General features: G+C 70.9%; 92 protein-coding genes and 6 pseudogenes (1 of these 98 cut by a window edge). 39 read left to right on the top strand and 59 right to left on the bottom strand.

What is annotated here, in order from left to right; all coding sequences use genetic code 11:
• Positions 1–118: 118 nt before the first annotated feature.
• The gene (locus tag ACFC0Z_RS07580; RefSeq protein WP_376433845.1) at positions 119–745 is read right to left on the bottom strand and encodes a dTDP-4-dehydrorhamnose 3,5-epimerase family protein; all 627 of its coding nucleotides are present in this window, start codon (positions 743–745) and stop codon (positions 119–121) included.
• 73 nt (positions 746–818) lie between these two features.
• On the bottom strand, positions 819–1,247 hold the full coding sequence (locus tag ACFC0Z_RS07585) for an ester cyclase (protein ID WP_376433847.1): 429 nt from the start codon (positions 1,245–1,247) through the stop codon (positions 819–821).
• Positions 1,248–1,436: 189 nt separating this feature from the next.
• Here ACFC0Z_RS07585 and ACFC0Z_RS07590 point away from each other — a divergent pair, with 189 nt between their 5' ends.
• Positions 1,437–2,135 carry a hemerythrin domain-containing protein gene (locus ACFC0Z_RS07590; RefSeq protein WP_376433849.1) on the top strand — a complete coding sequence of 233 codons (699 nt, stop codon included), beginning with the start codon at positions 1,437–1,439 and terminating at the stop codon, positions 2,133–2,135.
• Between the two features lie 89 nt (positions 2,136–2,224).
• On the opposite strand, the gene ACFC0Z_RS07595 is transcribed toward ACFC0Z_RS07590, so the two are convergent.
• The 5 genes from ACFC0Z_RS07595 to ACFC0Z_RS07615 all read right to left on the bottom strand — a co-directional run bounded on the left by ACFC0Z_RS07595 (position 2,225) and on the right by ACFC0Z_RS07615 (position 8,800).
• The gene (locus tag ACFC0Z_RS07595) at positions 2,225–3,211 is read right to left on the bottom strand and encodes an aldo/keto reductase (RefSeq protein ID WP_376433851.1); all 987 of its coding nucleotides are present in this window, start codon (positions 3,209–3,211) and stop codon (positions 2,225–2,227) included.
• Between the two features lie 46 nt (positions 3,212–3,257).
• Entirely contained in the window at positions 3,258–4,307 is a 1,050-nt protein-coding gene (locus ACFC0Z_RS07600) for an NAD-dependent epimerase/dehydratase family protein (protein ID WP_376433853.1), read from the bottom strand.
• Positions 4,308–4,366: 59 nt separating this feature from the next.
• Positions 4,367–5,761: an NDP-hexose 2,3-dehydratase family protein gene (locus ACFC0Z_RS07605; protein ID WP_376433855.1), complete on the bottom strand. Its 1,395-nt coding sequence runs from the start codon at positions 5,759–5,761 to the stop codon at positions 4,367–4,369.
• Between the two features lie 224 nt (positions 5,762–5,985).
• Positions 5,986–7,155 carry a nucleotide disphospho-sugar-binding domain-containing protein gene (locus ACFC0Z_RS07610; protein ID WP_376433857.1) on the bottom strand — a complete coding sequence of 390 codons (1,170 nt, stop codon included), beginning with the start codon at positions 7,153–7,155 and terminating at the stop codon, positions 5,986–5,988.
• Between the two features lie 163 nt (positions 7,156–7,318).
• Positions 7,319–8,800 carry a DHA2 family efflux MFS transporter permease subunit gene (locus ACFC0Z_RS07615; RefSeq protein ID WP_376433859.1) on the bottom strand — a complete coding sequence of 494 codons (1,482 nt, stop codon included), beginning with the start codon at positions 8,798–8,800 and terminating at the stop codon, positions 7,319–7,321.
• 339 nt (positions 8,801–9,139) lie between these two features.
• Between ACFC0Z_RS07615 and rfbA the strand changes: the two genes are divergently transcribed.
• The 6 genes from rfbA (at position 9,140) to ACFC0Z_RS07645 (ending at position 15,931) form a co-directional block, all read left to right on the top strand.
• On the top strand, positions 9,140–10,036 hold the full coding sequence (gene rfbA, locus ACFC0Z_RS07620) for a glucose-1-phosphate thymidylyltransferase RfbA (protein WP_376433861.1): 897 nt from the start codon (positions 9,140–9,142) through the stop codon (positions 10,034–10,036).
• 81 nt (positions 10,037–10,117) lie between these two features.
• Positions 10,118–11,119, top strand: coding sequence for a dTDP-glucose 4,6-dehydratase (rfbB, locus tag ACFC0Z_RS07625; protein ID WP_376433863.1), 1,002 nt, complete (start codon positions 10,118–10,120; stop codon positions 11,117–11,119).
• 113 nt (positions 11,120–11,232) lie between these two features.
• The gene (locus ACFC0Z_RS07630; RefSeq protein ID WP_376433865.1) at positions 11,233–11,502 is read left to right on the top strand and encodes a hypothetical protein; all 270 of its coding nucleotides are present in this window, start codon (positions 11,233–11,235) and stop codon (positions 11,500–11,502) included.
• An 11-nt stretch (positions 11,503–11,513) separates the two neighbouring features.
• The gene (locus ACFC0Z_RS07635; protein ID WP_376433866.1) at positions 11,514–13,799 is read left to right on the top strand and encodes a TOMM precursor leader peptide-binding protein; all 2,286 of its coding nucleotides are present in this window, start codon (positions 11,514–11,516) and stop codon (positions 13,797–13,799) included.
• A gap of 232 nt (positions 13,800–14,031) precedes the next feature.
• Complete coding sequence (locus ACFC0Z_RS07640; RefSeq protein ID WP_376433868.1) at positions 14,032–15,192, top strand: sensor histidine kinase; 1,161 nt, start codon at positions 14,032–14,034, stop codon at positions 15,190–15,192.
• Positions 15,193–15,322: 130 nt separating this feature from the next.
• Positions 15,323–15,931: a response regulator transcription factor gene (locus tag ACFC0Z_RS07645; RefSeq protein WP_376433869.1), complete on the top strand. Its 609-nt coding sequence runs from the start codon at positions 15,323–15,325 to the stop codon at positions 15,929–15,931.
• 55 nt (positions 15,932–15,986) lie between these two features.
• On the opposite strand, the gene ACFC0Z_RS07650 is transcribed toward ACFC0Z_RS07645, so the two are convergent.
• The 4 genes from ACFC0Z_RS07650 to ACFC0Z_RS07665 all read right to left on the bottom strand — a co-directional run bounded on the left by ACFC0Z_RS07650 (position 15,987) and on the right by ACFC0Z_RS07665 (position 18,651).
• Positions 15,987–16,619 carry an NADH oxidase gene (locus tag ACFC0Z_RS07650; protein WP_376433871.1) on the bottom strand — a complete coding sequence of 211 codons (633 nt, stop codon included), beginning with the start codon at positions 16,617–16,619 and terminating at the stop codon, positions 15,987–15,989.
• Between the two features lie 140 nt (positions 16,620–16,759).
• Positions 16,760–16,885 carry a hypothetical protein gene (locus tag ACFC0Z_RS07655; protein WP_376433873.1) on the bottom strand — a complete coding sequence of 42 codons (126 nt, stop codon included), beginning with the start codon at positions 16,883–16,885 and terminating at the stop codon, positions 16,760–16,762.
• Between the two features lie 189 nt (positions 16,886–17,074).
• Positions 17,075–18,034, bottom strand: a complete 960-nt coding sequence (locus tag ACFC0Z_RS07660) for an alpha/beta hydrolase (RefSeq protein WP_376433875.1) — start codon at positions 18,032–18,034, stop codon at positions 17,075–17,077.
• Positions 18,035–18,183: 149 nt separating this feature from the next.
• Entirely contained in the window at positions 18,184–18,651 is a 468-nt protein-coding gene (locus tag ACFC0Z_RS07665) for a nuclear transport factor 2 family protein (RefSeq protein ID WP_360805835.1), read from the bottom strand.
• 308 nt (positions 18,652–18,959) lie between these two features.
• On the opposite strand from ACFC0Z_RS07665, the gene ACFC0Z_RS07670 reads away from it, so the two are divergent.
• The 8 genes and pseudogenes from ACFC0Z_RS07670 to pheA all read left to right on the top strand — a co-directional run bounded on the left by ACFC0Z_RS07670 (position 18,960) and on the right by pheA (position 26,308).
• Positions 18,960–20,597 carry an AMP-binding protein gene (locus ACFC0Z_RS07670; RefSeq protein ID WP_376433877.1) on the top strand — a complete coding sequence of 546 codons (1,638 nt, stop codon included), beginning with the start codon at positions 18,960–18,962 and terminating at the stop codon, positions 20,595–20,597.
• Positions 20,598–20,664: 67 nt separating this feature from the next.
• On the top strand, positions 20,665–22,218 hold the full coding sequence (locus tag ACFC0Z_RS07675) for a phenylalanine aminomutase (D-beta-phenylalanine forming) (RefSeq protein WP_376433879.1): 1,554 nt from the start codon (positions 20,665–20,667) through the stop codon (positions 22,216–22,218).
• Positions 22,219–22,321: 103 nt separating this feature from the next.
• Complete coding sequence (locus ACFC0Z_RS07680) at positions 22,322–22,708, top strand: 3-hydroxyacyl-ACP dehydratase FabZ family protein (protein ID WP_376433881.1); 387 nt, start codon at positions 22,322–22,324, stop codon at positions 22,706–22,708.
• Between the two features lie 40 nt (positions 22,709–22,748).
• Complete coding sequence (locus ACFC0Z_RS07685; protein WP_376433883.1) at positions 22,749–23,189, top strand: 3-hydroxyacyl-ACP dehydratase FabZ family protein; 441 nt, start codon at positions 22,749–22,751, stop codon at positions 23,187–23,189.
• Between the two features lie 45 nt (positions 23,190–23,234).
• Positions 23,235–23,480, top strand: coding sequence for an acyl carrier protein (locus ACFC0Z_RS07690; RefSeq protein WP_376433885.1), 246 nt, complete (start codon positions 23,235–23,237; stop codon positions 23,478–23,480).
• 73 nt (positions 23,481–23,553) lie between these two features.
• Positions 23,554–23,943: pseudogene (aroH, locus tag ACFC0Z_RS07695) on the top strand (chorismate mutase); the annotation flags it as partial.
• A 167-nt stretch (positions 23,944–24,110) separates the two neighbouring features.
• The gene (locus ACFC0Z_RS07700; RefSeq protein ID WP_376433887.1) at positions 24,111–25,403 is read left to right on the top strand and encodes a 3-deoxy-7-phosphoheptulonate synthase; all 1,293 of its coding nucleotides are present in this window, start codon (positions 24,111–24,113) and stop codon (positions 25,401–25,403) included.
• Positions 25,404–25,426: 23 nt separating this feature from the next.
• Positions 25,427–26,308 carry a prephenate dehydratase gene (gene pheA, locus ACFC0Z_RS07705; RefSeq protein ID WP_376433889.1) on the top strand — a complete coding sequence of 294 codons (882 nt, stop codon included), beginning with the start codon at positions 25,427–25,429 and terminating at the stop codon, positions 26,306–26,308.
• Between the two features lie 134 nt (positions 26,309–26,442).
• On the opposite strand, the gene ACFC0Z_RS07710 is transcribed toward pheA, so the two are convergent.
• The 4 genes and pseudogenes from ACFC0Z_RS07710 to ACFC0Z_RS07725 form a co-directional block, all read right to left on the bottom strand.
• Positions 26,443–27,570, bottom strand: a complete 1,128-nt coding sequence (locus ACFC0Z_RS07710) for an FAD-dependent monooxygenase (protein ID WP_376433891.1) — start codon at positions 27,568–27,570, stop codon at positions 26,443–26,445.
• 112 nt (positions 27,571–27,682) lie between these two features.
• Positions 27,683–28,891 (bottom strand): annotated as a pseudogene (gene metK, locus ACFC0Z_RS07715) (methionine adenosyltransferase); the annotation flags it as partial.
• Positions 28,892–28,967: 76 nt separating this feature from the next.
• Positions 28,968–30,032 carry a methyltransferase gene (locus ACFC0Z_RS07720; RefSeq protein ID WP_376433893.1) on the bottom strand — a complete coding sequence of 355 codons (1,065 nt, stop codon included), beginning with the start codon at positions 30,030–30,032 and terminating at the stop codon, positions 28,968–28,970.
• A 291-nt stretch (positions 30,033–30,323) separates the two neighbouring features.
• Entirely contained in the window at positions 30,324–32,693 is a 2,370-nt protein-coding gene (locus ACFC0Z_RS07725; RefSeq protein WP_376433895.1) for a BREX system ATP-binding domain-containing protein, read from the bottom strand.
• Positions 32,694–33,064: 371 nt separating this feature from the next.
• Here ACFC0Z_RS07725 and ACFC0Z_RS07730 point away from each other — a divergent pair, with 371 nt between their 5' ends.
• The 3 genes from ACFC0Z_RS07730 (at position 33,065) to ACFC0Z_RS07740 (ending at position 35,576) form a co-directional block, all read left to right on the top strand.
• Entirely contained in the window at positions 33,065–34,003 is a 939-nt protein-coding gene (locus ACFC0Z_RS07730; RefSeq protein WP_376433897.1) for an NADP-dependent oxidoreductase, read from the top strand.
• Positions 34,004–34,063: 60 nt separating this feature from the next.
• Positions 34,064–34,744: an O-methyltransferase gene (locus tag ACFC0Z_RS07735; protein WP_376433899.1), complete on the top strand. Its 681-nt coding sequence runs from the start codon at positions 34,064–34,066 to the stop codon at positions 34,742–34,744.
• Positions 34,745–35,129: 385 nt separating this feature from the next.
• Positions 35,130–35,576, top strand: coding sequence for a DUF6228 family protein (locus tag ACFC0Z_RS07740; protein WP_376433901.1), 447 nt, complete (start codon positions 35,130–35,132; stop codon positions 35,574–35,576).
• A gap of 684 nt (positions 35,577–36,260) precedes the next feature.
• On the opposite strand, the gene ACFC0Z_RS07745 is transcribed toward ACFC0Z_RS07740, so the two are convergent.
• Positions 36,261–37,775 carry a condensation domain-containing protein gene (locus ACFC0Z_RS07745; protein WP_376433903.1) on the bottom strand — a complete coding sequence of 505 codons (1,515 nt, stop codon included), beginning with the start codon at positions 37,773–37,775 and terminating at the stop codon, positions 36,261–36,263.
• Between the two features lie 231 nt (positions 37,776–38,006).
• On the opposite strand from ACFC0Z_RS07745, the gene ACFC0Z_RS07750 reads away from it, so the two are divergent.
• Positions 38,007–39,272 (top strand): cytochrome P450, encoded by a 1,266-nt coding sequence (locus ACFC0Z_RS07750; protein WP_376433905.1) that lies wholly within the window; start codon positions 38,007–38,009, stop codon positions 39,270–39,272.
• Positions 39,273–39,913: 641 nt separating this feature from the next.
• Here the strand turns inward: ACFC0Z_RS07750 and ACFC0Z_RS07755 are convergent.
• Together ACFC0Z_RS07755 and ACFC0Z_RS07760 are read right to left on the bottom strand one after the other, a co-directional pair.
• Complete coding sequence (locus ACFC0Z_RS07755) at positions 39,914–40,219, bottom strand: hypothetical protein (RefSeq protein WP_376433907.1); 306 nt, start codon at positions 40,217–40,219, stop codon at positions 39,914–39,916.
• Between the two features lie 309 nt (positions 40,220–40,528).
• The gene (locus ACFC0Z_RS07760; RefSeq protein WP_376433909.1) at positions 40,529–41,068 is read right to left on the bottom strand and encodes a hypothetical protein; all 540 of its coding nucleotides are present in this window, start codon (positions 41,066–41,068) and stop codon (positions 40,529–40,531) included.
• A 487-nt stretch (positions 41,069–41,555) separates the two neighbouring features.
• Here ACFC0Z_RS07760 and ACFC0Z_RS07765 point away from each other — a divergent pair, with 487 nt between their 5' ends.
• Entirely contained in the window at positions 41,556–41,657 is a 102-nt protein-coding gene (locus ACFC0Z_RS07765; protein ID WP_376433911.1) for a hypothetical protein, read from the top strand.
• A 75-nt stretch (positions 41,658–41,732) separates the two neighbouring features.
• On the opposite strand, the gene ACFC0Z_RS07770 is transcribed toward ACFC0Z_RS07765, so the two are convergent.
• The 4 genes and pseudogenes from ACFC0Z_RS07770 to ACFC0Z_RS07785 form a co-directional block, all read right to left on the bottom strand.
• Entirely contained in the window at positions 41,733–42,521 is a 789-nt protein-coding gene (locus tag ACFC0Z_RS07770; RefSeq protein WP_376433913.1) for an alpha/beta fold hydrolase, read from the bottom strand.
• A gap of 632 nt (positions 42,522–43,153) precedes the next feature.
• On the bottom strand, positions 43,154–44,893 hold the full coding sequence (locus tag ACFC0Z_RS07775) for an alpha/beta hydrolase (RefSeq protein ID WP_376435020.1): 1,740 nt from the start codon (positions 44,891–44,893) through the stop codon (positions 43,154–43,156).
• A gap of 279 nt (positions 44,894–45,172) precedes the next feature.
• A pseudogene (locus ACFC0Z_RS07780) lies at positions 45,173–45,581 on the bottom strand (IS5/IS1182 family transposase); the annotation flags it as partial.
• Between the two features lie 108 nt (positions 45,582–45,689).
• A complete protein-coding gene (locus tag ACFC0Z_RS07785) occupies positions 45,690–45,917 on the bottom strand; it encodes a hypothetical protein (protein ID WP_376435092.1) in 228 nt (75 codons plus the stop codon).
• Between ACFC0Z_RS07785 and ACFC0Z_RS07790 the strand changes: the two are divergent.
• Positions 45,877–46,275, top strand: a pseudogene (locus ACFC0Z_RS07790) (MFS transporter); the annotation flags it as partial. The gene ACFC0Z_RS07785 and the pseudogene ACFC0Z_RS07790 overlap by 41 nt on opposite strands.
• Before the next feature lie 85 nt (positions 46,276–46,360).
• Positions 46,361–47,083 (top strand): annotated as a pseudogene (locus tag ACFC0Z_RS07795) (MFS transporter); the annotation flags it as partial.
• Positions 47,084–47,343: 260 nt separating this feature from the next.
• On the opposite strand, the gene ACFC0Z_RS07800 reads toward ACFC0Z_RS07795, so the two are convergent.
• Together ACFC0Z_RS07800 and ACFC0Z_RS07805 are read right to left on the bottom strand one after the other, a co-directional pair.
• On the bottom strand, positions 47,344–47,826 hold the full coding sequence (locus ACFC0Z_RS07800; RefSeq protein ID WP_376433915.1) for a DUF6924 domain-containing protein: 483 nt from the start codon (positions 47,824–47,826) through the stop codon (positions 47,344–47,346).
• 233 nt (positions 47,827–48,059) lie between these two features.
• Positions 48,060–49,478 (bottom strand): FAD-binding oxidoreductase, encoded by a 1,419-nt coding sequence (locus ACFC0Z_RS07805; RefSeq protein WP_376433917.1) that lies wholly within the window; start codon positions 49,476–49,478, stop codon positions 48,060–48,062.
• Positions 49,479–49,617: 139 nt separating this feature from the next.
• On the opposite strand from ACFC0Z_RS07805, the gene ACFC0Z_RS07810 reads away from it, so the two are divergent.
• The 3 genes and pseudogenes from ACFC0Z_RS07810 (at position 49,618) to ACFC0Z_RS07820 (ending at position 51,422) form a co-directional block, all read left to right on the top strand.
• Positions 49,618–50,115 (top strand): MarR family winged helix-turn-helix transcriptional regulator, encoded by a 498-nt coding sequence (locus tag ACFC0Z_RS07810; protein WP_376433919.1) that lies wholly within the window; start codon positions 49,618–49,620, stop codon positions 50,113–50,115.
• Positions 50,116–50,341: 226 nt separating this feature from the next.
• Positions 50,342–50,564: pseudogene (locus ACFC0Z_RS07815) on the top strand (IS5/IS1182 family transposase); the annotation flags it as partial.
• 375 nt (positions 50,565–50,939) lie between these two features.
• A complete protein-coding gene (locus ACFC0Z_RS07820) occupies positions 50,940–51,422 on the top strand; it encodes an Imm21 family immunity protein (RefSeq protein ID WP_376433921.1) in 483 nt (160 codons plus the stop codon).
• Between the two features lie 131 nt (positions 51,423–51,553).
• On the opposite strand, the gene ACFC0Z_RS07825 is transcribed toward ACFC0Z_RS07820, so the two are convergent.
• From ACFC0Z_RS07825 to ACFC0Z_RS07890, 14 genes are all read right to left on the bottom strand, one after another.
• A complete protein-coding gene (locus ACFC0Z_RS07825) occupies positions 51,554–51,805 on the bottom strand; it encodes a hypothetical protein (RefSeq protein ID WP_376433923.1) in 252 nt (83 codons plus the stop codon).
• Between the two features lie 236 nt (positions 51,806–52,041).
• On the bottom strand, positions 52,042–52,362 hold the full coding sequence (locus tag ACFC0Z_RS07830) for a hypothetical protein (protein ID WP_376433925.1): 321 nt from the start codon (positions 52,360–52,362) through the stop codon (positions 52,042–52,044).
• 119 nt (positions 52,363–52,481) lie between these two features.
• Positions 52,482–53,234 (bottom strand): gamma-glutamyl-gamma-aminobutyrate hydrolase family protein, encoded by a 753-nt coding sequence (locus ACFC0Z_RS07835; protein ID WP_376433927.1) that lies wholly within the window; start codon positions 53,232–53,234, stop codon positions 52,482–52,484.
• Positions 53,231–54,571, bottom strand: a complete 1,341-nt coding sequence (locus ACFC0Z_RS07840; protein WP_376433929.1) for a hypothetical protein — start codon at positions 54,569–54,571, stop codon at positions 53,231–53,233. The genes ACFC0Z_RS07835 and ACFC0Z_RS07840 overlap by 4 nt, the downstream gene beginning before the upstream one ends.
• A gap of 56 nt (positions 54,572–54,627) precedes the next feature.
• Positions 54,628–55,662: an aminotransferase class I/II-fold pyridoxal phosphate-dependent enzyme gene (locus ACFC0Z_RS07845; protein WP_376433931.1), complete on the bottom strand. Its 1,035-nt coding sequence runs from the start codon at positions 55,660–55,662 to the stop codon at positions 54,628–54,630.
• 12 nt (positions 55,663–55,674) lie between these two features.
• The gene (locus ACFC0Z_RS07850) at positions 55,675–57,126 is read right to left on the bottom strand and encodes an MFS transporter (RefSeq protein ID WP_376433933.1); all 1,452 of its coding nucleotides are present in this window, start codon (positions 57,124–57,126) and stop codon (positions 55,675–55,677) included.
• On the bottom strand, positions 57,123–58,505 hold the full coding sequence (locus tag ACFC0Z_RS07855) for an amidase family protein (protein WP_376433934.1): 1,383 nt from the start codon (positions 58,503–58,505) through the stop codon (positions 57,123–57,125). Before ACFC0Z_RS07855 ends, ACFC0Z_RS07850 begins: the two co-directional genes overlap by 4 nt.
• Positions 58,502–59,266: an SDR family NAD(P)-dependent oxidoreductase gene (locus tag ACFC0Z_RS07860; RefSeq protein WP_376433936.1), complete on the bottom strand. Its 765-nt coding sequence runs from the start codon at positions 59,264–59,266 to the stop codon at positions 58,502–58,504. Before ACFC0Z_RS07860 ends, ACFC0Z_RS07855 begins: the two co-directional genes overlap by 4 nt.
• 52 nt (positions 59,267–59,318) lie before the next feature.
• Positions 59,319–60,569: a phenylacetate--CoA ligase family protein gene (locus ACFC0Z_RS07865; protein WP_376433938.1), complete on the bottom strand. Its 1,251-nt coding sequence runs from the start codon at positions 60,567–60,569 to the stop codon at positions 59,319–59,321.
• Positions 60,566–61,645: an AMP-binding protein gene (locus tag ACFC0Z_RS07870; RefSeq protein WP_376433939.1), complete on the bottom strand. Its 1,080-nt coding sequence runs from the start codon at positions 61,643–61,645 to the stop codon at positions 60,566–60,568. Before ACFC0Z_RS07870 ends, ACFC0Z_RS07865 begins: the two co-directional genes overlap by 4 nt.
• A gap of 68 nt (positions 61,646–61,713) precedes the next feature.
• Positions 61,714–62,001: a hypothetical protein gene (locus ACFC0Z_RS07875; RefSeq protein WP_376433941.1), complete on the bottom strand. Its 288-nt coding sequence runs from the start codon at positions 61,999–62,001 to the stop codon at positions 61,714–61,716.
• Positions 61,994–62,368 carry a hypothetical protein gene (locus tag ACFC0Z_RS07880; RefSeq protein WP_376433943.1) on the bottom strand — a complete coding sequence of 125 codons (375 nt, stop codon included), beginning with the start codon at positions 62,366–62,368 and terminating at the stop codon, positions 61,994–61,996. Before ACFC0Z_RS07880 ends, ACFC0Z_RS07875 begins: the two co-directional genes overlap by 8 nt.
• 28 nt (positions 62,369–62,396) lie before the next feature.
• On the bottom strand, positions 62,397–64,115 hold the full coding sequence (locus ACFC0Z_RS07885) for a prenyltransferase/squalene oxidase repeat-containing protein (RefSeq protein ID WP_376433945.1): 1,719 nt from the start codon (positions 64,113–64,115) through the stop codon (positions 62,397–62,399).
• Positions 64,116–64,119: 4 nt separating this feature from the next.
• Entirely contained in the window at positions 64,120–65,439 is a 1,320-nt protein-coding gene (locus ACFC0Z_RS07890; protein ID WP_376433947.1) for a phenylacetate--CoA ligase family protein, read from the bottom strand.
• A 273-nt stretch (positions 65,440–65,712) separates the two neighbouring features.
• On the opposite strand from ACFC0Z_RS07890, the gene hutH reads away from it, so the two are divergent.
• Positions 65,713–67,218, top strand: coding sequence for a histidine ammonia-lyase (hutH, locus tag ACFC0Z_RS07895; RefSeq protein WP_376433949.1), 1,506 nt, complete (start codon positions 65,713–65,715; stop codon positions 67,216–67,218).
• A 138-nt stretch (positions 67,219–67,356) separates the two neighbouring features.
• Here hutH and ACFC0Z_RS07900 read toward each other — a convergent pair whose 3' ends face one another.
• Positions 67,357–67,848, bottom strand: a complete 492-nt coding sequence (locus ACFC0Z_RS07900) for a carboxymuconolactone decarboxylase family protein (protein WP_376433951.1) — start codon at positions 67,846–67,848, stop codon at positions 67,357–67,359.
• Between the two features lie 93 nt (positions 67,849–67,941).
• On the opposite strand from ACFC0Z_RS07900, the gene ACFC0Z_RS07905 reads away from it, so the two are divergent.
• Positions 67,942–68,871 (top strand): pirin family protein, encoded by a 930-nt coding sequence (locus ACFC0Z_RS07905; protein ID WP_376433953.1) that lies wholly within the window; start codon positions 67,942–67,944, stop codon positions 68,869–68,871.
• A gap of 32 nt (positions 68,872–68,903) precedes the next feature.
• On the top strand, positions 68,904–69,260 hold the full coding sequence (locus tag ACFC0Z_RS07910; RefSeq protein WP_376433955.1) for a GNAT family N-acetyltransferase: 357 nt from the start codon (positions 68,904–68,906) through the stop codon (positions 69,258–69,260).
• 22 nt (positions 69,261–69,282) lie between these two features.
• Here ACFC0Z_RS07910 and ACFC0Z_RS07915 read toward each other — a convergent pair whose 3' ends face one another.
• The 3 genes from ACFC0Z_RS07915 to ACFC0Z_RS07925 form a co-directional block, all read right to left on the bottom strand.
• Positions 69,283–69,462, bottom strand: a complete 180-nt coding sequence (locus ACFC0Z_RS07915; RefSeq protein WP_376433957.1) for a LuxR C-terminal-related transcriptional regulator — start codon at positions 69,460–69,462, stop codon at positions 69,283–69,285.
• A gap of 373 nt (positions 69,463–69,835) precedes the next feature.
• Positions 69,836–70,069 (bottom strand): hypothetical protein, encoded by a 234-nt coding sequence (locus ACFC0Z_RS07920; RefSeq protein ID WP_376433959.1) that lies wholly within the window; start codon positions 70,067–70,069, stop codon positions 69,836–69,838.
• A gap of 13 nt (positions 70,070–70,082) precedes the next feature.
• Positions 70,083–70,331 (bottom strand): colicin E3/pyocin S6 family cytotoxin, encoded by a 249-nt coding sequence (locus ACFC0Z_RS07925; protein WP_376433961.1) that lies wholly within the window; start codon positions 70,329–70,331, stop codon positions 70,083–70,085.
• Between the two features lie 72 nt (positions 70,332–70,403).
• Between ACFC0Z_RS07925 and ACFC0Z_RS07930 the strand changes: the two genes are divergently transcribed.
• Complete coding sequence (locus ACFC0Z_RS07930) at positions 70,404–70,844, top strand: hypothetical protein (RefSeq protein ID WP_376433963.1); 441 nt, start codon at positions 70,404–70,406, stop codon at positions 70,842–70,844.
• Between the two features lie 55 nt (positions 70,845–70,899).
• Here the strand turns inward: ACFC0Z_RS07930 and ACFC0Z_RS07935 are convergent, their stop codons facing one another.
• The 5 genes from ACFC0Z_RS07935 to ACFC0Z_RS07955 form a co-directional block, all read right to left on the bottom strand.
• Positions 70,900–71,457 carry a Uma2 family endonuclease gene (locus ACFC0Z_RS07935; RefSeq protein ID WP_376433965.1) on the bottom strand — a complete coding sequence of 186 codons (558 nt, stop codon included), beginning with the start codon at positions 71,455–71,457 and terminating at the stop codon, positions 70,900–70,902.
• Between the two features lie 154 nt (positions 71,458–71,611).
• On the bottom strand, positions 71,612–73,306 hold the full coding sequence (atzF, locus tag ACFC0Z_RS07940; protein ID WP_376433967.1) for an allophanate hydrolase: 1,695 nt from the start codon (positions 73,304–73,306) through the stop codon (positions 71,612–71,614).
• The gene (gene uca / locus ACFC0Z_RS07945) at positions 73,303–76,890 is read right to left on the bottom strand and encodes an urea carboxylase (protein WP_376433969.1); all 3,588 of its coding nucleotides are present in this window, start codon (positions 76,888–76,890) and stop codon (positions 73,303–73,305) included. The genes atzF and uca overlap by 4 nt, the downstream gene beginning before the upstream one ends.
• Positions 76,887–77,564 carry an urea amidolyase associated protein UAAP2 gene (locus ACFC0Z_RS07950; RefSeq protein ID WP_376433970.1) on the bottom strand — a complete coding sequence of 226 codons (678 nt, stop codon included), beginning with the start codon at positions 77,562–77,564 and terminating at the stop codon, positions 76,887–76,889. Before ACFC0Z_RS07950 ends, uca begins: the two co-directional genes overlap by 4 nt.
• Positions 77,561–78,415 (bottom strand): urea amidolyase associated protein UAAP1, encoded by an 855-nt coding sequence (locus ACFC0Z_RS07955; protein ID WP_376433972.1) that lies wholly within the window; start codon positions 78,413–78,415, stop codon positions 77,561–77,563. Before ACFC0Z_RS07955 ends, ACFC0Z_RS07950 begins: the two co-directional genes overlap by 4 nt.
• 157 nt (positions 78,416–78,572) lie before the next feature.
• On the opposite strand from ACFC0Z_RS07955, the gene ACFC0Z_RS07960 reads away from it, so the two are divergent.
• A complete protein-coding gene (locus tag ACFC0Z_RS07960) occupies positions 78,573–79,262 on the top strand; it encodes a TetR/AcrR family transcriptional regulator (RefSeq protein ID WP_376433974.1) in 690 nt (229 codons plus the stop codon).
• An 18-nt stretch (positions 79,263–79,280) separates the two neighbouring features.
• On the opposite strand, the gene ACFC0Z_RS07965 is transcribed toward ACFC0Z_RS07960, so the two are convergent.
• Positions 79,281–79,709, bottom strand: a complete 429-nt coding sequence (locus ACFC0Z_RS07965) for an ester cyclase (protein ID WP_376433976.1) — start codon at positions 79,707–79,709, stop codon at positions 79,281–79,283.
• A 61-nt stretch (positions 79,710–79,770) separates the two neighbouring features.
• Positions 79,771–81,348: an amino acid permease gene (locus tag ACFC0Z_RS07970; protein ID WP_376433978.1), complete on the bottom strand. Its 1,578-nt coding sequence runs from the start codon at positions 81,346–81,348 to the stop codon at positions 79,771–79,773.
• A 383-nt stretch (positions 81,349–81,731) separates the two neighbouring features.
• Between ACFC0Z_RS07970 and ACFC0Z_RS07975 the strand changes: the two genes are divergently transcribed.
• Positions 81,732–85,088, top strand: coding sequence for a S8 family serine peptidase (locus tag ACFC0Z_RS07975; RefSeq protein WP_376433979.1), 3,357 nt, complete (start codon positions 81,732–81,734; stop codon positions 85,086–85,088).
• Positions 85,089–85,191: 103 nt separating this feature from the next.
• Here ACFC0Z_RS07975 and ACFC0Z_RS07980 read toward each other — a convergent pair whose 3' ends face one another.
• Positions 85,192–85,620: a PPOX class F420-dependent oxidoreductase gene (locus ACFC0Z_RS07980; protein ID WP_376433981.1), complete on the bottom strand. Its 429-nt coding sequence runs from the start codon at positions 85,618–85,620 to the stop codon at positions 85,192–85,194.
• 22 nt (positions 85,621–85,642) lie between these two features.
• Positions 85,643–86,716 (bottom strand): alkene reductase, encoded by a 1,074-nt coding sequence (locus ACFC0Z_RS07985; protein WP_376433983.1) that lies wholly within the window; start codon positions 86,714–86,716, stop codon positions 85,643–85,645.
• 232 nt (positions 86,717–86,948) lie between these two features.
• Between ACFC0Z_RS07985 and ACFC0Z_RS07990 the strand changes: the two genes are divergently transcribed.
• The gene (locus tag ACFC0Z_RS07990) at positions 86,949–87,491 is read left to right on the top strand and encodes a MarR family winged helix-turn-helix transcriptional regulator (RefSeq protein WP_376433985.1); all 543 of its coding nucleotides are present in this window, start codon (positions 86,949–86,951) and stop codon (positions 87,489–87,491) included.
• Between the two features lie 586 nt (positions 87,492–88,077).
• Here ACFC0Z_RS07990 and ACFC0Z_RS07995 read toward each other — a convergent pair.
• Positions 88,078–88,647 carry a GNAT family N-acetyltransferase gene (locus tag ACFC0Z_RS07995; RefSeq protein ID WP_376433986.1) on the bottom strand — a complete coding sequence of 190 codons (570 nt, stop codon included), beginning with the start codon at positions 88,645–88,647 and terminating at the stop codon, positions 88,078–88,080.
• A 458-nt stretch (positions 88,648–89,105) separates the two neighbouring features.
• Entirely contained in the window at positions 89,106–89,585 is a 480-nt protein-coding gene (locus ACFC0Z_RS08000) for a MarR family winged helix-turn-helix transcriptional regulator (protein WP_376435023.1), read from the bottom strand.
• 158 nt (positions 89,586–89,743) lie between these two features.
• On the opposite strand from ACFC0Z_RS08000, the gene ACFC0Z_RS08005 reads away from it, so the two are divergent.
• Entirely contained in the window at positions 89,744–91,246 is a 1,503-nt protein-coding gene (locus ACFC0Z_RS08005) for an MFS transporter (RefSeq protein WP_376433988.1), read from the top strand.
• 476 nt (positions 91,247–91,722) lie between these two features.
• Here ACFC0Z_RS08005 and ACFC0Z_RS08010 read toward each other — a convergent pair whose 3' ends face one another.
• The 5 genes from ACFC0Z_RS08010 to ACFC0Z_RS08030 form a co-directional block, all read right to left on the bottom strand.
• Entirely contained in the window at positions 91,723–92,523 is an 801-nt protein-coding gene (locus ACFC0Z_RS08010; RefSeq protein ID WP_376433990.1) for a hypothetical protein, read from the bottom strand.
• Between the two features lie 580 nt (positions 92,524–93,103).
• Positions 93,104–93,733 (bottom strand): class I SAM-dependent methyltransferase, encoded by a 630-nt coding sequence (locus ACFC0Z_RS08015; RefSeq protein ID WP_376433992.1) that lies wholly within the window; start codon positions 93,731–93,733, stop codon positions 93,104–93,106.
• 147 nt (positions 93,734–93,880) lie between these two features.
• Entirely contained in the window at positions 93,881–95,281 is a 1,401-nt protein-coding gene (locus tag ACFC0Z_RS08020; RefSeq protein WP_376433994.1) for a phosphotransferase, read from the bottom strand.
• Between the two features lie 187 nt (positions 95,282–95,468).
• Entirely contained in the window at positions 95,469–97,457 is a 1,989-nt protein-coding gene (locus ACFC0Z_RS08025; protein ID WP_376433996.1) for an ABC transporter ATP-binding protein, read from the bottom strand.
• Positions 97,458–97,800: 343 nt separating this feature from the next.
• Positions 97,801–98,712 (bottom strand): hypothetical protein, encoded by a 912-nt coding sequence (locus tag ACFC0Z_RS08030; protein WP_376433998.1) that lies wholly within the window; start codon positions 98,710–98,712, stop codon positions 97,801–97,803.
• A gap of 296 nt (positions 98,713–99,008) precedes the next feature.
• Between ACFC0Z_RS08030 and ACFC0Z_RS08035 the strand changes: the two genes are divergently transcribed.
• A complete protein-coding gene (locus ACFC0Z_RS08035) occupies positions 99,009–99,740 on the top strand; it encodes a flavodoxin family protein (RefSeq protein WP_376434000.1) in 732 nt (243 codons plus the stop codon).
• Between the two features lie 81 nt (positions 99,741–99,821).
• On the opposite strand, the gene ACFC0Z_RS08040 is transcribed toward ACFC0Z_RS08035, so the two are convergent.
• Complete coding sequence (locus tag ACFC0Z_RS08040) at positions 99,822–104,480, bottom strand: hypothetical protein (protein ID WP_376434002.1); 4,659 nt, start codon at positions 104,478–104,480, stop codon at positions 99,822–99,824.
• 559 nt (positions 104,481–105,039) lie between these two features.
• Between ACFC0Z_RS08040 and ACFC0Z_RS08045 the strand changes: the two genes are divergently transcribed.
• From ACFC0Z_RS08045 to ACFC0Z_RS08065, 5 genes are all read left to right on the top strand, one after another.
• On the top strand, positions 105,040–111,279 hold the full coding sequence (locus tag ACFC0Z_RS08045; protein WP_376434003.1) for an RHS repeat domain-containing protein: 6,240 nt from the start codon (positions 105,040–105,042) through the stop codon (positions 111,277–111,279).
• Between the two features lie 276 nt (positions 111,280–111,555).
• Entirely contained in the window at positions 111,556–112,635 is a 1,080-nt protein-coding gene (locus ACFC0Z_RS08050; RefSeq protein WP_376434005.1) for a type III polyketide synthase, read from the top strand.
• 14 nt (positions 112,636–112,649) lie between these two features.
• Complete coding sequence (locus ACFC0Z_RS08055; RefSeq protein WP_376434007.1) at positions 112,650–113,654, top strand: class I SAM-dependent methyltransferase; 1,005 nt, start codon at positions 112,650–112,652, stop codon at positions 113,652–113,654.
• A gap of 196 nt (positions 113,655–113,850) precedes the next feature.
• Entirely contained in the window at positions 113,851–114,339 is a 489-nt protein-coding gene (locus ACFC0Z_RS08060) for a hypothetical protein (RefSeq protein ID WP_376434009.1), read from the top strand.
• Positions 114,336–115,343 carry the 5' portion of a multicopper oxidase family protein gene (locus tag ACFC0Z_RS08065; RefSeq protein WP_376434011.1) on the top strand. The gene runs 603 nt beyond the window's last position, so the window shows 1,008 of its 1,611 coding nt (coding positions 1–1,008); its start codon is at positions 114,336–114,338; its stop codon lies off the right edge, out of view. Before ACFC0Z_RS08060 ends, ACFC0Z_RS08065 begins: the two co-directional genes overlap by 4 nt.

Genomic DNA, 115,343 nt, shown 5'->3' on the forward strand with positions numbered 1-115,343 from the left:
GTGGGGGGGGGGGGGGGGGGCACGCGGCGGGGCCCCGCGCGCCGTGCGGCGTGCGGGGCCCCTGGGTCCGGCGGGAAGGGGGGTGTGCCGGACGGGTGGTGGCTCGGTGGTTTCTTCCTCAGTCCTCCGCCGTGGAGGGGGGCCGGTCGTAGAGCGCGAGACAGTCCTCGTACGCCGGCAGGATTCCCTGGGCGAGGGCCTCGGCCGCGGTGGGTGCGGCGAGGTCCTCGTCCGACATCAGCGGTTCCCCGGTGAGCCCCCACGGCAGGGCGAGGGCGGGGTCGAGGGCGCTGACGGTGTAGCCGGTGCCGGGGGTGTCGGGCCGGGAGCTGTGGCAGGCGATCACCGTGTCGTCCTCCAGGGCGAGCCAGGCGTGGCCGAGGCCTTCGGAGACGAAGACGCTGGAGGCGTCGCGGTGGTCGAGCCACACCATCTCGTGCCGTCCGTAGTCCGGGGACCCGACCCGCAGGTCGACCACGACGTGGAGGGCGGAGCCCCTGACGCAGTCGAACAGCCGGGCGCGGCCGCTTTCGCCCGCGGTGCCGTGGATGCCGCGCAGGACCAGGCGTCGCGCGGCGGACAGGTCGCTGTACCGGATCGCGAAGGGCCGGCCGATCGCGTCCTCGACGTCGTCCTGACGAAACGTCTCGTAGCGGACCACGACCTCGTCCTGGGCGGCCCGGGGCGAAAGCAGGAACGCGCCGGGCAGGGCGAGTTCGCTGATTTCCAGGCTGCTGACTTCCATGGGACGAAGGTAGCGGCCGTCGCTCAAGACCGGCTGGAGCAGCGCTGATGCCATGACCCGCGCTCCTCCCGGGCTAGTGCGCGGCGAGGGCGGCGAGGGCGGCGGGGTCGGCTCCGAGCTGGCGGAAGAGGTCGTCCATGTTGAGCTGGTCCCAGTGCTCGGCCAGCAGCCCGTCCTCGACCCTCCAGATGTCGATGGACTGGAAGTTCACCGGCCGGCCGGAGGCGGGTATGCCGAGGAAGGTGCCCTGGTGGGTGGCGGTGTACTCGATGCGGGCGGCGACGCGGTCGCCTTCGCCGATGACGTCGTGGAGGTGGGCCTTGAGGTCGGGGAAGGCGGTGAACACCTGGGTCCAGAAGCCCCGGTTGGCGTCGATGCCGTCGGCGACGCCGGGGTTGTGGTCGATGTGTCCGGCCGCGGTGTGCTCCTCCATGGTGCTCACGTCGTGGCTGTTGACCATGGCGACGAAGCTCTCAACGAGGGCGTGGTGGTTGTTCGGCATAGGGGGCCTTCCTCGGTCGGCTCGGGGTGGGTGGGAACAGTCGCTGAGAGCATGGCCGCAGGCTCTCGAGCGGCTCTGGAGCAGGGCCCGGTGGCGGCGGCTCAAGCGGGACTCGAGTGGCCTGGGGTCAAGCTGGGAGGGATCCCGGCCTCTTTTCGTGTTCCGGGACCGTCACGAGAGGAATACGCCATGGCTTCGTCCACGCAACGCCCCTCCCCGGCCACCGGGTCCGACTCCGGGTACGGCGGGTTCGATGCCGGGGAGATGCGCATCGTCCACCGTGCCTTCCGCCGGGAGCTGCGGCTGATAGGCGAGATGATCGCCGTGGTCGCGCCGGGTGACGTGGCGCGTGCCGCGGTCCTCGCCGATCACTTCGGTGACCTGCGTTCGGGGCTGGTCAACCACCACCGGGGCGAGGACGAGCTGCTGTGGCCGCTGCTGTTCGCGCGGGTGGGCATCGAGCGCGATGTGGTGGAGCGGATGGAGGCGGAGCACGAGCGGGTCGCGGCGACTCTGGCCGCCGCGGGTGAGCTGGTCGTGGCGTGGGCGCGGGCGGCGGACGCGGGGCTTCGCGACCGGGCCGTGGCGGCGATCGAGGAGCACCGTGCGGTGCTGGTGGAGCACCTCGACGACGAGGAGGAGCACCTGCTGCCGTTGGCCGAGCGGTTCTTGACGGCGAAGGAGTTCGGTGCGCTGGGTGATCATTTCGCTTTGCACACGCCGAAGACGAAGCTGATGAAGTTCTTCGGGATGGTGATGGAGGACGCCGACGAGCGGGAGCAGCGGGTCATGCTCGGCAATGTGCCGGCGCCGGTGCGGGTGGTGTGGCGGGTGTTCGGGCCGCCGCTGTACGCCCGTACGCTGCGGCGGGTGCGTGGCGTGGCCTGAGCCCCCTGGTACGTGCTGCTGCCCCGTCGAGCTTCGGCTCGGCGGGGCAGCAGGGTTTTACGGGTGGGTGTGCGGGGGCGGTACGGAGGTCAGGTGAGCCAGGCGTCGGGGGCGGGGCCGCCGTTGCCGAGCGGGGGGAAGAGGGTGTCGAGTTCGGCGAGGAGGGTGGGGGGCAGGGTGGTGGTGAGGGCTTCGATGCCGCCGTCGATGTGGCGGCGGGTGCGCGGGCCGATGACGACGCCGGTGACGCCGGGGCGGGCCAGGGTCCAGGCCATGCCGACGATCGCGGGGTCGAGTCCGTGGTCGGCGCAGAGCTTCTCGTAGGCGGCGATGGTGTCGTGCTGGGTGTCGAGGGCTTCCAGGGCGCGGCCCTGGGCGGACTTGACGGCGGAGTTGGTGGCGAGTTTGCCGAGCACGCCGCTGAGGAGGCCGCCGTGCAGGGGTGACCAGGCGAACAGGCCGAGTCCGTAGGCCTGGGCGGCGGGGATGACCTCGAGTTCGGTGTGGCGGGTGACGAGGTTGTAGGCGCACTGTTCGGTGACCAGGCCGAGGCTGTTTCTGCGCAGGGCGGCTTCCTGGGCGGCGGCGATGTCCCAGCCGGCGAAGTTGGAGGAGCCGACGTAGCGGACCTTGCCCTGGGTGACGAGGAGGTCCATGGCCTGCCAGACCTCGTCCCAGCCGACGGTCCGGTCGAGGTGGTGCATCTGGTAGATGTCGATCCAGTCGGTGCCCAGGCGGCGCAGGGACGCCTCGCAGGAGGCGACGATGTTGCGGGCGGACAGGCCGTGGTCGTTGGGGCCCTCGCCCATCGGGTCGCCGACCTTGGTGGTGAGGACGACCTGGTCGCGGCGGCCGGGCCGGGCGGCGAGCCAGCGGCCGATGACTTCCTCGGTGTGGCCCTTGTAGACGCGCCAGCCGTAGATGTTGGCGGTGTCGACCAGGTTGATGCCCTGGTCCAGGGCGTGGTCCAGGAGGTCGTGGGCCTCGGGTTCCTCGACCCGGCCGCCGAAGTTGACGGTGCCGAGGGCGAGCCTGCTGACCCGCAGACCGGTCCGGCCCAGCTGTGTGTGGATCACGCGTCCTTCTCCTTGGTCGGTCGGGGTGAGGGGTGGAGCCGGGTGTTCACGAGACGGTGGTCTCGTGGCCGCCGGTGCAGAACTCGGTGGTCCAGCGCAGGCCTTCTTCGAGGGTGACCTGCGGTTCCCAGCCGGTGGCGGCGCGGAAGGCGGTGGAGTCGACGCGGACGCTGCGGAAGTCGCTGACCTCGGCGTACTCGGGGGGCTGGACGGAGGTCACCGGGACGGGGTCCTTGCCGGTCTGTTCGGCGACGAGGGCGGCGACCTGGGCGAAGACGTCGCCGAGGGCGGCGCCGTGGCCGGTGCCGACGAGCCAGTGCCGGCCGTGAAGCGCGTCGATGCGGCCGGTGGCGGCCCAGAAGGCGCGGGCGACGTCGTCGACGTGGAGGAGGTCGCGGCGGACGGTTCCGTCGTGCCACATGGTGAGGGGTTCGCCGGCCACCGCGCGGCGCGTCATGGTGGAGACGATGCCCTTGTCGCGGGCGGTGGAGGCGGGGCTGTAGCCGTACAGGGTGGTCAGGCGCAGGCAGGCGCCGCGTACGGTTCCGGCGGCGTCGGCGGCGAGGAGCAGGCGTTCGGCTTCGAGTTTGAGGCGTTCGTAGTAGCCCTTGGGGCGGTCGGGTTCGGTGCCGTCGAGGACGTCCTTGTCGAAGTCGCCGGCGGCGGTGACCGAGCCGGTGAACAGGACGATGGGGGGCTCGGGGGTGGCGGGGCGGTCGGCGAGGGTGCGCAGGAGGTCGCGCATGAGGCCGACGTGGACGCGTTCGGCGGCCGGGTCGCCGTCGGCGATGCGCCAGGTGGAGGCGCCTTCGAGGAAGGCCAGGGCGTGGATGACGACGTCGGCGCCGGCGACGGCGGCGGCCATCGCTCCGGGTTCGGTGAGGTCGGCGCGGACGACGTCGATGCGGGCGCGGGCGCCTGCGGGGACGGGGCTTGGTCTGCGGGAGACGGCCCGGACGCGGACGGGGTGCCGGGCCAGTTCGCGCAGGACCGCGGATCCGACGAAGCCGGCGGCGCCCAGCACCACGATGAGCGGGGTGTTGTCGGCCGGGGTGTTGTCGGCGGGGGTGTTCTCGGCCGGGGGGTTGGTGCTCACGCCCGTGCCTCCATGAGGGTCGGTGGGGTGGGTGGCGGGTGGTTCGGTCATGGGGGGGGTCAGAGCAGGCAGGCGGCGAGGCTGCGGGCCTCGACGTTGACGTGGTAGCCGAAGCGGGTGAGGTGGTGGAGCTGGCCGAGGGTGAGCCACCGGTAGTTCTCCGGCGCTTCCAGGGTGTGGTCCTCGGGTATCTCGACGACGAGGTGGCGGGTGTCGGCCTTGGAGAAGCGGCCGCCGTCCTCGGACTGGATGGAGTCCAGCCGGGTCCAGGCGGCGGGTGCGTCGAGGTAGGAGGTCAGCGGGGGGAAGTCCTCGGGTCCGCGGTGGTAGCCGGGTGAGAACTGGATGGTGGGGCCGAGTTCGAGGCGGTCGGTGAGGCCGGGCTGGATGGTGGCCTGGAGCAGGAAGTGCAGGACGCCGCCGCGGCGCTGGCAGATGAGGGCGACGGCGTTGTCGGGGCGGGGTTCGAGCATGGGCTGGAACCAGGTGCCGACCTCGCGGCTGGTGGCCTTCACCGACATGCCGATGATGTCGAAGATCCGGCCGTCGCGGTGGCGGATGCTGTCCTCGTCGCAGATCCACTCGTCCATGTCGGCCAGGCTGGTGCGGCGCACGTCCAGGCTGTAGGTGGCCTTCTGGTCGTAGAGCCAGGTCAGGGTGGATTCGAGGCCGGGGCCGGTGAACGGCGTGGTGTGGGAGGCGAGGAGGTCGGCGTGGAAGGCGTCGGGCTGCTCGGCGTAGGTGGGCAGGGCGCGGTCGGCGGTGGCGGAGCCGTAGCCGATGCCGGAGAGCACGGTGCGGGCGTTCATGTTGACGCGGTTGCCGAGCTGGAGCTGGTGGCGCAGCTGGCCGAGGGTGAGCCAGGTGAAGTCGTCCTCGACGACGACGTCCTCGTCCTCGGGGACCTCGACGATCATGTTGCGGTTTCTCTTGTTGAGGTACCAGAAGCCGTGTTCGGACAGGAGCTGGTCGAACAGGACGCGGCGGCGGGTGCCTTCGAGGAAGTAGTCCAGGTAGGGGGTGGCCCGGCCGCCGTGGACGCGCCGGTAGTTGCTCTGGGTGGCCTGGACGGTCGCGGCGTACTGGACGAAGGCGGTGTTGCCCGGTTCCATCTTGGCCTGCATGAGGAAGTGCAGGACGCCGTCGAACCGCTTGACGATGATGCCGAGGATGCCGATCTCGGGCTGGACGATGATGGGCTGGGACCACTGGGCGACGGGGCCGAAGTCGGTCCGTACGGACAGTCCTTCGACGGTGAAGAACTTGCCGTCCGCGCGGCTGAGCCGGTCGCCGAGGTGCCAGTTGGGCAGGGCCGCCAGGGGGACGCGTTCGACGTCGTAGGAGGCGGATTCCTCCCGTTCCATGAGGAAGGCGCCCGCGTCGGGGGTCAGCGGGGTTTTCGGCTCCAGCGCTGACGCCAGGAAGTCGTCGGCGCCGTTCACCTCGGGCTGCATCTGGCTGTGTCCTTTCGACGGTACGGGCGCGGTGGCTGGTTCGTTTCGCCAAAAGCTAGGCCGGGGCCCTCGCTGCTGCCTCGGGATCGGCTGGAGCCCGGCCCCTCCCCCGTACCCCCGTACGCCGGCGCGCGGGTGTGCGGGTGTGCGGGTGTGCCGGTGCCCCGCGCTTCGTCGTCGGGCGCGGGGCACGGGCGTGCGTGTGCGGGGGTACGGGGACGGGTTCAGCGGGTGAACTCGGCGAGGCGGGCGGCGGTGTCGGCCGGGCCGGGCAGGGCGGCGATGTCCTTGGCGAGGGCGTCGGCGGCGGCCTGGTGGGCGGGGTCGGTGAGCAGGGCCCGTACCTGCCGGGTGACGGCTTCGGAGGTGACCTCGTCGCCGATGAGGGTGAGGCCGGCTCCGGTGGCGGCGACGGCGGGCGCGTTGCCGAAGCCGTCGCCCTCGGCCGGCAGGATCAGCTGGGGCAGGCCGGCGGCGAGGGTGGTCAGGGTGGTGCCGTGGCCGCCGTGGTGGATGACGACGGTGGCGTGGCGCAGGGCCTCGGCCTGCGGGACCCAGGGCAGGGCGGTGACGCGGTCGGGGAGGTCGCCGAGTTCGGCGGGGTCGACCAGGGAGCTGGTGGCGACCAGGACGCGGACGTCGAGGGGCAGCAGGCCGTCGATGACGGTCCGCAGGCGCGCCGCGGAGGTGACGACGGTGCCGAAGCTGAGGTAGACGAGCGGGCCTTCGCCCTGGGTGACGTGGGCGGGCAGTTCGCCGGGCTCGCTGTAGGCGGTGGGGCGCTGCGGGATGATGCGGACGCCGGAGGCGAGGAAGTGGGGGTTCTGCACGGCGGGCGGGCAGATGTCGATGTAGGGGTTGCCGAGGGCGGCGTCGTGGCCGAGCTTGCCGGCGACGCCGAGGTCGGCGGCGGTGGCGAAGAGCTCGGAGACGATCTCGGGGTTGTGCGTGGCGGGGCCGATGGACTGGGCGACGGCCGGGGTGTTGGTGGCGGCGGCGGCGAACGCGGCGCCGGGGTTGAGGCTCTCGTAGACGACGAGGTCGGGGGCGAGGGTGTCGATGGCGGCGGTGAGGCCGGCGTACACGCTGCGGGGCAGGACGGAGCCGAACGCCTTGACGGCCAGGGTGGCCAGGACCTCGGGCGGGATGTCGCTGGCCGTCACGGCGCCGCCGTTGGCCTCCAGGAACGCCTGGCCGCCGGCGGCCTCGATGAACGCCTCGGGGACGGTCAGGCCGGCGGTGACGGGGGTGAGGCCGGCCTTCTCGACGGTGGGGTGGAACTGGGCGTGGGTGGCGAACCAGACCTCGTGTCCGGCCTCGTGCGCCGCCTGGGCGAGCGGTATGAGGGGGAAGACGTGTCCGTAGTTTCCGAGGCTTGCGAAGAGGACCTTCATGGCGTGCGCGGCCTTTCTGCCGGGGCGGGGAGGGGCTCGGGGTGGGGCCCGGCCCCGGTACGTGGACGTGTGAGGGGTGGGGGGGGTGGGGGTGGGGTGCGGACCGCGGCCCGACAGGTGGGTCGTGTCGGGCCGCGGGTCGCCGCTGGTGTGCGGGCGGGGGTCAGCGGGCGCCGGAGGTGACCGGCTGGGCGCCGGCGGCCTCCGCGGTGTCCGGGACGGTGCTGTCCTGCTCGGTGGCGGCGGCGGGCCGGGTGGCGAAGAGCATCGCGACGGCGGCGATCGCCATGGCGGCGGCGCCGACCCACAGGGCGGGCACGAAGCCGTCGACGAAGTTCTGCCCGGAGGCGTAGCCGCCGTTGTGGGTGAAGACGCTGGTGAGGACGGCGACGCCGAGGGCGGCGCCGAGCTCGCGCATGGCGGAGGTGGAGCCGGAGGCGATGCCCTGTTCGCTTTCGTCGACCGAGCTCATCGTGAGGTTGATGAGCGGGGCGAAGAAGCAGGCGACGCCGACGCCTCCGAGGAGGTAGCCGGGCAGCTGCTCGACGTAGGAGGAGTCGGGGCTCATCACGAGCGCCCAGTAGGCGAAGCCGGCGGCGAGCAGGGCGAGTCCGAAGACGGCGACGGGACGTCCGCCGATCTTGTCGGACAGGATGCCGGCGACGGGGGCGATGAGCAGGGGCATCGCGGTCCACGGGAGCATCCGCACGCCGGCCTCGGTCGGCGACATGTGCTGGATGTTCTGCATGAACTGGGTGATGAGGAAGACGACGCCGTACATGGCGAAGGCCTGGAGCAGGCCGCCGGCGTTGACGGCGCTGAAGGCCCGGTTGCGGAACATGCGCATGGGCAGCATGGGGGCGCTGGAGCGCTGTTCGTAGACGACGAACGCGACGACGAGGACGGCGCCGGCGATCATGGGGCCGATGACGAGGGGGGCGCCCCAGCCTTCGTGGCCGTTGGCGCGGATCAGGCCGTAGACGAGGCCGAGGATGCCGGTGGAGACCAGGAGGGTGCCGGGGATGTCGAGGCGGTTGTTGGGTCCGCGGGACTCGGCGAGTCCGCGCCAGGCGGCGGGGATGAGGAGGAGGCCGACGGGCACGTTGATCCAGAAGATCCACTGCCAGGACAGGTTCTCGGTGACCAGGCCGCCGACCAGCGGGCCGCCGGCGATGGCGAGTCCGCCGACCGCGCTGTAGATGCCGAGGGCGGCGCCGCGCTTGGCGGCGGGGACGGCGCTGGTGAGCAGGGTGAGGGAGAGCGGCATGACGACGGCGGCACCGGCGCCCTGGATGACGCGGGCGGCGATGAGTTCGCCGATGCCGGGTGCGAGGGCGGCGGCGGCCGAGGCGGCGGTGAAGACCAGCAGGCCGCCGATGAACACCTTGCGGCGTCCGAAGCGGTCGCCGAGGGCGGCGCCGAACATCATCAGGACGGCGAAGGAGAGGGTGTAGGCGTTCACCGTCCATTCGAGGTCTTCGAGGCTGCCACCGAGTTCGTCCCTGATGGTGGGCAGCGCAACGAGGACCACCAGGTTGTCGAGCCCGGCCATGAAGGTGGCGAGGGCCGTGATCAGTGTGGCCAGGCCGGGGGACCTCCCCGCCCCGGCCGCACCGCCGCCGGCGGTGACCTTGTCAGTACTCATTCAGGGTTTTCCTTCCGAATCCACCAGGGGGGACAACGGCTGGTCGTCGGGTGAGCCGGTGACGCGGCGCCGGTCGTACGTGAGTACGGGAGCGGGGCGCCGTGCTGTCTGCCGTTGCCGACGCCGCGCGGGCGTCGCACCGAGGCTAGGAAGGGGTGCTTGAGCGCTGGTGGATTCCGGCACGCGGCCGGCCAGGGGCCCGTGGGGGCGGGTGGGTCTCCAGTTCTTCTCCGCCGTGGCTCGATCGGGCCGCCACACCATCGGGCTTGCGGGACTCGTGCGGGCCGTGGGGCCCCCTTGCCGCATCCACCCACCGAGAGTGAGAGGAAGAACCGAGCGATGAAGGGCATCATCCTCGCCGGCGGCAGCGGCACCCGGCTGCGCCCGCTGACCGGCGCCTTGTCGAAGCAGATCCTGCCGGTCTACGACAAGCCCATGATCTATTACCCGTTGTCGGTGCTGATGCTGGCGGGGATCCGGGAGATCCTGGTGATCTCCTCACGCGATCACTCCGCCAGTTTCCGGTCGCTGCTCGGGGACGGCTCCCGGCTGGGGCTGCGGATCGAGTACGCCGAGCAGGACCAGCCGCGCGGGATCGCCGACGCGCTGGTGATCGGGGCGGACTTCATCGGCGACGACCAGGTCGCGCTGGTGCTGGGCGACAACATCTTCCACGGGCCGAGGTTCTCGGTGCTGCTGGACGACGCGCTGCGCCGCCTGGACGGGGCGCATCTGTTCGGTTACCGGGTGCGCGATCCGCACCGGTACGGGATCGGGGAGGTCGACGCGCACGGCCGGCTGGTGTCGCTGGAGGAGAAGCCGGCCCATCCGCGGTCCGACATCGCGGTGACGGGGCTGTATCTGTACGACAGCGACGTGGTGGGGATCGCGAAGAACCTCTCCCCCTCGGCGCGGGGCGAGCTGGAGATCACCGATGTGAACCTGGCCTATCTGCGGCAGGGCCGGGCCCGGCTGACGGAGCTGGGGCGCGGGTTCGCGTGGCTGGACATGGGCACGCACGACTCGCTGCTGCAGGCGGCGCAGTACGTCCAGCTGGTGGAGCAGCGGCAGGGCGTGTGGATCGCCTGTGTCGAGGAGGTGGCGCTGAACCGCGGGTTCATCACCACCGAGCAGTGCCTGCGTCTGGGTGAGGAGATGGCGGGGACGGCGTACGGGGAGTACGTCTCCGAGGTCGCCGCCCGTCACCGTCCGATGCCGACCGTCCGTGTGGCCTGAGTCCGTGTGGCCTGAGAAGGAGAACGAAGCCATGTTCGCTGTACGAGCTGCTGCCCCCGTCGACGTGCGGGTGGGCGTGTCATGACGACCCGTGTTCTGGTGACGGGCGGGGCCGGGTTCATCGGCTCGCACTATGTCCGTACGGTGCTGGGTCCCGACGGTCCGGGGGACGTGTCGGTGACGGTGCTGGACAAGCTGACGTATGCGGGGAATCCCGCCAATCTCGACGAGGTGCGGGCGCATCCGCAGTTCTCGTTCGTGCAGGGTGACATCTGTGACCCGGAGCTGGTCGACAAGCTGATGGCGGAGCACGCCCAGGTGGTGCACTTCGCGGCGGAGTCGCATGTGGACCGGTCGATCGACGGGGGCGCGGAGTTCGTGCGGACGAACGTGGTGGGTACGCACACGCTCGTCGACGCGGCGCACCGTGCCGGTGTCGAGGTGTTCGTGCACGTGTCGACGGACGAGGTGTACGGGTCGATCGAGGAGGGGTCGTGGCCGGAGAGCGATCCGCTGAGCCCGAATTCGCCGTATTCCTCGTCGAAGGCGTCGAGTGATCTGATCGCGCTGTCGTACCACCGGACTCATGGTCTGGATGTGCGGGTGACGCGCTGCTCGAACAACTACGGGCACCATCACTTCCCTGAGAAGCTCATCCCGTTGTTCGTGACGAATCTCCTCGACGGCAGGAAAGTGCCGTTGTACGGGGACGGTGGCAATGTCCGTGACTGGCTGCATATCGATGACCATGTACAGGGCATCGAGCTGGTGCGGACGCGGGGCCGTGCGGGCGAGGTGTACAACATCGGCGGCGGTACGGAGCTGTCGAACCGGGAGCTGACCGGGATGCTGCTCGCGGCGTGCGGGGTGAGCTGGGAGGACGGTGTCCGTTACGTCGCGGACCGCAAGGGTCATGACCGGCGTTACTCGGTGGACTGCACGAAGATCCGTCAGGAGCTCGGGTACAAGCCGCGGAAGGGTTTCGAGGAGGGGCTGGCCGAAACTGTTCAGTGGTATCGCGAGAACCGTGATTGGTGGGAGCCTTTGAAGGAGAAGGCTGATGGAGGTGTCAGCTCCGGTTGAGTGAATAGTTCACCCGCCACCGGTGAAGGCGACACTGTCCGTCACCTCACTGGCTCACGAAGAATCCTGGCCATTGGAGCACCAGCCGATCGCGTCAGTGAGGACCTTCTCCGATGAGCCACGCCAGTGCCACCGTCTCCGTCCCGGCGCGCATGACCCCGCAGGCTCCCGCGCGTCCGTTCCTCGTGGTCGAACTGCCTGACCATGCGTTCACGTCGACCGCGTTGTTCACGCTGTGCGCGGCGCCGGCGCCGGCGCCGGCGGTTCCGGCGGCCGCCTCGTTCACCTTGTGCGCCGGCCCGCCGCCCGGGGAGTTCGCCATGGCCTCGGCCTCGGCGTTCGCGGCCGTCGAGGGCGACGCGGTCGCGGGGGCCTGGATATGACACCTGAGTCCGTGTCGCCGTACTCCGTCGAGGCCGGGCGGGCCGCCCTGCGGGACGCTTCGACCCTGGTGGGTTTCAGGCATCATCTGCGTCCGGCGACCGTTCCCGGCGAGGCGACCTATCTGGTCTCCCGTCAGGGCGTCACGACGCTGCACGGGCTGCTGGCCGATGTGCTGGTTCCGCTGCTGGACGGCACCCGGTCCCCGGCCCAGGTGCTGGCCGCGGCCGCGCCGGCGCTGACGCGTCAGGAGGCGGAGGACGGGCTGTGTCTGCTCAGTGACGCGGGGCTGCTGCGTTTCGAGCGTCCCGGGCGGGCGACGGCGGGCAGCGATCCGGTCGCGGAGGCCTACTGGGATCTGGCGGGGCTGGACGGTGCGCGGGCGGCGGCGGGGCTGAACGGCTCGCGGCTGCGGATCTGGCCGCTGGCCGGGGTGGACGCGGGTCCGGTTCTGAGCGCGAGCGCGGAGTCCGGGCTCAGTGTCACCGACTCCGACACCGATCTGACGCTGGTGCTGTGCGACGACTACCTCTCCCCCGAGCTGGAACGGGTCGACGCGGAGCACCGGGCGGCGGGCAGGCCGTGGCTGCTGACGCGGCTGTGCGGGTTCGAGCCGTGGATCGGCCCGTTCTTCCGTCCCGGTGAGGGGCCGTGCTGGTCGTGCCTGGCCTACCGGCTGGAGCAGCACCGCGGCTATGACCGGCCGTTGCAGCGGGCGCTGGGGCTTGACCGGCCGCTGCTGCGGCCGGCCGCCTCGCTGCAGGCGGGGCGGGTGATGGCCGCGCAGAGCGCGGTCCTGGAGGCCGCGAAGTGGCTGGCGGGGCTGCGGTACGCCGACCAGGGTTCGGTGCGTACGGTCGACACGCTCACGCTGCACACCCGGGTCCACGCGGTGTCGCGGATTCCGCAGTGCCCTTCGTGCGGGGAGGGCGGGCTGACGGGCCGCCGGGTGTCGGCGCCGTTCGTTCCGGTGTCGCGGCCCAAGGCGGGGCACGGCGGCGGGGACCACCGGGCGCTCAGCCCGGATCAGCTTCTCAAGCGCCACCAGCATCTGGTGAGCCCGATCACCGGGATCATCCCGCACCTCGAACCCTCCCCCGGTGCGCCGGAGTTCGCCACCACCTATGTGTCGGGGCACAACCTGGCGATGCGGGACCGGGGGCCGGCGGGGCTGCGGTCGCAGAGCGGCGGGAAGGGGCTGACGGACACCGAGGCCCGTACGAGTGCGCTGTGCGAGGCGGTGGAGCGCTACTCGGGGACCCGGCACGGTGACGAGCCGGTGGTGGTGGACAGCTTGCGGGGTCTGGGCGAGCAGGCCCTGCACCCCAACGTCTGCCAGCTGTACGCGCAGGAGCAGTTCCGTGACCGGGAGCGGTGGAACCGGTCGGGTTCGCCGTTCCATCACGTGCCCGAGCCGTTCGATACGAACCGGCCGGTGGAGTGGACGCCGGTGTGGTCGCTGACCGAGCGGCGTCAGCGGCTGCTGCCCACCTCGATGCTGTACTTCTCCGCCACCGCCGGCGCGCCGGGCCCGTACGCCGACTCCAACGGCAACGCGGCCGGCAGCAGCCCGGAGGACGCGCTGCTGCAGGGGTTCATGGAGCTGGTGGAGCGCGACGCGGTCGCCCTGTGGTGGTACAACCGGACGGCTCAGCCGGGTATCGACCTGGATTCCTTCCACGAGCCGTACATCGGGCGGATCCGTGAGGGGCACCAGCGGCTGGGCCGTGAGCTGTGGGCGCTGGATCTGACCTCGGATCTGGGGATTCCCGCGATCGTGGCGCTCTCGAGGCGGGTGGAGGGGCCGAGTGAGGACATCGTGTTCGGGTTCGGCGCGCACTTCGATCCGGCGGTCGCGCTGCGGCGGGCGCTGACCGAGACGGGGCAGCTGCTGCCGGCCGTGAACCGGGACCGTCCCGGCGGCGGGTACGGCATCACCGATCCGTTGCCGGTGCGCTGGTGGCGGCAGGCGACGGTGGCCAACCAGCCGTATCTGGCGCCGGATCCGGCGGTGGCGCCGAGGACGCCCGCGTCGTGGGTGTACGAGGTGCGTGACGATCTCCTGGACGATGTCACGGCGATCACCTCGCTGCTGGCGGGCAAGGGGCTTGAGCTGCTGGCGCTGGACCAGACGCGGCCGGACATCGGGATGCCGGTGGTGAAGGTGATCGTTCCGGGCCTGCGTCACTTCTGGGCCCGGTACGCGCCGGGGCGGCTGTTCGATGTGCCGGTGGCGCTGGGGAGGCTGGAGCGGGCCACCCCGTACGAGGGGCTGAATCCGATCCCTCTGTTCGTCTGAGGCCTGCCCGTTGTACGTGTGACGTGCCCCTGGCGTGGTGCTGTCGCCCCGGCCTTCGCGGCGGGGCGGCGACGCACCCTATGAGGTTGAGCTCCACAGATCATCCAACCTGCTTAGAATGGCGGCCTGTTGTTCGGATTTTCGTCGAGATATCAGGGGGAGACGAGAAATGGACGGCGCCGGTCCGGACAGATCCCCGTCGCATGCCGGGTCCACGCGGGACCAGGGCAGTGTGGCCACCAGGACCGCGCGGGGCATCCTGCTGGCCGCGCTGGGCTGTTACCTGGGGATCACGTTCCTCAACCTGCTCTCCCTGTCGCTCGACGCGTACGGCCTGAGCCTCGCGGTGATCTGCCTGACGCTGGTGTTCCTGTTACAGCTGCGGCACTCCGCTCCCGGCATCGACACGGCACGCACCCGCACCAACATCCTCACCCTGGCCGCCCAGGGCGCGCTGACCTACCTGCCGCTGGTGTGGTTCGGGGTGTACTGGGGGGCGATGGCGGGGTTCTTCGCCGGCTCGGTGCTGCTGGTCCTGCGGACCGGGGCGGCGGGCTGGACGCTGTACGGGCTGACGGCGCTGAGCATGGCGGTGACCGGCTACCTCAACGGCCGGGGTGCCGTCGACATCGCCTACCTGGCGCAGACGACCGCGCTGACGGGTCTGGTCGTCTACGGTCTGAGCCGTCTGACGGCGCTGGTCGACCAGCTGCACAAGGCCCGCGCGGACCTGGCGTGGCTGGCGGTCAGCAACGAGCAGTTACGGTTCTCCCGCGACCTGCACGACCTGCTCGGGTACAGCCTGTCCGCGGTGACGCTCAAGAGCGAGCTGATCCGCCGCCTGATCCCGGCCCATCCCGACCGGGCGTGCGAGGAGGTCGACGAGGTCCTCGTCGTCTCCCGTCAGGCGCTGGCCGACGTACGGCGGGTGGCGAGCGGCTACCGGGAGATGTCCCTGGCCTCGGAGCTGACCTCGGCCGCCTCCGTGCTGGCCGCCGCCGACATCGACGTCACCGTCGACACCCAGGACGCCATCGACCATCTGGGCCGGGTGACCTCGACCGTGCTGGCCACGGTGCTGCGTGAGGGCGTCACCAACCTGCTGCGGCACTCCAAGGCCGAACGCTGCTGGATATCGGCCCGCGTCGAGGACGAGGTCGTACGGCTGTCGATCGCCAACGACGGCCTGGTCGCCGGCTCCCACCCGCCGTCCCCGCACAGCGGCAGCGGCCTGGGCAACCTGAAGCGGCGCCTGGAGGACATCGGCGGCCGGCTGACCGCCCAGGGCGTCACCTGCTCCCCCGCCGGCACCGGTGAGAGCGAGGAACTGTTCCGGCTCACGGCCGAGGCACCGGTCAGGCAGCACGACCCCGCGCCCCGCACACCGGCCTGACCCGCCCCCTCCCCCTCCCTTTCTTCTTGTTCTTCTGCGCCGCGGCCCGTGAGCCGCGTGGCGTACGCAGCCTTGTCAGCGGCTGGTTTCGACAGTTTCCCGGTAAGTGAAAGAACGGTGGACGGCGACGATGATCCGGATCCTCCTGGCCGAAGACATGCACATGGTCCGTGGCGCTCTGGTGGCCCTGCTCAATCTGGAGGACGACCTCGAGGTGGTCGCCGAGCTCGAACGCGGCGACCAGATCCTCGGCCTGGCACGCGAGCACCGGCCGGACGTGGCCATCATCGACATCGACCTGCCCGGCATGGACGGGCTGAGCGCGGCCGAGCTCCTCCACGAGCGCCTGCCGGAGTGCCGCACGCTGATCCTCACCAGCCTCGGCCGGCCCGGCACGCTGCGCCGGGCGATGTCCGCGCACGTGTCGGGGTTCCTCCTCAAGGACGCCCCGCCCAGCGACCTGGCCCAGGCCGTGCGGCGGATCGCGTCGGGCCAGCGGGTCATCGACCCGCAACTGGCCCTGGCCGCCTGGGGCGGCAGTGAGAGCCCGCTGACGATACGGGAGACCGAGGTGCTGCAGATGGCCGCGCAGGGCTCCGAACCGCAGGAGATGGCCGCCCAGCTGCACCTGTCGGTCGGCACCGTACGCAACTACCTCACCACGGTCGTCACCAAGCTGAACGCCCGCAACCGCGTCGACGCCATCCGCATCGCCCGCGAGTCGGGCTGGCTCGTCTGACCCAGGCCGGGCTGTCCGGCCGGGCGGGTGCGCGGCGGTTGTCCCGGGCTGGTTGTCAGGGGGTGGTGACGGTCATGCCGGCGCCGGCGAGGTGGGCGAGGACCGCCAGGGTCAGTTCGGCCGGCAGCGGCGCCACCTCCACCAGGGCGTCGGGCGTCGTCGGCCACGCCAGCAGCGACACCACCCACATCGCCTCGGGCCGGTGGATCTCCACCCGGTGCTCCAGGCCCCGGCACTCCAGCCAGAACGCGTTGCCGCGCACCGTGATCGTCGCCCCCGCCCGCAAGGCGACCGTGCGCTGCGGCGGCACCATGGCCGGGACGAAGCGGGCGGTGCGGCGGGCCGGCACGACGGACAGGACCGGTCCTTTGAGGTCTTCCATGGACAGGGTCCTGATCACCAGGTGGGAGATGTCCCGCAGCACCGACAGGACCGCGGTGTAGCCGTCCTGTCCGGCCGGCAGGGTGTCGTCGGCGGGCGGCAGGAGGTTCGCGAGGCGGATGGGCCCCAGCTCCATGCGGTGCAGCGCCTCGGCGACGACACTGGCCGGTGCCTCGATGCGTTCGGTGCCCTGCGGGCCGCTCAGCAGCAGCGCCTGACCTTCCTCGTCCCACCCGACGGCCGTGTCCTCGTGCAGTGACCACAGATGGTGCAGACGCAAGGGGGCGTCTTCGGGGGCGGGAATCATGACCGGCACACCTCCTCGGGCTGACGGAGCCGACGGCCGACAGGCTGGCTCCTCCCCCGCGGATACGCTCACGCTCTTCAGTATGAACGCGCTTGCCGTGCGTTCAGCAGCGATGGACTCACACCGAAAACGTGAGGAAATCATGGGGTCTTGACGGTGACAGGGACGGGGGCTGGGCTGGGGGTCAGGGCCGCGGTGAACCGGTACAGGACGAAGCGGGCGCGCTTGAGGACCAGGGTCATGAGCGGGCTTGCGGAGCGTTCCACGGTGTCTCCCTCAAGAAATGGGGCGGGGGGACGGCGGGACGCGGGGATCCGGGGAGGTGCGGGTGTCGCGCCGTCGGGACGGGACCACCGTGGCGCAGGTGACCGGGCGCGGGACTTGAGCCGGACTTGAGCGGGAGCTGAGCGGGAGTTGGCCGGGGCTTGAGCGGGGGCCCCAGCGGGGCCGGCGGCTCAGGCCGCCGCCACGGCGGCCGGGGCGGGGGTACGGGTGCTGCGGGTGCGGGGGGTGGTGGCGCGGTCGTCGCCGGCTGCCTGGAGGCATTCCTCGAAGAAGCCGAGGGCGCGCAGGTGGTAGGAGCGGGCGGCGTGGCCGAGGCTGATGTTGTGGCCGGCGCCGGCCTGGCGTTCGACCTTCAGGACGGGGGTGCCACAGAGCCGGGCGGTGAGGTCGGCGAGGTGCGGCTCGTCGTGTTTCCACCAGGCCTCGTGCTCGGCGAAGGTGAGGCGCAGCGGGAGGGTGATGCGGGGGGCGAGGTCGTCGAACATGTCGGGCCACAGCGGTACTTCGGCGCCTTCGCGGGCGGGGGTGGGGGCGATGAGGGTCTCGGCGTCGCGGAAGGTTCCGGTCGGGTAGAGGGCGAGGGGGCCCCAGTTGCGTTCCCATTCCAGGTGGCGGCGCAGGCGGCGGTGGGCGGCGGGATCGGAGCCGTAGCGGTGGCCGGTGCCGGAGGCGTCCAGGGCGAGGAGGAGGCCGGGGTGGCGGGCGGCGGTGGTGAGGGCGAGTTTCCCGCCGTAGGAGTGGGCCAGGAGGAAGAAGCCCTGGCCGGTGGGGTGGTTGTGGGCGAAGGCGTCAAGGGCGTCGCTGAGGACGTCGGCCTGTTCGGTGAGGGTCAGGCCGTCGGGTGCCTGTGCGGCGCTGTGGCCGTAGCCGGGGCGGTCCAGGGCGAGGACGGTGAAGCCGAGGCGGGCGCCGAGGGCGAGGAGGGACAGGTCGGGGTGGGCCTGGCCGTCGAAGTAGCCGGCGCGCATGCCGCCGCCGTGGACGGCGACGATGACCGCCTTGGGCGGGTGGGCGGCGGGCTGGGCGAGGAGTCCTGAGAGGGTCAGGCCTCCGGCGTCGAGCAGGAGCGGGCGTACGCCGGCGGAGTGGGTCCGCGGCGGTGGGGTGGTGCCGGTCCTGGACGCGCGCATGGGTGGTGGTCCTTGTCGCTGGGCGGTGCGGTCAGGGTGGTGAGGGCGTACGGGGTGGTGAGGTGTACGGGGGTGGTGGGCCGGCTGCCGGGGTGCCCCGCAAAGGGGTGCGCCCCGGCTCGTCGGGCCCGTGCGCGCCAGGGAGCGTGTCAGGCGAGCTGGCGGGCGAAGGTGGCCATGTCGAAGTAGAGGGTCTCGTCGATCAGGACGTCGCCGTCGAAGTGGAAGAAGACGGCGACGGGGGCCTCGACGGTCTTGCCGCGGTTGGGTATGCCGCGCCAGTCGGCCTCCTGCTTGGCGCGCATCTGCGCCTCCAGGATGACGGCGGTCGGGGTGTGGTGGACGTGGAAGAGGTCGTGCTCGGGGTTGGGGAAGGCCCGCTGGAGCTCGGCGAAGTAGCCCTTCTTGATGGCCTCCTCGCCGATGAAGGGGCTCTCCTCGTAGGCCATGACGCGGTAGACGCCGCCGCGGGGGAAGGTGGCGAGGACGCCGTCGATGTCCCAGGCGGACTCGGCGATGGTGTGCTCGGCGACGACGGCCTCGCGCTTCTTGCGCAGTTCGGCGTCGGGAGCGGGGAGATCGGCGCCGGGCAGCTTGAACTCGTGCTCGGAGGACATACGGGCTCCTTGGGACGTCGGCCGTTTCGGGCCTGTGGCTTGTTCGGTTCGGTTCGTCGCCGACGTTAGGGCGGCCCGCTCGTCTGTCCCTCGGCTGTGCCTCGCAGCGCGCTGGAGCCAGCGTGGCGGTGTGTGGTGGCCGGTTTTCGTCAGGGCGCCGACCTGCCCGTACACCGCTGCTCAAGGCGGGCTCCAGTCGTACGCCCATCGTGGTGTTCCACGGTGTGTTCCCGAAGCCCCCTGCAAGCGGTACGGCGGGGGCCGGCGGCCTGGTGCGCCGTTCTCACTCAACCGGCAAGGGAGACAGTATGGAACGCCCGCGTCCGTCGGTGGACAACCTCTACGGGTTGCTCATGGGGCCCGCGGCCACTTTTCCGGACAAGCCCGCGGTGGTGGAGGCGGACGGGGAAGGGGTCCTGCGCGAGGTCTCCTACGGTGCTCTGGACACGCTGGTCCACCAGTACGCGGCCGTCCTTGACTCGCTGGGTCTGGATGTCGGTGACCGTGTCGTGGTGGAGGCGAACACGTCCGCGGCGTCGGTCGCGGTGCTGCTGGCCTGCTCGCTGCTGGGTCTGCCGTTCGTGACGGTGAGCCCGCAGACGCCCGATTCCCGCCTGGCGACGATCGTGGACGCGGTCGGTCCCGCCCTCCTGGCGCGTGCCGAGGACCTGCCCGTGCGGCAGGCGGTGGCGACGGAGGGCGCCGCCCGGTTCGGACCGGGCGGGCTGGTGGTGGAGCGGGCGCCGCAGCGCCGGGTGCGCCGCCGGCGTGCGGTGCTGGCCGGGGACACGGCGTACATCGTGTTCACGTCCGGGTCGACGGGCCGCCCCAAGGGGGTGGTGATGAGTCACCGCTCGATCGTGGCGTTCCTGCGCGCGATGGTGCATGACCGGCTGGCCGGGCCTGAGGACCGGGTGGCGAGCACTTCGCCGCTCCAGTTCGACTTCGCGCTGTTCGGGATCGGTGTGGCGCTGGCCAGTGGCGCGGCGCTGGTGCCGGTCAGGCGTGAGGACCTGTCCTCGCCGCGGCGCATGACCGGCTTCCTGAAGGAGGCGGGCGTGACGCAGGTCCACGGTGTTCCCTCGCTGTGGCGGCCGGTGCTGCGCCACGATCCGGAGCTGCTGAAGGAGCTGGGGGATCTGACGTCGGTGGTCTTCGCGGGCGAGGAGTTCCCCGTCCCGGAGCTGCGCCGGCTGCAGGAGTGGCTGCCCGGTGTCCGGGTCGTCAACGGCTACGGGGCGACGGAGTCGATGGCCGCCTCCTTCACCGAGGTTCCCTCCCCGCTGCCCGCGGGGGTGGAGCGTTTGTCGATCGGGCACGCCCACACGGGTGCGGAGATGACGCTGGTGGACGAGCGGGGCGAGATCATCACCGAGCCGGGTCTGGTCGGCGAGATCTATCTGCGCAGCCCGTCGCTGTTCAGCGGCTACTGGAACGATCCCGTGGCCACCGCGAAGGTGCTGGTGGACGATCCGGTCGACCCGCGGCACGGGCAGAAGGTGCTGAAGACCGGTGACCTGGCCCGTCTGGAGGCCGACGGCGGCTGCTCGTTCGTGGGGCGCGCCGATTTCCAGGTGCAGATCCACGGCAACCGGGTGGAACTCGGCGACATCGAGGGCACGTTGACGCGGATCGACGGCGTGGGCGCGGCAGCCGCGCTGCTGGTGCCGCGGGCCGGTGACCACGTGCTGATCGCGGCCGTCGTCCTCAACACCCCCGACACCGCCGACGGTTCCGACGGCGCTGATGGCGCTGGTGGTTTCGATACGGCGGCGGCGCTGGCGTTCTGCGCGGCCGAGCTGCCCGCCTACATGGTGCCCCGGCTGGTCCGGGTGGTGCCGGAGCTTCCCCTGACCGAGAACGGCAAGGTCGACCGTGCCGTGCTCGCCACGACGCTGACGTCCCCGCGGGGGGCGTCCCCCGCACGCCACGCGACGAACGCGTGAAGACGCCCGCGTGAAGACGCTCGCGTGACAACGAATGCCTGAAGACGAACTTTTGAAGGAGTCTGACGTGACTTTCACTCTGTCCATCGGCCGGCGGGTCAAGCTCGCCGAGGTCGAGTCGACGGCCGCCGAGGCCGCTCCCGTGGCCATCGACGACACGGTCCGTTCCCGGGTGGCGACCTCCCGCGCGACGCTGGAGAAGTTCGTCGCCGAGGAGCGGGTCATCTACGGCGTGAACACCAGCATGGGCGGGTTCGTCAACTATCTGGTGCCGGTCACGATGGCCCGGCAGCTCCAGGAGAACCTGCTGAACGCGGTCGCGACGAACGTGGGCGACCACCTGGACGACACGACGGTGCGGGCGATCATGACCTCGCGGATCGTGTCGCTGTCGCGGGGGAACTCGGCGATCTCGCTGAAGAACCTGGAGAAGCTGATCGCGATCCGCAACTCCGGGGTGATCCCGTGCGTGCCGGAGAAGGGTTCGCTGGGCACGAGCGGCGACCTGGGGCCGCTGGCCGCGATCGCGCTGGTGTGCATAGGCCAGGGCAAGGCGCGGCTGAACGGTGAGGTCCTGCCCGGCGCCGAGGCGCTTGAGCGCGTGGGCATCGAGCCGATGGAGCTGTCCTTCAAGGAGGGCCTGGCGCTGATCAACGGCACGTCGGGCATGGTGGGCCTGGGCAGTATCAACATCGCCAAGGCCCGGCGGCTCCTCGACACCTACCTGCTGGTGTCGGCGCTGTCGGTCGAGGGCCTCGCGGGCAAGACGAAGCCGTTCGACCCGCGGGTCCACGCTCTCAAGCCCCACAAGGGCCAGCAGCACGTGGCCCGGTTCCTCTACGAGACGCTGGCCGAGTCCACGCTGGCCGTCGACGAGCTGGACACCGAGCACCTGCTGTCGGGCGAGATGGGCGACACCGCGAAGGCGGGGTCGAAGTCCATCGAGGACGCCTACTCGGTGCGGTGCACGCCGCAGATCCTCGGGCCGGTCGTGGACAGCCTCGCGCAGATCGAGCAGGTCGTCGAGGACGAGCTGAACTCCTCCAACGACAACCCGCTGATCGACCCCGACGAGGCGGAGGTGTTCCACAACGGGCACTTCCACGGCCAGTACGTGGCCATGGCCATGGACCACCTCGCGATCGCGATGACGACGCTGATGAACCTCTCCAACCGGCGCGTCGACCGGTTCCTGGACAAGTCCAACAGCGAGGGCCTGCCGGCGTTCCTGTGCCAGGAGAACCCGGGCCTGCGGCTGGGGCTGATGGGCGGTCAGTTCATGACCGCGTCGCTGACCGCGGAGACCCGGGCGAAGTCCATGCCGATCTCCATCCAGTCGCTGACCTCGACCGGTGACTTCCAGGACATCGTGTCCTTCGGGTTCGTCGCCGCCCGCCGCGCGGCCGAGGTCCTGGACAACGTCGCCTACGTCGTCGCCTTCGAGCTGCTGTGCGCGGCGCAGGCCGTCGACATCCGCGGGATCGAGGGCCTCTCGCCGGCGACGCGCCGGCTGTACGAGGCGACGCGTGAGGTGGTCCCGTACCTCGACCACGACGTGACGATCACCGACTACGTGGAGGAGCTCGCCAAGCGTCTCCTGTCCGAGCCGGGTCTGGGCTGATACCGCCATGCCCACCGCCCCCACGTCTTCGCCCCCCTCCCCCGCCTCCACGTCTTCCTCCCCCTCCCCCGCGCTCTCCTCTGCCGCCTTCCCTGGGGCGAGGGTGTTCGACGCGCTGAGCGGTGCGCCGGCCGTCGAGCGGACCGCTTCGGGTACCCGTGTCACGCTGCGGGTGCCCGTGGAGCGGGCGCGGGCGCAGATGACCGGTCACTATCCGGGGTTTCCGATCTTTCCCGGGGTGCTGCTGGTCGACTGTGTGCGTCAGGCCGCCGGCCTTGCGGCGGGGGGCGAGGTGCGGCTGGTGAGCATCGACCGGGCGCGTTTCGCCCGCCCGTTGTTCCCCGGTGACGAGCTGGGCCTGTCCTTGCTGGTGACCACGCGCGAGGACGGCCGGCTCGCGGTTCGGGCGCGGGGGGTGCGGGCGGACGGTGAACTCGCGGCGGATGTGTCACTGACGCTGGCGCTGGAGGGGGCGGGGTCCGGTGCTTGATCACAGCGAGATCCGCAGGCGGCTTCGGCAGCGGCCTCCGATGCTTCTGCTGGACACGGTGCGGGAGTTCACCCCGCCCGGCTCTCTGGTGGCGACGAAGGCGGTCACGGGCGGCGAGGACTGTTACCGGGAGGTCGCCGAGGGCGCGGGAAGCGGCGCGTTCGCCTATCCGCAGGTGCTGCTCCTGGAGTCGTTCGGGCAGGCGGTGTCGCTGCTGTGGTCGCTGGCCGGGCTCGGTCCGGCCGAGGAGATCCCGCTGATGGTCGGTGTCCGTGACCTGCGCTACGAGTCGGCCGCGCTGCCCGGTGACGTGCTGGAGCACCATGTGCGGCTCGTGCACCGTTCGGGTGCGGTCAACGAGTTCGCCGGCGAGAGCCGGGTGGGCGGGCGGACGGTGGTGAGCGTGGGTTCGATGCTCGTCGTGTCCCGGCCGCCGGCAACCCTGCTCCCCTCTGCCCCCGAGCCTGCCGTTTCCGCGTAACACCCGTATTCCGTATGCCGTTTCGAGATGTGAAGGACTGTCCTGATGAACGACATCGACAACGCGCTCGACCGTGTCCGCGCCATCGTCGCGGAGATCCTGGTCCTTGCTCCGGAGGAAGTCGACGACACCGCGGATCTCTTCGACCAGTACCTGGCCGACTCGCTGAACCTGATCGAGATCGTCGCCCGGGTGGAGAAGCAGCACGGCGTGGTGCTGCCCGTGGACGAGCTGCCGCGGGCGCGGACGATCGCCGCGCTGCACGAGCTGCTGACCCGGCAGACGGTCTGAGCGTCGCCCCGGGCGGCCTCACCTACCCCTTCCTTCGCTTTCCCGGAAGACATCCAGGAGCCAGCCAGTGACGATCCCGACCCGCCAGGCGACCGCGCCGGGCTCTGTTGCCGTGCGTGCCGTGCGCGGCGCGATCCAGGTCGCCTGCGACGACCCCGTAGCCATCGAGCAGGCAACCGTGGAGCTGCTTGAGGAGATCCTCGGGCGCAACGCCCTGGTCGACGACGATCTGATCAGCATCGTCTTCACCACCACCGACGACCTGCGCTCGGCGTTCCCGGCGGCCGCGGCCAGGAAGCTGGGGCTGACCGATGTGCCGCTGCTGTGCACCGGCGAGATCGCGGTCCCGGGCTCGCTGGCCCGGGTCGTGCGGATCCTGCTGCACGCGCACAGTGACCGGCCCCGTGACGCGATCCGGCACGTCTACCTCGGCGGGGCGGCGGCGCTGCGCCCCGACCTCGCCCCCACCCCCGCGGCCTCCGTTGTCGCCGCGGGCGCTGTCCCCGTGTCCTTGCCTGTGCCCGGGCCGGTGCGTGCGCCGGTGCCGGTCCTCGCGTCGGTGCCTGTCCTGGCCGCCGCTCCCGCCCCGGTGCCAGGGGCTGATTCCCCTCTCCCCCTAGGAGCATGATCATGTCCGCGATGCCTGTCGCATCACCCGTTCGTGAACACGAGCTGAGACCTGTCGAACCCGCCGCCGGTGGTGGTGGTCCGGCGGCCGGGCTCCCCGGCGCCACCGGCGCCACCGCCACCGCTGTCGTCGCCGATCCGGCCGGCCTGGTGGCCGCGGAGCAGCAGCCGGTGTGGGCGGATGCGTCCCGTGCTGCCGCTGTGCGGGACGAGCTGACGGTCCGGCCCGGTCTGGTGGGGTTCGAGGAGGTGCAGATGCTGCGCCTGCTGATGGCGGGGGCGGCGGCGGGGACGTATCAGGTCGTCCAGGCCGGGGACTGTGCGGAGGATCCGGCCGAGTGCGGGCCGCTCGCGGTGAACCGGAAGATCGGTCTGATCGACGCGCTCGCGGGTGTCATGAAGGTCAACACCGGGCTGCCGGTGATCCGGATCGGGCGGATCGCCGGGCAGTTCGCCAAGCCGCGGAGCTCGCCCACCGAGGTCGTCGACGGGCGTGAGCTGCCGGTCTACCGGGGTCATCTGGTCAACGGGCCGGGCGCGACGGTGGAGGAGCGGCGGGCGGACGCGGAGCGGATGCTGGCCTGCTACGACGCGGCGAACCGTGCGACGTCGCTGCTGCGGCAGCGGATGGGTGCGTGGATGCCGCCGACGGGCGCGCCGGTGTGGACGAGTCACGAGGCGCTGGTCCTGGACTACGAGCGGTCGTTGCTGCGCCGTGCGGAGGGCGGGGAGCGGTATCTGGCGTCCACGCATCTGCCGTGGATCGGTGAGCGCACGCGGAGCCTTGAGGGTTCGCACGTGCGGCTGCTGTCGTCGGTGGCCAATCCGGTGGCGTGCAAGGTCGGTCCCTCGATGGGGGCGGCGGAGCTGGTCGAGCTGTGCGCGCGGCTGGATCCGGGCCGGGAGCCGGGCCGGCTGACGCTGATCGCGCGGATGGGTGCGTCGGTGGTGTCGGCGCGGCTGCCCGCTCTGGTCGAGGCGGTCGCCGAGGCGGGGCATCCGGTGGCGTGGCTGTGCGATCCGATGCACGGCAACACGATCAAGACGCCGGGCGGGTTGAAGACCCGGTCGGTGCAGACGGTGATCGAGGAGGTGGTGGGGTTCCAGCAGGCGGTCACGCAGGCGGGTGGGGTCGCGGCCGGTCTGCATCTGGAGAGTACGCCGGACGACGTGACCGAATGCGTGTGGAGCGAGGCCCAGACGGGCGATGTTCCCACGCGTTACACGACGCTGTGCGATCCGCGGCTCAATCCCCGGCAGGCCATCGCGGTGGCCGGGGCCTGGAGTGCGCTCTGAAGTGATCGGGGAGGTAATTGTTGATGTCCATCGCCTATCTGGGCCCGTCCGGCTCGTTCACGGAAGCAGCGTTGAACGGGCTGGGCGTGCCGGGCTCGACGGCGGTGCCGTATCCGACGGTCCGCCAGGCGCTCGACGCCGTCCGCCGTGGTGAGGCGGCGGCCGGCGTCGTGCCGTGGGAGAACTCGGTGGAGGGGTCGGTCACCGAGTCCGTCGATTCGCTCACTACGGGAAAGGACCTGGCCATCGTCGGAGAAACGTTGTTGCGGGTGGAGTTCGCGCTCGCTGTTCCCGCCGGGGGCGACCTCGGTACGGTGCGGGAGGTGGTGACGCATCCGGTCGCGCACGCCCAGTGCCGGGCATGGCTGCACACCCATCTGCCGCAGGCGGCGGTGGTGACGGCAGGGTCGACGGCGCAGGCGGCGCGGGATGTGGGTGCGTCGGGGGCGCCTGGCCGGGCGGCGATCGCGGCTCCGGGCACGCTGCGCCGCTACGGGCTTGAGGTCCTGGCGACGGGGATCGGGGACCGCCCGGACGCGGTGACCCGTTTCGTGAAGGTGGCCCGGCCGCCGGTGCCGGGAGCTCACCCGAGGGCCCATCCGACGGGGGTGGACCGCACGAGTCTGGTGGTGCCGCTGGCCGACCAGATGCAGCATCTGCACGCGGTACTGGAGGAGTTCGTACGTTCCAAGGTGCCGTTGACGGCCGTGCTGTCACGGCCCGGCGGTTTCGGCCTGGGCACGTACTCCTTCCTGCTGGAGTGCGAAGGGCACGTCGACGATCCCGGGGTCGGGTTCGTCGTCGCCGCGCTCGCCCGCCGGCACGCCGCGTTCGTGCTGGGCAGCTACCCCCGCGCCGACCAGCCGCCCCGCCCCGCACTCACCACCACCACCGTCAGCCGCTGAAACCCGCCCCTTCTCTCTTCATCTGCCCTGGGTCGGGTTGTCGGCTGTCTCCCGTGTGCCGCCCCCGGCCTGTCCTGGCCGGGGGCGGCACACTGCGTCCCGCCGGACCCTGCGGACCCCAGGGTGAGGGGGGGTCAGATGGGCTGGACGAGGCGGGCCAGTGCGGCTTCGACGACGGCGGTCTGTGCGGCGGGCGGTGCCTGGATCTGTTCGAGACGCCCTATCTCGATGGAGGAGTCCACGACGAACCGGCAGCGCTGCTCGTGCCGGGCGGCATAGGCCTTGAACGCGGCCGGAACGGTGTCGTGGTGGGCGAGTTCGGCGGCGAGGACGAGAGCGTCCTCGACCGCCAGGCCGGCGCCGGAGGCGAGCTGGGGGGTGGTGGGGTGGGCGGCGTCCCCGACGAGGATCACCCGCCCCCGGTACCAGGGGCCGGGCAGGTCGAAGGACTCCAGTGGCCGGTAGGCGATCTCGGTGTCCTCGCCGATCGCGTCCCGGAAGGCGGCCACGTGTCCGCCGTAGGGGGCGAGGAGTTCGGCGAGGGCGGCGGGCAGTTCGCCGGGGGTACGGATGCGGCGGGGGGTGCGTTCGACGACGAACATGTACATCTGGGTGGCCGACACCGGTGTCCAGCCGACCTTGACCGGTCCGCCGAGGAAGTAGTGCCGTCGGTCGACGCCGGGCGGGCGGGGCACGAACATCCGCCACACGCTCTGCCCGGTGTACTGGGGGCTGGGGGCGTGGGGGAAGATCTGGCGGCGGGTGCGTGAGGAGATGCCGTCCGCGCCGACGACCAGGTCGTAACGGCCCTGGGTGCGGTCGGAGAAGGTGACGGTGACCCCGGCGGTGTCCTGGACGAGGTCCTCGACGGACAGCCCGAACCGGGGCGTCACGCCGGCGGCCAGGACACGGCGGGAGAGGATCTTGTAGAGGACGGGGCGGCCGATGCCGCCGGAGCCGCGGACGGGTGAGCCGGGCGGCATGGGGGTGGGGATGTCCCGGATGTGGGTGCCGTCGACGGCGCAGACGCGGATGCCGTCGCCGGTGTAGCCCCGGGCGGCGACCTCCTCGTACACGCCGAGCTGGCCGAGAGCCCGCAGGGTGGGGCCGGTGATCGTCAGTCCGGCGCCGACGACGGTGAAGTCGGGCTGGATGTCGATGAGATCGACGTCCGCGCCACAACGCGCCAGCGTGATCGCCGCGGACATGCCGGCGATCCCGGCCCCCACTATCAGCACGCGGCGCGGTGCCTGCGAGGTCATCGTGGTCCTCCGGTCGTTCTCCGGTACGGGTCGGTGGTCATACGGCGCCCGCAGCCTTGCCAACAGCGCCCGCGGCGACGCGCGGGGCGTCGGTGGTCTTGTCCAGGGCGTCGGCGGCCTGGCGCAGGGCGTCTGCGCGGTCGGTGCGTTCCCAGGTGAAGTCGGGGACCTCGCGGCCGAAGTGGCCGTAGGCGGCGGTGGCGGCGTAGATGGGGCGGAGCAGGTCGAGGTCGCGGATGATGGCGGCCGGGCGGAGGTCGAAGACCTCGCTGATCGCCTGCTGGATGGTGGTGACGGGGACGGTTTCGGTGCCGAAGGTCTCGACGAACAGGCCGACGGGTTCGGCCTTGCCGATGGCGTAGGCGACCTGGACCTCGCAGCGTGAGGCGAGGTGGGCTGCGACGACGTTCTTGGCGACCCAGCGCATGGCGTAGGCGGCGGAGCGGTCGACCTTGGAGGGGTCCTTGCCGGAGAACGCGCCGCCGCCGTGGCGGGCCATGCCGCCGTAGGTGTCGATGATGATCTTGCGTCCGGTCAGGCCGGCGTCGCCCATCGGGCCGCCGATCTCGAAGCGGCCGGTCGGGTTGACCAGGAGGCGGTAGCCGTCGGTGTCGAGTTTGATGCCGTCGGCGGCGAGTTCGGCGAGGACGTGTTCGACGACGAACTCGCGGATGTCGGGAGTGAGAAGGGAGGCGAGGTCGATGCCGGAGGCGTGCTGGGAGGAGACGACGACGGTGTCGAGCCGGGTGGGCCGGTCGCCGTCGTAGGCGAGGGTGACCTGGGTCTTGCCGTCGGGCCGCAGGTAGGGGACGGTGCCGTTCTTGCGTACCTCGGTCAGGCGGCGCGAGAGGCGGTGGGCGAGGTCGACGGGCAGGGGCATCAGGGTGGGGGTCTCGCTGGAGGCGTAACCGAACATCAGGCCCTGGTCGCCGGCTCCCTGCCAGTCCAGACCGTCACCCGCGCCGGGGGCGCCCTCGACGCGGTGTTCCCAGGCGGTGTCGACGCCCTGGGCGATGTCGGGTGACTGGGCGCCGAGCGAGACGGAGATGCCGCAGGAGGCGCCGTCGAAGCCCTTGGTGGAGGAGTCGTAGCCGATGTCGAGGATCTTCGCCCTGACGAGGGCGGGGATGTCGACGCGGGCGGTGGTGGCGACCTCTCCGGCGATGTGGACCTGGCCGGTGGTGATGAGGGTTTCGACGGCGACGCGTGAGGTGGGGTCGAAGCGCAGGAACGCGTCGAGGATGGTGTCGCTGATCTGGTCGGCGATCTTGTCGGGATGTCCCTCGGTGACGGACTCCGAGGTGAACAGGCGGCTGGGCATGGTCCTCCCGTCGGACGGGGTCGGGATGGGGCCGGGATGAGGCCGGGGCGGGGTCGGGGCGGGGTCGGGGCGGGGTTCAGTCGTTCCTGGTGGCGGTGAGGATGCCCTGGAGCGGCAGTGCGTCCGGGGGGAGGTCGGCGGGGTTCTGGGCGATCTCGCGGGTGACGGTGAAGCCCGCCTCCTCGAACCAGCGGCGGAAGGTGGAGAGCTTTTGCGGGCCGCCCTGGCCGGTGGCGCAGCCGAGGAAGAAGGAGGGGTAGTAGTCCACGCTCCAGGAGTCCTTGATGTTCTCGGCGTAGATCGGCACGAGGATGTGGACCTGGGCGCCGGGCTTGAGGGAGGCGTGGAGGTTGGCGAGGATCCGTGTGACGTCGTCGTGGTCGAACATGTTGAGGAAGTGCTTGATCAGGACGACGTCGAAGCCGGCCGGGACGGAGTCGAACACGTCGCCGCCGATGAACGCCGAGGTGTCCGCGACGTTGTTGTCGCGGAAGTTGCGCAGGCATTCCTCGCGCTTGTCGGGCAGGTCGAAGGTGGTCACCCTCAGGCCGGGCGAGCCCTTGAACTTGTAGGTGTGCAGGGCGCCCAGGCCGGTGTGTCCGGCGAGGTCCAGGACGTGGGAGCCGGCGGGTATGTCGATGTTGGCGAAGAACCAGGGGTCGATGCGGTCGGTGACGGAGTCCATCAGCTTCGACCACGGCTCGCGCAGGTCCGCGTGGAGGGCCATCGCCCCGTAGAGGTCGCCGTCGAATCCGTACAGCTCCCGCAGACCGACGATGGTGCCGGAGCGCACGCTCTCGGTGAGGTAGTACAGCTGGCGCAGGGTGGTGGCCTTGATCTTGCCCATGAAGTCCAGGACCCGCTGGAGATCGGCCGCCTCGACGTCGGCGAGCGCGTCGAGACGGTAGGTGCCGGCCGCCTCGTCATGGGCGATGAACCCTTCCTTGACGGGCAGGTTCAGCAGCTGCGCCACGGCGTCGGGCTTCGCACCGGCGATCGCGCCGAGCTCGGCCGCGCTCAGGCCGGGCCGCTCGCGCAGCGCATCGATCAGACCGAGCTCGAAGCAGGACAGCAGGTTCATGAACCGTGCGGGTCCCACCATGTACTCGCGGAACCGGGCGAGAGTGGCATGTGCAGTCATCGGGCGTATCCCTTGGTCGCGGTCGTCATCACTGTCGGTGGGGCAGGTGGGGGTGGGGCTGGTCGCGCGGGCGGCGGTGAGGCTGGTGCGGTGGGGCTTGGTGGCCGGGGCCGGTAGAGCAGGTGCGGTGGGGCTTGGCGGCCGGGGGGCCGGTGCGGTGGGGCTTGGCGGCCGGCGAGGGGGAAGGTCGCGGCCGTCGGGGGTGGTGGCTGAGGATCTGTGGGGCTGAGGGGCTGAGGGGCTGAGGGGCTGTGGGGCTGTGGGGCTGTGGGGCTGTGGGGGGTTGGTGGGTCAGGTGCGGTGGGCGGCTGTGGCGGGGGCCTTGGGCAGCGGGGGCGGGGCCGGGCGGGCCCAGGCCCGGCCGGCGGCGGCCTCGATCCGCAGGTGCAGGCGTCCCCGGCGCATCCGCCCCGTCGTCTCGTACAGGGCGTCGGCGACCAGAGGGTCGGTGAAACGGAACCAGCCCAGGCGGTCGCCGTCCTCGTCGACGAGTCCTGCCGCGATCGCGTGGTCGAGGACGGCGAGGGCGGTGTCGATCTCGATCGACGCCACGTCGGCGACGACCTCGACGTCGAAGTGCCGGCCGGCGACGGCGGCGACCGCGAGGAGTTCGGCGGCGGGCCGCGGCAGACGCCCCACCCGGTGCAGGACCACGTCACGGACCGGGCCCGCGACCGGGGTGTGGGAGGCGGCGGTGCGCTGCTCACCGGCGAGGAGTTTGATCATTTCGCGCAGGAGGGAGGGGTTGCCGCCGGACCGGGCGCACAGGGCCTTGGCCGTCACACCGCTGACCTCGTGGCCGATGAGCGCACCGGCCAGAGCCTGGGCGTCGTGCGGGGTCAGGCCGCGCAGCCAGATCCGTGCCGTCTTCACCCCGGGCAGCACGGTCCACGCCGACCCCTGACCGTCGGCGACGGATGGCTCGTCGGGACGGTAGGAGACGATCAGCAGGATCCGGCTGCCGGGCACACGCCGGGCCAGGAGGGCCAGCAGCCGCAGGGACGCGGCGTCGGCACGGTGGACGTGATCGAGCATCACCACCAGCGCCCCGCCACCCGACAACCCCGTCAGATGCCCGGCGACAGCCTCCGCCAGCTCCTCCTCACCATCCACCGCACCCACCACACCGCCGGTGCCGGTGAGCAGGGTGGTGGTGGGGGCGGGGACGGGCCGGCCGGGGAAGGCTGCGACGGCGGCGCGCAGGATCTGTTCCCACAGGGACAGCGGGGGCGCGGCGATGTGTTCGGGGCAGGTCGCCGTAAGGACGGGGACGCCGGAGCGTTCCGCGAAGCGCCGCAGCAGGCTGGTCTTCCCCGCGCCGGGTTCCCCGGTCACCGTCACCACCTGCCCGTGACCGGCCTCCGCCGCGGCCAGGGCCTCGGTCAGCTGCCGCAACGCCGCCTCACGCCCCACGAACGCGTCCTGAACACCAGCCCGAACGGACACGCCCCCGGACACGGCCCCGGACACGGGAGCAGCCGCAGAGGCGGGAACAGAAGCCGGGACGGGAGCGGGCACGGGTACGGGGGCGGGGGCGGCGTCCGGAGCAGGGGCGGGGACGGGGATGGCGGGAGGGGCGGCGGCGATGACGGCGGGAGGGGCGGCGGCCGTGGCAGTGGGGCTCGTACCGGCCGCGGGGCTGCTGGCTGTGGTGGGGGCCGTGGGGGTGGGGCGGAAGTCCAGGGTGGGGTCCTGGTGGAGGATCTGCTGGCGCAGGTGCTGCAGGCGGGCGGTGGGGTCGATGCCGAGTTCCTCGGCGAGGCTGGTCTGCAGGGTGCGCAGCGCGTCCAGGGCGTCGGCCTGCCGGCCCGAGCGGTACAGGGCGAGGCTGAGGAGTTCGCAGGCGTACTCGCGCAGGGGGTGGGTTTTGACGAAGGCGCGTAGTTCGGCGGCGGCGGTTTCGTGGGCGCCGAGGGCGAGGAGTGCTTCGCTGCGCATCTCCAGGACGGACAGGCGTACTTCTTCCAGGCGGACGACTTCCGGGACGACGGCCGGGACGCTGCTGACCTCGGTGAAGGGCTGGCCTCGCCACAGGGCGAGGGCGGCGTCGGTGCGGGCGAGTGCGGTGCGGGGGTCGTCGTGGTCGCGGGCGTGGCGGGCGGCGTCGGCGTGGGCGGTGAAACGGTGGATGTCGATGCCGGTGGCGGGGGTGTCCAGGACGTAGCCGTGGGGGCGGGTGCGCAGGACGGTCGCGGGGGTTCTGGGGGCGCGGCCGGGTTCGAGGACCTTGCGTATTTTGGCCACGTAGGCCTGGAGCGAGGTCATCGCGGAGGGTGGCGGATTTCCTTCCCAGAGGGCGTCGAGAATGACGTCGGTGGTGACCGTCTGTCCTGCCTGGCTGATCATCAGTGCGAGAAGGGTGCGTTGTTTCGGTGCGCCGAGATCGACTATGCGGCCGGATATCGATGCCTGGACGGGTCCCAGGGCACAGAATTCCGCCACGGCCGGCGAAGACACACGAACATGCCCGTGGGTGGGTTCGCGCCCGTGGGTGGGTTCGTGCCCGTGTCCGTGCCCGTGTTCGTGGGCGGGTTCGTGGGTGGGTTCGTGGGTGCGGGGTATGCCGGTCACTGTGCGGGGCCCGAGTTCTGCGTGGTGGCGACGGGCGTGGTGTTCGTCATGACGAGCCCTTCCGGATAGCCGTATACCGGGTTCTGACACAGCAATGCGGGCCGGGAAGTGTCCCGGTCATCCGCTGCCCACCCCAGTTGTCAGGGATCGTTGGCCGACGCTACGGACACGGCTTCAAAAGTCGCTTGAGCGGGCCTTGAATTCGGCTCGGGTGCGGCTGATTCGTCTGGTCGGGTGCGGGGTTTTGATGCTAAGAAATTGAGGGTGCTCAGCGAGCCGGTGAGTTCCGGGCCGAATCGTCACGTGTTTTCGGCCCTGTTCACGTTTTCCGGCGCCGGGGGTACCGGTTTTGTGCGACGTTCTTGTTTCGGGCTGTCTGGTGGTCCGGTCGCGTCTTTCCGGTGGTGTGGCCGGCTGGCTGCTCGCGTTCAAGTCGATGGTGAAGAAAGGCTGATTCGATCATGAAGGCTGTGCGTTTTCATTCCTATGGCGAGTCCGACGTTCTGGTGCACGAGGAGGCGGGGCGCCCGACGGCGGGTGCGGGTCAGGTCGTGCTGAAGGTCGCGGGCGCGGCGGTGAACCCGGTCGACGCGACGCTGCGGGCGGGCTACGTGCGCGACGTGTTCGACGTGGCGCTGCCGCACGTGCCGTGCTACGACGTGGCCGGCGAGGTCACGGAGGTCGGTGAGGGCGTCGACGGCTGGAGCGTGGGCGACCGTGTGGTGGCCTGGCTGCCGATCACCGGTCCGGGGGCGGCCGCCGAGTACGCGGTGGCGCCGGCCGACGTCCTGGTCGCGGCGCCCTCTTCGGGGGAGCTCGCGGACGCGGCGGCGCTGCCGTCGGTGGCGCTGACGGCCTGGCAGGCCCTGTTCGAGCACGCCGGTCTCACGGCCGGGCAGCGGGTGCTGGTCAACGGCGCCGGCGGCGCGGTCGGCGGCTACGCCGTCCAGCTCGCCGCCGCGGCCGGCGCGCACGTGACGGCGACGGCCAGCGCCGCGAGCCGTGAGCGGGTCACCTCCTACGGCGCGCAGCACGTCATCGACTACACGGCCACCCCGCTGCGTGAGGCGGTGGCCGGTGAGACGTTCGACGTGGTGCTGAACCTGGTGTTCGTCGCCGACCCCGGTGAGCTCGCGCAGCTCACCGACCTGGTCGCCGACGGCGGCGTGTTCGCCAACACCGTTCCCCCGGGCCTGCTGTCGGAGCCCGGACGCGGTGTGCGCAACGCGCAGGTCTTCGGCCGCAGTGACGCGGCCCGGCTGGCCGAGCTGGTCGCCCTGGTCGACGCGGGCGAGCTGAAGATCCACGTGGCGCAGCGCCGTCCGCTGGCGGAGCTGCGTGAGGTTCACGAGGAGCTCGGCGCGTTCAAGCTCGCGGGCAAGACCGTTCTCATTCCCTGACAACCGGCGGCCCGGCAAAAGCGCCGGGCGACGCCCATGAACATCAAGGAGCTTGTGGTCATGGTTTCGACGTTGGAATCGGGCGCTGTCGCCGCGACTCTCGGCCGGCTGCTGGCGGCCGAGGACCAGCAGGACCTGGCGGCCGAGTGGGCGGCGGCCGGCGTGCCGCTGGGCGGTGACTTCCCCTTCGAGATGAGCGCGTCAGAACTCGCCGAGCGGACGAAGGACATCATCATGTCCGTCTCCCGCGAAGGCGGGAAGCTGCTCTACCTCCTGACCCGCGCGGCGGGCGCGAAGACGGTCGTGGAGTTCGGCACGTCGTTCGGGATCTCGACGCTGTACCTGGCGTCCGCGGTCCGCGACAACGGCGGCGGCACGGTCATCACGACCGAACTGCAGAAGGACAAGGCACAGGCGGCGGGCGAGAACTTCACCGCCGCCGGCCTGGACGACCTCATCGACCTGCGCGTCGGCGACGCCCGCGAAACCCTCAAAGACCTTGACGGTCCGATCGACCTGGTCCTCCTCGACGGCTGGCTCGACCTGCGCCTGCCGATCCTGAAGACCATCGAACCCGCCCTGCGGCCCGGCGCCCTCGTCGTCATCGACGACGTCGACCTCGACATCGGCCGCGGAGTCTATGAGGAGTTCCGCGACTACATCGCGGACCCCGCCAACGGATACCTCTCCATCACCCTCCCCGTCCACCAGGGAGTACAGCTGGCACTCAAGCTCGGCTGAACCAGCAACAACAACAGCAGCAACACCGCAGTACGGCAACACAGCAACACAGGCAGTGACATAGCAACAGGGCGGCCGGACACGGTCGTCCGGGCGGGCCGGCCACGGCCACCGGGAAACTTCTTCCCTGGTGGCGGTGACCGGCCCGCTGTCATCGACGGACAACCGATCACACCAACGGTGACGGCGGCCGACGGGGCGGAGGCAGTGTTCGAGAACCGGATTACGGGGCCAGGGTTACAGGTGGGGGTTGAGGGCTGGGGTTGGGGCCCGCGTGACAGGCCCGCGTCACAGGCCCCGTGTCCTCTGACAGGAAACCTGGACCGATTGCCATCGAAATTGGACCATCACACGATTGGTCGGGCGGATCTCCTAACCTGGCTGAATGATCACCGACGACGCTTCCGATGGCCTGGTCGTCCGGGTGGGGAACCCAGGGGGGCAGGCGGTGCATCTGCTGTTCTCCGAGCCCACACGGCCCTACAAAGAGGATCCGACCCTCGACTTCGCCGTGCGGGCCTGCGGCCGATGGGTGAGCATCGAGACCTCGGTTCGGACCTGGGACGGCGACGGCCTTGACTCCTTTCTCTCTTCCCTGGCGGAAGACTTCCGCGGCTGGCAGGGAGCGCGGACCTGGCACTCCCTCGAGTACGACCTGACCCTCTCGGCAGAGCACCGGTCTGGTGGCCATGTCCATCTGACGTGGGGCATCCACGACCGGCCACCCGCCGAGGAGTGGCACTTCGAAGCAACCACAGTGCACGCCGCGGGCGAGGACATGCAGCATCTTGCCGCCCAGATCCACGCCCTCCTCATCAGCGCGGCCCCGTAGCCCGAACGCCCGGTACCTCACAGGCCGGTCCAACTTCCCCGGCAAACGGTCCAAGCTCAACGCCAGAGGACACCCCGCGTGACAGGCCCGCGTGACAGGCCCGGGTGACGGGCCCGCGTGACAGGCCCTGGGTGACGGGCCCAGGTTGGGGTTACAGGCCGGGGTTACAGCTGGGGGCCGGGTGACGGGCCCGGGTTGGGGTAACAGGCCGGGGTTACAGCTGGGGGCCGGGTGACGGGCCCGGGTAACGGGGCTGGGTTGGGGTTACAGCTGGAGGCTGGGATGACGGGCCCGGGTGACGGGTGGGGGTTGAGGACTGGGGTTGGGCCCGGGCAACAGGCCCGGGGTAACGGGCGGGGGTTGAGGGCTGAGGTTGGGGCCCGGGTGACGGGCCCGGGGTAACGGGGCTGGGTTGGGGTTACAGGCCGGGGTTACGGCTGGGGGCTGGGGTGACGGGCCCGGGTGACGGGCCCGGGTGACGGGCCCGGGTGACGGGTGGGGGTGACGGGCGGGGGTTGAGGGCTGGGGTTGGGGCCCGGGTGACGGGCCCGGGGTAACGGGGCTGGGTTGGGGTTACAGGCCGGGGTTACGGCTGGGGGCTGGGGTGACGGGCCCGGGTTGGGGTCACGGGACAGGGTTGGGGCTGGGGTTGGTGGGTTGTGGGTTCGGGGTTACGGGTTGGGGTTAGGGGTTGGTGGCGGCGTGGACGAGGGCGAGGGTGTCGTCGGCGATGCGCTCGGCGCGCTGGGCGGAGACGGCGTGGTCGATGTAGGTGAAGTTCCAGGAGAGTTGGCCCTGGCTGGTGGTGACGGAGGAGCCGAGGTAGCCGACGACGGAGATCCCGCCGACGAACTGGGCCTGGGAGAGCCGCCAGGTACCGGCCGTGTCGGGGAAGTCGAAACGGCCGATGTTGGAGACGAAGAAGTTGAAGGGCCCGTGTTCCTCGAAGTAGCGGATGAACGGTTCACTGTCGGCGGTACCGGCCGGGCCCTGGGCGGCGAGGAGGTGGAACACGCCGTACTGTTCGCCGAGCTTCTTGCGGGTGGCGAGGTCGTCCTTGATGAACCGGGCCATCGTCCACAAGTCCCCGGGGTCCTGGGCGACGACGGAGTGCAGCGCGGAGACGAAACACCCGGCCTCGTCCAGCCCGACAGGACGGGCGAGTTCGTCACGCAGGGACAACGGGGAACCAACCGCGAACGGCTCACCGGGCACGGCACCGGCGTCCCGGGCAACCGCGCAGGCCAGCGCCGCCGCCAGCACCCCGTGCAGCGTGGCACCCTCCCGCTTACAGGCCAGGGTCAGCCGCTGAAGATCCTCTGAGCTGAGGGAGCGGTGGAGCATACGCGTACGGCGCTGAGCGAACGGCACGAACGTCTCCGGCGTCAACCGCCCGGCCACCGCACCGCCCTGCGTCTCCCCTCCCCCACTATCCTGCCCGCCACCGTCCGCTGCTGCTCCCTCACTGTCCTGGCCGCCTGCGTCTGCCTGTTCCGAGGGCGGGAGGGGGCGGAAGGGCTCGGGGAAGAGCGCTTCGAAGGGCTCGAACCCCTCCCCCACCCCATCCAGATCCAGATCCGGACCGCGGCCGGGGCCGCGGCCGGGGCCGGGTGGTGCGGTGTCCTGGGCAAGGCGTACCCACTGCCGCAGCAGGGACAGCGCGGTGGTGCCATCCGCGATGACATGCGGGACGGTCAGCAGAAGGTCGTGGACGCGGCCGGGGTGGCTGATCAGAACGGCACGGGCGAGGGGCCCTTGGCGCCAGTCGATGGGTTCGGTGAACTCACGGGTGTCGATCTCCTCCGCCCAGCGGTCGGGCTGGAGGTCGCTGAGGTGGACCTCGCGCAGCGGGATCGGCCGGCCGGTCGGCGCGAACCGCGGCCCCCCGCCCGGACCGCCGTCCTCGGGTTCGGTGATCGCGGTCCGCAGCCGGGGATGACGCTGCTGCAGCACGCCGAGCGCGTCCCGCAACGCCCCGGCATCGACGTCGCCCTCGATACGGACACGGGCACAGACATTGAGAGTGGAAAGCTGATCGATGATCCAGTACCAGCGCTCCCCAGGACTGAGCTCACGCGAGAACACACCACCCTGAACATCCGAAGCAGGGGCCACAGAGCCCCGAGAGGCCTGGGCGGCCTGCGAGGCATCCGTGGCACCTGAGGTGTTCGTGGTGTGTGTGGTGTTGGTGGCCGCCATGTCGCATCACTCTTTTCTCATCGCACGAGGCCGACTTGAGACCGGCTCCAGTACGGCTTGAGCGCGGCTGGAAGATGACACCAAGGACTGCTTGAGAACGACTAACCATTGACCACAAACCCCAGGTCACAGCAGGTGTGTTGAGGGTTTTCGGGCATTCGAGCGATACCCGAGCGGGTGTGGTTAGCGTCGGTTTTCCGGTCTCACGTCTGCCAGGAGGAACACCCCGCCATGAGCGACACGACGCCCCCGGCGAACCCTGCTGAAGTTCCGCTGTTTCCCATCGACCCCTCCGGCGCGGACCGTCACCACGAGTCGGCGCTGATGCGCGATCTCGGCCCGGTCATCCGCGCGGTGCTCCCCGGTGACGTGGCGATGTGGGTGGTCACCGACTACCAGCTGCTGGCCGAACTGTCCGCCGACCCCCGCATAGGCCGGGACTGGCGGACCTGGGAAGCCCTCCGCAAGGGCGAGATACCCGACGACTGGCCGCTGCTCAGCATGATCCGGCTGAACAACCTGATGGCCAGAGACGGCGCGGAACACCGCAGGCTCCGCCGGCCGCTGACGAAGGCATTCACCCGCAGCCGCGTCGAACGCATGGGCCCCAGGATCGACGAGATCGTCACCGCCATGCTCGACGACCTCCCCAACCAGGCAGAGGCCGACGGCACGGTCGACCTGCGCAAGCACTACGCCTACCCGTTCCCCATGCAGGTCATCTGCGAACTGATCGGCGTGCCCGAACAATGGTGGTCACGGTTCCGGGAACTCATCGACACCGTCATACGCACCGACACCACCCCCGAACAGTTCCTCGCCTCCCAGGCAGAACGCCACGACTACTTCCAGCAACTGTTCGCGATGCGCCGGAAAAACCCCACCGACGACCTCACCAGCGCACTCCTGGCCGCCGACCGCGAAGCCGGTGAAGAACCCTTCACCGATGAGGAACTCGAAGACACGCTGTGGACACTGATCGGCGCCGGCCACGAAACGTCCATCAGCCTCATCGTCAACGCCACCCGCGCCCTGCTCACCCACCCCGACCAGCACAACCAGGTCCGCGGCGGTGACATGGCGGTATGGGCGGAAGTCGTCGAGGAAACCCTCCGCTACGACTCCCCCGTCGGGAACTTCCCCGCCCGCTTCCCCACCGAAGACATCACCATCGCCGGAATCACCATCCCCAAGGGCGACGCGATCCTCGCCCCCTGGTCCGGCGTCAACCGCGACCCCAAGCAGTACGGCGACACCGCCGACCAGTTCGACATCAACCGGCCCGTCAAACGCCACCTCGCATTCGGTACCGGCCCCCACATCTGCATCGGCCCGGCGCTGGCCCGCTTCGAAGCCATGGCAGCCCTCCCCCCACTCTTCAACCGCTACCCGAACCTCACCCTCGCCACCAACCCCAACAACCTGATGCCCGTTCCCTCCATCTTCTCCAACTCCGTCACCGGCCTCCCCGTCCACCTCGGCCCCCGCAAAAACTGAAACACCCAACCCCCCACACACCCCTGCCCCCCGCCCTGCCCTGCCCTGCGCCCTGTCCTGCCCCGATCCGGCCCCCGCCCGGGCGCGGCCCCGCGCCGGGGGCGGGGCACACACAGCGGTACGGGCCGAGCCGGGCCGGACAGGGGGCGGCGGCTCCGTCCGACAAGAGCGGCCGTACGTCTGCCACCCTCCCCTGGCGTTGCACAAGAGGGGCGAGGCTGAGGCCAAGCGCGCCGTGAAGGTGTACGCACAGGACCTGAAGGCGCAGGGTTTCCAGCCGCCGCACGGCCTCGTCAAGTAGCAGTGCGCCCCCTCCGGCTTCGGTCGCGAGGGGCGCCTTCGTGCGTCTTGGCCGTGTTTTGAATCTGATGCACGATGGGTCGACCGCGTACCGATCGAAAGAAGTCTCGTGGTTGCCCCGGCCCTGAAGCACGCCTTGCGCCATCTTCGCTCGGTGAAATCGCACCAGCCGTCCGCTGCGGACTCCGTCGAGTTCGCTGACTGGCGGGAGAGGGTTGCTGGGGCCTTGGACGCGTTGACCTGCGTGCTGGTCTTCGAGGAGGACCGGGTCAGGGCCAGAGCAGAGGCAACCGCGGCGCGGGCGCTGGCCGCAGAGGTCCGGCGCCGGGATGAGATCGGGGCTAGTGAGCGCTGATTCCGCGGGCGGCCATCCACATCGTGAGGTCGCGGGCGATGCCGTTGATGCTGGTCGCCGTGGTGACCTCATGCTCGTTTCGGGAGGTGTCACGGCGGACGATCTCGTAGCCGCCTTCGTCCAGGACGGCCACTGAGGCGAACCACACGGGGTCGTCCTCGTCAGGCTGGACAACCACGAAGGTGTTGTCGGAGTCGTTGAGGTCGCTGATCAGCATGAACAGCGCCCCCTCAGAGGGGTCGTCGATACGGTCGCCGTTCTCGCTGTCGGCGCCGTAATACTGAGCCCCCATCGTTGCCTCTCCCCCACCCTGTTCATCCCGATCGCGGCCAGCATGGCATGTGGAACCGACAGCTCCGCTGGCCACAGTCATTCACCGATCACGGCGATCAGGACTGTGGCTTCGAAACGGACCGCGCCCGAACCGAGTGGCGACCACCCGGCTACGGTCGGGCAGCCGGGTCACGGCGACGTGCCCCGGCCACCCGACCAATGGCACGGCATCGCCACCCACTACGGCGAACGCCCCGGCCGCTACCACGCCATCATCACTCTCGCCCGCACCCTCATCTGGCTCGACCAATGATCGACAAGCCGCTCCCTAGGCCTGCGCGCCGTCGCCGAGGGCGTGTTCCTTGAGGAACGCGCCCGCGTGGGCCGCCGCTTCCTCCGCGGACGCGTACACCACCCCATCAGCAGCCGCGGCAGACACCCCGTCAGCACCCCGCCCCGCCCATCCCCAGCCCCCGGAAGACGACCGCACCACCTCGGCAGTCCCCCCGAACAACGCGAGCGCGGTCCTGCCCGCCGCAGCGGGTGCCGGCCGGCTGACGGCCTCGGGCCATTTCTTGCGGGCACCCTGCCGAGTGATACCCCACACAGCCCCCAGCTGCTCGTAACTCGCGCCGTAGGACCCGGCGGTCGCCGCCGCCCGCCCGGTGAGCCGTTTGACCTCGCCGTCCAGCACCTTCCACGCGGCGAGCACCGACAGCGCCACATCGAGGGGACTCGCGTCCCACATCCGCTCGGCCGGCATCCCGGTCTGCCGGGAACGGATCGCCGAGGCCAGCGGATTCAAGGCGTCATACAGGGCCTTATCGAGCTCCGCCTGCTCTTCCGGGCTGATCTCAAAAACCGTCATACGACAACCATAGTTCACGACACCCTCTCTGTAAACCAAAGTTTACACAGAGAGGGGGTGGGCTCAGACCGTGCCGCGACAACGATGACGGCACCGGACCACGAGAAACCCCGTACCGCTGCAGATCACCAGGGATCTAGCCTGTGACGCGTGCAGCAGCCCCGAAGACGCGACCGGCGCCCGCCCCGCCGCATGCCACCGGGGCCGGCCCGGCGCACGGAGCTCCCGTTCACACCCGAAGGTGCCAAGGTGGTCCTGGTCGGGTACTTCTCCGCGAAGCAGAAGGACACCGGCGCCCTCATGGCGTCGGCCGCCGCCCACCTGGCGGCGCGCGGCGCACGGGTGGTCGCGCAGATCACGCAGCGCCTGGGAGTCTCCGACGGCGGGGCCGCGAAAATGAACCAGCCCTACAGCTCAAGGACTCTGCTGAGCCACGGGAAAGGTCCGCGAGGTAGCGCAGACCTGCGACCAGACCCAAGCCACCGCGGTGATCTTCACCGCCACCCTGACCCCACGCCAGCAGCACACACTCACCCGGCTGCTCGGCCGCCCCGCACTCAGCCTCACCGACCTCCTCACCACCGGCTGACCAGCGGCGTGAACCGACCTTCCGGAAGAGGCCCTACCCCACCCCGCCAGGCGCAACGGGTGCTTGGGCCTGGTATCAGGCGTGGGTACGGCAGAACGCCCTGACCGAGGCGGTGAACGTCTCCGGGGCCTCCAGATTGCTCATATGGCCGACGCCGGGAATGACGACGAGCTCGGAGTGAGGAATCGCGTCACGGAAGGCGTGGGCGACGCTCAGCGGCGAGCGGGCATCGAGCTCGCCCCACAGCAGAAGCGTCGGAACCGTGATCCGCGGCAGAAGATCACTCTCGTCGGCATCGGCCATCAGCGACAGCTGAACAGCCATCGTCTCCGGGCGGACCTCACGGCTCATCTCATCCAGGAGAGCGGCGAAACGCTCGGGCGGGCCGGAGGCGTAGAGGCCGGGAAGTGCCGGATCGAACTCCTCACGCGGGACCGCCATCATCGCGCGCGCCCCCTCGACCCGCGCGGCGACCTCCTCCGCCGGCAGGGAGCCCTTCCATCCGGCATACGTGTCCACCATCAGCAGCGACCGGACCAGATCCGGCCGCCGCCGGTAGAGCTCCAGCACCACCGTCCCGCCCCACGACAACCCCGCGACCTGCGCCGGCCCGAGACCCGCGTCCTCGATCACGACGGCGAGAGCATCCGCGAAATCCGCGAGACCAAACCCCGAAGGGAGATCACCCGACCGGCCGGACCCCGGCTCGTCCCACGCCACCACCGTGAACTCGTCCGCGAGCGCCTCGATCTGCGGCCGCCACATCCGCCCGTCGATCCCCGCCCCATGCACCAGCACGACCAACGGCCCCTGGCCCACCCGCGTATAGAACACATCCACGCCACCGAACCGCACCACCGCCATCACACCAGGCTAGGCCGCACAACCACCCACCCCCACGAACCCGAAAGACGTGTCGGAGAACGCCAGCAAACCAGGCACAGCCGCCACAGGACCGCGACCCGTGAGAGAAGGCCCCTGGAGGGTTGGACGCGCGCGCTCTCCTCGTTCACAGAGCGGTGTCCATTGCCGCGGTGAGGGCCGTGTGCAGTCGCGCACAGGTGGGGGCCAGGTGCCGCAACTGTGCTGCCGCGGTCCGGTCGTCGCCGTACACCAGCGGATACTGCAGAGGGCCCAGGAACCGGGCCCGGGCAGCCGGCGCGCCGCACCGGACGCCCCGAAATGATCCGGAACGGGCAGCGCAGCGGACGCCAGTACGCCAAATCCCCCGGCGCCAGGCCGCGAGAGTGGATCAGCAAGCAGGTGCCGGGGCCATAGCCCGTGGCCCGTGGCCCGTGGCCGCGAGCTGACGCCGGATCCGGCGCGCCGGGCGGTGAAGGGCCGGGCGGTGAGGGGCCAGGCGGTGAGGGGCCGGGCGGTGAGGGGCCGGGCGGTGAGGGCCCGGGCGGTGAGGGGCCGGGCGGTGAGGGGCCGGGCGGTGAGGGGCCGGGCGCCCGGTCGGACGCCTGGCCCCCCTCGCGCATGCTCGTGGCGCGTCAGAAGCGGTCGGTGCCGCCGATCGGCAGGCGCTGCCCGATCCCCGGGAGCGTCGGGGCGTCGGAGCGCTGGGCCTGGCCGGCCGGGGTGCGGCAGGTCAGGTCCTTCGCGGGCAGCCGGCCGGTGACCAGGTAGGAGGTCGCGGTCGCATCAGCGCAGGAGCCGAGCCCGTACACGCCGTGTCCCTGGCCGCCGAGGACGGTGAGCATCCTGGCGCCCTTGAGGGCCCGGCGCAGCCCCTGGCCGCTGGCCAGCGGGGTCTGGGAGTCCCACTCGTTCTGCAGGACGAGAGCGGGGACGGAGTTGTTCACCACGGTGGCCGGCTCGGCGCCGGGGCTCCAGAACGCGCAGGGCTTGATGTTCGAGGCGAAGTCACCGTAGAGCGGGTAGCGGGCCTTGTCGCGGACCGCGTCGCGCCGGTACCGCTCCGGGTCCTTCGGCCAGGCACGGGTGTCGGAGCAGACCACAGACCAGAACGCGGCGTCCATGTTGTCGGCCGGTACCTCCGGCAGCCCGGCCGAAGCCGACGACGCGAACGGAACAGACGACGCAGCCGGCGAAGCCGAGGCGAACGGCGAAGCCGGGATGGCCGGGATGGCCGGGGCGGGCGGGGCGGTGCGGCGGGCGGGCGCCGGGGTCCGGCCCTCGGCGGCGGCCTTGAGCCGGGCGGTCTCCTCGGAGGCGTACGCCACGTTGAAGACGGCGGCGCGGGCGGCGAGGCGGATGTCGTCGCCCGTCAACGGCACGCCGTCGAGCTCGATGGGCCTGCGGTCAGCCTGGGCGACCAGGCCCCAGAAGGTGGCACCGACCTCGGCAGGGGTGGCGCCGAGCCCGTAGGCGGCGTTCCGCTCGGCCGCCCAGACGGTCCAGCGGGTGAACGCCGGCTGCGCGCCCTCGGCCCATATCTGGATCATGCCGCGCCAGATCCGCTCCGGGTCCACGGCACTGTCGAGGACGAAGCGGTCGGCGCGCCGCGGGAACAGCTGGGTGTAGACGGCGCCCAGGTACGTCCCGTAGGAGTAGCCGAGGTAGGAGATCTTCCGCTCGCCGAGCACGGCACGGATCACGTCCATGTCACGGGCCGTGTTACGGGTGTTCATGTGCGCCAGCGCCGCACCGTTGCGCGCCCGGCACTTGTCCGCGACGGTACGCGCCCACTGGACGTCCCCCGCGAACTCGGCCGCCTTGTACGGGCGCTGCCAGTTGCTCTCCTGCCCGTTCAGGCCGCAGGTCAGCGCCGTGCTACGGCCGACGCCACGCGGGTCGAAACCGATCAGGTCATACCGCCTGGTCACCTCCCCGGCGAGCATCGGACCCATCCACAGCGGCATGTCCAAACCCGATCCGCCAGGCCCGCCCGGGTTCAGAAGCAGCACCCCGCGCCGGTCCACAGGGCTGGTGGCCTTCACCCGGGAGACCGCGAGATCCAGAGTGCGGCCGCCGGGCCGCGCATAGTCGAGGGGCACCTTGACCGTGGCGCACTCGTACGCGGCCGGCCCCCCGGCCTCACAAGGGCTCCAGCGCGGCCGCTGACGCTCAAAACGGGCCAACGGAACAGCCGCGGCCACGGCGGCTGTGGCTGCGGTTGCGGTTGCGGCTAAGGGGGTGGCGGGCGCCGCGGCAGCGGCACGGGACTCCCGCCCATCCGCTGCCGCCGAAGCGACAGCCGGGGTAAGCGCGGGTAAGAGCGCCGCGATGGCACCCAGGGCCACAGCGGAAACAGTACGACGGTTTCGCATGATGAAGGAAATCCTTGTGGGAGGTGGACATTCGGTCCCAAGCACCCTTACGCACAAGCGACTTACCCGGATCCCCCCGAAGGACGGCACCCTTCTCCACCTGAAGGAGGATGCACCGCGCCGGAGCCTTGGGGTCAACCGACGCACGCGCCCCCGCGCACCTTCCCCCGCCCGGCACAGACCCTGCAGCACCGTCTCGACTGCCTCGCGCCCGGGCCACGCAGGCGGCGCCGGCGGTACGGGGACGGCCACGGGGTCACCGTCGCTGGCCCGGAACGCTACCGGGACCTGGTGGTTCGTGGGAGACCGGTAGTTCTTCAACCGCTCCGCGACGGTGTGGTCCCGGGCAGGGGCCAGGGGGCCAGGGGGCCGTCCACGATGAGCACGGTGGACCTGGCGAACCGCCCGCGAAGCTGGAGAGCGGGCATCGGCCCCAAGTGGCTGATGATGCGGGCCGACGACGGCTCGGCATCCCGGACGACGGGGTAAGCCGGCGCAGAGTCCGGTGCGTTCGCCCGTACGCGGTGACCAGCAGGGTCCGGTCCTCCAGAGCAATGCTCCACGGCCGAGCCCCACGGGCGGCATCCGCACCCGCGTGACGCGGCACCGTCACCAGCTGCCCCAAGACACGCGGGCTCAGCCCGGTGAACGGGCCTGTCCAGGACGGCTCCGACACACCCTTGATCACACCGGCCGCATCGGGATCATCTCGCCGATACGACCGCTTCCGCTCAAGCCCGTCGTCGACAATCCCGCCATGACCGAAGGAGACCGCCACAAGGCATCCGCATGTTCCTTACCTGCATGCGCAGCCGAAGTCCCTCGCCTGCCGGGCCTCGGCACCGCAGCCGGCAAGCCCAAAGCCAAAGGGCGTAATCATGGCAACTAAGGGCAGCACGTCGGCAGCGAAGCCGACGACGGCCGCGACGCACAAGAACAAGAGCAAGGGCCATTGGCGCGGGCTGTTGACGAACCGCGACTTCATGATCGTCTGGGGCGGGTTCACCGTCTCGTCGGCGGGCACGGCCCTGTCCAACCTGGCCGTTCCGCTCCTCGCGCTCGGCCTGTCCGGTTCCCCCGCCGTCGCCGGCCTTGTGGGAGCAGCCCGGCTCGCCCCCTACCTGCTGCTGAACCTCCTGGCCGGCGTGTTCATCGACCGGTGGGACCGACGCCGCGTCATGATCGTCGCCGACCTCGGCCGTTGTGCCGCGCTGGCGACGATCCCGGTCGCCTACGCCTTCGACAGCCTGACGATCACACACCTGGCAGCGGTCGCCTTCCTCGAGGGCGTCGGACACGTCTTCTCGGCCGTCTCCCACCTGTCCGCCCTCTCGAAGCTGGTCCCCGAGGAGCAGCTGGCCCCTGCCAACGCTCTCAACGAGGTCGCCGACTCCGCGGCCGGCGTCGGCGGATCCGCCCTCTTCGGCGCCCTGATCGGCCTGGCCAGGAACTCCGCTCGGGGCCGTCTACAGCTACACCGCCGACGCCGTCACCTACCTGCTCTCGGGGGCCTCGCTGCTGCTGGTCCGCACGTCGTTCCAAGAGGGGCGGCCGCCCGGCACACAGCGCTCCGTGATGGCCGACCTCAGGGAAGGGATGTCGTTCCTCTGGCGGCAGCGCCTGCTGCGCCTGCTCATGGTGATGGTCACCCTGATCAACCTTCTTCAGGCGCCGCTCAATCTGGCGACCATCGTCCTGGCCACCGAGGACCTCGGCATCAACGCCGGGCTGATCGGCCTCACCCTCGCCGCGGTCGGCCTCGGCACGATGGCCAGCGCGTTCGCCGCGTCATGGCTGCGTGAGCGCGTCAGCCTGCGCACCCTGACGCTCGGCTCCGTCGCCCTGTGGGCCTGCGCGGCAGCCATGACGGCTGCCGCACACTCGATCATCCTTCTCGCCGCCGGCCTCCTGGTAACGAACGCACTGTGGCCGGTCTTCGCGGTGACCGTGGTGACCTACCGGCAGTCGGTCACACCGGACCACCTTCAAGGCCGCGTCAACAGCGCCTTCCGGACCCTGACGTTCGGCGTGGAACCTCTGGGGCTGGCCATCGGCGGCGCCCTGATCACCTCCCAGGGCCCACGTTTCCTGTTCTGGACCGCCGCAATGGGCCAGCTCGCGATCCTCCTGGCCGGCGTCGCGACGTGGCGGGTGAAGCGGACACCCCGAACCGATACCCCCCTCGCTTGAGGATGCCCGCGAAACCGAGAAGGTGTTCACAGGTGACGGCCATACACCGTGCCGGCCGACAGGAGGGGCGCACACAGCCACGGCCGCGGCCGGCACGCACGAAGCATCACGCCAACCACTCCCCCGGCCCGACACACGCCCCCTCTGCGTAACCGTCTCGGCAATCCCCTGGCATGACGACAGCCCCGAGTTCCAGCGGCCGGCGGGCGGTTCGTGAATGCAGGTCCGCATCCGGGCAAAGCTGGGCGGGGCTGAACGATTCAGCCGGCGAACCCCCGGAAGACACCCTCGGGATCATCCCTCGCCGCGTCCGCGAAGTCACCGAAGTCCAGGTTGGCAATCATCAGATTCGCGTTCATCTCATGGACCGCGTACGGCACCACACGGAACGCGCCGCCATACACCTCGAACTCCTCATCACTTTCGCACTGCTCTCTCGTCAGCAAGGACAACGCCAACAACGTCACAGGAGCCTCCCGCATCGAAACACGGTCGGCGAAGTAGACAACACCCCGATGCTCCGCGTGCGCGGAGGCCTCCCCAAGCACCTGAGCCGGCATGATTCCCGCCCATCTCGGATCATCGACGATGTGGACGTACGGCTCGACGCGACCCTCCTCGCCCCAGGCCGTCATCAGCGCCGCCTTCACACCCGCCCACGCCTGCTCATCGCCGTAATCGGTCCTGACGATGAGCGCGGCATCCGTGTCACGCCCCACCGGCCACTCCACACGCTCACCCATGCCGCTCTCCCCACCCGCACTGCCCAACACACTCGGCACAGACGCTAAGCGAGGGCACTGACACACCCCGAGCGGCTTCGGCCGGCGCAACTCGCCGACAACAGGCCGTTCACAGACGAAGCGCCCCGGGCGGGCTGTCCCGGCGTATGGCCGTGGACAGCCCCGCCCGGGGCAGGTCACCGCTGTTCCCGCCCGCCCGAGCGCACTACCCAGCGGCGGGCGGCCGGCCTGTTTTAGGTGGCCGGGGGGATGTTGTGGTTGAGACGGAAGAGGTTCTGCGGGTCGTAGACCGTCTTCAGCTCGGTCAGGCGCTGGTAGTCGTCGGGCTCGTAAGCAGAGCGGACGTGTTCGGTGTCGCGGCGGCCGTTGAGGAACGTCAGCGCCCGCCCGCCGGTGCTCCACGGCGCAAGGGCCTCAAGAATCCGGTCGTGCGCGGGCTGGATGTCGGCGAGCTCGGCCCGCTCCAGACGGGACACGACGTTCAGCAGGTAGTGCGCGCCACGGTTGCCGACCGCGTTCGGGACAGCGGCGGGGCGTGCGAGGGCGCCGCCGAGGTGGCGGAGTTCGACGACGTGCGGGACGGGGACGTGGGGTCCGACGAGTTCGAGCAGTGCGCGGATGGTGTTTGTGTCGAGTTCGCGGAGCATGGTGGTGACGGATTCCGCGGCGCCGGGGATGGGCGGGTCGTTGTGGATGGTGCCGATCTCGGCGTAGGGGAGTTCGCGGACGGTGTCGTTGAACGGGCCCAGCGCCCGCAGGGGTGCGATCAGGTCCTTGCCGGGGCCCAAATCATCAGCGGAGTAGGCGATGCGGACGTGGACGACATGCCGGCCGCGCAGCGGCGGCGGGAGGACCGGCGCGTCGGGGAAGAAGATGACCGCGAGCGAGGACGTCATCTCCTCGGGGACGCCCGCCGACCAGGCGGCGTAGGTGTCGAAGACGTCCGGGGCTTGGGAGAAGTCGAAGAAGAGGCCGCCGCCGTAGAGGGTGGGGACGGGAAACAGGTCGAGCTCGATACCGGTGACGACACCGAAATTGTCCCGCCCGCCCCGCAAAGCCCAGAACAGGTCCGCGTCGGACTCCGCCGACACCGTACGGAGCTGCCCGTCCGCGGTCACGACCTCGATCCGGCGGACATGATCGGCCGCGTAGCCGTAGCGGCGGGAGAGGACACCGAGGCCGCCGCCGAGGGTGTAGGAAATAACACCGACACCCGGGGCCGAACCCGCCAAAGGCGCCAGGCCCACTTCCGCGGCTTCCTGGATCACCTGGTTCCACGACACACCCGCCGCCGCCCACGCCGTCCGCGCGACCGCGTCCACCCGCACTTCCGTCATCCGCGAGGTGTTGATCAGCACCCCGCCCTCCGCCGCGACCGCCGCCAGCGCGTGCCCGGTGCCCTGCACCGCGACCGGAAGGCCCTGCGCGGCGGCAAACTCCACCGCCGCCTGCACATCCCCCGGCCCCGCGGCGCCGATGAGGACCTGGGGACGGTGCGAACGCGCGGTCTGATTCCCCGCACGCTCCTCGTCATACCCCTCATCCCCCGCGACCAGCACCGGGCCCGTCACCCGCCCACGTAACGCGGCCAACGCCGCAGCATCCACCACAACCCCGCCCCCGGCCCCACCGCTGTTCTCCGTCACACCCATGACCTCTCCTCAATCGTCATCGCATCTGCTGACACACGGACTCTCGCGGCCGGGAACCCCACACCGCTAGAATTAGTCAAGCAACCAGACCACTTTATAGTCAAGCCCCCTGACGAAACCCTTCGCCAGAAAGGCCCCCATGACCAACACACCCCCCACCCCCAACAACCCCAGCCCGGTCGACACACCCGGCGCCGCGGATACGACGCCCCGGGTGCCACTGCCCACCCTCCTCGCCCAGGCCAGAGACCTCACCATCGAACAACTCCACCAACAACTCCACGCCGAAGGCTTCACCCACATCCGCTACCGCCACGGCTCCGTCTTCCGCTTCATCGACCCCGACGGAACCCGCCTCACCACCCTCGCCGAACGCTCCGGCCTCACCAAACAAGCCATCGCCGAAATCGTCGACGAACTCACCCACCACGGCTACACCGAGAAAACCCCCGACCCCACCGACCGCCGCGCCAAACTCATCCGCCTCACCCCCCAAGGCCAAGCCGGCCAACAAGCCGCCAACCGCATCCTCACCACCATGGAACACACCTGGGCCCACCACTACGGCACCCACACCATCACCACCCTCCGCACCACCCTCGAACACATCACCACCCACACCCACCACCAGCCATAACACCCCAACCCCCGACACACAGAACCCAACCCCACTCCAGCGCACCCCACTCGAGGACCACCGGAGCCAGCAACGAGTCAACTCGCAGAACACTCCAGAACAGGAAGAGGGCCTCGACCCGCTCAGCACACAGCACCCACGAACAGACCACAGAGACAGCGACCGATAGACGGGCACCACGTCAGCGGGACGGGCGGGCCGGCCCGGTCGCGGCCGGTACGCATCCGTCCCCGCCGGCACCGCCCACGCCTACGGCAAGGCAGTCGTCCAGCACCCGCCCAGCCGGGCGCCAGGCCTCCTGCGGGGCCTGCCCGAGGCCAACCCGGACTACGTCCTGCTCGACGGGACGCTCGCCAAATGCGACCGGGCCGACGACAGCCGGGCCGACTTCTCGCAGAAGCACCCACCATCACTGCGTGAACATTCAGGTCAAGACCGACCCCGCGGGCCACCGGCCGTCGCCAGGCCCGCGACACAGAACGTGCCACCCGACGACTTCGACCTGGCTGTCGAAGAGCAGTTGGGCCGCTATGGGACGTCCGTCTTGGGACGGTTCCCCCGGAACCAGGCCATCATTCGGGGGTCCGACTACAGTCCGCATCCGCCCACTGTTCTGGATCCCGAGACCGACGAGCCCACGCACGCCGAGATGACTGCGGCGGCGCACGCGCTCGCTGATCGCCTCTGGCCGCATATCTCCTCCCTGGGAACAGACTGGCGGGCTCGCCGTGCGCCCTCATGAGGGACCCCGACGGTGAACCCTCCAGGTCCGACAGCGCGACCGCCCTCGGCGCCTGTCGGACGCAGGTGTGATGATCCGTCCCATGGCTACCTGGCTGGATCACACCGACTTCGCCCGATACGCGCTCATCCCGGAGGAACTCCTTCCGACATGGGAGGGGACCGAAGCGGACGACGTGATAGACGAGTACGTCTCGGCCTTCCGGCTGGCAGGCCACGACGTCCTGCCGCTCGGCGCCGAGCCGCTCGCCATCACCTGGCTCGCAGAGCCGCTCGTCTTCGCCCGCTGGTACGCGGCAGACAGCGACACGGCCCTGCTGTCCGCCGTCAACGCCGCCATGACGGCCGACAACTGGGAGGATGTCCTCTCGCTCGAACTCGGCGGACACTACGTCCTGACCGACGCCGCCTACGAGGCAGACAGGATCCTCAGCTCCCTGCGGAACACGCAGAAGCCGGAGGCACTTCACGTCGAACTGCCACCGGGCCGCTATCGCGTCCAGTCACTGACCGTGGAACCGGACCCTCACACACAGTTCATGCTGCAACGACTGCTGCCTGAATAGTCCGAGATCGCGCCCGTCATGCGGCGCTCCCCCGCGCGGAGCGCCGGGACCCGGACCACCACCGCTCCCACCACGCGGCGGAGCGCGAGCACACCGGCCCCGCGGCGCGAGGAAGCCGCACCTGCTCCTCGCTACCCGGTGACGGCTCTGGCCGAGTCGTCCCGCCGCCGCATCCAGAACGAACTGGCCCAGATCCAGGAGTTCCTGGGGCGGCAGGAGCCCCTGGACAACGCCGCCGACAACCGGCGCCACTGGGAGAAGCGGTGCGCCCAGCTCAAGGAGCGCGCCACCTTCCTGGAGAGCGTCCTCAGGGTGGTGCCCTCCACGTCCCGCTCGACCGGTACGCGGATGGTCGCTCCCGGTCGGCTGGTCGGCCTGTCCATCGGTGCGTCCACGGAGGTCGAGGAGTACGAGATCACCTCCCAGCACCCGGCGCAGAAAGGCGGCGCGGTGCTCAGCCCCTCCTCCCCCTCGCCGCGGCGCTGTTGTGGTCCACGATCGGCACCCCGGTCGCGTACGAGGACGGCTCGGGCAGGCGGCGCACCGTCCGCATCCGGCATGTTCGCGACTGAGCGAACGCCGGATCCGGACGGGATGCGGGGGGGGACGAGGGGCTACGTCACGTCGCCGCCCGTTCCGCCGGCCGACCCGATTCCGTGAGGATGGCCGAGAGCAGCTCGGCCAGGTCCGGTGGGAGGGGCGGGCCCGGAAGTGCCGAGACTTCCGGGAGCGCGGACCAGCGTGCGCCCTCGACGGGTGGGCCTGGCCGGTTCGGCCTGAGCGCGAAGAAGGTCTCCTCCCGTCGGGTCACCTCGCCCGCCACGACGGCGGAGAGCGTCCGCTGCCCCAGTGGTCGCGGTTCCTCCGACGCATGCAGGGCCAGCCGCGTCCGTAGCGCGTCCGCCGCGCGCTCGGCGCTGTGCTTCGGATCGCGTCGCATGCCCGGCAGGCTCCACACCGGGGCGGCCCCTGGTCGCTCCTCTTCGACCAGGAGCACGCGGCCGTCGTCTCCGACCGCGACGAGACGGATCCAGTGTTCCGTCGGCCTGCGCGGGATGATCATCCGGACCACGCAGGGGTCGGCGTGCTCGCGGGTCCACCGGGCGCCGCCGGCAGCGGTGCGCGCCGGGACGCGGCGACGAAGGCCTCGAAGAGCGCGTCGTCACCGGATATCTCCGGATGCCACTGCACCCCGAGGACGAAACGTTTGGCCGCGTCCTCGACCGCCTCGGGCAGCCCGTCGTCGCTGCGACCTGTCACGCGCAGGCGGCCGGGGTCGGCGACACCCTGGTGGTGATGGGAGTTGACCCTGGCGGAGGAGCCGTACACCGCGGCGGCCCGGGTGCCCGCGGTGAAGGTCACCTCGTGCTCGCCGAGGACACCTTCCTGTGGCAGGTGGCCGGAATGGCCGAGGACGTCCGGCAAGTGCTGGTGCAGTGTGCCTCCGTACGCGAGGACGAGCAGTTGCAGCCCCCGGCACACGCCGAGCACGGGGAGGTCCCGCTCCAGCGCCGCGCGCAGGAGCAGCAGCTCACCGGCGTCCCGGTCAGGGCGGGGGCGGTCGGTGGAGGGGTGGGGGGCCTGGCCGAAGAGTGCCGGGTCGATGTCCGCGCCACCGGGCAGGAGGAGTCCGTCCAGTCGGTCCAGGACGTCCGCGTCCCGGTCGTCCGGGGGCAGTACGACGGCCCGCCCGCCGGCTTCGACGACCCCGCGCACGAAGGACTGCTGGATGACCGTGGCATCGGTGTCCCAGATGTTCCAGCGGGCCTGCTCGCGGTAGCCCGCGATGCCGATGACCGGGCGGCCGCTCATGCCACCTCCACGGCATTTGACTCCGCCCCGCGCGCACCGCGCAGGGATCCGGTGGCGAGTGCCAGGGCCGTACGCCACAGCGGCGAGGACTCGTCCAGGCGGGCGCCGAATCGGGGACGGCGGCGTAACAGGGCTATGCGGGCGGCCAGTTCTTCCGACGGGGCCTCCTGCCGTACGGCGGTGGCGAACACGTCGGCCAGCTCGTCGAAGTCGGTTCCCGAAAGCCCGTGGTAGGTGGGTTCGTTGAGGCCTATGCGGACGCCCTGTCCGGTGAAACCGGGCAGTCCGTCCAGGAAGTTGACCTTGATCCCGGCGGCGGCGAGACGGTCGGCGGCCGTCTTCGGGGCGATCCCGTCGGCCTCGGTGTCGAGCCAGAGCTGGTGGCCCGCCGAGTAGCCCCGGTCGGCTGCCACGACGGTCAGCCCGCGCTCGGTGAGCAGTCGGCCGAACTCCTTGGTGTTGGCCACCACGGCACGGGCGTACTCGATCCCGCCGAAGTCACGGAACTCCAGCAGGGCGATGCCGAGGCTGATCGTGGCGGCGAAGTGATGGCTGCTGATCAGGTAGTCCTGGGCGTCCCGGATCCGCTTCTCGATGTCCGGGTCCCGGGTGAGCAGCACCGCCTTCTGCGGGCCGGGGAACGTCTTGTGCGTCGAGCCGCCGAAGCTGTCCGCGCCCTCGTCGAGCGGGTTGGGGAAGACGCCCGCGAGGATCAGCCCGAACCAGTGGCTGGCGTCCACGTGCACCAGTGTCTCCGGCGAGGCGGCCCGCACGGTCTCGACGAGGCTGCGTACGTCGAGCGGGAAGAGGCAGTGCGACTGGTCGACGTAGACCAGGGCGGGCCGGGTCCGGCTCAGCAGCCGGGCCGCGTGGTCGAGGTCCAGGCCGTGGGGATCGGGGCCGCGGAGATACTCGACGTTCAGGCCGAGCCGCTGGGCCACGCTGGGGGTGGCGTAGTGTCCGCCGTTCTCGGGAGCGATGGTCGCCACCGTCGAGCCCGGCTCACCGCCGAGCGTGCCGAGCGCCAGCGTCATGGCGTTGAGCCCGCTGAGCGGCTTGGTCGAGACGTAGTCGGCCCGGCCGAGCTCCTCCAGCAGGGGTACGGTCAGTGCCGTCTCCAGGGATCGCAGCCGCTGGGCGCCGCGGAAGTGCCAACGGGTGTCTTCCCCGGTCTCGTTGAAGAAGTAGCGGTGGTACGGGTCGAGGATGAGCGGGAGCTTCGCGAGGCCGGACGTCGCGTTCTCGGAGGGCACCATGCTGAGCGTGCGTCCGGCGTCCTCCTCGTGCTCGGCGAGAAGGCGCAGGACGTCGTCCAGCGTCAGGGCGGATTCGGGCACTTGTTTCCCTTTTCCTTCCGGTGGGACGGGGTTCTCTGCTTCTGGTGGTCGGTCGGTCAGCCGGAGGCCAGTGAGACGCGCAGCTCCGCCAGCTCGGCGCTGGTGGGGGCGGTGATCCGCAGCCCCGAAACGCGTCCGGGGCGGGTGCCGTCGAAGGCGCGGACGACCACTCCGTGGTCCAGGAAGTACCGCTGTGCCTCGATCGGGTCGTCGGTCGCGACGAACCGGTAGTGGATCGGTACGCCGCGCACGACCCCGGCGAACCGCTCGGCGAGGATCTCCTCCAACTCGGCGGAGTCCCTCAGGAGGTCGGCGCGGGTGCGTTCCACCCAGGCGGTGTCACCGAGTGCGGCGGTGGCCAGAACGCTGTCGATGTGCGACAGCGTCCAGTTGAGCTTGCGTTCCCGCACCCGCGCGGCGATGTCCTGGTTCCGCGTCCACAAGGCGCCGGTGCGGGTGCCGGCTATGCCGAACAGCTTGTTCGGCGATCGGAGGGTCACCACGTTGGGCAGGCCGCTCCGCACCATGGACAGTTCCCGGTGCTCGGGGATGAACTCGATGTAGGCCTCGTCCACGATGAGGACGGACTGCGGATGGGCGCGGGCCAGTGCCTCCAGGTCGGTGCGGTGCAGATAGAGGCCGAGCGGGTTGTTCGGGTTGGACAGGAAGACGTACGGGTGGGTGGCGAGCGCGCGGCCGACGCGTTCCAGGCGGGTGGCGACGGTCTCCGTGACGCCGGGTGGCGGGTCCAGATGCGTCGGGAACCAGCGGATGGTGTCCGTGTAGTCGGGGGTGACGACGGCGACCTTCTCGGCCGGCAGCAGCTGGGCGAGGACGCGGATGAACTCGGTGATCCCGCGCCCCGGGATCAGCTCCCCGGGGTCCGCCCCCATGAAGGTCGCGTACGCCTCGGTGAACGTCTCCTCGGAACCGTAGGGATGGGCCAGGATCTGCTTGGGATCGATCCCGCGCAGGGCATTCGCGACCGACGGCGGCGGGCCGTAGCGGTTGACGCAGGTTCCCAGGTCCAGATAGGGACCGGCGGGGAGCCCGCGGAGATCTCCGCCCTGTGAATCCAGCAAGGTCTGCATGTGGTGCTCTCCTCAGACGGGGGGCGTGGGGATGGGGGGCGTGGGGACCGGGGGTGTGGGGACGGGGGGCGTGAGGTCGGCGGACGCGGTGCGGCGGTACCGCGCCCAGAGCAGGGCGAGAGCGACCAGGGTGAAGGCGACCATGCCTCTGATGAACACCCGGTAGCCGAAGACCGAGCCGCCGATGCCCATGAGCATCGAGCCGACCGGAATGGTGGAGAACACGGTCAGCCGCCTCAGGCTGAACACACGGACCCGGATCGCCGCGGGGGTGAGCCGCAGCCACAGGGCTCCGCCGACGGCGACGAGGATGGAGAACAGTCCCCCGGTGACCGCCATCGCCAGGACGACCGTGGCGGGCCACGGCGCGATCGTGGTGACCAGCAGCACCAGCAGGATGAGCGCGAAGGCGATCGAGGCCAGCCGGAGGCTCGCCCGGGCGCCGGCCGGCGGTGGAACGCGGACCAGCACCAGGCAGCCGACCAGCATGCCGACGCCGTAGGCCGAGGACGCCGTGCTGTAGAGCGCCGCCTGGGCGCTTGTGGAGAGGCCGTACTCGGCGTTGAAGGCCGGCAGGACCGCGGAGAAGGGGAAGACGATCAGGTTGCCGAGGGCTCCGAAGAAGACGAGGAACACCAGTTCCGGGTGGCTGCGGATCAGCCGGAGGGATCCGGCCGCGTCCCGCCACACGCCCCGCAGCAGCGACACCGGACTTCCCCGGGTGCCTGAGTCCGGCCGGTCCGGCACAGACTTCGGTACGGGCTTCGGTACGAGCTTCGGTACGGGCTTCGGTACGGCTTTCCTTACGGGTGTCGCGGCCACCGCCTTCGCGAGGAGCGGTACGGCCGCCAGGGCGAGCAGTGTGCACACCAGCGCGACCAGGGAGACCCACCGCAGACTCCCGTAGGCGAGCAGCGCTCCGGCCGCCAGAGGGGCCAGGACACGCGCGACTTGAGGGTGGATCTGAGTGAGCAGGGCCGTGCGGGCCGCGGGCCAGGAGGGCGGGGCCAGATCGGCCCCGATGTTCTCGACCGCGGCCATGTAGATCTGCTGGAGGGAGTAGACGAGCACGTAGCACAGTCCGCCGACCGTCACGGCGAAGGTGCCGCCCGGACTCAGCCCGAACAGGTACAGCAGGGCGAGCAGGGGGGCCGCCAGCACCAGCAGGACGGTGACGACGGTGCGGCGGCGGTCCGCGGAGTCGATGACCCCGGCCAGCAGCAGGACGCTGATGAGGGAGACGGCACTGGCGAGGGCGACGACGACACCCAGGTGCGCTCCGCCGTCCGGCGCCCGGCTGATCCACCAGCTCAGTCCGAAGACCGCGAGCCCGGTGCCGATGACCGCCACCACACTGGGCACCCACACGCCGACGAACGGGCGGGCGTCGAGGGACCGTCGGAGGACGGCCGGATCGGCGGGCGACGCGGGCGGGGCATCGGCCTTCTCTCGTGGCGCGCTCACGGGACCTTCGATTCCCTGGGCCCGGGCAGGATCCCGAGGTCGCCGACGGTCGCCGCGACGAGCTGGGCGAAGCGGATCAGCAGGGGCTCGCTGCCGGCCGGTCCGATCGCCTGAAGAGGCACGGGAGTGCGCGGTTCCGGTGTCACCGCGACGGGGAAGGTGATCGCGGGGAGCCCCGCGAAGCTCGCCACCGGGGAGAAGCCGAGCCGCTCGTCGAAGTCGTGTTCGTCCGCGTGCGGGATGGTCGAGGCGGACGCGGAGGATTCCTGCGGGGCCCGGGGCAGCCGGGGATCCACCGGCAGGAGCCACAGATCCACCCCCTGTTCGGCGAAGAGCGCCGGAACACCCGCTCGGGTGACCCGCAGCTCGCCGAGGATCTCCGCGTAGCGTGCGTCCCCGATCCCGGCGCCGGCCTCCAGTGCCCGTAGGGTCGAGTCGGCCAGGGTGTCGTCGAGCCGCCCGCGGACGGCCCGGTAGCCGTCCCAGGCGGTCCGCGCGCACAGCTCGTACGTCGTCGCCCGGTGCCCCCACAACCCGCCCAGCCGGACCGGGACCACCGAGTGGCCGGCCTCGCTCAGCGCCGTACGCAGGCGGTCGTACCCGGAGCGGATCTCGGGCGCGAGCGCACTGTCCAGGGCCTCGGCCACGACACCGATCCGCAGCCTCGCCGGCTCCCGCGAGCCGTCCTGCGCCGAGCCGAGGCCGCCGAGGCCCGTGCGGTTCCAGAAGTACGCGAGGTCGTCGGCGGTCCTGGCCAGCCAGCCCGGCGCGTCCAGCGGCGGGGAGAGCGGGAACACGCCGTCGAGCAGGCGTGGGTCGTGGGTCAGCCGCAGCCCGACGACCCCGCAGGCCGCGGCCGGATACCGCACGGAGGCGACGGTGTCGGTGCCAAGCGCGAGGTCACAGATGTGCGCGGCGACGGCCACGGCGCTTCCCGTGCTCGAACCCGAAGGATCGACGGACGGGAAGAGAGGGTTCGCGCAACCGTGGTCCTGGCCGATGCCCAGTTCCGGCGTCACGAGCTTGGCGACCACCGAAGCCCCGCGCAGCGCTCGCAGGGGAGCGGCGGAACGCGTGGCGTGGTGCCGGTAGCGGCGCAGCCCCAGCCGGGTGGCGAAGCCGGCCACGTCCACGATGTCCTTGACCCCGACCCGCAGCTCGTGGCCCGTCGCCGGTGCCGCCCGCAGCTCGGTCGTGGCCCGGTACGCCTCGTCGGCTGCCACGGCCCACCGATGCGCCTCGGCTCGCCAGGCGACCGGGTTGAGCTCTCCCGTGGCGAGCGCCCGGGCTCGCTCGGCCAGGGAGAGCCGCAGCCCCTCCGGGGGCTCGCCGGGTGCCCCGGCGGGCACGGCCGTGCTCGCCGGGGCCGACGTGGTCAACGCCCACGCTCCGCACCGCCGTTGACCTGGACGATCTGTCCGGTGACATGGCCGGATTCCGGGGATGCCAGCCAGTGCACCGTCTCGGCGACGTCCTTCGGGGTGCCCGCCCGGCCGTTGGACGTCTGGCCGATCAGGGTCCGCTCACGCTCCGCCGACAGGGCGCCGTGGAAGAACTCCGTCTCGGCGATGTAGCCCGGCGCCACGACGTTCACGGTGATGCCCTGTCCGCCGAGCGCGGCGGCGAGATCGTACGCGTACGGGTGGAGCGCGGCCTTGGCCCCGCCGTAGGAACCGGAGCCCGAACCGCGGTAGGCGGCGATCGAGCTGAGCAGCACCACCCGGCCGCCCGGCGAGACGAGCAGGTCGCGAAGGGCCTCGGTGAGCAGGACGGCGGTGAGGACGTTGGCGCGGAAGTTGCCCGTCCAGTGCGCGGCGGCCTGGGCGACCGGGCTGCCCTCGGCCGGCGGGGCGCTCAGCGTCGTGTTGCCGCCGGCGCTGTGCACGAGGACGTCGACGCGGCCGTGCTCCCGGCCCAGGATTTCCCGGACCCGTTCGGCCTCGGCGGGCTCGGCGAGGTCCGCGGCCAGCGGCACCACCTTGGCGGCGGCCCCGCCAGCGGTGATCTCCGCCGCCGTGCGTTCGAGTACGTCGGCCCGGCGGCCGAGGATCACGACCTCGTCCCCGTCCCGGGCGAACCTTTCGGCGACGGCCCGGCCGATGCCGGTTCCGCCTCCGCTGACCACGATCAGTCGTGCCATCTGACTCTCTCCGTGTGTTTCAGGGGTGGGTGTCCACGGTGCCGCCGGTGCGTCAGCCCCGGCCGCCGGCGGGCGGAGCGGGTGCGGCGCCCTTCTGCTCCGCGTGGACGACGAGCGGCGTCTTCTGTGTCTGGGCGCTGGTCACGAGTTCGTCCACGACCCGGACGGCGAGGCGGTCCGGGGAGGAACCGACGGCGAAGCCGAGCTTGTAGACCTGGGTGACGACACGCTGGTGGACGAGGCGTTCGATGTCCTCGTGCGAGGTGCCCGGCTCGACCAGGAGCCGCACCTCCATCCGCTCCGTCGGCTGGCCGTGCCGGAACAACACCAACTGCACGTCGCGGACACCGGTTACGGCGCGTGCCACCTCGGTGACGTCCGTCGGCAGCAGCAGGATGCTGGAGAACTTCAGCTGGGGATCGTCCCGGCCGAGGATCTGGAGCGCGCGGTCGGGACGCCCGCACGGGCAGTCGACGAACCTCCCCAGGTCGCCGATCCGGTAGCGCAGGATGGGATTGACGCACTCCGGGTGGGTGTTGGTGACCAGGACGACCCCGTCCTCGATCTCCACGTGCTGGTACGGCACCACATGGAAGGTGTCGGTGGGGCAGCCGGGCTCGTTGACCCCGATCACCCAGCTCTCCGTCGAGCCGTACACGCCGTACAGCCTTCCGTCGGGCATCAGCCGACTCGTGATCTCGGCGGCACGCTTGCTGTAGCCCTCGCCGGTCCACAGCAGCTTGCGGAAGGTGGGCTGGGGCCGGCCCGTCGCTTCGCAGAACTCCAGGATCCGGGCGATCTGGCTCGGGGTCGCGTCCAGGGCGGTCGCGCCCAGCTGGTCCACGAAGTCCAGCCAGTCCGCGAGTTCGTCGTTGCCGACCGCGCCCAGGGGGATGGTGACGGCACCGGCATGGTGGGCGACGGCATTGAAGAAGTTGTGCGACGACCACATCCTGCCGGGCGTGTTGAAGTTGACGAGGATGTCGTCGGGCGCGAGCGGCTGCCAGTCCCGGGTGATGTCCTCGACGAACATGCCGGTCGGCACCAGGCTCAGCCGTGGCGTGCCGGTCGTTCCGCCGCTGCCGTACACGTACGCGCCGTGCGGCCGCGACCGGGCCACCCGGATCACCCCGGCGAGGGCGTCGGCCAGCGTCTCCTTCGTCAGTACGGGGAGGTCCGCGAGCGTCAGGGAGTCCAGGTCGAGGAACTTCTCGTAGACCGGGCGCAGTTCCGGTATGTCCACGACTCTGGCGAGGACGTCCCGTAGCGTCGCTGCGGGTAGTTGGGGGGCGGAGAGTGTCATCGGGTCCCTCTCGGAAGGGCTCGTGGCGGTGAGTCGGCGCCGCGTCGGGCACCGCTGTCGTGGACGGCGCGCGGTGCCTGCCAGGCGGGCAGCAGCAGGTTCGCGGCGTCCTCGACTGCCTGCCGCTCCTGGAGTCCGCCGCGGATGTGCACCTCGTACCACTCGCCGCGCACCGGATCGTCGACGAGGAGGCAGACGGGTGCGGCGCCGGGCACGGCGGTGCGGAGCGTCGCCTCGATGGCGCGCAAGTCGGCTCGTCGGCCGTTGATGTTCACGGTCTTCCCGCCCCGCCCGACCAGCCGGTAGGTGCGGGCGTCGACCGTCTCGACCACGTCGTCCAGGAGGTGCTCCGCGGGAGGGTCGCCCCCCGCCGGCCGGGCGAGTCGCGGGCTGCGCACCGCGAGCAGCGTCCGCCTGCCCGGCACGGGCGCCGCGGCCGGGGATCCGGCCAGGGATCCGGCCAGGGACACGTCCGGGGCGAGCGTCCAGTCCTCCCGCTCGTCCGTACGCCACCCGACCATGCCGGTCTCGGTGGAGCCGTGCACCTCGAACAGTCCCACCCCGGGATGCCGTCGCCGGACCCGGTGGGCGGCTTCCGGCAGCGGTCCGGTGCTGTGCGTGACCGTCAGTCGCTCGTGGCGGGCGAGTTCCGCCGGAGCCCTGTCGAAGCGCCACCACGACGACGGTACGGCGACGACCAGGAGCCGTCCGGCCTCGCGGGGAAGCGGGTCGACCGTGTGCGCGTAGTGCGCGGGACGGCCCAGCAGCGCGGGCAACAGGGCGCCGAACAGCATCCCGTACAGGTGGTGCAGCGGTGCGTGCACCACCAGCGCGTCCGGTTCGGAGCCGGCGAGTGACCTGGCCAACTGGACGGTTTCGTCGACGAGCTGCTCGCGCGTGCGAAGCCATACGGTCGGTGGTCCGGTCGAACCCGAGGTCGCGAAGGGCACTTCGGCCGGCAGCAGGGCGAGCAGATCGCCGGGGGTGGCGACCCGCAGCCGCGACCAGTCGACCACCGCGCCGACCGGTGTCTTCCGATCGGAGAGCACCGCGTCGAGGCATTCCCGCGGGTCCACGCGCGCGGATGGCGAGGAGTGGCGGGCCGCGGGGTGCTCGACGGTAGGCGTATCGGACGGGGAAGCCATCAGAATCCGCTCTCCAGGACCGAGACCGCCGCCCGTTTGCGACGCACCAGGCCGACGATCGACGTGACGCTGTCGAAGGTCACCCGCAGGTCGTCCTCGACGAGATCGATGGAGATCCCGGTGCGCTGCTCGACGACGGCCACGGAGTCGATCACGGCGAGGCTGTCGTAGTGCTCGTGCAGGACGCTGAGCGGCCGGTCGTCCTCGGCCGGGTCGAGGGTCACCCGCAGGATCTCCCCGACCGCCGCCCGGACCTCCGCGCGCAGCACCTCTTCGGTGTCAGTCACGGACCGCTCCCCCGGTCGTCGCCACGAGGGCCGCGCCGGTGAGATGCAGCCGCGGATCCACGAGGTCGAACTGGACGAAGACACGCTCGGGCGCGATGCGCGGCCCCAGTTCGCGTACGACGCGCAGCGCGAACTCCTCTCGGAAGACCTCGGTCCGCGACCGGTCCACGGTGAGGCGGACGAACGCGAAGTCCGGGGTGAGGGGGAAGGGACCGCTGAACAGTTCACCGTCCCGTGGATGGCTGAACCGGGTGATGACGTGGTTGATGTCCACGTCCTGGGTGCGCAGCCAGAGGCTGATGTTCTTGGTGAAGCTCTTCCGCAGAGCGGGATCGTCCACGGAGGTGTCGACCGTGATGGTGGGCATGACCGTCCTTGGGAGTGAGCGCGGTCGCTCACAGGTTGAGTGCGGGGAGCGGGGCACCGCTGGTGAGGAGCGTGCCGAGGGCCGTGGCGAGCGGGCCGCCGCCGCGACCGCCGAGCGGGCTCCAGGCGTAGGACCCGTCGGGGAACCGCAGGCGGTCCAGGAAGCGCTCCAGCGGCGGACGATCCACGGGGAGTCGGAGCGTCTGAAGGGTCAGGACGACCTGGTAGGTGGAGACCAGGTCCGGAACGGATCGTGCGGTCGCTCCGTAGCCGCCCAGCCGGGAGGCGTACGGGGCCAGCAGGCGGCCGGCCTCCGTGCGGGGGTCCGGCGTCGGCCGGTCGGGGTCCTCGCCCAGTCGGTGCAGCAGCCGGAGCCCTTGCGCCGTGCTCGCGGCGGTGACCGCGGCGCCCGGCGAGTAGCGGTAGCCGGTCTCGGCCCGGCAGGAGTCGGCGAAGGAGCGCAGCGCGGCTGTGTCCAGCTCGTCCGTGCGGCGGCCGAGGACGGTGAGGATGTCGACGGCCGAGGCGGTGGCCACCAGGTCCGAGGCCCGGCCGTGCCAGTAGCCGAAGCCGCCGTCGCTGTTCTGGAGCAGCCGCAGCCAGGAGGCCAGCCGGTCCGCGTCGAGCTGTTCCCGCCCCGCGGCGGCGAGCGCCGACACGGCCCACAAGGTGCACCGGACCTCCGCGCCGCGCCCCGGCATGTACATCACGCCGCCCTCGTACGACAGATGGGCGGTGTGCAGCCAGCGGACCTGGGCGTCCGACGGCGCTTCCCCGCCCGCCGCCGTCTCGGTGAGCAGCAGTGCGGCGGTGGCCAGGCTGTCCCCGGCGGCGGCGACGGGCCGGTAGGTGAAGCCGCCCTCGGGCAGCTCGCACTGCTTGAGGAAGGCGGCCACGGCGTCCGCGTCGCGCGGGGCGCCGCCGAGGGTCTGCAGCGCGCCGACCGCGCTGAACGCCGCCCATACGTCGGCATCCGGGTAGTCGTCCCAGCGGGTGAAGGAACCGCCGGCGGGTTGCCTGGCGGTGATCCAGTCGACGCAGTCCGCCTCCCTGCCGGGCCGCGCCCCGAGCGCCGCCAGCGCGCGCACGGCACGGAACGTCGCCCACAGGTCGTCGGCCCGGGCCGAGTCGTGGAACACGTACCCGCCCGCCGCCCCTTGGCGCTCGCCCAACCAACCGAGCAGCAGCGGCAGTTCCCACGGAGGGGGTTCGTCGCCGAAGGAGACCTGCCAGGCGGTCGCCGCGTAGTAGCAGGCACGGACGTCCGATTCCCCGGATCCGGGATACCAGCCGAGTCCGCCGTCGGGCCGTTGCAGCGCGGCGAGCCAGGACCGCAGGGCGTCCGGCTCGGGTACCTCCGTGCCGAGGACGTCGGCATGGGTGCGGGCCGCGTAGTAGGTGGCCCACACATCGGCCCGCTGGCCGGGGGTCATCGCGAAGCCACCGGATGCGTCCCGCGTGGTGGCGAGCCACTGTTCGAGTTCCGGCCGGGAGGGGATCGGGGCACCGAGGTCGGAGAGCGCCTGGGTGCAGTAGTAGGTGGCCCAGACGTCCGAGGTCAGGCCCTTCTGCCAGGCGTATCCGCCGTCCTGGTTCCGGGCGGCGAGCAGAAATCGCTCGGTGCCCTCGGGGTCGTTCGGCTTTCCGCCGAGCCAGGTCAGGGTACGGACGGCGGCATAGGTGCACCACAAGTCGGCACCGCCCTGCCGGGCTCCGCCGTCCGATGTCCGCAACGAGTCGAAGGACACTTTTCTACCCCACCCACTGGATGTTGGTGCGTTTCCAGTTCTTCTGGCTGCCACCGGCCTTGCTCAGCTGGGGAAGCTCTTCCACGGAGGCGACCTGCGTCCATGCGACGCCCCTGTCGGCGAATTCCTTCCGGAGCGTCTCGTGGAGGTCCTCCGGATCACCGCGGAAATCCACGTCCCTTTCCACGACAAGGCGCGCGGAGACGCCGTCGGGACGCTTGAGCTGCACCAGATAGCCGGTCACACCGGCAGTGGAGTAGACGACCTCCTCGATCGCGCCCGCGGACAGCGGAACGCCGCCGACCGTGACGTTCTCCGTGCTCCGGCCGTGGACAGTGACCACCGGCAGGCCCAGTCCGCAGCCGCAGTCCTCGCCGTGGCCGATCGTCACCAGGTCTCCCGTGGCGTATCTGAGCAGCGGGCGGGCGAAGTTGTTGAGGGTGGTCACCACCAGCTCGCCACTGCTGCCCGGCTCGGCCGCTGTCGGGACGCCGCCGTCCAGCACCTCCGCGACATGGCTCTGGAGCAGGAGATGCAGCCGGTCCTGTTCACAGCCGGCGGCGATGGTCCCCGTCTCCGTGCTGCCGTACGACACGTCGATGACCCGCGCGTCCCAGATTTCGGCGAGACGCGCCCGCAGCGACGGGGTGCTCACCTCACCGAGCAGCATCAGGGACTCGACGCCGGCGCGGACCTGGTCGAGTCGTCCGCGTCGCTTCAGCAGACGCGTCCACTGCAGGATCACTCCCGGGGCAGCGAACACGTGTTGGGGCCGGTAACTGTCGAACAACGACTCGAGTCGATCCCAGTCGCAGATGCCCTGGGTGAACGGGTACGCCCGCAACATGGTGCAGCCCAGGTACTCCGCCACGCCGGAGACCAGATCACAGACGGGCGCCACATCGGACGGCAACAGCGCGGCGATCCGGTCACCGGGGTGCAGCACCCGGCCCCAGATCGTGGCGACCGACACGGTGTTCCATATGGAATCCTCCGGCAGCCGCGGAGTCGGGGTCGGGACTCCGGTGGAACCCGAGGTCTCGTAATACTTGTGATAAGGGGCTTCGGTACGCCGAAGAAAGGCCGACGGATCCTTCTTGAGCGCTGCCTTCGGCGTGACCGGAAGGTTCGTCAGAGACTTCTCGGAAACTGCCTGCTGCGCTGTGTAGTAAGGGCTCTGACGTGCCCGCTCCCACAGGTCCTGAAGCTTCCTTTGCTGACTTTCCGAGATCAACTGTGCAGTGAACTCGCCATCGGTCAGACGTAATCGTTCCGCATGCGCCTCGGATAAATGGAACGCTTCCAAAAGGCCGGAGTGAATCATCGTGAAGATTCCCTTCGAGCGGGGTGAAGAATCCCCTGACGAAAAAAACCCTTGCACGAGGCAGCCACCGAGCAAAGGGATCACCGATGGTTGAAACGACAAGCAACGCGTTCTTCACGCCTGCTCAATGATCCACCCGGCAAAATGGGGCATAAGTGAAGCGCGTTGCAGGTGTGTTTCGCCCCCGCCAACGGACGGGTCTCGGACCGAGACGTCCTTGTACTGTCGGCCGGACCTTTCCAGTCCCGCCTCGACCCGACGGACAGCCACACGATGCAGCCGCACCAAGAGACCGCTCACGTTCTTGCCCTGCCCGCACGGCTCACGCCCGCCGATCTCGAACACGCCGCGGACCCGATCGACGTCCACGTCACCCCGCAGGCACGCGCACGGGCCGTCGCCTGCCACGCCTTCCTCACGGAACGCCTCGCATCCGGAGCGGTGGTGTACGGAGCCAGCACCGGCCTCGGACCCCTCGTCGGATACGACGGCCGGGCGCAGCCGGCCGATCAATGCGACAACGTGCTCGCCCACCTCACCTGCGGTCAGGGCGAGGACCTGCCGACCCCCGTCGTCCGCGCCATGCTGCTGGTACGCCTCGCCTCGCTCACCCGTGGCCACTCCGCGGTCACCCCCGAGGTCCTCGACTCCCTCGCCGCAGCCCTGCGAACGGACTTCACACCCGCCGTCCCCCGCCTCGGCTCCGTGGGAGCCAGCGGCGACCTGATCCCCCTCGCCCATGCCGTCCAGGCACTGCGCGGCCGGGGACGCGCCTACGCGGGTACGACACCGATGCCGGCCGCCGCGGCGCTCGCCCAGGCCGGGCTGCGACCCCTGGAACTGGACGGCCGCGATGCCCTCGCCCTGGTCAACGGCACGTCCCTGACAGTGGCCTCGGCGGGGCTGGCCCTCGCCCGGCTGCAGCGGGCGCACACCACCGCACTCCGCCTCACCGCGCTGCTCGCCGATCTGCTCGGCTGCGAGCCCGACTTCGCCTCGCAGGCACTTCTCGACGCCTACGGCCACCCCGATGCCGTACAGGCCGGAGCCACCCTGCGCGGCCTGCTCGCCGGAACCGTACCGACGGGGCAGCGTCCCCTGCAGGAGCCGTACAGCATCCGCTGCGCCCCGCAACTGCTCGGTGCCGTCGGGTCCAGCCTGCGGCACGCCGCGGAGGTGATCGGCTCCGACCTGGGTGGGATCAGCGACAATCCGCTGTGCTTCCCGGAGACCGGGGAGATAGCCCACGGGGGCAACTTCTTCGGGCAGCCCGTCGCGTTCGTGTCCGACCTGCTCACCTTGGCCGCCGTGCAAACCGGCAACCTGGCCGAGCGCCAGCTCGACCTGCTCGTCGATCCCCACCGCAATGGCGGCCTGAATCCCATGCTGGCCGCCGACCCCGGTCGCCAGCACGGAGTGCAGGGGGTGCAGTTGGCGGCCACCGCCGTCGTCGCCCAGATGCGACGCACCGCGACACCCGCGTCGATCCAGAGCCTGCCGACCAACGGACACAACCAGGACATCGTCCCCTTCGGCACCCAGGCGGCACTGAACGCCCTGGAACAGGCCGAGCTGCTGCGGCTCCTCCAGGGTTCACTGGCCCTCGCGCTGCGCCAGGCCGCGTACGTCGGAACCCGCCGCCCCACGTCCCCGGCCTGCGCCGCACTCCTCGACCAGCTGACGGATGTCCTCCCCCCGATCGACCCCGACCGCCCACTCGACGCGGACGTGCGCCGGGCGGCCGATCTGCTCGACAACGTGGCAGCAGGTGGCGTCTGACGTTCCGCTCCGCGCGGCCCGCGGGGCGGTCGCCGCCGTGCTCCCCCAGCTTCAGCGGCGGCCCGTACGCCGGGACGTGGACCGTACGCCAGGTCGCCGATGCCGGCCGTCGGCTACGTGCGGGCAGAGCTCCCACAGTCAGCGGACGGGAGTCTCCCGTACCGGGTGCTTGCTCAGGATCGAGACGCGGTTGAAGGCGTTGATCGTGATCGCCACCCAGGTCACGGCGGAGATCTCTTCGTCGTCCAGTACCCCCCTCGCCTCCGCGTACGCCCGCTCCTGGGCAAGCGCGTCGGCCGGGTGGGTGGTGGCCTCCGCGAGGGCGAGGGCCGCGCGCTCGCGGGCGGTGAAGAGCTCGGTGTCCCGCCAGGCGGCGAGCACGCCGAGGCGACGAGTCGTCTCGCCGGCGCGCAGCGCGGCGCGGGTGTGGACGTCGAGGCAGAACGCGCAGCCGTTGAGCTGGGAGACGCGGAGGTTGACCAGCTCGACCAGGATCCGGTCCAGGCCGGCCTCGGCGGCCGTCTCGCGGACGGCGTCGGCGGTCTTGACCAGGGCCTGGTAGGCGGCGGGGCTCTGCTTGTCGAGGTAGACCCGGCGGTTGGCCTGCCCCGCCTGTGACGTGTCGATCACTTTGCGCTCCTTCGCTTGTCGTCCAGGGTTGCCTTCAGGGCTATGATCGCATAGTTGTTGAAATTGAAACCACTTTGCGAGAGGTGTCGGGACATGGATCACACGGAGGCCGAGATCGAAGTCCTCTCCGCCCGGGACGTCCCCCTGGGTGGACCGCGCGCGATGACCGTACGGCGCACCCTGCCGCACCGGGCCCGCACGCTCATCGGGGCCTGGTGCTTCGCCGACCACTACGGCCCCGACCTGGTCGCCGACTCCGGAGGCATGGACGTCGCGCCCCACCCCCACACCGGCCTCCAGACCGCCAGCTGGCTGTTCAGCGGGGAGATCGAGCACCGCGACAGCCTGGGCACGCACGCCTTCGTACGACCGGGTGAGATCAACCTCATGACCGGCGGCCACGGCATCAGCCACACCGAGGTCTCCACCCCCGGCACCACCACGCTCCACGGCGTCCAGCTCTGGGTGGCCCTCCCCGCGGAGCACCGCCACGCGCCGAGCGAGTTCCAGCACCACGCACCCGAACTCCTCCGTGTCGACGGCGCGGACCTGCGGGTCTTCCTGGGAAGCCTCGGCGGCATCACCTCCCCCGTGCGTACGTTCACGCCGCTCCTCGGCGCCGAGATCCTGATCGACGCCCGTGCCACCGTCTCCCTCGACGTCGACCCCGGTTTCGAACACGGACTCCTCGTCGACAAGGGCGACGTCCGCCTCGACGGGACCACCCTGCGCCCCGCGGAGCTCGGTTACGCCGGCCCCGGCCGCACCGTCCTCACCCTCACCAACGACTCCGACCGCCCGGCCCGGACAGTCCTCCTGGGCGGCCCGCCCTTCGAGGAGGAGATCACCATGTGGTGGAACTTCATCGGGCGCAGCCACCAGGACATCGTCGAGGCCCGAGAGGAATGGGAGCGCGCCTCCGACCGCTTCGGCACCGTGGCCGGCTACCCCGGCGAACGACTGCCCGCTCCCGCGCTCCCCAACGCCGTCATCACCCCTCGCAAGAACCCCACCCGTCACTGAACCGCGAACCGCGCAGCGAAAGGCCCTTCACCATGAGCGAGCAGACCACCACCGCCCCCGTCGTCCGCGACGTCGACACCCGCCACCGCTACGAGATCCTCGTCGACGGCAAGCGCGCGGGCCTGACCGCGTACCGCGACCGCGACCGCGACGACGCCCACCAGCGGGTCTTCTTCCACACTGAGATCGACGACGCGTACGCCGGTCAGGGACTCGCCTCCGTCCTCGTCGAACAGGCCCTCACCGACGTCCGCGCTTCCGGCAAGCGGATCGTGCCCGTCTGCCCCTACGTGGCCAAGTTCCTCACCAAGCACCAGGAGTTCGCGGACATCACCGACCCCGTCACCCCTGAGGTCCTCACCTGGCTCGACGCACAGCTGGCGCGCTGACCCCCGGCTGAATCGCCGCTCGTCAGGGCAGGTTCCGGGGCACGGGGTCGGCGAGGCTGCGCATCAGCTCCGCCCGGGAGGTGGTTCCGGACCCGGCCAGGGCCCGCGCCAAGTGGGACTCGACCGTCCGTACGGACATCAGCAAGGCGTCCGCAGTCTCCTGGTTGGTCGCTCCGTGAGCGACGGTCCGGGCCACCTGCATCTCGACAGGGTCGACCTTTCGAACCTGGCCTGGATACGGGCGTCCCGACCCGTGAGGCGCAGTCCGCGCTGCGCCTGCCTCATCCAGGCCGTGGCTCGCAGGCTCCGGAAGTCCCGCAGCGCGGCCTGCTGGTACCTGCGGGCCTCGGCGCGGGCGAAGGCGGCGCGCACCGAGGAGGGAGCCGCCACGTCGACCTCGGCCGCGAACTGTGCCGGCGCCTCCTCGACCTGCGTCCACCGATTCGCCCGGAAGTGCTGCCCTGGCCGTACCTGCCGTGGCGGCCGGGCGGACTGGGCCTCGGGGCGCCTGTCAGGCCGAGCTCCTGTGGCAGGAACCCGGCCAGCGGCCGTACGTCGTAACGTCTGAGAACGCGTCAGTCAGCGGTCGGCTCCAGGTAGTACTCGTAAGAGTCGAACTCGAAGGCAAGCCCGGTAAGCGGCCCGAGCTTTGCCGCATGCTCTTGGGTCACCAGGTATGTGTCACCGAGATGGCCGGGATGCGTCATGTCGAACACGTCGGCCAGGGTCTGCTCGCCAATGTGGGAGATGTCCCACCTGTCGTCGGTGAAGTCCCCGTCCTTCGGATACTGGGCGATCCGGTAAATCACTTCCCTGCCTCCCTCATGGGACTGCGCGGTTTGGTCCGCTCGTGAGCTTGCCGTTCTCGTTGTACACCTCGACCGTGTCGTGCTGGCGGTCGTGCTCGTAGATGCTGCCCATGGCGTCTTTCCAACGGGCCCGGCGGCCCGCCGCCCCTTTGAACGGGCGTCTTCGGCTTCGTGAGCTTCGCCCCGGGGAAGGCGGGCAGACCGCTCGGGGACGGACGCCATCCGGAGCCAACTGCCGCGCTTTGTACCACCTTTGTCGCAAGAGCCTCTCCGGCGCAGCCGGTGTCCGTCCTAGGCTGTGGCTCCGACACGCCGACCGAGGGGAAGACCCGACGTGGACCCGATCACCGCGACAGCGCTCGCGGCCCTGGCGGGAGGCCTCGGCTCCGAGGCCGGCCGCAACGCGTGGACGGCGCTGACCGCGTTGGTCCGGCGCCCCTTCCGCCGCGGTGCGGCAGAGGAGGAGCCGGGGCAGGACCCGGCCCCCGGTCTCAGTTCCGGGGAACTGGAGGTAGCGGCCTTGGAGAGCGCCCCCACCGACCCCGTCCGCGCCCAGGCGCTCGCGACCGCCCTCGGCGTGCGCGCCGCCCTCGACGGCGAGTTCCGCATGCTGCTCGACGAGTGGTGGCAGCGCGCCCAGGCCGTGGAGACCGGAACCGTCCACAACAGCATCAGCGGAACCGTGCACGGCACGGCGATCCAGGGCCGCGACTTCTCCGGCCCCCTCACCATCCACGTACCCCGCCAGAGCGACACGGACGGCCAGGGCCGGTGACCTGAGGGGCTCAGGCTCACGCCGATCGGGTGAGCTCGCGGAGACTCAGTTCAGTTCAGTTCAGCTCGGCGGTGTCGATGTCGATCCCGAAGGGCTCCGGCAGGGTGATGACCGTTCCGAAGGGGTGAGGGCCGTCGACGCGGGTGTAGCCGAGGCGGCCCGGCTCGGAGAAGACGGTGACGCTCCGCTCCTGGCGGTCGACGACGAGGTAGAGCGGGGCGTTGTACTCGGCGTACCGCTTGCGCTTGACGACGCGGTCGGTGTCGCGGTTGGACTCCGAGGTGACCTCGACGATGAGGAGTGTGTCTTGGGGAAGCAGGGCCGTGGCCCCCTTCGCCTGGGCCATGGGGACGAAGGCGATGTCGGGGACGTACCAGTTCGACGAGCCGGGAAGGTCGAGGTTGCCTGAGCCGGTGACGCACCCGAGCTGTCGTACGCGGGGGCGGATCTGGTCGAGGATGGCCTCCGCCGCCGCTTCGTGATCCCAGGTTGGTGTCGCGGGCTCGATGTTTCCTTCGATGATCTGGGCACGGTTGCCCTTGATGTGTCGGACGGCGAACTTGAGGGCCCGTTCCGGGTCTTCGTTGCTGTGGTAGTCAGCCGCTGTGCTCATCGCGCCTTCCGTGTCCGAGGTCGGCGTGGCCGGCGTGTGCCCGGGGAGGGATGGTCGCTCCCGTGAGGGGAGCAGCCCCATGGATCCTGCGCCCCAGGGTACGCAACCCGGGGTGGCCTGGGCGCGCACAGCCCGGTGCGGCTCCGGTCGGTCGTCACCGGGCTCGGAGGGGGAGGTGGGGGTGGGGGGCCTCGCGTTCCTGTGCGGCGAGGGCCGCGCGCCATCCGCCGTACGCGGTGATCTCGCGGGCGCCTTCGAGGGCCCCGGGTTCGCAGAGGAAGCCGGGGACGAAGGTGCCGTCCGCCAGTTCGACGCTGCCGAGGGTCATGGGGCGGGGCAGGGACGCGAGGAGGGCGCCGAGGCCTTCCGCGGGGAGTCTCCAGACCTCGGCCTCGATCCGGGCGCCGTCCTGGCCTGTCCGTACGAGGCCGGGTTTGGGCGGGCTCGTGTCCAGTGCGTACAGGCGGTAGGTGGCCGACGTCGTGGTCGTACGGACGAAGTGGCCGCCCAGGGAGCGGAGTTGCCCGTTCAGGGGCTGCCCGGTCAGGTGCGCGCCGACCACCGCGAGGTGCGTCGGCGGGGTGGTGAGCAGGGCGGCGATGCGGGCGAGGCGGTCGTCGGTGAACGCCGGGCCGATCAGCTGGACACCGAACGGTCGCCCGGCTACCTGGCCTGCCGGGACGGCGACCGCCGCCAGGCCGAAGAGGTTGGTCGAGTTGGTGAAGCGGCCGAGGCGGGCGTTGACGCCCAGGGGGTCCGTCGCGACCTCGGCGAGGGTGGGGTGTCCTGGCGTGGTCGGGAGGAGCAGGGCGTCGGCGTCGCCCAGGGATGTCAGGGCCCGGGTGCGGAGGATGGAGAGTTTCTCGCGGTCCTCGTAGAGCCGGTGGGCGGGGAGGGTGCGGGCGCGGGTGATGATGTGCGTCACCGTGGGGTCGAGGTCCGTCGCGCCGGCGTGGTCGTCGAGGAAGGCGCCGACCGCCGAGTAGCGCTCGGCGACGAACGCGCCCTCGTAGAGCATGGCGGCCGCCTCGGTGAACGGCGTCATGTCGATCCGTACGAGCTCGGCGCCTGCCTCCGCGAGCCGGGCCGTGGCCGTTTCGAAGGCCTCGGCCCAGCCTTCGTCGAGGTCGCCCAGTCCCCCGGGTTCGGGCACGGCGATCCGCCAGGGGCCCGGGGAGCGCTGCGCGAGGGGCGGGAGGTCGTGGGCCGGGGGCGCCGCCATGAGGGACAGGGCCCGCTCCGCCTCGGGGAGTGTGCGGGCGAAGACCGTCACGCAGTCGAGCGAGGCGCAGGCCGGGACGACACCCTCGGTGGGGACGAGGCCGTAGGTGGGCTTGAGGCCGACGATCCCGTTGAAGGCCGCGGGGACCCTGCCCGAGCCCGCCGTGTCCGTGCCGAGGGCGAAGTCCGCGATGCCGAGGGCGACCGCGACCGCCGAGCCGGAGGAGGAGCCGCCGGAGACGTAGGCCGGGTCGAGGGCGTTGCGGACCGCGCCGTCGGGGCTGCGTGTGCCGACCAGGCCGGTCGCGAACTGGTCGAGGTTCGTGGTGCCGAGGACCACGGCGCCCGCCGCCTTCAGGCGCGCCACCGCCGGGGCGTCGGCGGCGGGCTCGTACGCGTACGAGGGGCAGCCCGCGGTCGTCGGGAGCCCGGCGACGTCGATGTTGCCCTTCACCGCGAACACCGTTCCGGCCAGGAGTAGACGCGTACCGGAAGCCGTCCTGGCGTCGACCGCGGCGGCGTCCGCCGCCGCGTCCTCCTGGGGGCGCAGGCCGATCCACACCTCGGGCCGGTCGACCTGGGCGATGCGGGCGTACGCAGCCCGTACGCGTTCCACCGCGCTGCTCACGCGGTCACCTCCGCGTTCTCGACGGGGCCGAGGACGACGAGCGCGGCGCCCGCCTCGACCTGACTGCCCGGCTTGACCAGGATCTCCGCGACCACGCCGTCGGCGGGCGCCCACACCGGGGACTCCATTTTCATCGCCTCCAGGGCCACGAGCTGTTGACCCGCCGACACCCGGTCGCCGACCTCCACGTTGACCTGCCAGACGCCGGCGGTGAGTTCCGCCTCGACCAGGCGGCCGCCCTCGGGCACCTCGACGTCGGTGACCGGCGGCGCGGTCTCGGCGGCGGCCTCTGCGCGGGCGAACTCTCCGGCGGCCTCCCAGGCGTCGCGCTCGGATCCGAACGCCGCGCCCTGCCGGGCCCGGAACGCGGCGATCGAGTCGGCGTTCTCGTCGAGGAAGGCCTGGTACTCGGCGAGCGAGAAGGTGCCTTCCTCGGTCTTCGGTACGAAGCGGCCCGAGGTGATGTCGGCGCGCAGGTCCAGGAGTTCCTCGGCCCCGACCGGGTACCACCTGATCCGGTCGAAGAAGCGCATCAGCCAGGGCTTGCCCGGCTCGAACGCGCCGCGCTGCTGCCAGCCCGACCACACCTGCGTAGTGCGGCCGACGAACTGGTAGCCGCCCGGGCCCTCCATCCCGTAAATGCACAGATAGGCGCCGCCGATGCCGACCGAGTTCTCCGCGGTCCAGGTGCGGGCCGGGTTGTACTTGGTGGTGACCAGCCGGTGCCGTGGGTCCAGCGGGGTGGCGACGGGCGCGCCGAGGTAGACGTCGCCGAGGCCGAGGACCAGGTACTCGGCCTCGAAGACGGTGCGGTGGACGTCGTCGGCCGTGTCCAGGCCGTTGACGCGGCGGATGAACTCGATGTTGGAGGGGCACCAGGGGGCGTCGTCGCGGACGCCCGCCTCGTACCGGGCGATGGCTTCGCGGGTGGCGGGGTCGTCCCAGGAGAGCGGCAGGTGCACGGTTCTGCTGGGCACGACCAGGTCGTCGGTGGCGGGCAGTTCCTCCTCCACGCGCAGGGCGAGGTCGAGGAGTGCGTCCTGCGGCAGGGCGTCGGGGTTCGTCTGGACCTGGAGCGAGCGGATGCCGGGTGTGAGGTCGGTGATGCCGGGGTGCCCGAGCGCGGCCAGGGCCTCGGCGAGCGCGTGGACGCGCATGCGCAGCGCGAGGTCGAGCTGCATGGGTCCGTACTCGATGAGGAGGTTGTCGTCGCCGCTGCGCCGGTAGGTGACCGCCGGGCGGGTACCGGTCTCCGCCAGGCGGGCCAGGACGCCGCCGTCGACCGTGGCCGGGCGGTCGGCGCGCGGAGCCGCTACGGGGTCGCGCCGCAGCGCGGCGGCCGCCTGCGCGGTCACCGGGACGAAGCGGACGGTGTCGCCGGGCCGGAGCTGGCCGAGTTTCCACCGCTGGCCGGTCACGACCGTCGCCGGGCAGACGAAACCGCCGAGGGAGGGCCCGTCGGGGCCGAGGAGGACGGGCATGTCGCCGGTGTAGTCGACGGCGCCGACGGAGTACGGGGTGTCGTGGATGTTGGACGGGTGCAGGCCCGCCTCGCCGCCGTCCGTACGTGCCCAGCGGGGCTTGGGGCCGACGAGACGGACACCGGTGCGCGCCGAGTTGAAGTGCACGGTCCACTCGGCCGCGTAGAAGTCACGGATGTCGTCCTCGGTGAAGAACTCCGGTGCGGCGTGCGGGCCTTCGACCGCGCCGATTTGCCAGGTGGTGCCGAAGGCGGGCCGCTCGTCGAGGAGGACGACGGAGGTCTCCATGCGTTGTTCCCCGCCGTGCAGGACGTCGCCGGCGCGCAGCGCGCGGCCGCCGTGGCCGCCGAACCGGCCCAGGGTGAACGTGGCCGCGCTGCCCAGGAACTCCGGCACGTCCAGACCGCCCGCGAACAGCACGTACGTGCGCAGTCCCCGGTCGTCGGGCGCGCCGACGGCAAGCGTCTGCCCGGGGTCGACGGTGACCGGCTCCCACTGGGGCACGGTCTGGCCGTCGACCGTCACGTGCGCGGGGGCGCCGGTCACGCAGACGGTCGTCGGGTGGGTGAACCTGAGGGAGGGGCCCTGGAGGGTGCATTCCAGGCCGGGGGCGCCCTCGTCGTTGCCGAGCGCGGTGTTGCCGAGGCGGAACGACAGGTCGTCCATGGGCCCGCTCGGGGGCACGCCGACCTGCCAGTGGCCGGTGCGCCCGGGCCAGTCCTGGACCGTGGTCAGGGTGCCGGGTACGACGACCTCGATACGGGGTGTGGGGTCGGCGATTCCGGCGAGCGTGGCCGTCGAGTGGCCGGCGGCGCGGACATCGGGGGCCCGGAGCGCGGCCCGTACCAGGCCGAGGTTGGTCTCGATGCCGTCGACGCGGGTCGCGGCGAGCGCCGCGTCGAGCCGGTCGAGCGCCTCGGCGCGGTCGGCTCCGTGGGCGACGAGCTTGGCGAGCATGGGGTCGTACGAGGTGGTGACCTCGGTGCCGGTCTCCACCCAGGTGTCGACGCGGACGTCGTCGGGGAAGGCGACGCGGGTCAGCAGTCCGGCGCTGGGGCGGTGGTCGCGGGAAGGGTCCTCGGCATAGAGCCGGGCTTCGACGGCGTGTCCCCGGGGCGCGGGCGGTTCGGTGACGACGGCGGTGTCGCCCTGGGCGAGGCGGATCATCCACTCGACGAGGTCGACGCCGTAGATCGCCTCGGTGACCGGGTGCTCGACCTGGAGGCGTGTGTTGACCTCCAGGAAGTACGCCTCCTCGCGGGCGGCGTCGTACACGAACTCGACGGTCCCGGCCGAGCGGTAGGCGACCGAGGCGCACAGGTCCCGGGCGGCGTCGGCGAGGCCGCGCCGGACGCGGTCCGGGAGACCGGGGGCCGGGGCCTCCTCCAGGACCTTCTGGTTGCGGCGCTGGAGGGAGCAGTCGCGGTCGCCGAAGGTGACGACCCGGCCCTCGCCGTCGCCGAAGACCTGGACCTCGACGTGGCGGGCCCGCTCGACCAGCCGTTCCAGGAAGACGCCGGCGGAGGAGAAGGAGGCGGCGGCCACCCGCTGCACCCGTTCCCAGGCGTCGGCGAGGTCGGCGGGGTCGTGGCAGGCGCGCATGCCGATGCCTCCTCCGCCGCCCGTGGCCTTGAGCATCACCGGGTAGCCGATCTCCTCGGCGGCGGTGAGGGCCGCGGTGACGTCGGGGAGGAGGCCGGTGCCGGGGGCGAGCGGTACGCCGGCCGCTTCGGCGGCGGCGCGTGCGGTGTGCTTGGCGCCGAACAGGTCCAGTTGGCCGGGCGTGGGGCCGACGAAGACGATGCCGGCGGCGGCGCAGCGGCGGGCGAAGTCGGCGTCCTCGGAGAGGAATCCGTAGCCGGGGTGGATCGCTCCGGCGCCGGTCGCTTCTGCGGCCTTCAGGACGAGCTCGGCGTCGAGGTAGGACTCCTTGGCCGGCGCGGGGCCGAGGCGGACGGCCTCGTCGGCGAGCCGGACGTGCGCGGCGCCGCGGTCGGCGTCGGAGTACACGGCGACGGTACGCAGGCCGAGGCGGCGGGCGGTGCGGATGACGCGGGCCGCGATCTCGCCGCGGTTGGCGACGAGCAGGGTGTCGAAGGTCATCGTGTGCGGTCCTCGTCGGGCTCGGGTGCGGGTGCGGGTGCGGGCTCGGGCTCGGGCTCGGTGATCGTCATCCGGACGGCGGTCGGGTCGAAGCCGTTGCAGGGGTTGTTGATCTGCGGGCAGTTGGACAGCAGGGCGAGGACGTCGGTCTCGGCGCGGAGGACGACTTTCAGGCCCGGGGCGGAGATGCCGTCGACGATGCCGAGGGTGCCGTCCTTCTCGACGGGCACGTTCATGAACCAGTTGATGTTGGAGACCAGGTCGCGCTTGCCGAGGCCGTGCCGGCTGCCCTCGGCGAGGAAGTTCTCCACGCAGGCGTGCTGCGACCAGGTGTGGTGGCCGTAGCGGAGGGTGTTGGACTCCTTGGAGCAGGCGCCGCCGATGGTGTCGTGACGGCCGCAGGTGTCCTCGACGACCGTCATCAGCGGGGTGTGCTCGTTGGAGAGGAGGACGGAGCCGGTGGTGAGGAAGAGGGAGCCCTGGGCCTGGATGGTGTCGGGGGCGCTGTAGCGCACGGCGGTGTCGTGGGCGTCGTAGAGGAGGAAGTCCGCGGCCTGGTTGCCGTACAGGTCGGTGACGGTGAGGAGCTGGCCCGCGCGGACGGTCGCGGACCAGGCGGCTCGCGCGGGAACGATCTCGTCCGAGACGACGCGTCCCGGGAAGGTGGCGGTCATGCGATCCCCTGGGCGGTGAGGTGCTCGGCGGTGTTGAGGAAGGCGCGGCGGCCTTCCGGGGTGGTCTCCCACAGCGGGTCGCCGGGGGCGGTCGGGCGGGCCCGGTACGCGAGGACCTGGAGGTTTCCGCAGGTGTACGCGGTGCGCGGGTCCAGCGGGTGGGCGGCGTTGGCGAGGAGGACGGTGACGTCCTGTTCGGCGCGGAGGGTGACGGAACGGCCGGGGCCGGCGGAGCCGGTGAACTCGGTGGTGCCGTCCTCGGCGATCCGTACGCCCTGGAAGAAGGAGACGGACGGAGGGAGGTCGCGCGGGGCGAGGCCGTTCTTCGACGCGGCGAGCTTGAACAGTTCCCGCCCGGCCGGGGAGGCGGACTGCGAGGTGCCGTCCCCGTACCGCGCGGTGTTGCGCGCGAGGGTGGAGGTGCCGGTGAGGGTGTCGTGGCGTCCGGAGGTGTCCTCGACGAGGGAGGCGAGCACGCGGCCCTGGTCGGAGAGGAGCAGGTGTCCCTCGCCGAGGTAGGCGTTCCAGAGGACCTTGACGGTGTCGGCGACGTTGAGGCGTTCCCAGGGGCGGGTGGCGCTGTGGAGCAGGAGGTGCGCGCAGGCGTCGCCGGTGAGGTCGGTCAGCCGCAGTTCGGTGCCGCGGGCGAGGACCTTGTGGGTGTAGTTGCCGCCCGCCACGGTCTCGGCCCAGACGACGTCGGCGGCGGCGACGCCCTCGGGAGGGGTGGGCCAGCCGCTCGCGGGCAGCAGGGGCATGGCGTCGACCCGCGTGCCCTCCTGTGCGCGGGCGTGGTCACGCGCCCCGTACGCCGACGCGGTCGCTGACGGTGTGTCCGACGGTGTCGCCATGGCTCGACCTCCAGTCCGAAGTAGTTTCTGTCGCTTGACAGAAATTAGGGACCGGGCGCTTCGCCGCCATTGCTCCGGCGTTTCGGACCGGTTACCGGGAACTCACGTACACGGCTCGCCCCTCGGGCAGTCGCCACCCCTGTGCGAGGATCGCGGAGTGACCACGCCCACCCGCAGAAAAGTCGGCCGCCCACGGGCCCAGGAGCGTCCCTCGGACGGCGGCCTCACGCCGCGCGAGGAAGTCCTCGCCGCGTCGGCGGAGCTGTTCACCCACCACGGCTACACCGCGACCTCCACCCGGACGATCGCCGAACGCGCCGGCATGCGACAGGCGTCCCTGTACCACCACTTCGACGGCAAGGAAGCGATCCTCGCGGCGCTCCTCGAAAGCACCGTCCACCCCTCACTGGACGTGGCACGCCGACTCGTGGCCCACGCCGAGGCGCCCCCGGAGGCCCGGTTGTGGGCGCTGTGCCACTCGGACGCCGTGCTGCTCTGCGGCGGCCCGCACAACCTCGGGGCGCTCTACCTGCTGCCCGAGGTCCAGGCGGAGCGGTTCGCCGTCTTCCACCGGGTGCGGTCGGAGCTCAAGTCCTGCTACGGGACGCTACTCGCCGCCACCGAGCCCGGTTCCGCCCTCTCTCCGGAGGACCTGGAACTGCGTACGGACCTCGTCTTCGGCCTCACCGAGAGCGTGATCCTCATCCGGCGCGCCGGCCCCGACCACGTACCGGACGCGCTGGCCACGGCGACGGCCGACGCGGCACTGCGGGTGGCTGGGATGCCGCAACGCTCCCTGGCACGGCTCCGCCGCGAGGGGCGGGCGCTCCTCGCGGCGGATGACTGACGGTGGGCGGGTTCCGGATCAGCTCACGGAGCCGTCCTGCCGCAGCTGGGCGGTGACGCCCTCCCGGTCGATCTGGATCCAGTACTCGACGATGAGTCCGTCCTCGACGCGGTAGACGGCGCTGGTCATCGCCGTGACCGGTGCGCCGGTCGGCGGGTGGCCGTCGACGGTGCCGACGTGCCGCCCGTTCTGCGTCCAGCGGGCGTACACCCGGTCCCCTTCGGCGATGAGCTCGTCCACGGTCAGCGTGAAGGCACCGTACGCGTCGAGCATCTCCTGGACGTGCTCGGTGTACTGCTGCGGCGTCCGCTCCACGACCATCGGCGCCTCGGAGACGACCTGGTGGGCCCGGACCCGGTCGGCCATGAAGCGGCCGGCCCGGTCCGGGTGCTGTCCCGAACGCACCTGCAGGAGGAACTGGCGGACGGTTTCCTTGGCATCGATCATGGTCGAAGTCTGGCATCCGCAGCACGCGGGGACGGAGCTGGGGACTCCTCTCCCCCGGGTTCTAGTCCTGGTGCCGATGCCGGTACCGGCGGTACGCCGCGCCCGTGGCGACCGTGGCCGCGAGGACCAGGACGGTGAACCACTGGAAGTACCAGTGGCCGCCCTCCGGGTCGTACACGGCGGCGCGCGGCCAGGAGAGGTTGACCGTCATGAACAGTCCGTAGACGACGGCGAGCACGTTGACGGGCAGTCCCCAGCGGCCGAGGGAGAACAGCGGCCTGCCGAGCTCGTCCCGCTCGCCCCGCTCGTCGTCGCCCGTCGCCGGCCACTCGCCCCGGAGGCGCCGTACGAGCATCGGTCCGGTGACCATCGCGTACGCCAGGTACACCATCGCGATGCAGGTGGTGCCGATCGCCAGGAACGCCTGAGGTGAGGCCAGGTTGAGCAGAAGGAGCACGGCCGCGCAGACGCCGACCACCACCGCGGCCGTACCGGGCATCCCCGTCCGCTGCGGCACCCGCGCCAGCTGCCGCGACCGGGGCAGGACCCCGTCGCGCGCCATCGAGTAGAGCATGCGCGTGGCCGAGGTCTGGATCGCCAGGGTCGCCGCGCAGATGGCCAGGGCCACGTCGGCGAGGAGGACCTTGCCGAGGCCGTCGCCCAGGGTGCTGGTGAGCACGTAGCTCAGGCCTTCCGTGGCCAGCCGCCCGTCCGTGAGGCTCGGCGCGGCGATCAGCCCACCGAGCAGCAGGAGTCCGCCGCAGATCCCCGAGGTCGTGAGCGCGGAGAGCGTCGTACGCGGGGCCGTACGACGGGGGTTGACGGTCTCCTCGCTCATCTCGCTCGCGCTCTCGAAGCCGATGAGGACGTACGCGGCGGTGAACGAACCCACCAGGAGCGCGGCGATGAGCCCGCCCTCGCCGCCGGTGTGCAGGGTGATGCCGGGATCGCGCTCGGCGTGGGTGGCGAGGAGGATGACGATGAGGGCGACGCCGGCGATCTCGGCGGTGACACCGAGGGTGTTGACGGCCGAGAGGACGCGGTTGTCGAGGACGTTGAGCAGCGTGGTGAGCGCGAGGAGGACCAGGCCGAGGACGGCGGCGTTGGCGGCGCCGCTCGTCGAGGTGGGCGAGGGGTCGTCGCCGACGAGCTGGAAGCCGGACCATACGGCGGGCAGGACGACTTGGAGCGCGAGGGCGGCGGCCGCCACGACCACGATCCGGCCGATCACCATGATCCAGCCCGCGTACCAGCCGAATGCGGGAGTGCCGAGGCGACTGGCCCACTGGTAGATCGCCCCCGCGATGGGCATCCGGGCGGCGAGTTCGGCGAAGCAGGCGGCGACCAGCAGCTGGCCGACGAGGACGACGGGCCAGGTCCAGAAGAAGCGCGGCCCGCCGAAGGAGTAGCCGAGGGCGAAGAACTGGAAGACCGTGGTCAGGACGGAGATGAACGAGAACCCGGCGGCGAACGACGCGTACCGCCCCATCCGCCGCCGTAGCTCCTGCTGGTAGCCGAAGCCCGCGAGCGAGGTGTCGCCGGCGGCTGACGCGGCGGATGCGGCGGATGCGGCGGATGCGGCGGATGCGGCGGTGTCGGACGGGGGTGATGCCGAGGGGGCGGGGTCGGTCACGGTCATGTTGGTCCCCTGTCGCGGAGGCGAGTTCCGTGTAGTTCCTGTCGAGTGACAGAAATTAGGGGGGACCGGTTTCCGTCACATGTCGCGGCCGTGTCCCGACCGTTAGTGACTCCTCTCCCGGCGGCGGCCGCACCCACAGCTCCAGGCCGCGCCCGAAATGCGTCAAGAGATGCTATTTATTGGGATGTTCGCCACGGTCGGCCGGACCCTGCCACCCCTCCCGGCACGTCTTCACATGGTCAACGTCCCGTCACAGAACGATCATTGAGTGCCCCCGAAAGCCCTCGGCATACTTCAGGAATCCGGGGCGTACGCATGTCTGATGACGCCCCCGTTCGGGCCAGGCCCCCGCCCGCCCGATTCGCTCCTGAGCAGGGGGAGTTTTGCGCACACCAGTAAAGAAGGCGTACGCGGTCACGGTCGCCGCCGCTGCCGCCGTGGCTCTGACAGCGGGTATGACCAGCCCGGTGTCGGCACAGGACGGCGGCAAGAACGCCGGGCCGAACAAGAGCACCGCGCCGGGCAAGAACGCCGCGCCGGGCAAGGACGTGCACACCGTCGTCCTGATCACCGGCGACCGGGTCCTCGTGGACTCCAAGGGCCGGGTCGCGGGCATCGAGCGCGCCAAGGGCCGTGAGGACGTCCCCTTCTTCACCCAGGTCCATGAAGGCCGCACGTACGTGATGCCGCGCGACGCCCGTCGGCTTGTCGCCGACGGCACGCTCGACCGGCGGCTGTTCGACGTCACCGGACTCGCCGAGCCGGAGAGCCGCAAGGCCTACCGGGGCGGCCTCAAGGTGATCGTCGGCTACCGGGGCGCGGCGGCCCAGTCCGCCCGCAGCGAGGTACGGGCTTCAGAGGGCGTCACCGTCAACCGGACCCTGCCCTCCCTCGGCGCCGATGCCGTCACCAGCGCCGCCGACAGCACCGAGGCGCTGTGGGAGACCCTGACCCGCCCCCAGGCCGACGGCTCGGCGGCGAGCACCGCCGGCATCGCGAAGATCTGGCTGGACGGCGTGCGGAAGGCGTCGCTCGACCGCTCCACCGGCCAGATAGGCGCCCCCGCGGCCTGGAACCGCTCGCTCGACGGCACCGGCGTGAAGATCGCGGTCCTGGACACCGGCATCGACGACACCCACCCGGACCTGGCCGGACGGGTCGCGGCGGCACGCAACTTCAGCCGCTCCGCGGACACCGTGGACCGCGTCGGGCACGGCACGCACGTCGCCTCCACCGCGGCCGGTACGGGCGCGAAGGACGGCCGGTTCAAGGGCGTGGCCCCAGGGGCGCAGCTGATCAACGCGAAGGTCCTCGACGACTACGGCTACGGCAGCGACTCCGAGTCCATCGCCGGGATCGACTGGGCCGTGTCCCAGGGCGCCGACATCATCAACATGAGCCTCGGCAGCGCCGACCGCCCCGGGATCGACCCGCTGGAAGCCCACATCAACAAGGTCTCCGCGGAGAAGGGCGTCCTGTTCGCCGTCGCCGCGGGCAACCTCTGGGATCCCCGTCCGGGCACGGTCAACTCGCCGGGCACCGCCGAAGCGGCCCTGACCGTCGGCGCCGTCGACGACGAGGACCGGCTCGCCCCCTTCTCCGCGCTCGGCCCCCGCAAGGAGGACCACGCGGTCAAGCCCGACATCAGCGCCCCTGGCGTGGGGATCACGGCTGCCGCCGCGAACGGCACCCCGGACCAGAACCCGCCGGGCTACGTCTCGCTCGACGGTACGTCGATGGCGACCCCGCACGTCGCGGGCGCCGCGGCGATCCTCAAGCAGAAGAACCCCACCTGGACGGGGGCGCAGCTCAAGGCGGCCCTGACCGGCTCGGCCAAGGGCAGCGCGGACTCGGTGTTCGCGCAGGGCGCGGGCCGTCTCTCCGTCGACCGGGCGATCGACCAGACGGTCCTCTCCGAAGGCGGACCGGTCCACCTGGGCCGCCAGCAGTGGCCCCACGACGACGACGCCCCCGTCACCAAGCAGGTCACCTACCGCAACGGCGGCACCGCCGACGTGACGCTCGACCTGTCGCTCGACGCGCCCACCGGTGGTGACGGGCAGCCCGCACCCGCCGGGTTCTTCACCCTCGGGGCCCAGCGGATCACCGTCCCGGCGGGCGGCACCGCCTCGGTGGACCTGACGGCCGACACCCGTATCGGCGGCGCGGTCGACGGTTCGTACGCGGCCACGGTCGTCGCGTCCGGAGCCGGCCAGAGCGTGCGCACCCCGGCCACGGTGGACCGTGAGGTCGAGTCGTACGACGTGACCTTCGAGACGGTGGGGCGGCCCGACGCGCCCGGCGCCGTCTGGGGCGCCGACCTGTACGGCTACGAGGGCCTCGCCTCGGAGCAGCAGTTCCTCCCGGACCTGTCCTCGGGTTCCGCGACGGTCCGCCTGCCCCGCGGCACCTACAACCTCCAGGCCGACATGCAGGTCGACCCCGCGGATGCGCGCAAGGGCCTCGACCTGATCCACAACCCGCGGCTCACGGTGACCGGACCCGCCACCGTCACCCTCGACGCCCGGACGACCCGGCCGGTGACGGTCAAGGTGCCGGACGCGGCCGCCCGGCAGACGCGCGTGGGGATGTTCTACACGGTCTCGACGCCCGAGGCCGGGTACGCCCAGGGCTTCGACGCGCGGAGTTTCGACAACGTCCGCACGGCTCGACAGGGCTCGGTGGGAGCGGACGCCACCCTCACCGAGCAGTGGTCGGCCCGCTGGGAGCAGGGTACGAGCGTCTACCAGACCCTCGCGGGCGGCGCGGTCAAGGAACTGTCCACCGGCTACGAGAAGGTCTACACGGCCAAGGATCTCGCCCTGGTCAAGGTCGGCTTCGGGGCGTCCGCGCCCGGCATGGCCGGAGCCCTCTCGGCGGAGGGCTCACTGCCCGACGCGGGCGGCTTCGTCGACTTCTATCCCTCCCACCCGGCGCCGGGCACCCAGAAGCTGTACCTGAGCACGGACGACGGGATCGGCTGGAGCGTCAACGCGCTCGTTCTGGGCGAGGCGGACGCCGACGGCGGCCGGCCCATCGACGTCGGGTACTTCCTCGGCACCGAGCCCCAGCTGAAGCCGGGGACCACGTACACCAGGAACGTCAACGTCGGTGTGGTCGGGCCGCGGATGGAGCCGGGCGAGGGGATCGTGCGCTCCGACGACGACATCTACGGCACGTTCACGATGGTCGGCGACGGAGCGGGCCACTACGGGAACGCCCGCTACAGCAGCGCGACGACGACCGTCCACCGCAACGGTGTGCTGTACGCGCAGAAGGACGGCGCCGTCGACCGGGAGAGCTTCACGCTGCCGGCGGAGTCCGCGACGTACACGGTGGCGACCACGGTCAACCGCGACCCGAAGTACAACCGCACCGGGACGCGCATCGACGCCTCGTGGACGTTCACCTCGGCCCGCAGCGCCGGCGCCCCGGCCGAACTGCCCGTCTCCACGGTCCGCTTCCAGCCGAAGCTCGCCCTGGACTCCACCGCTCCGGCGGGCGTGCTCCAGACCTTCCCCGTCGTCGTCCAGGGCGCGGCGGCCGGAGACAACCTCAAGACCCTGCGGGTCCAGGTCTCGTACGACGGCCAGACCTGGCGGTCGGTCCCGGTCGTCGCGGGCAAGGTCACCGTGCGCGCGCCGGAGAAGGGCAAGGCGCTCTCCCTGAAGGCCGTCGTCGCCGACAAGCAGGACAACCGGTCGACGGTCACCGTCCACAACGCCTTCCTCGGCAAGTGATCCTCGGCGCGTAAGCCACATCAGCACAGCACCACAGCACCACCACCGAGCCGGCCCGGCGTCACCATCCCCCTGGTGACGCCGGGCCTTCGCGCGGGCCGGGTCACCCGATTTCGCCGGGTTGCTGATGTTGGGTCTTGCGGGGGTGCGGGCTGTGGCTGCTGCCGGCTGACCACGTACCGGAGAGGTTCATGCTCCAGGAGGTCAGTGGGGTGATCTTCAGGATCTGGTGCTCGCCGCCGCGGGCCCGCCGGGTGACCAGCTCGGCCGTTCCGTAGATCCGCAGATAGCGCGGGATCCACGGCGTGACGGAGAGGAGGTCGTCGATGACGAGTGCCACCTTGTGGTTCCCGTCGCGTACGTTCCGGGAGCGGCGGGTGTTGGTCGGGTTGTAGCCGCCGACGTAGAAGTGCCGGCCGTCGAACTCGAAGCCGACCGGGGTCGCGTCGGGCTGGCCGTCGGTCGAGACGGTCGCGATACGGGCCAGGCGCTGGGAGCGGATGTACGCGACCTCTTCTTCGGTGAAGGACACGGGGAGGACCGTCCTCTCGTGGTCAGGGCAGGGTGGGGTAGTCGGTGTAGCCCCGGTGGTCGCCGCCGAAGAAGCCGGCGCGGTCGGGAGTGTTGTAGGGACCGCCGGCGGCGAGGCGGGCCGGCAGGTCGGGGTTGGCGAGGAAGAGACCGCCGAAGGCGATCAGGTCGGCGGTGCCGTCCTCGATGAGGTCGAGGGCGTCGGGGCCGGTGGGCTCCTTGCCGCTGTACGGGTTGAGGATGAACGTACCCGGCCATGCCTGGCGCAGCCGGACGACCAGGTCGCGCATGTCGGCGGCCTCCATGTGGTGGAGGTAGGCCAGGTTCAGCGGGGCGAGCGCCTCGACGAGGGCGGTGTAGGTGGCCTCGACGTCCGGGCGGTCGCTCTCGTCGATGTCGTTGTACGGGTTGCCGGGCGAGAGGCGGAAGCCGACCTTGTCGGGGCCGATGGCCTCGACGACGGCCTTCGCGCTCTCCACGGCGAACCGGATCCGCCGGCCGGGGTCGCCGCCCCAGGCGTCGGTGCGCCGGTTGGTGTTCGGGGCGAGGAACTGGTGGATGAGGTAGCCGTTGGCTCCGTGCAGTTCCACGCCGTCGAACCCCGCCTCGACGGCGTTGCGCGCCGCGGCGACGAGGTCGGCGATCGTCTCGGTGATCTCCGGCTCGGTCAGCTCGTGCGGGGTCACGAAGTCCTGCGGACCGTCCTCCGTGTACACCTGCCCCGCGGCCTTGACCGCGGACGGGCCGACCGGGGTGAGTCCGGTCAGACTCGGATGGCCGATCCGGCCGGTGTGCATGAGCTGCAGGAAGATCACGCCGCCTTCGGCGTGCACCGCCTCGGTGACCTTGCGCCAGGCCGCGATCTGCTCCTCGGAGTGGATACCGGGAGTGGAGGGGTAGCCCTGACCGACGACGGAGGGCTGGGTGCCCTCCGTGATGATCAGCCCGGCGCTCGCCCGCTGCACGTAGTAGGTCGCCGTCAGCTCCGTCGGGCTCTGCCCGGGCCCGTAGGCGCGGCTGCGCGTCATCGGCGCCATGGCGATGCGGTTGGCCAGTCGCGTACCGGCCAGGTCGTAGGGGGTGAAGCTCGTGCCCATGGTCGTGGTTCCTTGTCTTCGAACGGTCTGCGCGAGGCGGTGAGTGCCAGGACATCGGCATTTACTTGCTCGAACAGGTAAACCTCCAGGCGCATTCCCGATCTCCCAGACCCACTCGACTGGCCTCAATGAACAGCTGATTCCCTGAGCACAGCACGCATGCCCCTCGCCAGAAGGCACGTTAGGCTGGACTTATATGTCCGAGCAGTAACATAGAGAAGAGCTGCGCAGCATGCCCCGTCCCGACTCCGAGCCCGTCTGTACGGACGACGCCGCCGCGGCCGCGCGGATGCCGATGCCTCCATCGGTCCAGGCCGGACCCCTGACGCACGCGATCTTCCGCGTCGCCCGGCTGCACCGCATGCTCGCCGGACAGCTCCTGCGCCGGGTCGGCCTCCACCCCGGCCAGGAACTCGTGATGATGCAGTTGTGGGACCTCGGCCCGCAGCGCCAGACGGATCTCGTCCGGCTCCTCGGCTCCGACGCGGCCACCATGGCCCGTACCGTCAAGCGGCTCGAACACGCGGGCTTCGTCCGCCGCCGCCCCAGCCCCACCGACAAACGCGCGACCATCATCGAACCCACCGAGGCCAGCCTCGCCCTTCGCCACCAGGTGGACGAGCTGTGGGCAGAGCTGGAGCGGTGCGCCACCGGAGAACTCACCCCCGACGGCAAGGCCGACGCCGTTCGGGTCCTGGAAGACATCGAAGCGAACCTGGCCCTGGCCGCGACCCGTCACGCACACCAGGACGCCTCCGCCGAGGCCACGCCCTGACGCGAGCGGCCCCGACTCCCTCGATGCCTGAACTGCGTCGAGCCGATACGCCCCCTGGGCCCCGCCGCGCAGGAGGAAGAACCGACGTGATCATCAACGCCTTGCACGATGATCCGGTCATAGGGTCCCGTAGGGTCTGCGGCTGCGGAACCGCTCGTAGAGGCAAGGAGAGGTACGGGGATGGGCAGCGTCGGAACAGCACGGCTGCCGATCCGTCATGGCGGCGACTCCGCGCTGGAACTGACCGTGGAGCCTTGGGCGGAGACGTACCGGATACTCCCGAAGCAGACATGGGTCGTTGTCACCCACTCGCCTGCGTCGGACGGGTCATGGTCCGGGACTCTGCACCGGGATGAGCCGTTCCACGTCGACCATCGGCCCGAATCCGTCACGGTGTGGGTTAACGGCCACTGCTTCCACCTCAGTGACACCGAGGAGAACGCGATCGACTCGGCCGACTGGGATTGCCCTGCCCGGAGAGCCACCTCGTGACTCAGGAGTCACGCCAGGTCTGCGTGGATGCGCGGAAGCTCGCATGCGTGGATGCGTCGTCGGGTCCCGTTCGCGGGCCCCTCAAGGTGGACCCTCAGGGTGGGCTTCCCGCGTCCACGTCGGCAATCGGCGTCCACTCGTGCCCCAGGATCGAGTACGTGATCGAGTCCCGCCACGCCCCGCGAACGAAGACGTGGTCGCGGATCCTGCCCTCCTCGGTCATCCCCGCCGTCAGCAGGGTCCGGGCGGAAGCCTCGTTGAGTGGCGAGCGGGCCGCCCAGATGCGGTGGAGACCGAGCGACCGGAAGCCGAGCGCGCACAGCAGGCGGACGGTGTCCGTTCCCAGGCCGCTCCCCCACACGTCGGGGTGGAGGGCGAAGCCGATGGTGGCCGCCTGTTGCGGTTCGGTCGCCAGACGCGCGTAACCGATCAGACGGTGCTCTCCGCGCCGGGTGACGGCGAGGCAGTACTCGGCCCGAGGGCTGGCCTCGGCGGAGGCGATGGACCGGTCGACGATCGCCTGGACCTGCTCCGGAGTACGGGGCTCGAAGCTGAGGTGCCGGGTGGCCTCGGGGTCGCCGTAGACGGCCAGGAGGGGTCCGACGTCCTCGGACTCGACTTCGCGGAGGGCCAGACGGGGGCCGGTGAGGCGGACGGACGTCATGGGCTCGCAGAGTACTCGGGGATTCGTCGCAGAGGGAGGGAGACCGGGATTGCCGTGCAGGCTTCGTCCTCCTCGCCCAGAGGGGCCATCCGGCGAACGGAACAGCCCTTCTCCGGGCCTGGTCTGCCCGCACAAAGCCCTTGCGCCGCGCTTCGGAACGACGAGGCCGACTTACAGGGTGGCGAGGTCGGTGGGATAGGACAGTTCGGTAACGGGTTGCCGCGCCGCGCGAGGGATTCCGAGGCGCGCTCGGGCCTGGTGCACTGCCGCGAGCCAGCCGGCGGCAGGGAGTCCCCAGTCGGAGAGGTCCAGGGCCTCAGCGGCCATCCGGTCACCGCCCTGGCCTGACGAGCAGCCGCACGGCGCCGTCGCGAAGACGGCTGTTCCTTGGATGTGTAGGGCGGGGCGCGGGCGAAGACGATGAGGGGGTGAGAGGAAGCCGGCCGGGAGCGAGCCGGTCAGGGAGTTCGTCCATCAGGGAGAGCGCGGGGGGAGCGCGGTGCCACTGCGTCCTGTTCCGAGAGGTGGCTGTCCATGGTGGTGTTCAGGTCGGCAATGAACGCTTCGACCTGTTCCAGGAACCGGGACGGGTAGGGCGACATCGCGGCATCGAGGCGGTGGGCGAGCGGGCCGAAGAACTCGTCCGCCCTCTCCTGGATGTGCCCGCCGCTCCGCAGTGTGACGATGCGCCGGTCGGAGTGCTCGCGGGCGCGGGTGATGTGCCCCGCCGCCTCGAGGCGGTTCAGCAGTGCGGTGGTGGCGCCGGTCGACAGGGAGATCCGCTCGCTCAGCCGCGCCGGTGACAGGGGGGTGCCGCGTTCCTCGGCGGCGGCGATCTCCAGGACCGCGGTCGCGTCCGTGGAGTGCAGGCCCAGCCAGGCGGCGAAGCGCCGGCTGAGCTCGGCGTAGTGCCCGCCGTAGATCCTCAGCGACTCCATCAGCCGCTCACGCTGCTCCTCGACTCCGTCACGCACTGCTTCCTCCACGCCTCCGCCCTTCTCTCCTGTCACACGGTCCGCACGGTCATCCGCTTTGACAACCTACCGCCACCACTTTACCTTCACGGTGGAATTACTTCACCATGGAGGTATCTGGAATGCGTGACCCGTCCCCCACCCCCGAGGAGACGATCGAGCCCTACCGCTGGCGGTGGCTGATCCTGGCGGTGATGATCGTCGCGGAGATCATGGACCTCCTGGACGCCTCGATCGTCAACGTCGCCGGACCGGACCTGGAGAGATCCCTCGGCGCCGGCTCGGTCGGACTGCAATGGGTGATCGGCGGCTACGCCCTCACCCTGGGCGCCGGCCTGGTGCTCGGCGGGCGGCTCGGTGACCGTTACGGCCGGCGCCGGATGTTCCTGATCGGACTCGCGGCCTTCACCGCGGCATCGCTGCTGTGCGCGATCGCGCCGAACATCGAGTCGCTGATCGCCTTCCGCCTACTGCAGGGCACCGCCGGAGCGATGCTGCTGCCCCAGGGCCTGGGTCTGCTGCGCGAGAACTTCTCCGGCCCCGAGCTCACCAAGGTCTTCGCGATCTTCGGCCCCGTCCTCGGCCTGGGCGGCATCATCGGCCCGGTCCTGGGCGGCTTCCTCATCGAGGGCGACTTCTTCGGCCTGGGCTGGCGCTCGGTCTTCCTGATCAACCTGCCCATCGGCATCGCGGCACTGATCGTCGCCGCGAAGTTCGTGCCCAAAAAGGCGGGCGACCGCACGGTCCGGGTCGACATGACCGGCGCCGCCCTGGTCGTGGCGTCCTGCGCTCTGCTGGTGCTGCCGCTCAACCAAGGCCAGGAGGAGGGCTGGTCACTGTGGACATGGCTGTCCATGGCCGCCTCGGCGATCGGGTTCGCCCTCTTCGCCCTCCAGCAGCGCCGCACGGCCGCCGCGGGCCGCGAGCCGCTGGTGACCCCGGGCCTGTTGCGCAAGCCGGCCTTCACCGTCGGGCTCGGCGGCATCGCCCTGTTCTTCGGCGGACTCATCGGCACCCAGCTCGTACTGACCCTGTTCCTCCAGATCGGCCAGCACTTCACCGCCGGCGAGGCGGGACTTGGCAACCTGCCCCTCGCGGTGGGAACCGCGATCGGCGGCGCCATCAGCGGCGCGTTCCTCGCCGACAAGATCGGCCGCAAGGTGCTCCAGATCGGACCGCTGGTCCAGCTGGCCGGCGCCGCCGTGCTGTGGTTCGAGCTCGACGGCCTCGACGCCGCCTCGTTCTCGATCTGGGACATCGTCCCGGGCACGACAGTGGCGGGCATCGGCGCCGGCATCGTGATCGCCGCCCTGTTCAGCTTCATCCTGGCCGCGGTCGACGACGACGAGATCGGATCCGCCTCTGGGGTCCTGTCGGCCGTCCAGGCGGTCGGCGGCTCCATCGGAGTCGCGGTCTTCGGCTCGGTGTTCTTCGCCCAGGCCAAGACCGGTGACTTCACCGGCGGCTTCCACCGGGCCCTGATCGTCCAGGCATGCCTGCTGGTGGTCTTCTTCGCGATCACCTTCCTGCTGCCCAAGAAGGGCCGCCCCGAAGACGAGCAGCACGGCATCACCCCGGAGACAGCCGCCGACGACTCCGGCACCAAGCAGCACCTCGCCATCTGAGCCCCGCCCCGGGGACCGCGCACGGCACGCGGCCCCGGTCGGTTCTCTCATCAACGGCCCTGTGCCCGAGCAAGATCGGAAACGGGCCGCCGGACCGCCGCGGGTCCGCGCATCCGCTCTCACAACCCGTTCGCACTCGAAAGCGGCACGAGCCCCCTTCTGAGACTTGCAACCAATCGGCCGGGACGCCCGCGTCGCGGAGTGCGTCAGCGCCGCGGAGTGCCTCGACGCCTGCGTTCCTGCCGCCGGGGATTCCGATGTTCTCGGGCAGGCACACGGTGAGCGCGCCGGGTGGGGGCGACCTCGGGGCTGCAGCCGTTGCCGACCACCACCACCCGCACGTCGACGCCCCGTTGCGCGAGGAGCGTGGCCTGCGCGGCGGATTCCTCGGCCGGGCGGTCGTTCATGGACAGCACGACGACGTCGACGCGCGGGTGGGGCACGGGTTCCTCCAGGGGGTCGCGGCCTTGTCGTGGTCAGGACGGCGAAGGGGCACGGACTCCGGTGAGGTGTTCCGCTCGGTCGGCGAAGAGCGGGGCGAGGCGCGGGTGTACTCCTCGGGAGCACGCCTGGAGCAGCTGTCCGAGGGCGACCAGCTCTCCGTGTCGGCCGGCCTCCGTGTCCAGGACGTGGGCGAACTCGTGCCGTACGCGGGCGGCGGTCGCCGGGGCGGAGAGCGAGTACGCGTGCAGCAGGCCCACGTCGTAGCCGACGGGCACGCGCCCCCAGTCCTCCCAGTCGAGCAGGACCAGGGGCGCGCGGGTGAGGTTCGCCCAGTGCAGATCGGCGTGCCCGGTGGTCGTGTCACGGATCGGGAAGGGATCGATCCCGAGGAACCGGCGGAGATTCCGGTCGATCCAGCTCTGCCGTACGGCTTCCCGGTCGGTCGGCACAGTCGCGAGCGTGCCGAGCGCGGACCTCAGCTCCGACCACCAGGCGTCGGGCAGCGTGACGTCCTGGGCCAGCGCGGGAGTGCCTCGGGTGACCGGTGGAACAGGTACGTACTCGGTGAGCTCGGCGCGGTAGGCCAGGACCGGTGAGGTCCAGTCGAGGACGCCACGGAGTCGAGGTCTCGGTACCGAGCGCGGCACGTGCGTGTCGGCACTCGCCGTGCCCTCCCAGAGCCGTCCGCCCGCCTTGTCCTTCGCGACCGACACGATCCGCGGCCAGCAGTCCCCGGCCCGGCGTCCCAGGGTGCGGCCCTGCCACCCCCACACCTCCGGCCCCGACGCGGATACCAGGAGCTGACGCGCGGCAGCCGCGTGCGCACCCCGCATCCGTTGCCTTTCTCCACGCTCCGCCGGAGCGGCGAACACGGCGTCGAACGGCTCTCGTTCCACCATCACACTCCCTCCGTCACGACACCGGCCACGGGGTGTCCAACGGGCCGGGGCGGCCGCCCGTCACGCCCTGACCATTGACACACCAGGGGCCCCGGGCTCGCCGAGGGAAAGGACGATCGACTCCCCTGGTCCGCCCTGCGGGTGCTCGGCCTCCTCGGTGCGGCCGGGAACAGGTACGCAAGCGAGGTCTCGCCCACGATCGCGGGCGCGTCCCGGTCCTTCACGATGGCGGTCACACCCGTGTCCGGGTTCTCCGATGTCCAGTGGCCGGAGCAGGCGAACGCCCTCGCCGCCCGCTCCGGCCAAGCCGGGGCGATGTCCCGGCAGCCGTACGTGATCACGCCTGCGTCGAAACCACCGCGCGGCACCAGGTGAACGGGGGCGCCGAGGGCCCCGTCCGCCTCGATGACGGTCCGGGCCATCGCCGCACGCAGTCGGCCGGCCTCGGGCGATTCCCCCGGTACCGGCCGCTGCCTCGATGCCGTTGCCTGTCCGGCTGCGACGGGGTAGACGGTCACCGGCCGCCGGCCGGGAATGACTCCGGGCCGGTGATGTTGCCGCCGGGTGCCTCGAGCATGCCGTGCCGGGAGCGGCCGAGCAGGACGCGGCCGAGCAGGACGCGGCCGCAGCCGTCGGTCACGACGGCTACGGCCCCGCTCAGGGCGTGGCCGCTGGTCGCCCGCTTCTCGACGGCCCGGGTATCGGAGCGGCAGGGGCCTCGCAAGATCAGGAAGGCCAGGCCGTCCGCGTCCAGCCGCTTCACCGTCGTCCAGCCCGCGCCGAGCAGGGTGATCTCGTCCTCGTCCAGGGCGATGGCGCGGCGTTCCTCCGGCGTACGGTCCGCGATCGGGGTGATGACGACGAGCGCTCCCCCGTCACGCAGCCGCTTGCCCAGGCCGTGCACGATCCGATCGCGGTCCCTCATGAACGGGTACACGAGGCGCATCACGATCAGGTCGTATCCGTCCTCGTGGAGCGGGGTCAGGTCGTCGCGCTCGACGTCCAACCTCAGCCAGCGCACGTTCCTGGCATCGGAATGTTGCTCGCGGGCACGGGCGATGGCGCTTTCGGCGAAGTCGCACCCGTCCACCATGTAGCCGATGCCGGCGAGGTGGGCGGCGAGCTCTCCTGTTCCGCAGCCCACGTCGAGGGCCTTGCCGCCGACAACGGGTGCGGGGGTGTGCTCGCTCCCATTGTTCGCGTGCGGTGTACGTCAACGCGTCGCTCCTCGTGGCGGGAGGGATGGAGGTCGAGGGATGGAGGTCGAGGGATGGGGGTCGAGGGATGGGGGTCACGGGCGCTGCGCCGTGCGCAGCCGGGCCAGGGTGCGCAGGCCGCGCTCCACCAGTTCGGGGTCGCCATGGGTGGCACCGTAGGAGATGCCGGAGACGGCATCGAGGACGGACAGGACGGTGAGCTGGGCGGCTTCGTCCGGGGTGAACGGGCGGCCGTATCCGTCCAGTACGGCCTGGAGAAGGTCGGGCCGGCCGTGCCACGCATCGGAGAGCCGGACGAAGTCGCGTACCGCCGGGCCGACTTCCGACCGTTCGAAGTCGATCACGTAGAGGGTGTCGGCGGCCCCGTCCCAGCGCAGGTTGCGGAGCTGGAAGTCACCGTGCGTGGGTACGCCTTCCAAGGTCTCCATGCCCGCCGCGTCCCTGGCGGTGGCACGGATGAACTCCTCGTCGCCGGGCGAGAGATGGGGACGGGCCCCGGTCAGGTGCCGCTCCATCGCCCCCAGAGCCCCCAGCGGCAGCTCGCCAGCGGAGGGCCGGGCCGGAGCGCTGTGGTGGATGGTCGCCGCGACCTGCCCGATGCGGTGGAAGATCCGGCGCTGTTGCTCGGGCGGGTGGAGGGCGCCGTGCAGGGTCCGGCCGCCCACCGCCGTCAGCACGACGGCCCGCAGCGCCTGGTCGGCGGCTACCAGCCTCGGCGCCGCCGCCCCCAAGGCGGTGACCCAGCCGCGGAGCGCGCTCACCTCACGTCGGTGGAAGCGGTCGTTCTGGTGGATCTTGACGTACCACTCGCCGCCTTCGGACCCGTCCACCCGCCAGACCCGGCTCTCCTCGCGTGGCCAGGACACATCCGTCCAGCCGGCGATCCTGCCGACCGCCCGCTCGGCGAACGCGCGTACCGCCTGTTCCGGAGCCGCACCGCGAGGCGCACCGCGCGGTGCGGGGTCGTGCACCAGGACCAGCCGGTCGACGGACCGGTCGTACGCGATCGGGTCGCCGGGCTCCTGGAAGTGCACGGCCAACCGCACACCGACCCGGTAGGCGTCCAACCCGGCCCTGCAGTACGCCACCATCGGCTCCGGCAAGGCATCGAACGCGAACCACTCCATCCGGTCGCAGACCTCCGGCTCCATGACCTCCGGCGTACCGGACCAGGAGCGGACCTCGCAGAACACGCCCATCCGTCCGTGCCCGGACGGCGAGCGGTGATGCACGGTGACGGCGGCGCGCACGTCGTGCGGGTCCACGACGAGGCCCGTCTCCTCCCTGGTCTCGCGGACGAGCGCGGTGACGACGTCCTCGAAGGGGCCGTCGAGGTGTCCCGACGGAAGGTGCCAGTGCCCCGTGGCGTAGACGGAGCCGGCGCGGCGCGACAGCAGCACCTCCGGTCCCCGCTCTCCTTCGCGGACGGCGATCAGGTGGACGTCGACCGGGACCTTGTATCGCTCGACGGTCACCACTGACCTCCCGGGCGGCGTGCCTGCAGCGCCTCTAACACAGCGTGGGCGCGATGGCCGCCCACGTGGCAGTCGTCGCGACGAGGAGCGAGGAAGGCGGCAGCCTCGCGGAGCATGCCCCTGCCCCTGCCCCTGCCCCTGCCCCTGCCCCTGCCGGTGCCCCGCTCCCTCTCGCGAGGTGAGGGCGTCACCGGCGTGTCTCCGACTCGTCGTCGACGCCGGTGCCCTGGGCCGGCACCGAGGCCGTCTCGAACTGGCGCGCCTGTAGCTCATAGGCCTCACGGAACGCGCCGGTCCCGGTAGCGGGGTCCATCAGCTCCGCGAACGTACCGCTCTCCACGACACGACCTTCGTCGAGAACGTAGATGACATCCGCGTGCCGGGCACTGGCGAGGCGATGGGTGATCAGGACAGTGGTCTGGCCCTTGTCGGCGAGCCGGTGGATCTGGTCGAAGACACGCTGCTCGGCCGCCGCGTCGAGAGCGCTCGTGGGCTCGTCGACGATCAGCAACTCGCCCCGGCGGAACCTCGCCCGCGCGAGGCCCAGCTTCTGCCACTGGCCGCCGGAGATCTCCTGCCCGCCCTTGTAGCCCCGGCCGAGCAGCGAGTCCAGACCGCGTGGCAGCCCGGCGATCACCTCGTCGGCGCCCGCGTACGCGGAGGCGTCCTCGATGGCTTCGTCGTCCCAGCGCACGTCGCTGCGACCGATGCCGACGTTGACGCGAGCGGTGAACGGCCAGCGGAAGAAGTCCTGGGCGACGATCGCCACCCGGCTGAACAGCTGCGCCCGGTCGGCCACGGCGGTACTGACCCCGCCCCACAGGACCTCCCCGGAGCTCGGCAGCCTCACCCCGCTGAGCAGACTGACCAGCGTCGACTTGCCCGACCCGTTCTTCCCCACCAACGCCACGGTCTTGCCCCGCGGGATGACCAGGTCGACGTCCCGGAGGGACGGCGCGTCCTTGCCGGGGTAGGTGTAGGCGACCTTCTCGAACCGGATCTCGTCCGCCACCTCGGGCAGGTCCTGTCCACCCTCGGGCACGGCACGCTCGACGGCCTCCTCGCAGAGGCGTTCCAGGTCGGCGATGAACAGGGTCTCGCCCTGTACGTCGGTGATGCGCACGACCAGGTCGGTGATGCTGGCGGAGCTGGTACGGATCGCCAGCACAGCCGTGGCGGCGATGGCGAGGTCCATCCGCCCCGCCCACAGCAGAAGCCCGAGCACGCCGTACGTGGTGAGGGTCGCCAGCCCTCGGGCGGAGTCCGCGACCAGGTTCACGCGCGCGCCCGTCCACGCCAGCCGGGTCTGTTCGACCTCGCTGGTCTCCGCCATCAACCGGAAGTGGGTGAGCAGGAGGGGGGCGACGCCGTGGACGCGTACCTCGGCGGCGGCCCTCTGGTCGATCAGCAGCTGGTTCAGCAGCTTCGCGGCCCTCACGTGCTGCACGAACCTGTGCCAGCTCGTGTACCGGTGCCGGGTCATGGTGAGCGAGCCCCACGCGTTCGGCAGGGCCATCAGGAGCAGCAGCGGAAGAAGTACGGGATGGAGCACGGTCAGCACGCCGGCCGCCGCGATCAGCGAGATCAGGGAGGTCACCACGGCGGTGCAGTAGCCGACCATGCGGCGGGCGGCGTCCGCGCCCCACTGCGCGGTGTCCATCAGCCGGTGGAAGGCGTCGTCCTCGATCGCCTCGAGCTCGACCTTCGCCACCAGCCCGAGGTACCGCTCGGTCGCCACCCGCTGCGCCTTCGGCTCCAGGATTCCGGTGGCGGCGGCCGAGGCGGACTTGCAGACCGAGCCGATCACGGACAAGACCGCGACGACGACGATGGCCGGCAGCGCTGCCCGAAGCCGACCGGGTACGTCACCGGACGCGAAAAGCTCCACGAGCAGCGCGTTCACCGCGATCAGGGAGACGGCCTGTGCGATACCGCGGGCGATCTCGCTGAGCGCGACCGTGATGAACGCCCGGCGGTCGGCCTCACGCGCGAGACGGACGGCGAGGCCGACCTGCCGCGGCAGCGAGCGCCCCATCTCCCACAGCCCGAGCCCCGCCCAGGCCCCGGAGTGCGCGGCGAAGCCCTGGTCATAGGTGAGCTTCCCGCCGAACAGCAGCTGCTCCGACTCCGACGCGTCCGCGTCGACGGCCGGCTCGGTACCCGTGGCCCTGGTCATGCCCCCCACCTCGTATCCGTACGTGCTGCGCGGAGCGACTCGTCAACCAGGGACACGGGTCCCGTCGAGGCGTCGACGGGCTTGGGAACATGAGCGGCGGGAAGAGGGCGCATCGCGGTCTCCGAAGGTCGAGCTGAGGTGTCGGCTGGCTCAACGACGTGGGGACTCACCGCGAGAACAGGTGAATCGGACGCCATTCGAACCCCGGAAACAGGCGAATGCGCGTTCGTGTGCTGTACATCGACCCGTACGGGACCGGGGCCCTCCTCCGTGCGGCAGGTGGCCGAAACGCCGACTCCGAAGGCCGCCGCCCCGGAGCTCCGGGGCGGCGGCCTTCGTGGCGTCAGCCGCGCGTCAGCGTGAGGGCGGTCGTGTCGTAGCGGGTGACCGTGGTCGGGTAGTCCCGGTCGTCGGCCGTGGCGTACGTGTTGAGGGTGGCGGCTCCGGGCTGGAAGGTGGCCGTGGGGTCGATGTTGCTCGGGAAGGACGTGGTCCAGGGGACCGGGCCGCCCGGCTGGCAGGGCACGAGCAGGTTCTCGTGGGAGCCGGTGGCGGCGCCCTTCTTCTGGGTCTGCTGGGCGCTGACGTTGAGGGTGACGTACGCCGTCTTGTTGCAGGTGACCGTGCCGCCGACGGTGATCTCGCCGGTGCGGGTGTCGACCGTGCCGGCGGGGTTCAGGCCGACGTCGACCGTGAGGACGGCGGGCGGCTCGGGCATCCGGGCGTGGAGTTCGCCGCGTACGGGAAGGGTGGCTCCGGTGCAGGTGCGCTCGAAGGTGGCGTCGATCTCGCGGATGTAGCCGTACGGGCCGTACGCGATGTGCGAGACGGTGAAGGAGCCCGTGCCGCTCTCGCAGTAGCGGTCGCCGGAGAACTGGAGCTGCGGGTCCTCGGGTCCGGCCTCGGGCCAGCTGCGGGTGTTCGTGTACGTGACGCCCTCCTGGAGCTTCTGGCCGTACGGCGCCGACATGTGGAGGGACCAGCGCTCGCCCTCCGGGGTCACCGCCGTGACGCCGGCGGCGGACTGGGAGGTGGGGCCCGAGACGTCGAACATGTCGGTCGTCTCGGGGGTCAGGGTGTGGGACTGGCCGCCGGAGATGTACTCGCCGGGGTCGCCGGCGAAGGTGAGGGTGCCCGTGACGGCCTCGTGGGCCTGTGCCGTACCCGTCAGCGGGGCCGCCGTCACCGCGAGGGTCACCGCCGCCGTGAGAACGGCCGCCGCGCGGGCGAGGCGGGTGGTGCGGGTGGTGTTCATGGAGTGGTGCTCCTTGTGCCGTGAGTGGTGCGGTACGTGAACATCGGTGGCTGTCGTGAGGGCCATGCTTCGCCTGGCAGGTACCTGACAGGCGCATGGCCGTGGGGGTGGCGGAATGATCTCCTCAACAGCACCCCGGAAAGCTAACAGCGGGCACTGACACCGCCGGGGCCGGAGCGTCAGGCGACCGGCCCAGTTCCGCGCGCGCGTGCGGTGAAGGCCTGGTGAGCTGTGCTGGGAGATCTCCGGTGCCTGCGTATCCGGGCACACCCGGTACGTCCGGGCTCCCGGAGCGTATGGAGGAGGAATCCGTGCCGGACCCCACGACGTCCTACGCCGACCTGCGCGCGCTGGTGATCAACTGCACCCTCAAACGTTCCCCCGAGCGCAGCCACACGCAGGGGCTGATCGACATCAGCACCGGGATCATGGAGCGCCAGGGCGTGCGGGTCGACGTGCTGCGGGCGGTGGACATCGACATCGCGACCGGTGTCTGGCCGGACATGACGGAACACGGGTGGGAGACCGACGAGTGGCCGGTCGTCTACTCGCAGGTGATGGCCGCCGACATCCTGACCCTGGCGGGGCCCGTGTGGCTGGGTGACAACTCCTCCGTCATGAAGAAGGTGATCGAGCGGCTGTACGCCTGTTCGTCGATCCTCAACGAGCGCGGCCAGTACGCCTATTACGGTCGTGTCGGCGGCTGCCTGATCACCGGCAACGAGGACGGCGCCAAGCACTGCGCGATGAACGTCCTCTACAGCCTCCAGCACCTCGGATACGTCATTCCGCCGCAGGGCGACGCGGGGTGGGTCGGCCCGGCCGGCCCTGGACCGTCGTATCTCGACCCCGGCTCGGGCGGGCCGGAGAACGACTTCACGAACCGCAACACGACCTTCATGACCTGGAACCAGCTCCACCTCGCCCGCATGCTCAGGGACAGCGGCGGCATCCCCGCCTACGGGAACCAGCGCTCCGAGTGGGACGCCGGCTGCCGGTTCGACTTCGAGAACCCCGAACACCGCTGAGCTCGGGCCGGAACGGTCGCTGATGACGATACGGCTCCGCCCGGCCCTGCTATGCCGGGCCGGGCGGAGTCGCAGGAGCTGTCAGATGCCGCGGACCTCCTGGGTGAAGCGTTCGGCCAGGGCCTCGTAGTAGCGCTGGTTCGGGTACCTCTTGCCCGTTCCCGTCTCCGTGAAGAGGTACCTGTCCGCGTTCAGCGGGCCCGTAGCGGTGCCGTCGGCGGAGACCGCCGCCGCGAAGTCGACCGATCCGTCGGCGTTGCCGCCGAGCGCCGGGCCGTCGCCGGTGCAGGCGCCGGCCGTCGGGTCCGAACGGCCGCACAGGATGTAGTTGTTCACCGCGCGGCGCACGGTGTCCTGTCCGGCCGTCATGGACAGGCTGTGCGGGATGGTCGCGACCTGTACGTCGATCTTGCTGGAGAAGCCCGCCTTCTCGTCGACGTACCGCTGACGGATCTGCTGTGCCAGCGCGGACAGTCGCTGCTGGATGTCCGTGGCCGAGGCGTTGTTCAGGATGTCCGACGCGCCCGTGGAGATGAGCACCTTCCTGACGTTGGCCTGGCTCAGCACGACACGGTCGACCGGGTTCGTCGCGCTCGGCGGGCTCAGCCGTTCCGGGCTGCCGGACAGGGCCGGGAGCAGGTTGTTGTTCACGTTCCAGCTGTTGCGGCCGAGGTTGAGCACCCCGTACGGCTTGGGGTTCTCGATGGGCTCCGCCGCGTACTCGGCGGAGACCCGGTCGTAGATCAGGTCCGACAGGTGGTGGGCGTTGTCACCGGTGGTCGTGTCGCTGTTGACCGTCTGGTCGCCGTACAGGGCCAGCGCGCCGTTGTTGTGCTCGGTCGGCGTGACGTCGACAGCCGCCAGGTACGGGAAGGAGGACCTCTTCCCGGTGAACTCGACGGCCTCGGTGTCGGCCGTGTGGTCGCCCGAGCCCGGTGCGGTGGTCCAGATCGGGGCCTGCGCGTCGTTGTGCACCGGGACGTTCGGGACCTGGCCGCCGATGTTGAGGCTGACCAGGAGCGTGCTCTTCTCGACCACCTCCATGGTCACGGGGTCGCTCGTCACCTCGCTGCCGGAGGGGATGGTCACGGAGGTGGATCCGCCGAAGGTGAGACCGATCGGGGTCCCTTCCGTCGCGGCGGTTCCGGCTGCGCCCTGCCGGGCGATGGAGACGCGCGGGAGGGTCACGGGGTGGCTGCTCACGGCGTTCGAGAGGCGGATGCGCACCTTTCCGCCGACGCTGTTGCCGACGGTGACCCGTGCGGGGATGCGGACGGTCTGCTCGTTCAAGGTGCCGCCGTTGGAGTCCAGGTTGGCACCCCAGGTGCCGTTCCAGTTCTGGGCGGTGCCCATGTCGGGGACGTACGAGGCGGTCCGGATGCCGACGCCCATCACGTGGAGGGCGGTGGTTCCGTACGTGAGCTGGTCGGTGACCACCGGGAGCCGGATCGCCTTGATCGGAAGCCCCGGGCAGGGCAGGGCGACCGAGACGGCGAAGAGCTGCGGCTTGTACGGGTCGGTGCCGCCGCCCCGCAGGTTGCGGGTGGCGAAGCCGGCGGCCCGGGCCTTCGGGTCTCCCTGCACCCAGTCGGGGACGGTGTCGAGGGTGTACGGGTGGGTGACCGAGGCGCCGCAGGGACTGGAGCCGTCGGTGTTGGGCTCGTACGTGACGGACCCACTGGCCCCCTCGACGGTCCCGGCGGTGGCGAAGGCGAGGAACACGAGCGCGTTGCCGCTGTTGGCGGCGCCCTTGGTGTCCACGGTGATCGTCTGGCCGCTGGACAGGATGTTGTCGGCCTTGCCGTCACCGTACGAGGGCAGCTTCATCGGAGCGCCGTTGATGGTGAGGGCGGTGCCGGGGGCCCAGCCGGCCTCTGTGAGCTCGCGGGCGGAGAAGCTGATGCCTCCGCCGTCGGCGTCGGCGGCGTCGTGGTTCGCGTCCGGGCTGACGGCGATGTTGTTGCGGCAGTCGGTCAGGTCGGTGAGCGTGCAGCTCGGGCTCATCAGGGCGACGCGGAGCGTGTCGATGCCGACCTGGTGTCCGCCCGACGCGGCGTTCTTGCCGGTGACCTTCACGGTGAGCGTGTGCACGCCTCGGGCCAGTTCGATGGGCTTGCCGTTGGCGCGCTTGGGCGGTCCGAAGTCACGGTAGGCCGTGGTGACGTGCCCGTTGTAGCCGTCGATGTCCGAGGCGAGGACCGCTTCCGTACCGGTGCCCTGGTCGAAGGTGATGCTGTAGCGGCCGTAGTCGTACGACTGGGTGACGTTGGCGCCGAGGGTCCAGTAGCCGGTCTTCGGCACGATGAACCGGAAGACGGCCGTGTCGCCGACGGACACGGGTCCGGCGAGCATCGCCTGTGTGTCGTTGCCCCACTTCACGGGGCAGCAGGCGTTCTGAACGATGACCCTCGCGGCGCTGTCGGCCGTGGTCCAGGTCGCGGGGCTCGTGCTGAGGGAGTCCCTGGTGTAGCCGCTCACGAGCTGGTTGCCGTGGACGAACTCGGCGCGGGTCAGACCGGCGTAGAAGCCGTGCGTGCCCTGCTGCGCGGAGGTGTGGCCGGCCTTGTCGACGGCCTTGACGTTCAGCCAGTGCGGGCCGACGACGCCGGGGGCGAAGCGGACGGAGGCGAGGGAGGCGTTGCCCGCGCTCACCCAGTACTGCTTACCCCGGACGAGGGGCTGCCCCGGGTCCCAGTTCTGCGGCGGGGACTGCTGGCTCCAGGCGGTCGAACCGAGGTCGCCGTCCAGGGAGAAGACGTAGCCGGCGACGTTGTCGACGCCGTGTGTGGTGAAGTCGAAGGTGCCCTGGTCGCTGTAGGCACCGCCGTAGCTGTCCCGGGGGAAGTCGAGGGAGGAGATCGTCGGGGTCGGTGGGGCCGTGGTGTCGACGGTGAAGGGCGACCAGTCCGACCAGTTCGACCACAGGTCGCCCTCCTCGGAGTGGATGACACCGCGCCAGGCGTAGGTGCCGTCCGGGAGGCCGCTGTAGGTGAAGGAGCCGCCGTTCGCGGTGTGCGCGGTCCACAGACCGCCCTGGTAGCCGGACGTCGGCTGCCCGTTGGACCAGTTCCAGATCTCGTACGCGGTGGCGACCTTCTCACCGGTGGGGCTGCCGCCGGTGACCCGCATGGTCACGTCGCGGGAGTTCACGTATTCGGTGCCGAAGGCGTTCACCGTCGGGGTGGTCTGGCGGTCGTTGTTGATGTACGGCCTGAGGAAGTAGGTGACCGTCCAGTACGTCTTGGTCGGGTCGATCTTCTTCCACTCGTACTTGTCCGACTCGTTCTGCGCCTTGACCATGAAGGTCCGGCGGCCGCCATCGGCCGCGCCCTGGGCGGCGGCCTGGACGTCGTACGGCACGACGTCGTCCCCGCAGGCGTCCCAGCCCTTGCACGAGGTCTCGGCCCGGATGTACCAGGGGTCGCCCGGCTGGCTGTTCCAGGCGAGGTTGCCCGGGATGTCCTGGGAGAGCCAGACCTCGGTGGGCTCGGCCACGGAGTTCGCGGCCTTGAAGAAGAAGGGACGGAAAGAGGCGGAGGTGACCTTCCCGCCGCGGATGCCGTCGACGTTCATGGAGAACCAGGAGCGGGCCGTCGAGTTGCAGTACGAACCGCAGCCTTCCCAGTTGCCGAGGAAGCCGACGCGGGCCTCGGTGCCGCTGGTCGCCTTCCAGCCCATGCTGTTGATCGAGGCCCAGCTGGTGACGGAGGGGTAGCCCTGCCAGACCGGGTCGATATAGAGGGGGTAGACCACGTCGGGGCTCTTCAGGAGCTCCTTGCCGGGGACGAGCGAGATGCTGCCGTCCCGTACGGTCATGGCCATCCGGGTGTGGTGCGCACCGGCTCCCGGGCCGCGAACGCTGGAGCGGGTCCGGTCGTTGCCCGAGCCCTTGGCCGAGGAGTCCCAGACGAGGGGCGGGTCGGCCTGGAAGACCGTGCGGCCGCTCTTGTCCTTGGCGACGACGTCGCCGCTGCCGTTCTCCGAGAGGCTGACCCCCTCGGTGTCCGTGCCGATCCGCAGGTTCGCGAGGGCGGGATCGGCCGCCGCCTCGGCGGTCTTCACGACGAGGACGTGCCGGAATCCGTCGGCGTTCGCCGTGACGGCGAGGTCGACGTCCGGGAGGACCGAGCGGTACGTCGCGGTGTCGCCGGCCACGACGGGAGCGGGCAGCTCGCCCGGCCAGTCGAGGGAGACCTTCTTGCCGTCGCGGACCATCGTCACGAGGGGTCCGGTGCCGTCTCCGGAGAAGGACACCTCGGTGACGCTCGCGGCGGGCGCGAGCCGCCCGTCCGCCCGGCGCCCGAGCGTGGTGTCGACCGGAACCCACGTCCGGCCCTTCCGCGCCCGGACCGGCTCGGCGTTCTGGGTCATCGTAAACGAGCCGTCGGGGTTCGCGACGGTCCGGGTGCTCTCGGTGGTGAGCGTCTCGACGGGCACGGTCTTGCCGGACACCCGGGCCCGGTCGGTCGCCGCTTCCTGCGCTCGTCGGACGGCCGCGGGTTCCTGCTCGACCGCCTTCCCGATGCCGCCGGGTGCGATCGGTCCGTTCGCCTTCCCCCCGGTCGCGTGCTTCTGCGTCGCGGCCGTCGGCGCCTTGGCGGACGGCGTCACTCCGGGCGCGGGAGTGGTGGGTGTCGTCCCGCCCGTCAGTGCTCCGGCCGGTGCGGCCGCGCCGGCGAGCAGGCCCGCCGCGAGGGCGAGCGCCGTGGCACCGGAGCCGGGGCGAAGCAGGCTGGTCATCCGCGACCGCGGGTCGCGGGCATGTCTGAAGAAGGCCATGTGGCCGAGTTCCCATCCCCTGTTGGGGCGCGCCGACTTGTCCGGCGGCGCCCATTGACAGCATTCTGCGGCTCAGCGTCAGAAAACCTGTCTGGTTTCCAACTCCGTGTCGCAGCAGGGGACATGCATGTGTCCGGTTTTACACAGGCTTGTCGACACATGAAGGCTTCACAGTAACCAACTTGTGATCTTGGGGATTTGATCACGCCTGACAGGATGTCGACGCACATCAGCGCACTTGACTGGAGAGAAGGTCGTCGTGGGGGAAGGCGCGTTCCGTCGTCTGCACCGAAGAAAAATGGGGGTGTTGACTTCCGTTTCGGTGGTGGCAGTCAGCTCCCTTCTGATATCGGGGTTCACTCCGATCCAGGGGGCCGAATCGGCCATAGCACCGAAGGCACCCCGTACCAAGCAGCTCGCATACACGCGTGCGACACCGAAGCAGGCACAGAAGCCTGTCGGCTACGCAAAGTTCGATCCCAGCCGCGCCGCGTCCGTACCGGCCGCGAGCTCCACGGTCGTGGAACTCCCTTCCGCACGGGGGAAGAAGGCGGAGCTCCTCGGGGCGAGCGCCGGTGACCGGGTCCGAGCCGGTCGGCTCCCGATCCTGCTGAGCTCCGCAACCGGCGCGTCGGCCCGGCAGGGCACCTCGCCCGTGCGGATCAAGGTGACCACCGCGAGCCGGGCGCAGGCCGAGGCCGCCGGCGTCCACGGTCTGCTCTTCACCCTCAGCCCGGAAGGCGCCGCCGACGCGGCCACTCCCGGCAGCACGACGGTCACGGTCGACCCGTCGTCCTTCCGCTCCGCCTACGGCGGCGACTACACCTCCCGGCTCCGCCTGGTACGGCTCCCGGCCTGCGCGCTCACCACGCCCGCCCGACCGGAGTGCCGCCAGCACACCCCGCTGAAGGCCGTCGCGGGCGATGCGCTCAGCGCCGACGTGAACCTGACGGACGCCCGCTCCACCGCCGCCCCGGGGGCACGCTCCACCAACGGGTCAGGTGCCCGGTCCACCACGACGTCGGCGCTATCGGCGCAGACCGCGGGCGCCACCGTCCTCGCCGCGACCTCCACCGCCGACGGCTCGGCGGGCAGCTACGAGGCGACCTCGCTCTCCCCCACCGGCACCTGGAGCGCGGGCTCCAACACCGGCGGCTTCACGTACAAGTACCCGATCGCGGTTCCGCCCGCCGTCGGCGGTCCCACTCCGGACGTGTCACTGAGCTACGACTCGTCCCTCCAGGACGGCCGTACCAACGCCACCAACAACCAGTCCTCGTGGCTGGGTGACGGCTGGACCTCGTCGGAGTCGTACATCGAGCGCAGCTACCGTCCCTGCGCGGACGATCCCTCCGCGGGGGCGCCCGCGGACTCCGGCGACCTGTGCTGGGGCGGGCAGGTCCTGAGCCTCTCGCTCAACGGGTCGACCACCCAGATCGTCTACGACGGCACCACCTTCCGCCCCATGGCGGACAGCGCCACCACGAAGGTCGAGCGGCTCTTCCTCTCCGGCGGCGCGTCCAACGGCACGCGCAACGGCGAGTACTTCAAGGTCACCGAGAACGGCATCGCGTACTACTTCGGCCTCAACCAGCTGCCCGGCCACGCCGCCGGGAAGGAGGAGACCGGATCCGCCTGGACGGTGCCCGTCCACCGGACGCCGGAGAGCGCCTGCCAGGGTGCGACGCTGGCCGCGACGGCCTGCCTGCTGGGCTGGCGCTGGAACCTCGACTACGTGGTCGATCCGCACGGCAACGCCACGGCGTACTACTACCAGCCGGAGACCAACCACTACCGCGCGGCCGGCACCACGACCGGCAGCTCGTACACGCGCGGCGGCTACCTGCGCCGGATCGACTACGGGATGACGTCGGCGACCGTGAACACGGGGACCGCGCCCCTCCAGGTCGTCTTCGAGGTCAAGGAGCGCTGCATCCCCGGCGTCCCGGCGGGGTCGACCTGCGAGGAGAACGAGTTCTCCGCGCACACCGCCTGGTGGCCGGACACCCCCGGTGACCTCGACTGCAAGGCCGGGGCGGTCTGCACCGTCTCGTCCCCCTCGTTCTGGTCCCGCAAGCGCCTGACCGGCATCACCACGCAGGTGACGACCGGTGGTGTCACCAAGCCCGTCGACGCCTACGCGTTCACCCAGGCGTTCCCCGACGGCGGCGACCACGCGCCCACCCTGTGGCTGCAGAGCATCAAGCGCACCGGCACGGACACCACCGAGGACAACCCCACGCCCGTGGAGATGCCCGCGCTCGACTTCGGCAAGCCCGCGCAGCTGGCGAACCGCGTCGGCACGGTGAGCGGCCAGCCCGCGATGTACCACGACCGGATCCAGTCGATCACGACGGAGACCGGTGCCAAGATCACGGTCACGTACAACCCGGTCACCTGCACCCCGGCCAACGTGCCGGGCGATCCGGCCGCGAACACCCTGCCGTGCTTCCCGGTCCTCTGGCAGCCGCCGGGCTTCTCCTCGAAGCAGAAGGACTGGTTCCACAAGTACTCGGTGGCCAGCGTCCGCACCCAGGACCTCAACACCGACAACCAGGACGGCACCTACCCGAGCCTGCTCACCACCTACCGCTACCTCGGCGGTGTCGCCTGGCACCACGACGACTCGGACTTCGCCGCTGAAGGGACGCGTACCTACAGCCAGTTCCGCGGGTATGCGGCAGTGGAGACCCGCAGCGGTGACACCTCCGTGTTCCACCGTCGCAACGGCGCCCGCGTCGACGACCGGCTGACGAGGACGAAGACGGTCTACTTCCGCGGGATGAGCCGCAACACTCCTGACGGCAGCGGCGGTTCGCAGATCGTCCTCAGCTCCGGGGACAACCGGTTCAGCCACGAGGACCGCGACGAGCTGAACGGCCTGCCGTTCGAGGAGATCTCCTACCTCGGCGACACGGACACCGTCACCTCGTCACGCGTCTCCCTGCCGACCAGTATCGGCCCCACCGCCACCCGCACGCGCAGCGGTCTGCGCCCGGTGTCGGCCTTCATGGTCCGCACCGCCCGGGTCCACGAGCGGCAGGCCGTCTCGTACGGCTGGCGCGACACGGAGAGCGCCACCTTCTACGACACCGCTCCCGGCAGCGCCACGGCGGGTCTCGCCGTCCACGAGGTGGACCGCGGGGAACCGACGGCGAGCGGCAACACGGCCGTGTGCACTTGGCACGCCTATGCCGTCAACTCCGCCCAGGCCATGGCCCTGGAGGCGGAGACGGTCCGCACGGCGCAGGACTGCAACGGCCAGGACGACACCCGTTCCGGCACCCTGCTGTCCCACAGCCGCACCTCCTACGACGGCAACGCGTTCACGCGCGAGGGCCTGTCCGGAGGCACCGCCCCGACACGGGGTCTCGCCACCACCGAGGAGGTCGGCAAGACTGCCTCCGGCTCCGAGGCCGGCGCCTTCACGGTGGCCGCGCGCCACACCTACGACAGCCACGGACGCCCGCTCACCGAGACCCGCACCCCGGACTCGAAGGCTCCCGACGGCAGCAGCCTCGCCCGTACGACGGCCAAGGTCTACACCCCGGCCACCGGTCTGCCGACCAGCGTGCAGACCAAGGAACAGGTGACCGGCGGTGCCACGCCGACCTATCACGTCTCCACGGACACGGTGACGCCCGGACGCGGTCAGCCGACCGAGAAGATCGACATCGCGGGGACCCGGACGAGCCTTCGGTACGACGGCCTCGGGCGCATCACCTCCGTCTGGCTGCCCACGCAGTCCAAGGCGGCGGGGCAGCCGGCCACGCAGCGCTTCACGTACCGGATCAACCCGGCCGCGCCCAGCGCGATCGTCACCAGCAGCCTGCTCGAGAACGGCTCCTACGCGGACAGCGTCGCGCTCTTCGACGCTTTGGCACGAACCCGCCAGACGCAGACCCGGGGCGAGAACGGGGCGATGCTCGTCTCTGACGTCCAGTACGACTCGCACGGCTGGACCGTACGGACCAACAACCGCTACAGCCTGGCCGGTTCGCCCGGGACGACGCTGCTCAAGGTCGCCCAGTCGGACGTACCGAGCAGCACGGTCACGGACTACGACGGTCTGGGCCGTGTCACGGCCACCCACGAGGAGTCCGAGGGCGTCGTCGCGACCGGCATGAGCACGACGACCGCGCACACCGGCGACACCACGGTCACCGTGCCGCTCGCGGGCGGCGTCACCACCCGGACGGTCACCGACGCGCGGGGCCGGCGCACCGAGCTCGGCCAGTACACCGCGCCGCCCACCCTCACCGGCGACCCGACCACCGGGTACACGGCTACCGGCGGCACCCTCGCGCGGACCGCGTTCACCTACACGCCGACCGGCGAACCGGCCACGACCACCGGCCCGGACGGCAGCGTCTGGTCCTCGGAGTACGACCTCCTGGGCCGCCGCACCGTCCAGCTCGACCCCGACGCCGGACGGATGACCTCGACCTACGACGACGCGGGCAACCTCGTCGCCGCCAAGGACGCCCGCGGCAGGGAGACCACCTACACGTACGACCTCTCCGGCCGGAAGCTCACCGCCGTCGACAAGACCAACAACAACTTCAAGTTCGGCGTCTGGAAGTACGACAGCGTACGGCCCGGAAAGCTCACCTACGCCGCGCGCTACGTGCCCAACGTGAGCGGCCCGTACGTCATCCACAACACCGGGTTCACGGCGCTCGGCAAGTCCACCGGGACGAAGCTCCAGCTCCCCGCGAGCGAGGCCCCGCTCCCCAGCGAGTACGTCACCAGCTACGCCTACTCCCCCGCCACCGAGCAGCTGCTCACCGCGCGCTCGCCCGGTGTCGGCGGCCTCCTCGCCGAGGACGTCGTCTACGGGTACAACGCGCTGGGCAGGGTCACGGGCGTCACCGCCCCCGGCGTGAAGGCCACCACGGACCTCACGGACGACGGGCTGCCCTCCCGGACCACCCTCGGCAGCTCCGACAACCCGTCGTGGGCGACGTACCGCTACGACGACCAGACCCGCCGGCTGCTGCAGACCTCCGCGTACCGCAACCAGTTCCCGCACCTGGTCGACGACACCACGTACACCTACGACCCGGCCGGCAACCCGACCTCCGTCACCGGTCTCCGGTCGGAGACGGGCCCGACCCTGACCGACAGGCAGTGCTTCCAGTACGACGCGCTGAACCGGCTCTCCGAGGCGTGGACGGCGGCCGGGTCCTGCCCCGCCGCCGGCACGGCACCGGCGGCCGGCGGCATCGCCGCGGGAACGGCCGCCTACTGGCAGTCCTTCCGGTACGACCTCCTCGGCAACCGCACCTCGTCGGTGGAGCACGCCACCGGTGGCCAGAGCGGCGACACCACCACGACGTACACCAACGGCTGCGCCGGCGACGCCACCCAGTGCCCCTTCGGGCGGCAGCCGCACGCCCTGACCTCGGTCAGCACCAGCGGCCCCGGTGGGAGCACGACCACCTCGTTCACCAACAACGCCATCGGCGCCCTCAGCTCCCGCACGCCGTCCGCCGGCACGAAGCAGGACCTGACCTGGGGTGCCGAAGGGAGGCTGGACCGGATCGCGCACGGCACGACCGACACCACGTTCGTCTACGACGCCGACGGCAACCAGCTGATCCGTCGTGACCCCGGCACGACCACACTGTTCATCGGCAACACCCAGATCGTCGTCAACACCGCGGTCACCCCCAAGGTGATCAAGGGCGCGGTCCGGGACTACCGCATCGACGGCAGGCAGGTGGCCGTCGCCTCGACGCTGCCCGCCGGAGGCACGCACTACGTGTTCGCCGACCCGCAGGGCACCGCCACCCTCGCCCTCGACAGCACCACCCAGCAGGTCACCCGCAAGCTCTACAAGCCCTACGGCGAGAGCCGGGGAACGGCAACCGGCTGGCCTGACCCGTCACGCGGGTTCCTCGGCGCCCCGGTCGAGGCGACGGCGGGCTACAGCGACGTCGGCGCCCGCAAGTACGACCCGGCCCTCGGTCGCTTCCTCAGCGCCGACCCGCTCTTCACCACCACCGATCCGCAGCAGCTCGGCGGCTACAACTACGCGGGCAGCAACCCGGTGACGCGCAGCGACCCGTCGGGCCTGATCGCGTACGACGACTTCACCGGGATCGCGGACGGCAACAAGGAGAACTTCACGGAGAAGGTGGTCAAGAAGACGGAGGAGATCCTCGTCAAGACCTGGGACTACTGCACCACCTGCAACATCCCCTCGGGCGTCGACTGGTCGCGGTACATCAAGCAGGCGCCGAAGATCCCCCACACGACCAGCACGTACCACCGACTGGTCAGCGCGGAGGACTACACGGACCTGGCGACCTCCTACGGCTACGTCGGCAGCGCCGGCGGCGATCAGGAGCGCCGGATCAACTTCAAGCAGGGTTTCGAGTCCGAGGTCATGGAGTCGTACGAGGAATCCAGCATGCACGGGCTGGACATCGACCTCGGCGTCGAAGGCACGATCATGGTCGTGGGGGTGGCGCTCGGTCTGACCCAGACCAACGAGTGGGAAGAGACCAAAGGCAAGGAGAAGACCAACACCACGAGTGGGGAGACCGAGAACGAGGTCAAGTTGTTCCCGAAGAAGGGGGAAAGCTACGGACTCTCCCCGGCAGGCCGCATGCTCGTCTTCGAGACCACGGCCTACAAGGGCAACGCGATGACCAAGACCAAGTGGGCGGTCTTCGAGATCTCCAACTGGGACGGCATCGTCGGCTACCCGAAGCCGCCGTTGAGGCGGATCAGCGCCGGAGGCCCCTCGCGGTAAACCCTTGTGGACGCACGTCCTTGGGGACGCGCGCCGTCACATGACGGCATCACACACGACGGGCCCCGACATCCAGTCGGGGCCCGTCCCGTGTTCGGCGCGGAGTCGGGTGCGAAGTTCGGTGCGAAGTTCAGCGCACGAGCGACAGGCAATGCGTATGGGTACCAAGTTGGAGACAAGTCGGCGGCAAGCGTGCTCGGTGAAAGTACGAGGGCGCCCATCACTCATGCCCATGCTCATGCCCTGCTGACTTCTCAGAAGGTGGACTGACCGGACATGCCCACGTTATGCAAACCGTCGGTGAACGTGCCCGAGTACATCATCACGATGGAAGAAACCCTCGCCTTCGCCGAGGAAGCCCACCGAGGAAAGCCCCAACTCCCGCTCGCGCTTCGCCTCATCCGTAACACCGGAGTTCAGAAGCGGCACATCGTGCAGCCGATCGAGAAGACGCTTCAGCATCCCGGCCTTGAGGAACGCAACCTCATCTTCGAAGCCGAGGCGAAGAAGCGGTGCCCCGCCGTCATCGAGGAAGCCCTCGCCAACGCCGACCTCACGGCCTCCGACATCGACGCGATCATCTTCGTGTCCTGCACCGGATTCATGATGCCCTCGATGACCGCCTGGCTCATCAACAGCATGGGCTTTCGCACCGACACCCGGCAGATCCCCATCGCCCAGCTCGGCTGCGCCGCCGGCGGCGCCGCGATCAACCGGGCCCACGACTTCACCACCGCCTACCCCCAGGCGAACGTCCTGATCGTCTCCTGCGAACTGTGCTCGCTGTGCTACCAGCCCGAGGACGACAACATCGGATCGCTGCTCTCCGACGGCCTCTTCGGCGACGCCGTCGCCGCCGCCGTCGTCCGCGGACAGGGCGGCAACGGCATTCACCTCGAACGCAACGCCGCCTACCTCATCCCCCACACCGAGGACTGGATCTCCTACGCCGTCCGCTCCACCGGATTCCACTTCCAGCTCGACCGCCGCGTCCCCGGCACCATGGAACCCCTCGCCCCCGTCCTCACCGACCTCGCCACCAGCCACGGCTGGAACATCGGCGACCTCGACTTCTACATCATCCACGCCGGCGGCCCCCGCATCCTCGCCGACCTCTCCAAATACCTCGGCGTCGACCTCCACACCTTCCGCCACTCCACCGCCACCCTCACCGAATACGGCAACATCGCCAGCGCCGTCGTCCTCGACGCCGCCCGCCGCCTCTTCGAAGAAAACACCCTCACCACCGGCGCCACCGGAATCATCGCCGGATTCGGCCCCGGCATCACCGCCGAAATGGCCCTCGGAACCTGGAACACCCCCGTAACCGCAAACCCGACTTCCGCGTCCCGGTAAGGAAAACAGCCCCGATGACTCACCCTCACCCCTCCCCCGGCCGCATCCTCGAAATCGCCAGCGGCTACTGGGCCACCGGCCTCCTCGCCGTCGCCACCCAGAACTCCCTCTTCACCCACATCCACCACGGCCTCACCACCCCCGACGAACTCGCCGCCAAAACCGGCCTCGCACTTCGCGGGACACAGACCCTCCTCGACGGGCTCGTCGGACTCGGACTCCTGACGACCCAGGAAGGCGTCTACCGCAACACGCCCGAAGCCGATCACTACCTCGTCGAAGGCAAACCCACCGACATCAGCGGCTTCGCCCAGCTCAAACTCGGCGAAATGGACAAACTCGTCAGCCGCCTCGACGTCTTCACCACCGGCGGACCCGAACACCACCCCATGGTCGAAGTCGCCGACAATCCCCACTGGGAAAACGTCGTCACCGCCATCGCCGGCATCTCCGTCCCCGCCGCCCACACCGCATCAGACATCCTCGACATGACCAAGCGAGACAACCTCAACATCCTCGACATCGGCGGCGGATCCGGAATCTTCTCCCAGGTCTGGCTCCAGCAGAACCCCACCACCCACGTCACCCAACTCGACTGGGAACCCATCAACGCCATCGCCCGCCGACGCCTCGCCCAAAACCACCTCGACGACCGATTCACCACCCTCAACGGCGACTTCCACACCACCCCCCTCCCCACCCACACCTACGACATCGCCCTCTACTCCCACATCGCCCACCAGGAAAGCCCCGAAAACAACACCACCGTCTTCGCGAAAATCCGCGAAACACTCAAGCCCGGCGGCGCCCTCATCATCTGCGACTACACCGTCGACAACGACCGCAGCGGACCGTCCTTCCCCCTCCTCTTCGCCTCCGAAATGCTCGCCAAAAGCAACACCGGCGGCACCTGGACACAGAACGACTACACCACCTGGCTCACCAACGCCGGATACACCACCATCACCCACCACCCCACCGGCACCCCCGCCACCCTCACCATCGCCACGACCCAGTAACACAGCACGACACAAGCCCGGCCGACAGGGCGGTCGGCCGGGCAGTCTCCTTCGCGCAGCCGCCGGAGCTTCACCGGAGCACCCCCTGAGCACCTCCTGAGCACCGCCTGAGTGGCGCCTGAGTACCGCTCAACTTGCTTACGAGAAGCCGGAGTCGAGGTTGCGGCCGCTTGGGGGCTCAGGTTGGATCAAAGGCATGTCCTTACGTGCATCCCTGTTGTCCCTGCGTGTCACCGCCATCCTGCTCGCCGCCCTGATGCTCTTTCAGGCAGCGCTCGCCGGAGGATTCCTCGGTGGTCACTACGACATGCTCGCCCTCCACGGAACAAGCGCACGCGTCCTGACCGTCACCGCCCTGCTGACCGCCATCGCCGCCTACTTCGTCCGCCGCGCCGGGGGTCCCAAGGCTCCGCTGACCTTCGCGGCCGTCCTGGTCGTCGCGTTCGTCGGGCAGATCGCCCTCGGCCTCGGTCGCGTGGTCTCCTTCCACGTCCTGTTCGGGGCCGTCCTCACCGCCGGCGTCGCCCTCCTCACCCACCGCGCCCTCACCACGCCCCTTCCCGCGCGAAGCCAGGCTCCCGACGTCACGACCGGCGGCGACATCCCCGCCCCGGCCGCCCCGCCCGCCCCCGCCCCCGCCCCCGCCTCCGCGCCCGCCCCCGTCGACCGGGAGCCGGCCCGATGAAGCGCCGCACCCTCCTCACCGCGAGCGGCGCGCTGCTCGGCACCGGTGCCCTGGCCGCGGCCGGCTGGCCCCTGCTGAGCGCGTACGCCCGTGAAGGGCACCCCGGCCTGCTCCTGCGCAGCCGTACGGCGCTCCCGCCCGTCTACGCCACCGCGCTGCCGATTCCGCAGGTCCTCAAGCCGGTCGCCTCCACCGGTACCACCGACACCTACGAGATCACCGCGCAGCACGCCGAGCTCGGCATCCTGCCCGGGCTCAAGACCCCGGCCTGGACCTACGGCGGCACCTTCCCCGGGCCCACCATCGTGTCCCGGTCAGGCCGCCGTACCGTCGTGCGCCACCGCAACGAGCTCGACCTCCCCACCGTCGTCCACCTCCACGGCGGGCACACCCCGGCGGCGAGCGACGGCTATCCGACCTCGCTGATCCTTCCCGCGAACGGCTCCTACTCCGCCCACGACGTCCATCAGGAGATGGCGGAGATGGCCGCGATGCACTCCGGTGCCTCCAGCTCCCCCAGCTCCGGCGGCGGTCATGGAGCCATGGACCTCACCGAGGGCAGCCGTACCTACACCTATCCCTTCGACCAGCGCGCCGCGACGCTCTGGTACCACGACCACCGCATGGGCCACACCGGTGCCGCCGTGTGGAAGGGACTCGCCGGGTTCCACATCGTCCACGACGACGAGGAAGAGCGACTCCCGCTGCCCAAGGGCGACCGTGACATCCCCCTCATGATCACCGACCGCTCATTCAACGAGGACGGCACCTTCCAGTACCCGGCCGTCGACCCGCGCCACCGCACCCCCGGCGTCACCACGCCCTACATGAACGGCGTCCTCGGCGACGTCGTCCTGGTCAACGGCGCCCCCTGGCCCGTCCACCAGACCCAGCGCCTCCGCTACCGCCTGCGCATTCTCAACGCCTCCAACGCCCGCCCCTACCGTCTCCGCCTCGACCCGCCGCCGCCGGGCGGCCAGCCCTTCGTCCAGATCGGCAGTGAC

It is taken from the genome of Streptomyces sp. NPDC056144 (genome assembly GCF_042264145.1).
Classification (GTDB): Bacteria; Actinomycetota; Actinomycetes; order Streptomycetales; family Streptomycetaceae; genus Streptomyces.

Coding starts and splice junctions, on each gene's coding strand:
- ACFC0Z_RS07685 (WP_376433883.1), top strand. CDS start 22,749: ATGCTTCTGCTGGACACGGTGCGGGAGTTCACCCCGCCCGGCTCTCTG.
- ACFC0Z_RS07670 (WP_376433877.1), top strand. CDS start 18,960: ATGGAACGCCCGCGTCCGTCGGTGGACAACCTCTACGGGTTGCTCATG.
- ACFC0Z_RS08060 (WP_376434009.1), top strand. CDS start 113,851: ATGTCCTTACGTGCATCCCTGTTGTCCCTGCGTGTCACCGCCATCCTG.
- ACFC0Z_RS07745 (WP_376433903.1), bottom strand. CDS start 37,775: ATGGCGGCCACCAACACCACACACACCACGAACACCTCAGGTGCCACG.
- ACFC0Z_RS08035 (WP_376434000.1), top strand. CDS start 99,009: ATGGAGGAGGAATCCGTGCCGGACCCCACGACGTCCTACGCCGACCTG.
- ACFC0Z_RS07915 (WP_376433957.1), bottom strand. CDS start 69,462: ATGCAGGTGGCCCGGACCGTCGCTCACGGAGCGACCAACCAGGAGACT.
- ACFC0Z_RS07760 (WP_376433909.1), bottom strand. CDS start 41,068: ATGACGGTTTTTGAGATCAGCCCGGAAGAGCAGGCGGAGCTCGATAAG.
- ACFC0Z_RS07630 (WP_376433865.1), top strand. CDS start 11,233: ATGAGCCACGCCAGTGCCACCGTCTCCGTCCCGGCGCGCATGACCCCG.
- hutH (WP_376433949.1), top strand. CDS start 65,713: ATGCAGCCGCACCAAGAGACCGCTCACGTTCTTGCCCTGCCCGCACGG.
- ACFC0Z_RS08000 (WP_376435023.1), bottom strand. CDS start 89,585: ATGGAGTCGCTGAGGATCTACGGCGGGCACTACGCCGAGCTCAGCCGG.
- ACFC0Z_RS07605 (WP_376433855.1), bottom strand. CDS start 5,761: ATGCAGCCCGAGGTGAACGGCGCCGACGACTTCCTGGCGTCAGCGCTG.
- ACFC0Z_RS08055 (WP_376434007.1), top strand. CDS start 112,650: ATGACTCACCCTCACCCCTCCCCCGGCCGCATCCTCGAAATCGCCAGC.
- ACFC0Z_RS07740 (WP_376433901.1), top strand. CDS start 35,130: ATGATCACCGACGACGCTTCCGATGGCCTGGTCGTCCGGGTGGGGAAC.
- ACFC0Z_RS07645 (WP_376433869.1), top strand. CDS start 15,323: ATGATCCGGATCCTCCTGGCCGAAGACATGCACATGGTCCGTGGCGCT.
- ACFC0Z_RS07735 (WP_376433899.1), top strand. CDS start 34,064: ATGGTTTCGACGTTGGAATCGGGCGCTGTCGCCGCGACTCTCGGCCGG.
- rfbB (WP_376433863.1), top strand. CDS start 10,118: ATGACGACCCGTGTTCTGGTGACGGGCGGGGCCGGGTTCATCGGCTCG.
- ACFC0Z_RS07615 (WP_376433859.1), bottom strand. CDS start 8,800: ATGAGTACTGACAAGGTCACCGCCGGCGGCGGTGCGGCCGGGGCGGGG.
- ACFC0Z_RS08050 (WP_376434005.1), top strand. CDS start 111,556: ATGCCCACGTTATGCAAACCGTCGGTGAACGTGCCCGAGTACATCATC.
- ACFC0Z_RS07700 (WP_376433887.1), top strand. CDS start 24,111: ATGTCCGCGATGCCTGTCGCATCACCCGTTCGTGAACACGAGCTGAGA.
- ACFC0Z_RS07990 (WP_376433985.1), top strand. CDS start 86,949: ATGCCCCGTCCCGACTCCGAGCCCGTCTGTACGGACGACGCCGCCGCG.
- ACFC0Z_RS08030 (WP_376433998.1), bottom strand. CDS start 98,712: ATGAACACCACCCGCACCACCCGCCTCGCCCGCGCGGCGGCCGTTCTC.
- ACFC0Z_RS07965 (WP_376433976.1), bottom strand. CDS start 79,709: ATGATCGATGCCAAGGAAACCGTCCGCCAGTTCCTCCTGCAGGTGCGT.
- ACFC0Z_RS08005 (WP_376433988.1), top strand. CDS start 89,744: ATGCGTGACCCGTCCCCCACCCCCGAGGAGACGATCGAGCCCTACCGC.
- ACFC0Z_RS07910 (WP_376433955.1), top strand. CDS start 68,904: ATGAGCGAGCAGACCACCACCGCCCCCGTCGTCCGCGACGTCGACACC.
- ACFC0Z_RS07810 (WP_376433919.1), top strand. CDS start 49,618: ATGACCAACACACCCCCCACCCCCAACAACCCCAGCCCGGTCGACACA.
- ACFC0Z_RS07590 (WP_376433849.1), top strand. CDS start 1,437: ATGGCTTCGTCCACGCAACGCCCCTCCCCGGCCACCGGGTCCGACTCC.
- ACFC0Z_RS07690 (WP_376433885.1), top strand. CDS start 23,235: ATGAACGACATCGACAACGCGCTCGACCGTGTCCGCGCCATCGTCGCG.
- ACFC0Z_RS07995 (WP_376433986.1), bottom strand. CDS start 88,647: ATGACGTCCGTCCGCCTCACCGGCCCCCGTCTGGCCCTCCGCGAAGTC.
- ACFC0Z_RS07880 (WP_376433943.1), bottom strand. CDS start 62,368: ATGCCCACCATCACGGTCGACACCTCCGTGGACGATCCCGCTCTGCGG.
- ACFC0Z_RS07830 (WP_376433925.1), bottom strand. CDS start 52,362: ATGCGACGCGATCCGAAGCACAGCGCCGAGCGCGCGGCGGACGCGCTA.
- ACFC0Z_RS07845 (WP_376433931.1), bottom strand. CDS start 55,662: ATGCAGACCTTGCTGGATTCACAGGGCGGAGATCTCCGCGGGCTCCCC.
- uca (WP_376433969.1), bottom strand. CDS start 76,890: ATGACCTTCGACACCCTGCTCGTCGCCAACCGCGGCGAGATCGCGGCC.
- ACFC0Z_RS07860 (WP_376433936.1), bottom strand. CDS start 59,266: ATGGCACGACTGATCGTGGTCAGCGGAGGCGGAACCGGCATCGGCCGG.
- ACFC0Z_RS07825 (WP_376433923.1), bottom strand. CDS start 51,805: ATGGACAGGCCGACCAGCCGACCGGGAGCGACCATCCGCGTACCGGTC.
- ACFC0Z_RS08040 (WP_376434002.1), bottom strand. CDS start 104,480: ATGACCAGCCTGCTTCGCCCCGGCTCCGGTGCCACGGCGCTCGCCCTC.
- ACFC0Z_RS07585 (WP_376433847.1), bottom strand. CDS start 1,247: ATGCCGAACAACCACCACGCCCTCGTTGAGAGCTTCGTCGCCATGGTC.
- ACFC0Z_RS07955 (WP_376433972.1), bottom strand. CDS start 78,415: ATGGCGACACCGTCGGACACACCGTCAGCGACCGCGTCGGCGTACGGG.
- rfbA (WP_376433861.1), top strand. CDS start 9,140: ATGAAGGGCATCATCCTCGCCGGCGGCAGCGGCACCCGGCTGCGCCCG.
- ACFC0Z_RS07865 (WP_376433938.1), bottom strand. CDS start 60,569: ATGACACTCTCCGCCCCCCAACTACCCGCAGCGACGCTACGGGACGTC.
- ACFC0Z_RS07710 (WP_376433891.1), bottom strand. CDS start 27,570: ATGACCTCGCAGGCACCGCGCCGCGTGCTGATAGTGGGGGCCGGGATC.
- pheA (WP_376433889.1), top strand. CDS start 25,427: ATGTCCATCGCCTATCTGGGCCCGTCCGGCTCGTTCACGGAAGCAGCG.
- ACFC0Z_RS07610 (WP_376433857.1), bottom strand. CDS start 7,155: ATGAAGGTCCTCTTCGCAAGCCTCGGAAACTACGGACACGTCTTCCCC.
- ACFC0Z_RS07720 (WP_376433893.1), bottom strand. CDS start 30,032: ATGACTGCACATGCCACTCTCGCCCGGTTCCGCGAGTACATGGTGGGA.
- ACFC0Z_RS07665 (WP_360805835.1), bottom strand. CDS start 18,651: ATGTCCTCCGAGCACGAGTTCAAGCTGCCCGGCGCCGATCTCCCCGCT.
- ACFC0Z_RS08025 (WP_376433996.1), bottom strand. CDS start 97,457: ATGACCAGGGCCACGGGTACCGAGCCGGCCGTCGACGCGGACGCGTCG.
- ACFC0Z_RS07905 (WP_376433953.1), top strand. CDS start 67,942: ATGGATCACACGGAGGCCGAGATCGAAGTCCTCTCCGCCCGGGACGTC.
- ACFC0Z_RS07835 (WP_376433927.1), bottom strand. CDS start 53,234: ATGAGCGGCCGCCCGGTCATCGGCATCGCGGGCTACCGCGAGCAGGCC.
- ACFC0Z_RS07985 (WP_376433983.1), bottom strand. CDS start 86,716: ATGGGCACGAGCTTCACCCCCTACGACCTGGCCGGTACGCGACTGGCC.
- ACFC0Z_RS07750 (WP_376433905.1), top strand. CDS start 38,007: ATGAGCGACACGACGCCCCCGGCGAACCCTGCTGAAGTTCCGCTGTTT.
- ACFC0Z_RS07970 (WP_376433978.1), bottom strand. CDS start 81,348: ATGACCGTGACCGACCCCGCCCCCTCGGCATCACCCCCGTCCGACACC.
- ACFC0Z_RS07935 (WP_376433965.1), bottom strand. CDS start 71,457: ATGAGCACAGCGGCTGACTACCACAGCAACGAAGACCCGGAACGGGCC.
- ACFC0Z_RS07770 (WP_376433913.1), bottom strand. CDS start 42,521: ATGGCGGTGGTGCGGTTCGGTGGCGTGGATGTGTTCTATACGCGGGTG.
- ACFC0Z_RS07805 (WP_376433917.1), bottom strand. CDS start 49,478: ATGGGTGTGACGGAGAACAGCGGTGGGGCCGGGGGCGGGGTTGTGGTG.
- ACFC0Z_RS07660 (WP_376433875.1), bottom strand. CDS start 18,034: ATGCGCGCGTCCAGGACCGGCACCACCCCACCGCCGCGGACCCACTCC.
- ACFC0Z_RS07775 (WP_376435020.1), bottom strand. CDS start 44,893: ATGCGAAACCGTCGTACTGTTTCCGCTGTGGCCCTGGGTGCCATCGCG.
- ACFC0Z_RS07820 (WP_376433921.1), top strand. CDS start 50,940: ATGGCTACCTGGCTGGATCACACCGACTTCGCCCGATACGCGCTCATC.
- ACFC0Z_RS07580 (WP_376433845.1), bottom strand. CDS start 745: ATGGAAGTCAGCAGCCTGGAAATCAGCGAACTCGCCCTGCCCGGCGCG.
- ACFC0Z_RS07730 (WP_376433897.1), top strand. CDS start 33,065: ATGAAGGCTGTGCGTTTTCATTCCTATGGCGAGTCCGACGTTCTGGTG.
- ACFC0Z_RS07755 (WP_376433907.1), bottom strand. CDS start 40,219: ATGGGGGCTCAGTATTACGGCGCCGACAGCGAGAACGGCGACCGTATC.
- ACFC0Z_RS07950 (WP_376433970.1), bottom strand. CDS start 77,564: ATGACCGCCACCTTCCCGGGACGCGTCGTCTCGGACGAGATCGTTCCC.
- ACFC0Z_RS07650 (WP_376433871.1), bottom strand. CDS start 16,619: ATGATTCCCGCCCCCGAAGACGCCCCCTTGCGTCTGCACCATCTGTGG.
- ACFC0Z_RS07800 (WP_376433915.1), bottom strand. CDS start 47,826: ATGGGTGAGCGTGTGGAGTGGCCGGTGGGGCGTGACACGGATGCCGCG.
- ACFC0Z_RS08010 (WP_376433990.1), bottom strand. CDS start 92,523: ATGCGGGGTGCGCACGCGGCTGCCGCGCGTCAGCTCCTGGTATCCGCG.
- ACFC0Z_RS07890 (WP_376433947.1), bottom strand. CDS start 65,439: ATGATTCACTCCGGCCTTTTGGAAGCGTTCCATTTATCCGAGGCGCAT.